Consider the following 112,537-nt stretch of genomic DNA (forward strand, 5'->3'; position numbering starts at 1 on the left):
GGGGCTGGGCGTCGCGTGGCGGGCCCCGGCCGTAGGTGGAGTTCCGGGGGTGAGTGAAGGGGCTGGGCGTCGCGTGGCGGGCCCCGGCCGTAGGTGGGGTTCCGGGGGTGAGTGAAGGGGCTGGGCGTCGCGTGGCGGGCCCCGGCCGTAGGTCGGGATCCGGGGTGAGCGAAGGGGCCGGGCGGCGCGGAGCGCAGGGGCGTTTTGACCCGTGCGGGGCCGGGCCGGTATTCTGCCAGTTCGTTATGCGTACTGGCTTGCTCGTTCTCACGTGAGAGGCCGTTACGCCGGTCCACCGGGCCGATGACCAGCGGCATGCACTCGGTTGCGTCACCGATGTGCGGCCAGGGCTGTCGTGATCGTCCGGGTGGCCTTGTCAGGTCCAAACTCACTGAAGAAGCGAAGGCTACGACCGTGCGTACGTACAGCCCCAAGCCCGGCGACGTCCAGCGTCAGTGGCACGTCATCGATGCCACCGACGTTGTTCTGGGCCGTCTGGCCACCCAGGCTGCCACCCTGCTGCGAGGCAAGCACAAGCCGGTGTACGCGCCGCATGTCGACGCTGGTGACTTCGTCATCATCATCAACGCCGACAAGGTGCACCTCTCCGGTAACAAGCGGACCCAGAAGATGGCGTACCGCCACTCCGGCTACCCCGGTGGTCTGCGCTCCATCCGTTACGACGAGCTGCTGGAGAAGAGCCCCGAGAAGGCCGTCGAGAAGGCCATCAAGGGCATGCTCCCCAAGAACACCCTGGGCCGTCAGATGCTCTCGAAGCTGAAGGTGTACTCGGGTGACCAGCACCCGCACGCCGCTCAGCAGCCGGTCCCGTTCGAGATCACCCAGGTCGCGCAGTAGTCCGGCCACCCCTTACGACGAAGAGAATCTGAGGAGCATCGTGGCCGAGACCACCGCCGAGACCCCCCTCGATGTCGAGGAGTACACCACCGAGAGCGTTGAGACGGTCGAGTCGGAGTACACCTCCGAGTCGCTCGCTTCCCGCTTCGGCGAACCGCAGCCGGCCGCCGGCACCGGGCGTCGCAAGAACGCCGTGGCGCGCGTGCGCATCGTGCCGGGCAGCGGGCAGTGGAAGATCAACGGGCGTACTCTTGAGGAGTACTTCCCCAACAAGGTTCACCAGCAGGAAGTCAACGAGCCCTTCAAGGTGCTCGAGCTGGACGACCGCTACGACGTCATCGCCCGCATCTCGGGCGGCGGCGTCTCCGGTCAGGCCGGTGCGCTGCGCCTTGGCATCGCCCGTGCGCTGAACGAGGCGGACGTGGACAACAACCGCGGCCCGCTCAAGAAGGCCGGCTTCCTGACCCGTGACGACCGCGCCACCGAGCGTAAGAAGGCCGGTCTGAAGAAGGCCCGCAAGGCGCCGCAGTACAGCAAGCGCTAATCCTCGCCCTCCGCGGACCATCGCGGATCGTGCGGCTTCGCTGCTTATCCGAACGCCCCGGCGGCACCACCGTGCCCCCGGGGCGTTCGGCTATCGCCATCCGGGGGCGTATACCTTCAAGCAAGATTCCAGCAATCTTCTGCCCCCCAGCTCGTAATCTCGGAGGACACCAGTGGGACGACTCTTCGGTACGGATGGTGTGCGCGGCGTCGCGAACGCCGGTCTGACGGCTGAGATGGCGCTCGGCCTGTCGGTCGCGGCGGCGCACGTGCTCGCCGAAGCGGGTACCTTCGAGGGCCATCGGCCGGTGGCGGTGGTCGGGCGGGATCCGCGTGCGTCCGGGGAGTTCCTGGAAGCGGCCGTGGTGGCGGGGCTGGCGAGCGCGGGCGTGGACGTCCTGCGGGTCGGCGTGCTGCCGACCCCGGCCGTCGCCCATCTGACCGGCTCGCTCGACGCGGACCTCGGCGTGATGCTCTCCGCCAGCCACAACCCCATGCCGGACAACGGCATCAAATTCTTCGCCCGCGGCGGCCACAAGCTGGCCGACGAGCTGGAGGACCGCATCGAGGCCACCTACCACGCGCACGCCTCCGGCGAGCCGTGGGACCGGCCGACGGGCGCCGGGGTGGGCCGGGTGCGGACCTACGAGGAGGGCTTCGACGACTACGTCGCCCACCTCATCGGCGTCCTCCCCAACCGGCTGGACGGGCTCAAGGTCGTCATCGACGGGGCCCACGGGGCTGCCGCCCGGGTCTCCCCGGAGGCCTTCGCGCGGGCCGGAGCCGAGGTCGTCACCATCGGCACCGAGCCGGACGGGCTCAACATCAACGACGGCTACGGCTCCACCCACCTCGCCCGGCTCCAGGCCGCCGTCGTCGAGCACCGCGCCGACCTCGGCGTCGCCCACGACGGCGACGCCGACCGCTGCCTCGCCGTGGACGCGGCAGGCCGCGAGGTCGACGGCGACCAGATCCTCGCCGTCCTCGCCCTCGCCATGCGCGAGGCGGGCACCCTGCGCAAGGACACGGTCGTCGGCACCGTGATGTCCAACCTCGGCTTCAAGCTCGCCATGCGGCGCGAGGGCGTCGAGCTGGCCCAGACGGCGGTCGGGGACCGCTATGTGCTGGAGGAGATGAAGTCCTACGGCTACGCCCTCGGCGGCGAGCAGTCCGGCCATGTCATCGTCCTCGACCACGCCACCACCGGCGACGGCACCCTCACCGGCCTCCTCCTCGCCGCCCGCGTCGCCGCGACCGGCCGCACGCTGGCCGACCTGGCGGCCGTCATGGAGCGCCTTCCCCAGGTGCTGATCAACGTCCCCGACGTCGACAAGTCCCGCGTCTCCTCCAGCGCCGAGCTCGCCACCGCCGTGGCCGAGGCGGAGCGCGAGCTCGGCGAGACGGGCCGGGTCCTGCTCCGCCCGTCGGGCACGGAGCCGCTGGTCCGCGTGATGGTCGAGGCCGCCGACATCGATCAGGCCCGCTCGGTGGCGGGCCGTCTGGCGGACGTCGTCAAGTCGTCCCTGGGCTGAACCCCGGCCGCTCTCACGTGCCGGACGGGCTGATGCCCCACCCCGGCCGCTCTCACGTGCCGGACGGGCTGATGCCCCACCCCGGCCGCTCTCACGTGCCGGACGGGCTGATGCCCCGGCCCGTCCGCTCTCACGTGCCGGACGGGCTGATGCCCCGGCCCGTCCGGCGGCGCTGCCGCGCCCACAGGGCCTTCTGCACGAGCAGTGTCAGCGTGCCCGCCAGCACGATCCCCGCCAGGTTCAGCAGCAGCTGCTCGATCGATCCCCACATCTGGTCGATCTCGCCGTAGCCGAGGGCCACCGCCGCGTTGGCCGCCGCCGGGACGGTGGTCACCGAGATCGCCACACCCACCAGCAGGCCGGACTTCGCCGAGGTCAGGGAGAGCGTTCCGGCGATTCCGGCGAGCACGGCCACCACGAACGAGAACATGTCCGGCTTCCAGATGAAGTCCGTGTTCGGGCGGTCCGCCTCCAGCATGTCCCGGCCGAAGAGCCCGAGGGCGTCCATCAGCAGGCTGAAGCCGGTCGTCAGGGCCATGGCCGCCGCGAAGCCGACGACCAGGGCGATCGCCGAGCGGGCGGCCAGCCGGGGGGCGCGCCGGACGAGCGCGGTGCACAGGCCCGCCAGGGGGCCGAACTCGGGGCCCACGGCCATCGCGCCGACGATCAGGATCGCGTTGTCCAGCACCACACCGCACGCCGCGATCATCGTGGCGATGACGAGGAAGGCGAGGAAGGTCACGGAGAGCGTGGACTCCTCGTGGGTGGCTTCGGCCAGGTGCTCCCACAGCACGGCGTCCGCGCCCTCGCCGGGCGCCTCCGCCTCGGCCTTGTCGGCGCGCCGGGAGAGCGACAGGTCGATGTCCTCGACGGCGATCGAGCCGGTCTCGTGGAGGCCCAGCTCACGCAGCTCGGCCAGCAGTGCGTCGCCCGCCTCACGGGCGACGTCGCACAGCACGACGTCCCCGGCGGGGTCGCGCGCGGCGCCGGGTAGCACCACGAGATGCGTGGCGCCGACGGTCCGCTGGATGGTGCTGACCACCTCGTCGGTGCGGTCGGCCGGGGCGATCAGCCGCAGATGCAGCACGACGGGACTCCTCAGAGCTTGCGCAGGGACAGCCGCTGGACCTTGTGGTCGGGGCCTTTGCGGAGCACGAGCGTCGCCCGCCCCCGCGTCGGCTGGACATTCTGCTTCAGATTCGGCTCGTTGATGGTCCGCCAGATCATGCGGCCGTAGTCGAGCGCCTCCTCCTCGGAGACCTGGGTGTACTTGCGGAAGTACGACGACGGGTCCTGGAAGGCCGTCTCGCGCAGCTTCCTGAAGCGGCCGAGGTACCAGCGCTCGATGTCCTCGGTCCGGGCGTCCACGTACACGCTGAAGTCGAAGAAGTCCGCGAGCCCGACCCGGGTCAGACCGTCCTTCCCCGGCAGCGCGGGCTGGAGCACATTGAGCCCCTCGACGATCAGGATGTCGGGGCGGTGCACGGTCAGCCGCTCGTGCGGGACGATGTCGTAGATCAGGTGGGAGTAGACCGGCGCCGTGACCTCGGCCTTGCCGGCCTTCACATCGGCGACGAAGCGGGTCAGCGCCCTGCGGTCGTACGACTCGGGGAACCCTTTGCGGGACATCAGCCCGCGCCTTTGCAGCTCGGCGTTGGGGTGGAGGAAGCCGTCGGTGGTGATCAGCTCGACGCGGGGGTGCTCGGGCCAGCGGGCCAGCAGGGCCTGGAGCAGCCGGGCGGTGGTGGACTTGCCGACCGCGACGCTGCCCGCCACGCCGATGACGAAGGGGGTGCCGTCCTGGGTGCCGCCGCCCTTCTTCGTACCGCCGAGGAAGGTGTTCAGCGCGCCGCGCAGCCGGCCGGTCGCGGCGACGTAGAGGTTGAGCAGCCGGGAGAGCGGGAGGTAGACGTCCCGTACCTCGTCGAGGTCCATGGCGTCGCCGAGCCCGCGCAACCGCTCCACCTCCTCGGCGGTCAGCGGCAGCGGGGTCTTGTCCCGCAGCGCGCTCCACTCGGCGCGTGACAGATCCACGTACGGGCTTGCCTCGCCGCTCCGCCGCTGTGGGGCGCGCACGGTGCGCGCCGCGCGCGCGGTTGACGTGATCACACCCTCATTGTGTGGGCTGGGGACCGGGGAGTGGGGTGCGCGGGGGCGTGGGGTCGGTCACCCCGGCGCGGGGGTGCGGGTCGTACGCTGCGTGCATGTGCGGAATCGTTGGTTATGTGGGAGGGCAGTCCGCCCTCGATGTCGTCCTTGCCGGGCTCAAGCGGCTCGAGTACCGCGGCTATGACTCGGCCGGGGTGGCCGTGCTGGCCGACGGCGGGCTGGCCGCCGCGAAGAAGGCGGGCAAGCTCGCCAACCTGGAGAAGGAGCTGGCCGACCGTCCGCTGCCCAGTGGCAGCACCGGTATCGGCCACACCCGCTGGGCCACCCACGGCGGTCCGACCGACGCCAACGCCCATCCGCATCTGGACAACGCGGGCCGGGTCTGCGTCGTGCACAACGGCATCATCGAGAACTTCGCCGTGCTCCGCGCCGAGCTGGCCGAGCGCGGCCATGAGCTGGCCTCGGAGACGGACACCGAGGTCGTGGCGCATCTGCTCGCCGAGTCCTTCTCCTCCTGCGGCGATCTGGCCGAGGCGATGCGCCAGGTGTGCCGCCGGCTGGAGGGCGCCTTCACCCTGGTCGCCGTGCACGCGGACGCGCCGGATGTGGTGGTCGGGGCGCGCCGGAACTCGCCGCTGGTCGTCGGCGTCGGCGAGGACGAGGCGTTTCTCGCCTCCGATGTGGCCGCCTTCATCGCGCACACCCGCGAGGCCATCGAGCTGGGCCAGGACCAGGTCGTGGAGGCGCGCCGGGACGGGGTGACGGTCACCGACTTCGACGGGGCGCCCGCCGAGGTCCGCCCGTACCACGTGGACTGGGACGCCTCGGCCGCCGAGAAGGGCGGCTACGACTACTTCATGCTCAAGGAGATCGCCGAGCAGCCGAGGGCCGTCGCGGACACCCTCCTGGGCCGTATCGACCTGGCCGGAAACCTCTGTCTGGACGAGGTCCGGATCCCGGCGTCGGTGCTGCGCGAGGTCAGCAAGGTCGTGATCGTCGCGTGCGGCACCGCCTTCCACGCCGGGATGATCGCCAAGTACGCCATCGAGCACTGGACCCGGATCCCCTGCGAGACGGAGCTGGCCAGCGAGTTCCGCTACCGGGATCCGATCCTCGACCAGCGCACCCTCGTCATCGCCATCTCGCAGTCGGGCGAGACGATGGACACGCTGATGGCGCTGCGGCACGCCCGCGAGCAGGGCGCGAAGGTGCTCGCCATCTGCAATACGAACGGCTCCACGATTCCGCGCGAGTCCGACGCCGTGCTGTACACCCACGCCGGGCCCGAGGTCGCCGTCGCCTCCACCAAGGCGTTCCTCACCCAGCTGGTCGCCTGCTATCTGGTGGCCCTCTATCTGGGGCAGGTGCGCGGCACCAAGTGGGGCGACGAGATCCTCTCCGTGATCCGTGAGCTCTCCGAGATCGCCACCCAGGTGGAGGAGGTCCTGGAGACGATGGAGCCGGTACGGGAGCTCGCGCGCACCCTCGCCGACAAGAACACCGTGCTCTTCCTGGGCCGGCATGTGGGCTACCCGGTGGCGCTGGAGGGTGCGCTCAAGCTCAAGGAGCTGGCGTACATGCACGCCGAGGGGTTCGCGGCGGGCGAGCTCAAGCACGGCCCGATCGCGCTGATCGAGCAGGATGTGCCGGTGGTGGTGGTCGTGCCGTCGCCGCGCGGGCGCTCGGTGCTGCACGACAAGATCGTCTCGAACATCCAGGAAATCCGGGCGCGCGGCGCCCGGACCATCGTCATCGCGGAGCGCGGGGACGAGACGGTCGCCCCCTACGCGGACCACCTGATCGAGATCCCGGTCACCCCGACCCTGCTGCAGCCCCTGGTGGCCACCGTGCCGCTGCAGGTCTTCGCCTGCGAGCTGGCGACGGCGCGCGGGAACGAGGTCGACCAGCCGCGGAACCTGGCCAAGTCGGTGACCGTCGAGTGAGCGCATGATCGTCGGCGTCGGCATCGACGTGGCCGAGATCGACCGGTTCGCGGACGCGCTGCGGCGTACGCCGGGGATGGCGGACCGGCTGTTCGTCGAGGCCGAGCTGTGGCTGCCGAGCGGGGAGCGCCGCGGCGTCGCCTCGCTGGCGGCCCGGTTCGCGGCCAAGGAGGCGCTGGCCAAGTCCCTGGGCGCCCCGGGCGGCCTGCGCTGGACGGACGCCCAGGTCCTGACCGAGCCCAGCGGCCGGCCGCGGCTGTCGGTGCGCGGCACGGTCGCGACCTGGGCCGAGCGGCTGGGGGTGCGGGGGCTGCATGTGTCCCTCAGCCATGACGCGGGCGTCGCGTCGGCTGTGGTGATCGCGGAAGGGTGACCTTGCCGCTCCTGCGGTGCGCCTGGAGTGCGTGGTGGGTGCCGGGGGCGGGGCCTGCGGGGCGGCGCCCTGGACCGCATATTTACGGTCGTGCCCGGGGACGTGGGGTGGGTCCGGGGATAGGCGCCACAAATATGCGAAAGCGTCCAGGACACCACCCCTCCGACCCCGCCCCTCCCTCCGTCGGGCGGCTCCCCGCCGGTGGCACCGGCCCTTGCCCGGTCCCGGTGCCCGCCTGGTTGCGGGTGCTGGGCGGGGTGGGTGCGACCCTGCCCCTTCCCGTCTCGTCGGCGGCTCCCCGTCCGGTGGTTCCGGCCCCGCTGCCGCGGGAGGGACATGTTCCGGCCGTAGCGCTGTATGCGATGGATGTGACGAACAGCCGTCGCAGTCTCTTGCGGGGGTACGGTCAGGGTCGAGTGATCGGTCAACGAGCCTGGGCGGCGCCCGGCGTCGTCCAGGGCGACGACGCCGCGGAAGTCGTCCTTGCTGTTGACCGAGCGGTCCCGGCCCGAGGTCCGGTCGGTGGTCAAGAGCCGAACGGCGGCCTCGCCTGCGCGGTCGCGGACCTCGAGGGCGAGGGCGCCGCGCAGGACGAGCAAGCCGTCGCGGTCGAAGGCGAAGCCGGAATACGCGACACCTGAACACGCGACCTCACCAGTCCCGAGGCCGGTCTCGAAACACCGGGGTCAGGAGGTAACGCGGAGCGTCAGTTCGCGAAGCTGGCGGCCGGTGGTAGTGATGTCGTATCGGCGCGCGTTATTGAGAGACGCCTTGGTCAGGGCCTTGCGCCGGTGGACGTCCCGGCCCAGCTCGTCTAGGGCCACGGCCAGCGAGCGTGGGTCGCCAGGCGCGTAGGGAATGCCAGTGCTCCCGAGAATTTCCCTTACACCGGGAAGATCGGCGTAGGCGACCGGGAGTCCGTGGGCTTGGGCCTCGATGAGGACGAGCCCGAAAGCCTCCAGACCTCTGGTCGTGAAGACGAAGGCGTCGAAGTTCGGCAGACGGCGCCACAGTTCGGCGCGGGGCAGGAGCGGAACAAAATGGACCCGGTCCCGCAGCCCGAGTTCGATAGCCCGCTGCTCCAGATGCTCCCGTAGGGGTCCTTTGCCGATCACGGTCAAGTGGTGCGGCTGATCGGTCAATGCGAGGGATTCGACGGCGGTGATCGTGGATTTGTTGTCGTCCAGGCGACCGGCGTGCACCAGAGTCAGGGGTCCGATTCCAGTAGGCGGTTGATCGCGTACCCGGGCATCGCTCAAGGGGATACCCCACGGGATGACGGTGAGTCGATCGGTGAATCGGCGTCCGGTGAGACGGTCGATGCGGTCGGCGAGGGCGGAGGTCGGGGCGACGATCGCGGCGCTTGCGGCAGCAACTTCATTCATGACCTCGCGTTCCGATGCGCTGCGCTCGGCCACCATCACGTCGGGGCCGTGGGCGATGGCGATGATCGGGATGTTGCCAGCGATTCGGGTGAAGGCCAGGCTGAGAGCGAGCCCGAGGTACTGGGCGTGGATGGCGTTCGGCTGGATCTTCTCGATGAGCGCACCGACCTCACGCGTCAACTCGTCAACGTACGGGTCGAAGTCGGGGCCGTGAGGGCGTTTCGTCGTGGAGAGGGTGATTAGCTGATCAAACGCGGCCTTCCAAGCCTGATCGACCGGTCCCCTTCCCAGGAAGGTCGTGTGGGTATTAGGCATCGCTCCGTAGAGATCGTTGACGAGGATCATGCTCCCGGACGAAGGCTCGGAGATGCGGTTGATGCCCGTCAGGATGTTCAGGAGTTTAGAGGTCATGCGGAGATCCCATCAATGGATGCCCGTTGCATGGGAATCGGAGATCGGGCTCCCAGGGCCACCTCGACTCGTGAGTCAGCGATGGCGATCTGCCTCTCGCGCTGACGAGGTGGCGCCCACCACGACGCCAGGTGCGGCGTGAAGACGGCCGAGACCTCCTCGGCCGGATGTAGGTAGCCCTTACTGTCCTGTTCTGCCGTCCATACTCTGACTGCCGACCTGGGGTAGACGGGATTTATCCCTATCTCTCCCTTGGGGAGGATTCCATTGAAGGGTGTGGGTATTCCCTCGATGTTCCAGTAATCCCATGCCTCAAGAGCCTTGGCTTTCTCGAAGCAATGGTAGAGCTGCTGATAGCGCGGCATGTACCGGATCTCGCGGAAGATCATCTGGCCGATCAGTCCAGGCGCGACGTTCCGGAGCGTGCTGAGATCAGCGCCCAGGAAGGTGACCGACGCCGCATCCTGGGACGGGTGCAGCGCGGTCCGGGCGAACAGGTGGGACAGTCGTCGCCGGACGTACTCGGCGACTCCCGGGCCGAGAGCTGGTTCCATGCCTTCGATGAGCTGGACGAGCCGGTGATACCGCGGATTGAAACGGGCCAGGTCGAACAACTGGTCCATGCCGTCCACGGCGGCGAAGGCGAGTCGTTTGTAGAGCCAGTTGTTCAGCTCTCCCGCCTGGGCATAGGTCTTGGTCTCCGGAGTAACGGAGTGGAGCATCAGGTATTCGGACAGAACCTCGAAGTACAGGTAGCCGAGGAACGGCACGTGGGCCACGGCGTCGGACAACTGGTCGATGAACTCGGGTGCCGGAGTGGCATGGCCGGCAGCGTTGCGCAGGGCGACGTCGAGGAACACGGCCGCGGAACGCAGCCCGGTCAGCACGGCGTGGTCAAGCTGGTCGTTCTCGGCCAGGGTCAGGAAGCTCTGGTAGCGCAGGTAGGTACGCAGGTGGATGGCACCGAGATACAGGTAGTCGACGCCCTTGGGCCGGATCGGGGCGTCCGGGATGACCTCGAAGACCATGGGCGTGGTGGAAGGCTTCGTCCGCATCAGGTAGGCGCCGAGGTTGTGGGGGCGCAGTCCCTCACGCTGACTGACGAGAGGCGAGCAGTACAAGGCTCCGACCAGGCATCCGGTGGAGACGTGCAACTGCCGGCTGGTGCGGATGGCGTCGATGTTCTTGGTGGTGTGCAGCAGGTACATCGGATTTCCGCTGACGAGCGCTTCGGTCATGGCGTTGTGTCGTATCAGCCAGCCGTTGGGGGCTGATGTCTCCAGATACTGGCGCCAGTCGCTCTCGCTTTCGGCCAGCGAGGCAGGAATTTGACGCTGCGCGGGCATGGTGTAGTCCGTGTGGGCGTGTTCCCACTCGTCGCGCAAGAGAACTCCCGGGAATGGAGGATTGGCAGCGGGTCGGGAGGATCTCGAGATGCTAAAGAGTCTCGACGTTCACTCCGGAAAGGCGGTTTCGGCAGTCGAGAACATAGGTCGCGCATTTCTCGATCATCGGGAGGTCGAATCGGGTGTGGTCCATGAGAAGCACCACGGCATCAGCGGCCGCGACCTCCTCCGGGGTCGCGTCGACCCGGGGCATGTTCAGCTTGGTGTCGTCACCCTCCGGGACGTTGGGGTCGGCGCCGCGGACCTCGGCGCCGAGGTTGATGAGAAGTTCGGCGACACGTGCCGAAGGTGAATTGCGAAGGTCGGTGGCGTTGTACTTGTAGGTCAGGCCGAGCAGCAGGATCCGAGATCCGTTGATGGTCATGCGGCGCTTGTCGAGTGCTTCCACGAGACGCCGGACGACGTAGTCGGGCATGTGGCGGTTAATGTCGTCGGCGAGTTTCACGAACCGGAAAGGGACGCTGAGCTCCTGTTGGATCTTCCACGAGAGGAACAACGGGTCGACGGGTAGGCAGTGCCCGCCGACTCCCGGCCCCGGGGTGAACCGCGTGAATCCGAAGGGTTTGGTCGCGGCGGCGTCGATAGCCTCCCAGATGTTCACGCCGAGGGAAGCGGCCAGCATCGCCATCTCGTTGACCATGGAGATGTTGACGAACCGGAAGACGTTCTCGATCAGCTTGGCCATCTCGGCGACCTTGGTCCCGGACACCGGTACCGTGGTCTGAAAGATGCCCTCGTAGAAACCCTTGATCACGTCGAGTGATTTGGCGTCGATTCCGGACACCAATTTAGGGGTCCCGTCGAACGACCACCTCTTGTTTCCCGGAGCGATACGCTCGGGACTGAATCCGGCCAGGAAGTCCACCCCGCCTTTGAGGCCCGACGCCGTCTCCAGGATCGGCAGCAGCAGTTCCTCGGTGGTGCCGGGATAGGTCGTGGACTCCAGGACAACGGTCGCGCCGGGCCGAAGGTGCTCGCCCAGGGTCCGGGCGCAGGACTCGATGTAGGTCAGGTCGGGCACGCCGTCCCGCAGCGGGGTCGGCACGGTGATCACCGCGATGTCGAAGCCGGCCAGCGCGGCAGCATCGGCGGTCGCGGAGTAGACCCCGGAGCCCAGCACTGCGCGCAGCCGTGAGGAGGCCACATCCTCCACGTAGGACTGGCCGGCGGCGAGCTGCTGGACGCGGTGCGGGTCCACGTCGTAGCCGACGACACGGTGACCCACCTCTGCGGCGCGCACGGCCAGTGGAAGCCCTACGTAGCCCTGACCAGCGACAACTATCTGCATGGCAGCTCCTACTCGATTGCGGTGCTTGAATGGACCGTCGTTCCTGGTCTGGCAAGGAGAAGCGCTGTGCCCCTGGTGTCTGTCGTGATGCCCGTGTACAACTCGGCGGCCACCCTCGGCGCAGCCGTCCGATCGGTGCTCACGCAGACCCACAGCGACCTGGAGCTGTTGGTCACCGACGACCAGTCCTCCGATGGCTCCATGGACCTGCTCCGCGAGTTCGCCGAGCAGGACGAGCGCGTCCTGCCAAAGTCGGCACCCGAACGGGGCGGTGCGGGCCGGGCCCGCAATCTGGCGATCGAGCGGGCCAACGGGGACTACATCGCCTTTCTCGACAGCGACGACATGTGGCTTCCGGAGAAGACCGAGAAGCAGCTCGCCTTCGCTGCGGCGGGTAGCGCGCCTTTGACTTTCACCTCGTACTTCAAGATGGACGCCGACTACGACGGCGAGAGCACCGACTGGGTCCCGAACGGGCGGGTGGTCCGTGCGCGGGAGCACGTGGACTACCGCGCGATGCTGGTCCAAGACCACATCGGTGCTCTCACCGCCATGTACGACCGCAATGTCCTGGGCACGAGGCTGATGCCGGAGATGCGAAAGCGCCAGGACTACGCCCTCTGGCTGTCGATCATGCGGGACGGCGCTGACGCCCATGGCCTGGCTGAGCCACTTGCGGTGTACAGGGCCCACCAGGCAGGATCGCTGTCCTCCAACAAGCTCTCGCTCGTGCAATACAACTGGGCCCTGTACCGCGAGCACGAGCATCTGTCGGTCCCGCGGGCGACGCGGGCGCTGGCCGGCGCTGTGTGGCAGTCGCTGCGCAACTCGCGCATCTAGATCCGTGCACGGGCCAAGGGAGCCCGGTGCGCAACCGTTTCCGGGGGTGCCCGACCGGGCCCCGCCCCGTGGCCGTGCCGCGTGCTCGGGGGCTGGACCTGGAGGTGGGACTCGGTGGGTCACCGGTGCCGTCGGCCGGCTACGTGGCCGAGCCGTCGCCGGCCCTCGCGCGGAGGAACAACTGGAGGAGTAGCCGCCGGTCGGAGACCGGGACGGTCTCCTGACCGCTGTGGAGCGCCTCCCGACCGTGCAGGAAGCGGTGCTGGTTCACGATGAGGTAGTCCCCGGGCTGGAGCATGAAGGAGACCTGACCCCGGACGAGCTCGTCGGCGAGCTCCCTGGCGGCGTCGGCGTGCGCCTGGCCGAGCTGGGACCGCTCCAGCATCTTGGCGGTGAAGCGGACGAACCCCTCGCCCGGGTCGGAGCCGTCCAGGATCGGGAACGGCTTGTACTCCTCGCCGACGCCGTGCAGGTCGAAGAAGGTCCCGTAGTGGTAGGCCGTCTCGGCCAGGAGGGCGCGGCTGTTCTCCGACAGCCGCGCCACCGCAGCGTGGGCGTCGGAGAGGATGCTGGGGCCGCCGCCGAGCGGGTCGGGGCGAACGCAGAGGAGCGTGGTGTAGTCGGGGGGCAAGGTTCCGTTCACCAGGTCCATGTGGAAGGCGTTGTATCCGATGCCGCTGGACTTGCCGGGGTCCTTGTCGACCTTGACCCCGATGTCCTTCCACAGGGGCCACCGCGGGAAGGGCGAGAAGGGGACGGCCACCTCGGCCGCGAAGGCCGTCGCCAGCCGCAGGAACCGGTCGTCGTCGGTCCCCAGCGCCTTGGCGAGGTTCCCCAGGCGCAGCACGGCGTATCCGCCGCCATCCCCGGTCAGCGCGTGGCGCAGGATCGCGGCAGATTCCTCGAACCGCGGGGTGGCCTTCAGCTCGGTCCGGTACCGCTCCATGGTGGACGTCGCCAGGAACGAGCCATCCAGTTCCCAGGGCGGGAGAGCACGGTCGATCAGAGCGGCTTCGAGTTCGCTCGGGATGTCGATGAACACGCGGGGCTTCCTTCTCTCTTGGGGTTCTCGGCGGGGACCAGGGGCAGGCGGACGACGATCCGCTTGCCGCCGGTGGCGGTGTCCGGGATGACCTCGGCCCGGCCATGGACCTCCCGCACCAGGGCGTTGACCAGGAACAGGCCGCGGCCCCCGAGGTCGTGGGCAGCCGGTAGGGGCTTCGGCTTGAACGGGTGGGCATCCGCGACGGCCAGCACCAGTTCGGCCCCGTCCTCGACGGCGAAGCTGACCGTGGCGGTGGGCGAGAGCACAGCCGCGTGCTGCACCACGTTCGTCACGAGCTCGCTGATGATCAGGCACGCTGTGTCCACGACCTGCTCGGACATACCCCAGCCTGCGAGGACTTTGACGGTCTCACGGCGGGCCAGCGGGACGTGCTCGGCCGTGGAGATCACCTGGAGGTCGTGGTGCATCGCAGTGCTGGACATCGCGCAGCTCACCCTCTCTCCGGGCGGCAGCTGCCCGGACCATAACAGAGGGTAAGTGCGCCAGCACGCAGGGGTGTTCACTGTCGTGAACCCACAGGCCCGAACCAGTTCAGGGTCGACGAGGCACCGCCGGAGGGAGCGTTCGCGTACGAAGCACCGTGCTCCGTCGCGTACGGGCTTATGTCTTCAGCCGGACGGAGAGGTGTCGCCGGTCAGAGTGGCAGGCCGATGCGGTGGGCCAGGCCCCGCAGCTCCCGGGCGGTGTGGGCGGGCAGTTGCCGGTCCGTGAGGAACTCGACGGTGTTCCTCACCTGCGCGTTGGCGTGGATGCGCTGGGGGGCGATCTGCTCGGCGGTCAGCAGGGCCGCGACCGCCTCGGCCTCCCGGCCGCGCAGATGGGACAGGGACCGGCCCAGATCGGCGTGGAAGGCGGCCTGCCGCCCCGGAGCGTGTTCCAGGGCCTCGGGATGCACCCCGCCCCCGACGGTGACGGCCTCGCCGTGCAGACCCAGGTCGGTGTTGAGGCTCACCTGGTGGATGCCGACGTTGGTGGGGCCGAAGTTCAGGTGCCAGGCCCGCGTCTCGCCGGTGCGGTCGGCGAGGTTCGCGGCCTCGGCGAGGTGGCCGCGGACTTCTGCGGCGCGGGCCTTCCCGGGCCGCTGCCGGTCCTGGGTCAGCGAAGTGGCGGAGATCAGGTGGAGTTCGCCGAGCAGAGCGTGCGCGTCCGGGCTCGTCAGATGCGCTTCCAGGGTGTTGGCGGCGGCGGTGGCCAGGGCCAGGGCCTGGGTGGGGCTGCCGGCCGACATCAGCACATGAGTGTGGAAGAAGCCGGAGAGTGCGGAGTAGACCGGGTCGTCGAGTTCCACGATCGCTTCGGCGGCCCGGGTGACGGCGATGAACGCCAGATCGGTGTAGCCGAGGTTCTTCAGCAGCAGAGTGCAGGCCGGGTGGTAGGCGTCCGCCAGCAGCTTCAGCATCCGGTACCGCAAGGCGCCGTCGGCGGTCCCGGTCGCGGCGTGCAGGTCGGCCAGCAGCGTGGGCAGGCCGGCGGCGAGGGTGCCGTATTCGGCAGCGTGGTAGAGCCGGTTGGCTCGTTCCACCCGCTGGGCCAGCACCGTCGCCGGAACCTCGGGCGGGCGGAGGTCCGGCGGGGCGGCCATGGTGATCCCCATCAGCGTCAGCCGCAGAGCCGGGATCGCCTCGTGGGCTGCACTCGCGTTCGGGTCCACTGGGGCGAAGGGCTGGCCGGTCAGCTCGGACGGAGCGATCTGCAACGCCTCGGCGAGGGCGGTGATGTGACTGGAGCGGTCCAGCAGCCGCTGGCCGTTCTCCACCATCGACAGCTGGCCGGCCGACACTCCGGCCAGGCCCGCGAGGTTGCGCAGGCTCATCCCGCGCTGGCGGCGGGCCGAGCGCAGACGCTCGCCGATCCTCCGGGCCTTCTCTTCGTCCATGACCCCCGCCTTCAACGCCCGTGCCTCAGCCGTAGCGTAGGGCGAGCATCCAGCGTCCAGGGGTCTTTCCCGCCAAGACGGGTGGCATCACCGCAGCCCGGCCCGCTCGGCCAGATTCCGCGCCGCCTCGGCCTGGACGGTGTCGGTGGTGCGTGCAGCGAGCGCGGCGACCAGCTCCCGGGCGAAGGGGTCCAGCCGCAGCCGCAGCGGAGCCGCCGCGTCGGCTTCGACGAGGCGGGCGGCGGCCTCATCGACGCGGCCACGGCGGGCCTCGGCCGCGGCGGCAACCGTCAGCAGGCGGGATCGCTGAGCGCCGTCGAGTTCGGTCAGCTCCGCCGCGCGGGCATGCTCGGCGGCTTCCTCGGCGTCGCCGTGCTCGGCGGCGACGGCGGCACGGCCCACGACCACCATGGCCGACTCCCGCGCGTCGGTGGCCCGCTCGGCAGCCGTGGCAAGGAGCCGTTCGGCGTGCTGGCGACGTCCGGCTATGGCCTGGGCGACAGCGGCCAGCGCCGGAAGCTCCCACCCGGCTCCGGCGTTCTCGGCACGTTCGGCGCGGGCCAGCGCGTACTCCGGAAAGCCGAGGTCGATCAGGAGCCGCACCTCCTCGACCAGCACTGGCAGCGGTTCGCGGGTGCCGGGGCGGGCGCGGTGCAGCAGCATCCACGCCAGGTCCTTGTAGCCCAGGCGCCGCAGCAGCCCGGCGCCCAGCACATGCACCTGAACCCGCAGCCGCACAGCCTCCGCCCGCCCATGCACCGAGGCAGTGACGACCGCGTGGTCCGCGCCCTCGATCAGCTCCGGCAGCGCGAGCGCGAGAGCGTGCTCATCGCCCGCCGCACCGGCCTGTGCGGCGGCCCGGGTCTGCTCCGCCAGTTCCTCCAGCAGCAGGCTGGCGGCCGAATCCGGGTGCGGGCGAGCGACGCGGCGTCGCAGGTGGAAGGCGACCGCCCGCACCGCCGCGTGCTCTTCCCCGCGCGGCGGGTAGGGCTGCCCGGTCAAGTCCGCGACATCCAAGCGCAAGGCGGCGGCCAGCGCCGCCAGCCGGCTGCGGCGGTCCACCCACTCCCCGCCCGTCTCCAGCGTGGCGACGTAGTCGAGCGGTAGGCCAGCGCCGGAGGCTAGGTCCTCGCGGGTCAGCCCCCGGCGCAGCCGCCAGGCAGCCAGGCGGGCCCCAATCGGGCCGCCGACGGCCGTCTCATCCAGCTCGCGCATCACCAGATTGCTCGCATACCCACTCGCCCGGACCATGTGCTCTGCCAGGACAAAGGCCCGCTCATCCCACTCAGGGGTATCCGCGGTGAGCTCGTATGCCCTTCGCGCGACACACTAGTCACACTGGCGAAGACGGTGCGAACCGGCAGTTGATGCGTTCGCTCATGGCGAGGGACGGCCCGGGGTCGGCAGGACAGCGACGTTCTCTCCCTCCAACGCACTCCAGGCGCTGACCAGCATCTGAGGTCATAGGGCCGCACCCACCCCCGCCGAGCGCCCGTCCCAGGGCGATCCGGCGGCCCGGGGCCGGGCCATACCCACCCCCACCCCAATGCCCGCCACCGGACGGACCTGGAACCGAGCCAGGGACTGTGCTATTGGCGTGTGGTCGCCAGCGAGGCGGGAGGGGGCGGGGTCGGAGGGGTGGTGTCCTGGACGCTTTCGCATATTTGTGGCGCCAATCTCCGGCCCGCCCCACGCTTCCGGGCACCGGCGCCGTAAATATGCGGTCCAGGGCGCCGCCCCGCAGGCCCCGCCCCCGGCACCCACCGCACCCCAGGCGCACCGCCCACGCACCCGCACGCAACTCGCAACCCGTGGCCCGCACCCGTCAGGCCAGCACGTCCCGCCACGTGTCGGGGAGGGCAGTCGCCACGTCGTCCGCCACGATCGGCGCCCCGTGCGGACCGGTCGCGCGGCGGGCGGCCAGGCCGTGGAGGTAGGCGCCGACCGAGGCCGCGTCGCGGGCGGGCAGCCCCGCGGCGAGCAGGGAGCCGGTCAGCCCGGACAGCACGTCGCCGCTGCCCGCCGTGGCCAGCCAGCCGGTGCCGGTGGGGTTGACGCGTACGGGCCCCTGCCCGTCGGCGATCAGCGTGGTCGATCCCTTCAGCAGCGCCGTCGCGCCATAGCGCTCGGCCAGGGCACGTACGGCGGCCAGCCGGCCCGTCTCGACCTCCTCGCGGCTCGTACCGAGCAGCGCCGCCGCCTCGCCCGCGTGCGGGGTGAGGACGGTGGGGGCCGCGCGTCCCCCCAGCCCGCCGGCGGGCAGCAGATGGAGCCCGTCGGCGTCGACGAGGACGGGGACGTCGGAGGCGAGGACGTCCTCCACGGAGTGCCGGGCCGCCGCGCCGTCGCCGAGCCCGGGGCCGACGACCCACGCCTGGACGCGGCCCGCCTTGCCCGGGGGACCGGTGTGTACGAGGGTCTCGGGGAAGCGGGCGATCACCGTGTCGGCGGCGGGCCCCACATAGCGCACGGCCCCGGCGCCGCCCCGCAGCGCGCCGGAGACCGCCAGCACGGCGGCGCCCGGGTAGCGGGCGGAGCCCGCGACGACGCCGACCACGCCCCGCCGGTACTTGTCGCTCTCCGGCGCGGGGCGGGGCAGCAGCTCCGCGACGTCGTCGTGCTGGAGCGCCTCCGCGTCCGGGACGTCCGGCAGATACGCGTCCAGGCCGATGTCGACCAGGCGCAGCGCGCCCGCGTGCTCATGCGCCGGGTCGATGAGCAGTCCGGGCTTGTACGTACCGAAGGTCACCGTCGCGTCCGCGCGCACGGCGGGCCCCCGTACCTCGCCCGTGTCCGCGTCCACCCCGCTGGGCAGGTCGACGGAGACGATGGTGCCGCGCACCGCGCGGACCAGCCGCTCGGCCTCGGGCCGCAGCCCGCCCTTGCCGCCGATGCCGACGATGCCGTCCATCACGAGGTCGGCGCGGGCCAGGACCGCCTCGCCGTCGGCGGCCGGCACCGCGTGCCCGCCGGCTGCCCGCAGGGCGGCGAGTCCGCCGGAGTGGGCGCGGTCCGGGGCGAGCAGCACCGCGGTGACCCTGGCGCCGCGGCGGGCCAGCCGGGCGCCCGCGTAGAGCGCGTCCCCGCCGTTGTCGCCGCTGCCGACCAGCAGGGCCACCCGGGCCCCGTACACCCGGCGCAGCAGATGGGCGCAGGTGGCGGCGAGCCCGGCCGCCGCGCGCTGCATGAGCGCTCCTTCGGGCAGCCGTGCCATCAAGTCCCGCTCAGCGGCCCGTACGGTCTCGACGCTGTAGGCAATCCTCATGGCCATAGTCTCCCGAACGAAGGGCACTCCTTGCGGGGAAGCACACACTCCAGTGTGCTGATCGGCCTGAGAGACTGGCGGAGATGGACGAGACACCGATGCGCGCTCGTGCCGTGGTCGATCTGGCCGCCGTACGGGCCAATGTCCGGGTGCTGCGCGAAGCAGCGCCCACCGCCGAGCTGATGGCCGTGGTCAAGTCGGACGGCTACGGCCACGGCGCGATCCCGTGTGCCCGCGCCGCCCGTGAGGCGGGCGCGAGCTGGCTGGGCACGGCCACACCCGAGGAGGCGTTCGCGCTGCGCGCGGCGGGCGACACCGGCCGGCTGATGTGCTGGCTGTGGACGCCCGGCGGCCCGTGGCGGGAGGCGATCGAGGCGGATATCGACGTCTCGGCCAGCGGTGTGTGGGCGGTGCGCGAGGTCGTCGCGGCGGCCCGAGCGAGCGGCCGTACCGCCCGGCTCCAGCTGAAGGCCGACACCGGGCTCGGCCGCAACGGCTGCCAGCCCGCCGACTGGCCCGCCCTGGTCGCCGAGGCGCGTGCCGCCGAGGCGGAGGGGACCGTGCGGGTGACCGGGCTGTGGTCCCACTTCGCGTGCGCGGACGAGCCGGGGCACCCCTCGATCGCCGCCCAGCTGTCGGTCTTCCGCGAGATGGTCGGCCAGGCGGAGCGGGCGGGGCTGCGGCCCGAGGTGCGTCACCTGGCCAACTCCCCGGCGACCCTGACCATCCCCGAGTCGCACTTCGACCTCGTACGGACCGGGATCGCCGTCTACGGCATCTCGCCCGCGCCCGAACTCGGCGTCCCCGCCGACCACGGGCTGCGCCCGGCCATGACCCTGTCCGCCTCGCTCGCCTCCGTGAAGCGGGTGCCGGGCGGCCATGGCGTCTCCTACGGCCACCGCTATGTCACGCCCGGCGAGACGACCCTCGCCCTGGTGCCCCTCGGCTACGCGGACGGCATCCCGCGCCACGCCTCCGGCACCGGCCCGGTGCTGGTCGCGGGCAAGTGGCGGACCATCGCGGGCACGGTGGCGATGGACCAGTTCGTGGTGGACCTGGGCGGCGACAGCGCGGCCCCGGGAGATGAGGCGGTGCTGTTCGGGCCCGGCGACCGGGGGGAGCCGACCGTCGAGGACTGGGCGCGTGCCGTGGGCTCGATCGGCTATGAGGTCGTCACGCGCATCGGGGGCCGCGTCCCCCGCGTTTATGTAGGTGAGCACGGGGGCACAGGGATCTGACCATGGGCGAGGACAGCACGGCAGAGATGGCGACGCGAGTCGCGGCGGGGGCCACAGCCGTGGGCTGGCGGCGTGGCGCCGGGTTCGCGGGTGCCGCGATCGGCGTCCTGGCCGCGGGCGCGGCGGCGGGCGTCGCGGTGGAGCGACTGACGGTCGGCCGGGGCGTACGGCGCAAGGCGCGGCTCGCGCTCGATGCCGAGGGCCCGTACGGCACTCTGCGCGGCACCCCCGCCACGGCGATCGCCGACGACGGTACCGAGCTGTACTACGAGGTGGAGGAGGTGCGGGAGAGCGCCTCCTCGCCGTCGCCCGGGCCGCGCCGCAAGCGGCGGTTCGCGCGCCGTCCGGCCGTCGCCCCCGTCACCATGATCTTCAGCCATGGCTACTGCCTCGGCCAGGACTCCTGGCACTTCCAGCGCTCGGCGCTGCGCGAGGTGGCCCGCACGGTCTACTGGGACCAGCGCTGCCACGGCCGCTCGGCGCGCGGCTGCGCCCAGGCCGACGGCGACCAGATCAGCATCGACCAGCTGGGCCGCGATCTGAAGGCCGTGATCGACGCCGCCGCGCCCGAGGGCCCGCTGCTGCTCGTCGGCCACTCCATGGGCGGCATGACGATGATGGCGCTGGCCGCGCAGTACCCGGATCTGATCCGCGAGCGCGTGATCGGCGCGGCCTTCATCGGCACGTCGGCGGGGCGGCTCGGCGAGGTCAGCTTCGGCCTTCCGGTCGTCGGCATGAACGCGGTCCGGCGGGTGCTGCCGGGGCTGCTCAAGGCGCTGGGCTGGCAGGTGGAGCTGGTGGAGCGGGGCCGGCGGGCGACCGCGGATCTCTTCGCCGGGCTCATCAAGCGGTATTCGTTCGGTTCCAAGGACGTGGACCCCGGGGTCGCGCGGTTCGCCGAGCGGCTGATCGAGGCCACCCCCATCGATGTGGTCGCGGAGTTCTATCCGGCCTTCATCGCCCATGACAAGGCGGCGGCCCTGCCGCACTTCGACGGGCTGCCGGTGCTGGTGCTCGCGGGCGACAAGGACCTCATCACCCCGATGGAGCACAGCGAGGCCATCGCGGAGCTGCTGCCGGGGGCGGAGCTGGTGATCGTCGAGGAGGGCGGTCATCTGGTGATCCTGGAACACCCCGAGGTGGTCAACGGACATCTGACCGAGCTGCTGGCGCGGGCCGTGGGAGGCGTCGGCGGACGCGCCAAAAGGGACGTCTCCGGCTGAGTACCATCGGCGGGTATGGACACAGGCACGCGCATCACCGTCACCTCTCCCGACCAGATGCGGGACGTGGGACGCAGACTCGCCAAGCTGCTGCGCCCCGGTGACCTGGTGCTGCTCACCGGCGCGCTGGGTGCGGGCAAGACGACGCTGACCCGGGGCCTGGGCGAGGGCCTGGGCGTGCGCGGCGCGGTCACCTCTCCCACGTTCGTCATCGCCCGGGTCCACCCGTCGCTGTCCGACGGCCCGCCGCTGGTCCATGTCGACGCCTACCGGCTGGGGGGCGGCCTCGACGAGATGGAGGACCTCGACCTGGATGTGTCGCTGCCGGATTCGGTGGTGGCCGTGGAGTGGGGCGAGGGCAGGGTCGAGGGGCTCTCGGAGAACCGGCTGCATGTGGTGATCGAGCGCGCGGCGGGTTCGGACACGGCGGTGGTGGGCGACGTGGACGATGTCCGCGCCGTGGTGGTGACGGGTGTCGGCCCGCGGTGGGCGGGCGAGGACCTGGCATCGCTGGCCGGTTGACGGGGTAGATTCCGACAAGCCGTCGGCATGATGTTGCACTCCGGGCATCGGCCGTGGTCACATGGTAGGGGAAGCATGGTTAGGTGTACCTAACCTGCTGTGTGCTTCCTCTCGCTCGTCCGACTGCCCCAGGACCCTCAGGAGGCATCCATGTCGGCCCAAGAACCCGCGGTCGGAGCCGACCGGAGCCAAAGCGACGACCGCTCCCCGTCGATGACGGAGCTGCTGGCGGCGTGCGCGGCGGCGAGCGCGGTCTCGACTCCGCCGACGGCGGAGCCCCTGGCGGCCGCCCCGTCCGACGACGCGCCCACGAACGACGAGGCGCGCGACGCCGCCTAGTCCCTCCAGGGGCGGAGCCCCCGCAACGGACCTGGGCTACGCCGCCTAAGCGGATGCGGTGAGGTTCGCCGCTGATTCCTCGCCGTTCGGCCTGGCCGAGGGCTTGGACGCCGAGAAGGATCAGCACTTGACTTCGCCGTAACCGCTTAGTCCCTCCCGGGGCGGAGCCCCCGCAACGGACCTAAGGCAGTACGACGACCTTGGTGCCGACCGGGGCGACCTCGAACAGCGCCGTCGCATCCGCCCGGCTCTCCCGGATCGCCCCCGTCCGCTTCCGCGCCTTCGGATCCGGCATCGAGCCGTCCACCGCCGCACTGAAACCGAACACGGCGCCCCCTTCCGAGTGGAAGACGACGATGTGCTCGACCTGCACCCCGTCCGACCCCACCCCGCTGAGGCGGCGGTCCGTGACCTGGTACGTCCCCGGGTCGGGGCTCGCCGGGCTGGGACCGACCTCGAAGGTGCGGGTCGCCTTCTCCTGCGCGGAGACCAGCCACACCCGCTTGCCGCCGAGCGAGTAGACGATGCGCTGCCCCGTCCCCGACCGCGCCGGCAGGGCCGTGGCCTTCGGCTTCGGCTTGGTGGCCTTCGGCTTGTCCTTGGCGCCGCCCGAGTGCGAGCCGGGGCGGGCCTGGGTGGGGTGGTCGGGGGCGGTCGCGGCGGCTTGGTAGCCGAGGAACCCGACGCCCGCGAGTGCGGCGGCGGTGAGTAAGGCCACGGCGGGCCCAGTGCTGCTCCTTGCCACGGCGGCAACCCTCTCCTGCGGTCAGTACGCGCTCACGGCCCGTACACACTTAACGTGACGGTAGCACCGGCGCGCGCCCCCCATGCGCGCTCCCGGCGCTCCGCCCCCGCCTTGCTCCACCTTCGGTACAAGGGCCGGCGGCGCCGTAGGCTGTCCTCGTGCTGTTGCTCGCTCTTGATACCGCCACCCCCGCCGTGACCGTCGCCCTCCACGACGGCACCGAAGTCCTCGCAGAGTCCGCCGAGGTCGACGCCCGGCGCCACGGCGAGCTGTTGCTGCCCACCGTCCACCGGACACTGAAAGCGGCGGGCGCCGAGCTCGGCGCGGTGACGGAGATCGTCGTCGGTGTGGGCCCCGGCCCGTACACCGGGCTGCGAGTGGGGCTTGTCACGGCCGCCACCTTCGGGGCGGCGCTCGGGATCCCCGTCCACGGGCTGTGCACGCTCGACGGGATCGCCTGCGCCGCCGGCCGGGCCGGCCTCACGGGCCCCTTCGTCGTGGCCACGGACGCCCGGCGCAAGGAGGTCTACTGGGCGCGGTACGACGACCCCCGCACCCGCGTCACCGAGCCCGCCGTCGGCCACCCGGCGGATCTCTCCGAGCGGGTCGCCGGGCTCCCCGCCGTCGGGGCGGGCGCGCGGCTCTACCCGGCCGCGTTCGCCGAGGTGCCGGAGGGGATGCCCGAGCACCAGTCGGCCGGCGCGCTGGCCTCGCTCGCCGCCGAGAAGCTGGCGCGCGGTGAGGAGCTGCTGCCGGACCGGCCGCTGTATCTGCGGCGCCCGGACGCGAAGGTGCCCGCCAACTACAAGGTGGTCACCCCCAAGTGACCGGTACGACCGCGACGCTGCGCGAGATGCGCTGGTGGGACATCGAGCCGGTGGTGGAGCTCGAACAGGAGCTGTTCCCGGAGGACGCCTGGTCGCGCGGGATGTTCTGGTCCGAGCTGGCCCACGCCCGCGGCGGCCGGACATCCAGGCATTACGTGGTGGCCGAGGCGGACGGGCGCCTCGTCGGCTACGCCGGTCTCGCCGTCTTGGACCGCACCGGCGACGTCCAGACCATCGCGTCCGCCCGCGATTACTGGGGCACCGGCCTCGGCGCCCGTCTCCTCACCGACCTCATCACCGCCGCCACCGCCTTCGAATGCCGCGAGGTGCTGCTCGAAGTGCGCGTCGACAACACCCGCGCCCAGCGCCTCTACGAGCGCTTCGGCTTCGAGCCCATCGGCATCCGCAGGGGCTACTACCAGCCGGGCAATGTCGACGCCCTGGTCATGCGGCTCACCGACCCGGCCGCGACGGCCACCACCACCGTGACCTCAGTACAAGGAACGAAGACCCATGGTTGACTCACGCAGCGAACCTCTCGTACTCGGTATCGAGACCTCCTGCGACGAGACCGGCGTCGGGATCGTCCGCGGCCACACCCTCCTCGCCGACGCCATCGCCTCCAGCGTCGACGAGCACGCCCGCTTCGGCGGTGTCGTCCCGGAGGTCGCCAGCCGCGCCCATCTGGAGGCGATGGTCCCGACCATCCAGCGCGCCCTGAAGGACGCCGGGGTCGCCGCCTCCGACCTCGACGGCATCGCCGTCACCGCCGGCCCCGGGCTCGCGGGCGCGCTGCTCGTCGGCGTCTCCGCCGCCAAGGCGTACGCGTACGCGCTCGGCAAGCCGCTCTACGGGGTCAACCACCTCGCCTCCCACATCTGCGTCGACCAGCTCGAACACGGTCCGCTGCCCGAGCCGACGATGGCGCTGCTGGTCAGCGGCGGCCACTCCTCGCTGCTTCTCGCGCCCGACATCACCTCCGATGTACGGCCGCTGGGCTCGACCATCGACGACGCGGCGGGCGAGGCGTTCGACAAGGTCGCCCGCGTGCTGAACCTCGGCTTCCCGGGCGGCCCCGTCATCGACCGCATGGCCCGCGAGGGCGACCCGGACGCGATCGCCTTCCCGCGCGGACTGACCGGCCCGCGCGACGCCGCGTACGACTTCTCCTTCTCCGGCCTCAAGACCGCCGTCGCCCGCTGGATCGAGGCGAAGCGGGCGGCCGGTGAGGAGGTCCCGGTCGCCGATGTCTCGGCCTCCTTCCAGGAGGCGGTGGTGGACGTCCTGACCCGCAAGGCCGTCCGCGCCTGCAAGGACGAGGGCGTCGAGCACCTGATGATCGGCGGCGGCGTCGCCGCCAACTCGCGGCTGCGCGCCATGGCCGAGCGCCGCTGCGAGGACGCGGGCATCACCCTCCGCGTCCCCAGGCCCAAGCTGTGCACGGACAACGGGGCGATGGTGGCGGCGCTCGGTGCGGAGATGGTGGCGCGGGGGCGGCCGGCGTCGGCCTGGGAGCTGTCGGCGGACTCCTCGCTCCCGGTGACGGACCCGCATGTCCCGGACCCCCGTCACTCCCACGACCATGACCACGTCCACGAGCTGAGCCGGAAGAACCTCTACGCATGACCGTCGCCCTGATGTGGGAAGCCCGGGCCGTCGAGGGAAAGGGCGAGGAGCTGCTGGCCTGGGCCGGAGGCCGGCCCCTTGACCCGCCCCCGCTGCGCCGCGAGACCTTCCGCGCCCCCGAGGACCGGGTGCTCGTCATCACCTGGTGGGACGGCACCTACGAGACCCCGGGCCTCCCGGAACTCCCCGAACCGGGCGAGGACTTGGTGCGCCGGGCGGTCCACCGTTGGCGCTTCGAGACGGTCGAAACGGTGGAAACGTTCGAAGCAGACGCGGCGGAGGTCTGACCCCGACGCGAAGGCGCGGTCACCCCCAGCGGGGTGACCGCGCCTTCGTCGTGCGCGTCTGAGGCGTCAGTGCGCGTGGCCGTGGCCGTGGCCCGCGGCCTCCGGCTCTTCCTCCGGCTTCTCGACCACCAGGGTCTCGGTGGTGAGCAGCAGCGAGGCGATCGACGCGGCGTTCTCCAGCGCGGAGCGAGTGACCTTGACCGGGTCGATGACGCCGGCCTTGACCAGGTCGCCGTACTCCTCCGTCGCCGCGTTGTAGCCGTGGCCCTTGGGGAGCTCGGCGACCTTCGCGGTGATGACGTAGCCCTCGAGGCCGGCGTTTTCGGCGATCCAGCGCAGCGGCTCGACGGCCGCGCGGCGGACCACGGCCGCACCGGTGGCCTCGTCGCCCTGGAGGTTCAGGCTGTCCTCGAGCACCTTCGCGGCGTGGACCAGAGCGGAGCCACCACCGGAGACGATGCCCTCCTCGACCGCGGCGCGGGTCGCGGAGATGGCGTCCTCCAGGCGGTGCTTCTTCTCCTTGAGCTCGACCTCGGTGGCCGCGCCCACGCGGATCACGCATACGCCGCCGGCCAGCTTCGCGAGCCGCTCCTGCAGCTTCTCGCGGTCCCAGTCGGAGTCGGTGGTCTCGATCTCGGCCTTGATCTGGGCGATGCGCCCCTGGACGTCCTCCGGCTTGCCGCCACCGTCGACGATGGTGGTGTCGTCCTTGGTGACGGTCACGCGGCGGGCGGAGCCCAGCACGTCCAGGTCGGCCTGGTCGAGCTTGAGGCCGACCTCTTCGGCGATGACGGTCGCGCCGGTGAGGGCGGCGATGTCGCCGAGCATGGCCTTGCGGCGGTCGCCGAAGCCGGGGGCCTTCACCGCGACGGCGTTGAAGGTGCCACGGATCTTGTTGACGACGAGGGTGGAGAGGGCCTCGCCCTCCACGTCCTCGGCGATGATCAGCAGCGGCTTGCTGGCGCCGGCCTGGATGATCTTCTCCAGGAGCGGCAGCAGGTCCTGGATGGAGGAGATCTTGCCCTGGTGGATCAGGATGTACGGGTCGTCGAGGACGGCCTCCATACGCTCCTGGTCGGTCACCATGTACGGCGACAGGTAGCCCTTGTCGAAGGACATGCCCTCGGTGAAGTCGAGCTCCAGACCGAAGGTGTTGGACTCCTCGACGGTGATGACACCGTCCTTGCCGACCTTGTCCATCGCCTCGGCGATGAGCTCGCCGACCTGCTTGTCCTGAGCGGACAGCGCGGCCACGGCGGCGATGTCGGTCTTGGAGTCGATCGGGCGGGCGGTGGCCAGCAGCTCGTCGGAGACGGCCTTGACCGCCGCGTCGATGCCCTTCTTCAGGGCGGCCGGGGAGGCACCGGCGGCCACGTTCTTCAGGCCCTCGCGGACCAGGGCCTGGGCCAGCACGGTGGCGGTGGTGGTGCCGTCACCAGCGATGTCGTTGGTCTTGGTCGCCACCTCCTTCACCAGCTGGGCGCCCATGTTCTCGTACGGGTCCTCGACCTCGACCTCGCGGGCGATGGTGACACCGTCGTTGGTGATGGTCGGAGCACCGAACTTCTTGTCGATGACGACATTGCGGCCCCGGGGGCCGATCGTCACCTTGACGGTGTCCGCAAGCTTGTTGACGCCGCGCTCGAGAGCGCGACGGGCGTCCTCGTCGAACTTCAGGATCTTCGCCATGGGTTGCGTATGTCCTCTCAAACGAACCGCGCCCCGACCCCGGGTATCTGTGACACGGGCACCGGGGCGCGGCTCATAGGCAAAACTTCGGTGATTACTTCTCGACGATCGCGAGGACGTCGCGAGCCGAGAGGACGAGGTACTCCTCGCCGTTGTACTTCACCTCGGTGCCGCCGTACTTGCTGTACAGCACGACGTCACCGACGGAGACGTCGAGCGGAAGACGCTTGCCGTCCTCGAAGCGGCCCGGGCCCACGGCCAGGACGACGCCCTCCTGGGGCTTCTCCTTGGCGGTGTCCGGGATGACCAGGCCTGAAGCCGTGGTCTGCTCGGCGTCGAGCGGCTGGACCACGATGCGGTCCTCGAGCGGCTTGATGGCAACCTTGGAGCTGGTGGTCGTCACGATCCGACCTCCCCCTTCGGAGATCTCACGGGGTTAACTGTCTGAGGTGGCGACCAGGTGGATCCGTCGTCGCGGGTGCCGGACCTGCCCGTCGCTGTATCTCTGGCACTCAGGACTCCTGAGTGCCAGCCCCGACATTATGACGCGGTTAGCACTCAGTCAACCAGAGTGCCAGGCGACGGGGTGGCGAGCCGCGCGAGGCGGCGTCACACGTAGTCCTCCAGCCGCCCTACGGTGAACCCCTGTTCCTGGATCGCACGCACCAGCGACGTGATCATGTCGGTCATGGACTGCCCCTCCAGCTGCTCCGGGCCCCGGAAGTGGGCGAGGATGATGTCCCCCGGCCGCAGCTGCCCGCCGGAGCGGTACGCCAGCCCGTAGGTCTCCATCTCGGCGCGCCACAGCACCACCGTCTCGATCCCGCAGGAGGCCGCCGCGTGCAGCGTCGTCTCGTCGTACTCGCCGAAGGGCGGGCGGAAGAGGCGCGGCTGCCGGCCGAAGCGGTTGCGGAGGTTCTCCTGCTGGCCGCAGATCTCCCTGGCCTGGGCGTCGTAGTCGAGGCCGGCGAGGCTGGGGTGGGTGAGCGTGTGGTTCTCCATCGGGTTGCCGAGTTGGCGGAGCTGGTCGAAGTAGCCGTACTGGTCGCCGATCACGTTGTCGGTCAGGAACCCCGTGAACGGCAGGCCGAGGTCCCGGGCCTGCTCGATGAAGCGCGGGTCCTTCTCGATGCCGTCGTCGATGGTCACGAAGACCACCCGGTCATCCGTGGGCACCCGGCGCAGCACCGGTGGCACCCCCGCTCGTTGCCGCCCTGGCGGGCCGAGCAGTGGCTTGCTCGCGGGCGGGGGCGGGGGCACCTCCAGCGGCCTGTCGAGTCCCCAGCGGTGGTACGCCTCCGGGTCGCCCATGGGTGCCGAGCGCACCTGGGGCGGATACGAGTCGGGGGGGCCGGAGGCCGGGGGCGGGCCGGGCTCGGGCACCGCGCCCGGGGGCCCCGGCGCGCCTTCGTCCGAGGGCGGCGGTGCGTCCGCGTCCCGGCCCGGTGGCACGGACGGCCCCGGGGGCCGCCGCTGCGACTCCTGCCCGTATTTCTGCCCGGATTCCGGCCACGACTGGGGCCGCCGCTTTGAGGCGGGGGCGGAGGAGGCGGCCGGCGCATCGGCCGCGCGGCCGGCCTCGGTGTACGGGTCAGGGCCACCGATGCTGCCGCAGCCGGTCGCCAGGATCGCCGTCGCGGCGGCGAGAACCAGACACCTCGAAAAACCAGTCTTGATCATCATCACATAAGTCATGTTTGACCGCGGGGCGCGGAACCGCTCGCCCCGGACGTGCGAATGCGCTCGCCGGAGCGGGGAGAATGGGCCATGTGGACGTTGACGCCTTCGACTCACTGCTCGGCGCCGAAGGGCAGGCGCTGCTCTCCGGGCTCCGCGACTACGACCCGGCGCACGAGCTCGCCACCGCGACCCGGCTGCGCCGCGACCATCCGCCGGCGCTGGTCTCGGCCGCCCTGACCCAGGCCGAGCTGCGGCAGCGGGCGGTGGCCAAATTCGGCCCCGAGGACGCGTACCGCATGTACTTCACGCCGAACGGCGTCGAGCAGTCCACCCGCACCTCCGTCGCCGACTATCGCGCCGCCCGTTTCGTGGAGTTCGGAGTCCGCCGGGTCGCCGATCTGTGCTGCGGCATCGGCGGCGACGCGATCGCCCTGGCACGCGCCGGGATCTCCGTCCTGGCCGTCGACCGTGACCCGCTCACCTGCGCCGTCGCCCGCGCCAACGCCGAGGCGCTGGACCTGGCCGACCGCATCGAGGTCCGCTGCGCGGATGTCACCGAGATCGACACCACCGCCTTCGACGCCGTCTTCGTCGACCCCGCCCGGCGCGGCGGCCGGGGCCGCGTCTTCGACCCCGAGGCGTACTCCCCGCCCCTGTCCTGGGCCATCGAGGCCGCCCGCACCACCCCACGCGCCGCCCTCAAGATCGCCCCGGGCATTCCGCACGAGGCGATTCCGGAGGACGCGGAGGCCGAGTGGATCTCGGACCACGGCAATGTGAAGGAGGCCGTCCTGTGGTTCGGCACGGCCCGGCCCGGGATGCGCCGCGCCACCCTCCTCCCGGCCGGTTACACCCTCCTCGGCACCTGCCGCCTCCCCGACCCCGACCCCGGTCCGGTGGGCCGCTGGCTCTACGAACCGGACGGCGCCGTCATCCGCGCCCATCTCGTCGCCGATGTCGCCGCCCGCATCGGCGGCCGGCTCATCGACCCCACGATCGCCTACATCACCACCGACGAGCTGCGCCCGACGCCCTACGCCACGGCGTACGAGATCACCGATGTGCTGCCCTTCAACCTGAAGAAGCTCAAGGCCCTGCTGCGGGAGCGGGAGGTCGGCGTCGCCACCATCAAGAAGCGTGGCTCGGCCGTGGAGCCGGAGCACCTTCGCAAGAAGCTTCGCCTCGAAGGGGGAAATGCCTGCACGATCCTGCTCACCCGGTCGGAAGGCGCACCGACGATGCTCCTGGGCCGCCCCGCCTCTGCCTAGCCCTTCAGGTCGTCTCCTGGGCCACCCCGCCTCTGTCTAGCCCTTCAGGCCGTCTCGGGGGCCACCCCCCGGGCCCCCTTGACCGCGAGCTCGAACCAGACGCCCTTGGCGAAGCGGCCCGCCGGGTCGCCGTCCGCCGTGCCCCACGCGTCGGAGAGGGCGGCGACGACGCCGAGGCCGCGGCCGTCCATGCGGTCGGCGGTGGGGAGGCGGGCGGCGGTGGGGAGCGCGGTGCAGGCGTCGTAGACGAGGACGCGCAGGCTGGGCGGCTCGATCAGCACACGCAGCATCAGGGAGTCGCCCTCGGCGTGCAGATAGGCGTTGGTGACCAGCTCGGAGGTGCAGACCGTCGCCGCGTCGACCAGCTCCTCCTGCCCGGTGGAGTTGAGCACGCAGGCGACGAAGTCGCGCAGGATCTTGGGCGAGGTGGCCCGGCGGTTGCTCTGGAGGGTGTAGGCGTACGGGTCTTGCGCGCCGGATCCGGAGGGCGAGGCCGCCCCGGAGCCGGGGGCCGGGGCTGAGGCTGAGGCGGGGGGACGGTCGTCGGACTCGTGGTCGGAACCCATGGTCAACTCCCTGCGAGGGGGCGACAGTGCGCGTACCGTAACGCCGATCAACGCTTCGTAGCGGATGCACGACCCACGGTAGGGCAGCGGTGCAAACAACTGCTACGGCTCCGGTAAATTTCCTCGACAATTAGCCCGTCGAGGTGAGGACAGGGAGGACCCATGCCACCCAGGAGCGCCCCCACCGCCCGTCAGCTCCGGCTGGGCACCGAACTGCGCCGGATGCGCGAGGACGCCGGCCTCTCCATCCAGGAGGCCGCCGACCGCCTCGGCATCAACCGCACCCACATCACCAACCTCGAGCTCGCCCGCTTCGGCGTCAGCGAGGAGCGAGTGCGGGCACTCGCCGCCATCTACGCATGTCCCGATGCCGCCTACGTCGAGGCGCTCGTCGCCATGACCCATGAGCGCAAGCGCGGTTGGTGGGAGGAGTACCGGGGGTTCATCGCCACCGGCGGACTCGACCTCGCCGAGCTGGAGTACTACGCCGCGAGCCTGCGCGTACTGGAAATCATGCACATCCCCGGTCTGCTGCAGACGGAGGAGTACGCCCGCGCCGTGCTGAGCGCGACCGTCCCCCCGTGGTCCCCCACCGATCTGCGGCGCCGGCTCTCCCACCGGATGAAGCGCCGCGACATCCTCGACCGGGACGACCCGCCCTCGTGCACCTTCATCATCCATGAGGCCGCGCTGCGCATGCGGTTCGGCGCCGACGCGGTTCTCCGCGCCCAGCTGGAGAGCCTGCTGGAGTCGTCCGAGCGGAAGAACGTCACCGTGCGCGTCCTGCCGTTCGCCGCCGGCGGGTTCCATGTGCCGGGGATCTCGGTCACCTACGCCTCCGGCCAGGTCGCCCAGCTCGACACCGCCCAGCTCGACACCGCGCACGGCCCGGTCTTCCTGGACGCGCGGTCCCAGCTCGCCACCCATCGGCGGGTGCTGGAGCGTACGACCGAGGTGGCGCTCTCGGCCGAGGCGTCGCGTGATGTCATTCGTTGCGCCGCTCAACAGAGATGAAAGCGTGGAGATGGTCGAGCTCACCTGGCAGAAATCCTCCTACTCCGGCGGGGGAGACGGAAACTCCTGCATAGAGCTCGCCTCCAAAGGCGACGCGATCGCCCTCCGGGAGAGCGATGACCCCGGCACCGTGCTGACCACCACCCCCGCCAAGCTCGGACCGTTCCTCCACGCCATCAAGGCGGGCGAGTTCGATCACCTTGCGGCGAACGAGTGACATTCCCGCGCACGCACGTTCCTGAACCGCCATCTCCATCTGACCGAGCGCACCCTTACCGAGACCCACCTCGACGGCACCCGCAAGCGGCGCGGACTCGCGGACAACGACGAGGTGCTGCGGGTTCCGGCCGCCGACTTCGGCATCGCGCTGCCCTCGGACACCGAGCTTCCGGGGTGATGGCCTACCGCGGGGACTGAAGCCGCGCCATGTCGTCGTCCGAGAGCCGCAGTGCTCCGGCGGCCACGTTCTCCACGAGGTGGTCCGGATTTCCGGTCCCCGGAATGGCCAGCACATGCGGTCCCTGGTGCAGCGTCCACGCCAGCCGGACCTGCGCGGGCGTCACTCCGTGGGCGCGCGTGACCGCGAGCACCGCTTCGTCCTCGGCCGCGACCGCCCCTGCCTCGCGCCCGGAACCGGCGACCGCGAAGAACGGCACGAAGGCGATGCCCTGCTCCCCACAGGACCGCAGGAACTCCTGCTCGTCGGCCGGTGCGCCGACGCCGTAGGAGTTCTGCACGCAGACCACCGGCGCGATGGCCCGCGCCTCGGCCAGATGCTCGGGCGTGGCATTGGATATGCCCAGGTGACGTATGAGCCCGGCGTCGCGGAGATCGGCCAGTGCGCCGAAGTGATCGGCGATCGAGCCGGTCCTGCGGCTCGGCGGGACCCGCAGGTTCACGACGTCCATATGGTCACGGCCCAGCTGGCGCAGGTTCTCCTCCACCTGGCCACGCAGCTGCCCCGGAGCGGCCCACTGCCATGCGCCCGACGGATCCCTGCCCGCCCAGACCTTGGTCGCGATGACAAGGTCGTCCGGGTAGGGGGCCAGGGCGCGGTTGATCAGCTCGTTGGCGGACCGCAGCGACGAGAAGTAGTAGGCAGCGGTATCGATGTGGTTGACCCCGAGCTCGATCGCGTGCCGCAGCACGCTGATCGACCGCTCGCGGTCGCTCGGCGGCGTACCGGGGTCGAAGGCGGTGCTGCCGGTGAGGCGCATCGCGCCGAATCCGACGCGGTTGACCGTCAAGTCGCCGAGGTTCCAGGTGCACGCGGCTGCCGCGTTGGTCGTCTCCGTGGTCATGATCAGTCGTGCGTCCCTTCGTCGAATCCCGGGGTAGCGCTACGGGCCGGGGCCCGCCCATGGCACGATCATCCCGCTGATCGGGCCGGAGGGTGGCAGGGGCGAATGAGGCATGAGTAAAGACAAGTTGTCCGTGACGGAGCAGGAACTGTCGGATCTCGTCACGGACCTCGAAGGCATGCTCAACTACCTTGAGAAGACGATCGAAAGCCTTGATCATCTTGCCGGGTCGGCCGAGCCCGATCACAAGGGTCCGGCTGCCGCGGCGTACAAGAAGCTTCAGCGTGACGCCTATATGGACGCCGTACGGATCCGGCAGCTGCTGATCCGTATCGAGGAGGCGACCAAGCAGCGCGGCGAGAGCCTGAGCCCACGCTATCTGGAGCTACTGCACCGCTTCCAGTCGCTGCAGAAGCCGTCGGAGGACGACGGGGGCGAGGGCTGAGGGTACGGCTGCGGCCGTACCCTCAGCCCTCGTCTTCCCGCCGTTCCGGTTCCCGCCGCATTGGGCTCAGTTCGCGGCTGACGAGTCGGTAGTAATCGATCGCCTTGGCCATGCCCAGTCCTCCGGCCACGGCAAAGGCGATGCCGGTGCCCAGCACCGTGCCGACGTTCTCCGCGTCGTCGTCCGAGACGGCGGCGCCCGCGACCAGGATCAGCCCGAGGCTGCACAGCACGACCGACGGCACCAGCCAGAGCAGGGCGCCGGCGGACACCTGCCAGTGCGGCAGGGTCTGCGGGTCGCGGGCCAGAGCCGCCCAGCCGCGCAGGCGCGCGCCGACAAAGAGGTCGCGCCGTATGCCGGACGCCACCCCCATGGCCGTCGGTACCGTCGCCCCCAGCGCCAGCGCCAGGAAGATCACGCCGAGGATGTGCTCCACGATCTCTCCGGTCACCAGAAACCGAAACCCGGACACCGCCAGGGCCCACCCCAGAGCGAAGATCAGCGTCAGCAGCCACAACAGCAGCGCGCGATGCGGCGCCATGTACTGGCGCGCCAAAGCCCTCATCGCCCGCGCCCGCTCGTCCAGCAGCCCGGCGCGATCGGTCCACGTCCGCTCGTCCGGAGCGGGGGGTGGTGGCGGGAGGGCGGTGGGCGTGGTCATGAATGCAGCCCCTACTAGTCCTTGGCCGGGGCGGCCGGGGCGCGCCCCACGTTCGACGACACCGATGCCACCGCGCCCCTCGGCACCAGCCGTGCGAGCCCCGTGAGCGCCTTGTAGCGCGGGTCCGGAACGGACAGGGTCTTCCCGCGCGAGAAGTCCTTGAGGGCCGCCGCGACGACCCGATCCGCGTCCAGCCACATCCAACTCGGCACGTTGTCGGGCTTGATACCGGCCCGTTCGTGGAACTCCGTACGGACGAAGCCGGGGCACAGCGCCATCAGCCGCACTCCCTCGCCGGCGAGATCCTTGGCCGCGCCCTGGGTGAACTGGACGACCCACGCCTTGCTCGCCCCGTACGTTCCGCGCGGGAAGAACGCCGCGATGGAGGCCACGTTGATCACGCCGCCGCGCCCCCGGCTCCGCATCGTCTCGGCGCCCGCGCTGGTCAGGCGCAACACGGTTTCGCAGTGCAGCTTGAGCATGCGGAGTTCGTCGGCGAGTGGGACCTCCAGATAGCGGGCCCGGTTGCCGAAACCGGCGTTGTTGACGAGGAGATCGATGGGGTGGGTGCGGTCCGCGAGCCGCTTTTCGACCGCGTTGATTCCGTCGTCCTCGGAGAGGTCTGCGACCAGGACGTCGGCTTCGACGCCGTGCCGGTCGTGCAGATCCGTCGCCTGCTCGCGCAGCCGCTTCTCGTCGCGGGCGACGAGCACCAGGTTGTGTCCGTCGGCCGCGAGCCGGCTCGCGAAGGCGGCGCCGATGCCCGCCGTGGTTCCGGTAATCAGTGCAGTCGTCATAGGCGCACGTTATCGGCCGGGGCTGGTCTTCGTGACCGTCGCGGCTGCCCTGGCCTCGTACTTGAGCGCCGTCTCGCGCGACTCGGGGTGCAGCGCGTCGCCCGCGGCGAGCACGCGGGGCAGCAGGGTGCGTTCGGTCGTTTCCGCGCGGAAGAGGAAGGAGATCGTCACCTCGTGGTCGGGCCGGTGCACGATCTCGATGGGGTCTCCGGCGCGGACCTCGCCCGGTTCGAGCACCCGCAGATAGGCCCCGGGGACGGCGGCGGCCGTGAACCGCTTCATCCAGCGGTTCTCGTCCAGCCAGCCCGCGAACGTACGGCAGGGGATGCGCGGGGAGGTGACCTCCAGCAGCAGTTCGCGGCCGATCCGCCAGCGCTCCCCGATGCGGGTGTTGGTGACGTCGATGCCGGTGGTGGTGAGGTTCTCGCCGAAGATGCCGTTGGGCAGCTCGCGCTCCAACTCCTTTTCCCAGATGTCCAGGTCCTCGCGGGCGTAGACATAGACGGCCTGGTCGTCGCCGCCGTGGTAGCGGGTGTCGCAGACCATGTCACCGGCGAGGCCGCTGCGGCCCTCGCCTTTGGGGCCGGGGGACGAGACCCGCACCGGGCCCTCGACCGGGCGCTTGTCGATGCCGGTGCCGTCGGGGCAGTCGGTGTGATCAGTGGCCATCGCGCCGCCGATGTTCACGGTGAGCACGGAAGGTGAGGAAGGCAGCATGTGACGCACGGTAGAGGAGCGTGGCCAAAGCTGCGACGCAATTTTGCGGACTGGATCCAAGGGTCGCTTATGCTCGACACATGATCGAGGCCCGCCATCTGAGGGTGCTGCGCGCGGTGGCCGCCACCGGCTCCTTCTCCGCCGCCGCCCGCGACCTGGGCTGCACCCAGCCCGCCGTCAGCCAGCAGATGAAGGCCCTGGAGGCCGCCACGGGCACGCCGTTGCTGATCCGTACCGGCCGGGAGATGCGGCTGACGGAGGCGGGGCTGGCCCTTACGCGGCACGCCGCCGGGATCCTGGCCGGGCTCACCGCCGCCGAGGAGGAGGTCGCGGCCATCGCCGGGCTGCGGGCGGGGCGGGTACGGCTGGTGTCCTTCCCGAGCGGCAGCTCGACGCTGGTGCCGACGGCCCTGGCCGCGATGCGCGCCGCCCACCCGGGGACGCAGGCCTCCCTGGTCGAGGCGGAGCCGCCGCGGTCGGTCGAGATGCTGCGGGCGGGGGACTGCGAGATCGCTCTGGCCTTCCGGTACCCACAGAGCGAGGCCGAGTGGGACGGCCTGGTCGTCCGTCCCCTGCTGGCCGACCGGCTGGTCGGTGTCGTCCCCGAGGGGCACCGGCTGGCGGGTGCGGGGGCGGTGGGGATCGGGGACCTTGCCGAGGATCCGTGGATCGCGGGGTGCCCGAGGTGTCGGCGGCATCTGGTCGCGATCTGCGAGAGCGAGGGGTTCACACCGCGGATCGACTTCGCGACGGACGACTATCCGGCGGTGATCGGGCTGGTGGCGGCCGGGCTGGGGGTGGCGGTGCTGCCGGAGCTGGCGCTGGAGTCGATGCGGGCGAAGGGGGCGAGGATGGTGCGGCTGGAGCCGGTGGTGCGGCGTGAAGTGGTGGCCCTGACGTTGCCGGATCTGTCGCGGGTGCCGGCGGTGGCGGCGACGCTGGACCATCTGGAGCGGGCGGCCGCGCGCTGAGGCGGGGGCCCGCGCGCCGAGGCGGAGGGCGATCCAAGCCCGTCCGGCGGTTGAGGAGCACGCCGAGGGGCGTGCTGTGAGTGCGGCGCGAGGCGTGCTGTGAGTGCGGCGCGAGGCGTGCTGTGAGTGCGCCGAGGGGCGTGCTGTGAGTGCGGCGCGAGGCGTGCTGTGAGTGCGGCGCGAGGCGTGCTGTGAGTGCGGCGCGAGGCCGAAATCGGGCTTCGACCAGAGGCGGAACGTTTCTGCTGCGGGGGTCAGGAATGCGCGGTCACATGGCGGTTCCGGGCCCGCCCCATGAGCTCCTCGCGCTCGTCTTCGGTGAGGCCGCCCCAGACGCCGTACGGCTCGCGTACGGCGAGGGCGTGAGCCGCGCATTCGGCCCGGACGGGGCACCGCATGCATACCTCTTTAGCCGACATCTCGCGCGCGCTGCGGGCGGCGCCGCGCTCTCCCTCGGGGTGGAAGAAGAGCGAGCTGTCGACCCCACGACACGCGGCCAGGAGCTGCCAGTCCCACAGGTCGGCGTTCGGACCGGGAAGACGGGAGAAATCTGCCATTGCCTTATCCCCTCGAAGCGATCGGCTACGGACGCTCTGTCCTGGGTCGTACACCTACCGTGTAAGCAGATGAAAATATGACTCATTGCGAATCTAGCCACAGAGACCAGCAAATTGGAAGCAAGGTCGCCAAATGCCCCCAAAAGGGACAGGGTGCGAGAGGGTGGCACGGGGGCGCGACCTGCGGGATGAGCAGCTCCGTATCCGAGCCCTCACGTAGAGTGTCGAAGGGGGCCGCCGAACCCCGTAACTCTTTCGGGTGACCGTCGTTGAGAGTGCGGAGGCGGTTGACGGGTAAAGCTCTCGGACGGAAATCCGGGGCTGTCAATCGCACAGGTGACGATATGTACCAGCCTGGAGGCTCAAGGTGATGCGCATCAGCTGCGGAGGGCGGCCATGACATCCGTCCTCGTCTGCGACGACTCCCCGCTTGCCCGAGAGGCGCTGCGCCGTGCGGTGGCGACCGTGCCCGGCGTCGAGCGAGTGACGACGGCGGCCAACGGCGAGGAAGTCCTCCGCCGCTGGGGCGCCGACCGCTCGGATCTGATTTTGATGGACGTACGGATGCCCGGCCTCGGCGGTGTCGAGACCGTGCGGCGGCTGCTGTCGGCCGACCCCGGCGCCCGGATCATCATGCTCACGGTCGCCGAGGACCTCGACGGGGTCGCACTGGCCGTGGCCGCGGGTGCCCGTGGGTATCTGCACAAGGACGCCTCACGGGCGGAGCTGCGGGCGACGGTGACGCAGGCGCTGGCGGATCCGACGTGGCGGCTGGCCCCGCGCCGGCTGCGGTCCGCGGAGATGGGCGCGGCGCCGACGCTCACCGCGCGGGAGATCCAGGTGCTGGAGGGCATGAGCCACGGCCGGTCGAATGCGGAGATCGGCCGTGAGCTGTTCCTGTCCGAGGACACGGTCAAGACGCACGCGCGCCGGCTCTTCAAGAAGCTCGGCGCTTCGGATCGGGCCCATGCGGTGGCCCTCGGGTTCCGCTGGGGTCTGGTCCGCTGAGGCCTGTTTGACGTGCTGCGCAGCGGGGGCGTGAAGGTCCCCGCCCGTCGGGTGGCGGGCGGGGCGAGAGCGTGCGCGGCGAGCGCCGGAGCGGTCGCTTGTATCGGTTCGCCGCGTGATGCCGCATCCTTGAAGGTGTGGAGTTCCTCGGGGACGAGTCTGTCGGGCGTGAGGGGAGAGCGCAGGACGTGACTATCGGCGCACCTGCTCATAACGCTTCAGCGCACAACTATGGACGCGGTGCCGCGGAGCCACCGAGCCCAAGGCACCATGGACGGATGCGCGACGACGAGAGCTCAGCGGCCCCCAGGGGCGGAGCCACCGGGGCGATCGGCGCCCTCGTCGGGCGCGCCGTCGAGGGAGACAAGCGGGCCACCCACGAGCTGCTGGCCCATGTTCACCCACTGGCTCTGCGGTACTGCCGCACGAGACTGTCGCGGCTTCCGGGTGATGCCCGCCACTTCGTGGACGACCTGGCGCAGGAAGTGTGTCTGGCGGTGCTGTGCGCGCTGCCGCGCTACCGCGACACCGGGAAGCCCTTCGAGGCGTTTGTCGTGGCCATCGCCGCGCACAAGGTCGCCGATCTGCAGCGGGCGGCCATGCGTCACCCAGGCTCCACGGCCTTCCCCTCGGACGAGATGCCGGAGCAGCCGGACGATTCCCTGGGCCCCGAGGAGCGTGCGCTGCTGAGCAGCGACGCGGAGTGGGCCAAGAAGCTCCTGGCCAACCTTCCGGAGAACCAGCGCGAGCTGGTGCTGCTGCGAGTCGCGGTGGGGCTGACGGCGGAGGAGACCGGGCAGATGCTCGGAATGTCCCCCGGAGCGGTGCGGGTCGCCCAGCACCGGGCCCTGAGCAGGCTGCGGGCGCTGGCCGAACAGTAGACCCCGTTTTGTCAGCCGCCTGAGAAGTTGTCCACAGGGCGGATTGGGACACCCGGGATGGCCGTTAGCATGGGAGTCCGCGCTGAGGCAAGACCATTGGAAGGGTGTCATGACTGACAACGTCGACGGAGTGCCTGAGAAGTTCGCCATGCTCGGGCTGACGTACGACGACGTGCTGCTGCTGCCGGGCGCCTCCGAGGTGCTGCCGAACGCGGTCGACACCTCGTCCAGGGTCTCCCGGAATGTGCGGGTGAATGTGCCGCTGCTGTCCGCAGCCATGGACAAGGTCACCGAGTCCCGGATGGCCATCGCCATGGCCCGGCAGGGCGGCGCGGGCGTGCTGCACCGCAATCTGTCCATCGAGGACCAGGCCAACCAGGTCGACCTGGTCAAGCGCTCCGAGTCCGGGATGGTCACCGACCCGATCACGGTCCGGCCGGACGCCACGCTGCGCGAGGCGGACGCGCTGTGCGCGAAGTTCCGCATCAGCGGTGTCCCGGTCACGGACGCGGCGGGCAAGCTGCTCGGCATCGTCACCAACCGTGACATGGCCTTCGAGACGGACCGGGGCCGTCAGGTCCGCGAGGTCATGACCCCGATGCCGCTGGTCACCGGCAAGGTCGGGATCTCCGGCGATGACGCGATGCAGCTGCTGCGCCGCCACAAGATCGAGAAGCTTCCACTGGTCGACGACGCGGGCGTGCTCAAGGGCCTGATCACGGTCAAGGACTTCGTCAAGGCCGAGAAGTATCCGCACGCGGCGAAGGACGCCGAGGGCCGGCTGGTCGTGGGCGCGGCGGTCGGCGTCGGTGACGAGGCGTACGAGCGGGCGCAGGCGCTCGTCGAGGCCGGGGCCGACTTCCTGGTGGTCGACAGCGCCCACGGCCACAGCCGGGGCATCCTCGACATGATCGCGAAGGTGAAGTCCAACGTCGCGGTCGATGTGGTGGGCGGCAATGTCGCCACCCGGGATGGCGCCCAGGCGCTGATCGACGCGGGTGTGGACGGCGTGAAGGTCGGCGTCGGTCCGGGCTCCATCTGCACCACGCGGGTGGTCGCGGGCATCGGTGTGCCGCAGGTCACGGCGATCTACGAGGCCGCGCGCGCATGCCACGCGGCGGGGGTGCCGCTGATCGGCGACGGCGGTCTGCAGTACTCGGGCGACATCGCCAAGGCGATCGCCGCCGGTGCCGACACGGTGATGCTGGGCAGCCTGCTCGCCGGGTGCGAGGAGTCGCCGGGCGAGATGGTCTTCATCAACGGCAAGCAGTTCAAGTCCTACCGGGGCATGGGCTCGCTGGGCGCCATGCAGTCGCGCGGCCAGGCCCGCTCGTACTCCAAGGACCGCTACTTCCAGGACAACGTGCTCTCCGAGGACAAGCTCGTCCCCGAGGGCATCGAGGGCCAGGTGCCCTACCGTGGCCCGCTGGCCTCGGTCGCGCACCAGCTGATCGGCGGCCTGCGGGCGTCGATGGGCTACGTCGGCTCGGCGAACGTGGCGGAGCTGAAGGAGAAGGGCCGCTTCGTGCGGATCACGGCGGCGGGCCTCAAGGAGAGCCACCCGCACGACATCCAGATGACCACCGAGGCCCCTAACTACTCCGGCCGCTGACCCACGCCGTTCACCGCCCTACAGGGCAGGGAGCCCGGCAGGGATACTGGGACGGCTGTAGTGAACAGGGAAAGGCACCCACGTGACTGAGATCGAGATCGGGCGCGGCAAGCGCGGCCGCAGGGCGTATGCGTTCGACGACATCGCCGTTGTGCCGAGTCGACGCACCCGGGACCCCAAGGAGGTCTCGATCGCCTGGCAGATCGACGCCTACCGCTTCGAGCTGCCGTTCCTGGCCGCCCCGATGGACTCGGTGGTCTCGCCGCAGACCGCGATCCGCATCGGTGAGCTCGGCGGGCTCGGCGTGCTCAACCTCGAAGGGCTCTGGACCCGCTACGAGGACCCCGAGCCGCTGCTCGCCGAGATCGCCGAGCTGGACGAGCGCACGGCGACCAAGCGGATGCAGGAGATCTACACCGAGCCGATCAAGGAAGAGCTGATCGGCCAGCGTCTGAAGGAGGTGCGCGACGCGGGCGTGGTGACCGCCGCCGCTCTGTCGCCGCAGCGCACGGCGCAGTTCTCCAAGGCCGTGGTGGACGCCGGCGTCGACATCTTCGTGATCCGCGGCACGACGGTCTCCGCCGAGCATGTATCGGGGGCGGCCGAGCCGCTGAACCTCAAGCAGTTCATCTATGAGCTGGATGTGCCGGTGATCGTGGGCGGCTGCGCCACCTATACCGCCGCGCTGCATCTGATGCGCACGGGCGCGGCCGGTGTGCTGGTCGGTTTCGGCGGCGGCGCCGCCCACACCACCCGTAATGTGCTGGGCATCCAGGTGCCGATGGCCACCGCGGTCGCCGATGTCGCCGCCGCCCGGCGGGACTACATGGACGAGTCCGGCGGCCGCTATGTGCATGTGATCGCCGACGGCGGCGTCGGCTGGAGCGGTGACCTGCCGAAGGCGATCGCCTGCGGCGCGGACGCCGTGATGATCGGCTCGCCGCTGGCGCGCGCCACGGACGCGCCGGGCCGGGGCCACCACTGGGGCATGGAGGCCGTGCACGACGAGGTGCCGCGCGGCAAGCGGATGAACCTGGGCCAGGTGGGCACCACCGAGGAGATCCTGCTGGGCCCCTCGCACACCCCCGACGGTTCGATGAACTTCTTCGGGGCGCTGCGCCGGGCGATGGCCACGACCGGCTACTCGGAGCTGAAGGAGTTCCAGCGCGTCGAGGTGACGGTCGCCCCGTCGCAGCACGACAAGCGCTGACCCCCATGGGCAGACACGGGAAGGCCCCGACCGTGCGGTCGGGGCCTTCCCGTTGGTTCGTTGGTCCGTCGTCGCTCGCGGATCGTCAGCGGTTGCTGAGGCGGTAGGCGGAGCTGACGGCGGCGATCGGGGCCAGAGCCATGAAGATGTAGGTCATGGCGTCGGAGTCTTCCTTCCAGCCGTCGAACAGGCCGCCACCCGGCATGCCCTCGACCAGAGGCGAGTTGAAGTGCTGGAAGAAGATCTCCGTGGCGGACATCGGCTCGAGGCCGACGGACTGCAGCTGGTCCGCGTGCTGGTCCAGGAGATCGCTCATGATCATGGCGTAGCCGAAGAGCTCACCGAAGAACACCGCGGCCAGGGCCAGCACCGCGCCGACCACCCACAGGCCCGTGTTGCGGCCGCCGAGCTTGGCGACGACGAAGCCGATGAGTGCGCCGACGGCCACACCGGCGTAAGCGAACTGCGTGACCTTCACCTCCGCGCCGTCCGTGTCCGCCAGGGCGCTCAGCAGGAAGGCGTACACCAACCCGCCGACGATGGCGGCTCCCAGCGCGGCACCGACCGCGAGCAGCGGGTTGCCGGGCCGGCCGACGGGCGGCGGGGGCGGCGGGAAGCCGCCGCCGTACTGCGGCTGCTGGGGCTGGGCCTGCGGGTAGCCGTAGCCGGGCTGCGGCGGGGCTGGCTGCTGCGGGTGGCCTCCTGGCTGCTGCGGGTAACCGCCTTGCTGCTGTGGCTGCTGCCAGTTCTGGCTCATGAAGATCCCCCGGGGATGAAGGTGATGATCCGCGTTCGGGGACAGCCGAAGCCGCTTTGGCCGGCAAAGGCCGGGAACGCAGAGGAAAGGTTCGCGCCATAAAACTAACAGCAGTGCATGACAACGAGACAAGTCGTGTCTGGCGTCCGTGACATGGCTGGGACCGGACGGAGACACACTGTCCCGGCATATACGGATATGGCTTCGCTATTCGGTGACCCGCTTCGCGACCAGGTAACTTTCCCCTCCCGCCACGGCGTAGAACGTGATGTCGTTGCGTCCCAGAATCCGGTCACGCCAGTAGTCGGCCACCAGGCCGAAATGGTCGAACAGGGTGTCCGCGGTGGGCCATGAGCTCTGGTCCCCCATCTGCACGGCGACGCCGATCAGTTGCGCGAGCGAGACGCTGACCAGGGCCAGCGGTATGCCGATGAGGGCGAGCAGCGGCACCCGGCCGCCCAGCTTGCCGACCACGGCGCCGATCAACAGCCCGATGCACAGCGCCCAGTAGCCGACCTCCTGACCGCGGTGGCCGATTTTGCCCTGGATGACGCCGAAGACCAGGGCCCCGAGCAGCGCCGCCACGATGCCCGCGGCGAGGCCACGGCCGGGCCGGGCCACCTGAGCTGCGAAGGATGCGGGCGCGGATGCGGGCGCGATCATGACCGCAAGGTAGCAGCGGTGGGCCCGCACGGTGGTGCGGATGACACCAGTGCCGGAACAGAATCCGGCATAAGCAATAATGTCAACTTATGGCGCAGAACAAGTCGTTCACGGGACGAGACATGGGCATCGACCTCGGCACCGCCAACACGCTGGTGTACGTCCGGGGCAAGGGAATCGTGCTCAACGAGCCGTCGGTCGTGGCAGTGAACACGCTCGACGGCAGTGTGCTGTCGGTCGGTTCGGCCGCCAAGGAGACCATGGGGCGGACGCCGACCAACATTGTCGCCGTTCGTCCGCTGCGCGATGGCGTGATCGCCGATTTTGAGATCGCGGAGCGCATGCTGCGGTACTTCATCAAGAAGGTCACCGGCAGCCGGCGGCTGGCCCGCCCGCGCGTCGTCGTCTGTGTGCCGTCCGGAATCACGGGTGTTGAACGCCGCGCGGTGATGGAGGCCGCGACCCGCGCCGGGGCGCGTCAGGTCCATCTGGTCGAAGAGCCCATCGCGGCGGCGATCGGCGCCGGACTGCCGGTGAGCGAGCCGACCGGCTGCATGGTCGTCGACGTCGGCGGCGGCACGACGGAGGTCGCCGTCGTCTCGCTGGGCGGCATCGTCACCGCGCGCTCGGTGCGGGTGGCGGGCGATGCGATGGACGTCGCGATCACCACGTACGTGAAGAAGCAGTACGCGCTCGCGATCGGTGAACGCACCGCCGAGGAAATCAAGGTCTCCATCGGCTCCGCCTCGCCCAGCGGGCCGTTGCCGGCGCAGCGCGCCGCGACGTCCGCCGTCCGGCAGCCGGAGCGGAACGTCGAGGTGTTCCTCCCCGGCGACAGCGGCGACCCCGAGGACACCCAGGCCCTCCTGCCGCCCGACCGTTGCGCCATCCGTGGCCGCGACCAGGCGACCGGCCTGCCGAAAGTCCTCGAACTGACCGCGGACGAGGTACGGCACGCGCTCGCCGAGCCGGTCGACAGCATCGTCGCGGCAGTACGGTCCACGCTGGACGAGACCCCGCCGGAGCTGGCCGGCGACATCATGGACCGCGGCATCGTCCTGACGGGCGGCGGCGCGCTGCTGCGCGGCCTGGACACCCGGCTGGCCAGCGAACTGGACATCCCGGTCCTGATCGCCGACGACCCCCTGGACTGCGTCGCCATCGGTACGGGCCGCTGCGTCGAGGACTTCGCCTCGCTACGGACGGCGATGCACGCCCGCCCCATGCGGACCGATGCGGTGCGGGTCTGACGCCGGCTCGGGTGGGGCCGCCCTCACCTGCCACCCGGCGCGCCGCTTGCCCACCGGGCGCGCCGCCTGCCCACCCCGGCGCGCCGCCCGCCCGCAGGGCGGCCCCGGCCCCGCCGGGGCCGCCCCGCGCCCCGGTGGACCGGCCCGTTGTCCTGGCGCCTCGGGGCCTGGCGTCCCGACGGCCGCGCCCCGACGGCCTGGCGCCCCGGGGCTTGGCGGCCGGGGGGCTGGCGTCCTGGGGGCTTGGTGTCCCGACGGCCTGGCGTCCTGGGGGCTTGGCGTCCCGGGGGGCTTGGCGCCCCGACGGCCTGGCGCCCCGGGGGGCTGGCGTCCCGGGCTTGGTGTCCCGGGCTTGGTGTCCCGACGGCCTGGCGTCCCGACGGGCTGGCGCCCCGTTGGCCTGGCGTCCCGGGGGGCTTGGCGTCCTGGGGGCTGGCGGCCCGGACCCGGGCCCGGGGGCCGGGGACCCTCGCGCCGGGGGCCGGCGGTCGAGGGCCGGGGGTTGGCGGACCGGGGTCTGGGGATGGGGGCGTGGGCCGGTGGGCCCCGGTGTCGTGGGGTGTGGGTGGCGGCTCGCCCTCGGGCGTGGCGTGGTGGCGCTGGTTGCTCGGGTGGGGTTCCTTGAGGTGCGGCATGAGGTGGGGCGTGGTGGGCTGGTGACGTCGTGTCGGGTGGACGGGAGGTGCGGGCGTCGACGTGGTGGTCGTGGGGCGTGGCGGGGCGTGCGGACGGGCGGGTGTCGCGGCCGTCACGGTCCTGGCCGCCGTCGTGCTGGTGCTGCCAGGCGCGGCCGCCGCGGCCGTCGGTCCGGCGTACGGCCGCACCCCGGCCACCGCGGGCACCGCGGCCACCGCGGCCACCGGCCCTGTGCGGCGCCCGTCGGCCTCGTACCCCTTCGCCGTCCAACTGAAATCCCTCAATCCCTCGGTGGTCCGGCAGGACGGCGAGCTCACGCTCGGCGGGACCATCACGAACACCTCCCGGCGGCGGGTCGGCGCGACGCGGGTCGGGGTGCGGATCGGCGGGGCGGGGGCGATCGGGACCCGCAGCGGGCTGGCCGCCGTGGCCGGGCGGGCCGAGCTGGGCCGCGGTGACGGGCCGCGGGTTCCCCGGCACACCGCCGCGCTGGCCTCGCTCAAGGGCGGCGCCGAGCGCCGCTTCCGGCTCACGGTGCCCGTGCCCGACCTCGGGCTCGACGGCGCCGGGGCGTTCGCGCTCACCGTGGACGTGGCCCGCGCGGACGGCACGGTGCTCGGGCTGACCCGTACCTTCCTGCCCGCCTATCCCGACGGCAGCGATCCCGAGCCGCTGCACACCACGGTTCTGTGGCCCCTCACCGACATTCCGCACATGGAGGCCCTGACCCAGCGCACCCGCGACCGGGTGCTGCCGGTCTTCCGCGACGACGGGCTGACCGCAGCCCTCACCCGCGGCGGGCGGCTGCGGCGGCTGGTCGAGTTGGGCGACGACCAGCCGGTGACCTGGGTGATCGATCCGGATCTGATCGTTCAGGCCCGGGCCATGGCCAAGGGCTACCGGGTGGCCCGTACCCCCGACTCCACCGATCCCCAGGAGGCCGCCGACGGCAAGGGCCGGGACGCGGCGAAGGACTGGCTGGCGGCGCTGCGCAAGGCCGTACGGGGCCGGGACGTGATCGCGCTGCCGTTCGCCGACCCCGATCTGGCCTCCCTGGCGCGCGGCGGCGGCGCCTCGCTCACCAAGCTGCTGCGCCGGGCGTCCCGGACCGGCCGGGCGGTGGTGGACCGCGCGCTCGGTACCCACGCGCGCGGCGATGTGGCCTGGCCCGCGGGCGGCATGCTGGACGGCGCGATCGCCGACTACGTCAAAGGGCTGGGCCTGGGCACAGTGCTCGCCTCCGGCGAGGGGATCAGCTCCTCCGGGGCGCTGGTCGCCTTTGGGGCCACCGACGACGGCCCCGTCTCGCTCGACGGCGGGACGACCGCGCTGCGGTACGACGCGACCATCGCGTCACTGCTGTTCGCGAGCCGTCCGGCCGTCGAGGCAGCCGGTGGTGCCGGGGACGCCGCCCGGTTGCGGCTGCGGCAGCGGCTGCTGGCCGAGACGCTGACGGCCGTACGGGAGCTGCCGTACGCGCGGCGCGGCCTGGTGGTCGTGCCCCCGCGCCGGATGCCGGCCGGGGTCGGGCGGGCGTTGCTCTCGACGCTGGCCGCCAGTCAGAAGGCGGGCTGGCTGCGGCCGGCCCGCTTCGCGGCGGCGCTGCGGGACCCGGAGACGGGGCAGCTGCGGGGCTTCGACGGCTATCCGGTCGCCCTGCGCGCCGCCGAACTGCCGCCCGCCCGGCTGGCGGCCGTCGCCCGGGACCGGCGGCGGCTGCGCGCGCTGCTCAAGGTGCTGTCCGACGCGCGGTCCACCGCCGCCTCCGTACGCGCCGCGCTGGCCCGCTCGGTGTCGACCGCATGGCGGGGCAACGCGGTGGGGGCCGCCGCCTACCAACGGGGCGTGGCCGGCTATCTGACCGCCTCGATCACCTCGGTGCGGCTGGTGCCGAAGTCCACGGTGGTGGTGGCCGGAGGGTCCGCGACGATCCCGGTGACGGTCGACAACGGCCTCCAGCAGGGGCTCACCGGCGTCGAGCTGCGGGTCCTCTCCAGCCGCCCGGAACGGCTGAAGGCGGTGGACCGCGCGGTGACCGTACGGGCGTCGAGGGCGGTGAGCCGTACCGTACGGGTCCGCGTCCGGGCGCACGCCAACGGCCCGGTCCGGCTCACGGCGCGGCTCTACACCAGCGCGGACGGGCGGCCGTGGGGCGCGCCGATGACGTTCACCGCCGAGATCCGCTCCGTGCCGTCGGGGGCGGTGGCGTTCGTGGTGGGCGGGGTGGTGCTGATCGTGCTGGCGGGCTCCCTGCGTCTGCGGCGTCCGGGCAGGGGGTGAGCGCCCCGTTCCCCGGCCGGGCTCGGCCCGAGCCTGGGGCACAGCCCGGCCGCCGGCACCAGTCTGCGCGGCACGGCGACGAGACGGGCTGCGGCCGGCGTCGGCCGTCGGCCCGCGCGCCCGCTTCCAGCCGGGCCGCCGGGCGGCACTCGGCGCCGCCGAGAGGGTGAGTGCGCCGCGTGAGCGATGGGCTCAGAGCCGGTGGGCGGCCCCCGCCGGGCTCGCCCCGCGCGTGTCCAGCAGCAGCTGGGCCTTCACGGCCAGCCCCTGCAGGTCGTACGTGCGGTGGTGCTGGAGCAGGACCGTCAGATCGGCGTCGGCCGCCGCCTCGTACACCGCGTCCGCCCGCTCCACCGGCCGCCCCAGCACCCGCCACTGGGCCACATGCGGATCGTGGTAGCTGAGCCGGGCGCCCAGCTCCATCAGCCGCGAGGCGATCTCGCGTGCGGGCGAGCCCTCCTCGTCGGCCACATCGGGCTTGTAGCCGACGCCCAGCAGCAGCACATGCGCGCCACGCGCCGACTTGCCGTACTCGTTGAGCAGGGCCGTGCAGCGCTGGGTGACATAGCGCGGCATCCGCCCGTTGACCTGCTGCGCCAGCTCGACCATCCGCAGCGGGAGGCCGAGCCCGGGCCGCTGGTGGGCGGTGTGGTCGGGGTCGACCGGTACGCCGTGGCCGCCGACGCCGGGGCCGGGCCGGAAGGACTGGAAGCCGAACGGCTTGGTCTCGGCGCAGCGGACCACGTCCCACAGGTCCACGCCGAGGTCATGGCAGTACACCGCCATCTCGTTGACCAGGGCGATGTTGACGTGCCGGTAGTTGGTCTCCAGGACCTTGACGGTCTCGGCCTCGCGCGGGCCCCGGGCCCGTACGACCTTCTCGGTGAACCGGCCGTAGAAGGCGGCGGCGGCCTCGGTGCAGGCGGCGGTGAGGCCGCCGATGACCTTGGGGGTGTTGGCGGGCCCGTAGGCGCGGTTGCCGGGATCGTGGCGGCAGGGGGAGTAGGCGAGGTGGAAGTCGCGCCCGGCCCGCAGCCCGGACCCCTCCTCCAGAACCGGACGCAGGAATTCCTCGGTGGTGCCGGGGTACACGGTCGATTCCAGCAGCACAGTGGTGTGCGGGCGCAGCCGCGCCGCCAGCGTACGGGCCGCCTCGCCGACCGCCGACAGATCCAGCCGGCGGTCGTCGCCGAGTGGGGTCGGGGCGCAGATCACGGCGGTGCGGACGCGGCCGAGCTCGGCGGGGTCGGCGGTGATCCGGAATCCGCCGGCGACCATCCGGCGCAGGTCGGCGGGGGAGAGCCAGCCCTCGCACGCTCCGGACGGCAGCCGGCCGGCCCGCAGGTCCTCGGCGGCGCGCGGATCGGGGTCGTAGCCGACCGTGCGCACCCCGGCGGCGGTGGCGGCCTGGGCGAGGGGGAGACCTAGATGGCCGAGTCCGATGACGGCGAGATCTGCGGGCATGACTGCGAGCCGTCCTTCCCGAGGCGATTCCGGATGGCGCAAAGGCAGACTAAGCGGAAATATGACTCGTATTCAGTATTGACAAGGGGTGTTGGCCCGGTGTTCCGGCAGTGGACGGATCCGCGCCATGGCACGGCGAAGGGAAAGCCGGGAAAATCATCGGACGAGCGGCGGGACGGCATCGGACGAGCGGCGGGACGGCGATCACAGCGGCTGAAAGCGCCCCGGAGGCGAACCGAGCCCAAAAGAGCGGGAGGCAGCGGTGAAGACACCGGCACTGGGACCGTCCGAGCGCGGCGAGGCGCTCGCCCTCATGGCGGACCGCGAGCTGGACGTGCTGGTCGTGGGCGCCGGGGTGGTGGGCGCGGGCACCGCGCTGGACTCCGCGACCCGGGGCCTGGAGACCGGTCTCGTCGAGGCGCGCGACTGGGCCTCGGGCACCTCCAGCCGGTCCAGCAAGCTGATCCACGGCGGGCTGCGCTATCTGGAGATGCTCGACTTCGCGCTCGTCCGGGAGGCCCTGAAGGAGCGCGGGCTGCTGCTGGAGCGGATCGCTCCGCACCTGGTCAAACCGGTGCCCTTTCTGTACCCCCTCAAGCACCGGGTCTGGGAGCGGCTCTACGCGGGGACGGGCGTCGCCCTCTACGACGCCATGTCCCTCTCCTCCGGGCACGGCCGGGGACTGCCCGTCCACCGCCATCTGACCCGGACGAAGGCGCTGCAGGTCGCGCCCTGCCTCCGGAAGGACGCCCTGGTCGGGGCGTTGCAGTACTACGACGCCGAGGAGGACGACGCCCGCTTCGTCACCATGCTCGTGCGCACGGCGGCCAAGTACGGCGCGCACGTCGCCAACCGGGCGCGGGTGGTCGGCTTCCTGCGGGAGGGAGCGCGCGTCGTCGGTGCCCGGGTGCACGATCTGGAGCAGGGCGGTGAGTTCGAGGTCCGCGCCCGCCAGGTGGTGAACGCGACCGGCGTGTGGACGGACGAGACACAGGCGCTGATCGGCGAGCGCGGCCAGTTCCATGTGAAGGCGTCCAAGGGCATCCACCTCGTCGTGCCCAAGGACCGGATCCACTCCTCGACCGGGCTGATCCTGCGCACCGAGAAGAGCGTGCTGTTCGTGATCCCGTGGGGCCGGCACTGGATCGTCGGCACCACCGACACCGAATGGGACCTGGACAAGGCCCATCCGGCCGCCTCCAGCGCCGACATCGACTATGTGCTGGAGCATGTCAACGAAGTCCTCGCGGTGCCCCTGACCCGCGATGACGTCGAGGGCGTCTACGCCGGGCTGCGCCCGCTGCTGGCCGGGGAGTCGGAGGCGACCAGCAAGCTCTCGCGCGAGCACACCGTCGCCCACCCGGTGCCGGGGCTGGTGGTGGTCGCGGGCGGCAAGTACACGACGTACCGGGTGATGGCCAAGGACGCCGTCGACGCGGCCGTCCACGGGCTCGACCGCCGGGTCGGGCCCTGCGTCACCGAGGAGATCCCGCTGGTCGGCGCCGTGGGCTACAAGGCGCTGTGGAACGCGCGGGCACGGATCGCCGCGCGCTCCGGGCTCCATGTCGCACGCGTCGAACACCTGCTCAACCGCTACGGCGCGGCGGCGCAGGAGGTCCTGGAGCTCATCGCGCGCGACCCCTCGCTCGGCGAACCGCTCAGCGGCGCCGACGACTATCTGCGGGCCGAGATCCTCTACGGCGCCTCGCATGAGGGGGCACGTCATCTGGACGACGTCCTCACCCGCCGCACCCGCATCTCGATCGAGACCTTCGACCGCGGCACGCGCAGCGCGCGGGAGGCGGCCGAGCTGATGGCGCCCGTGCTGGGCTGGGGCCAGGAGCAGATCGACAAGGAGGTCCAGCACTACGAGAAGCGGGTGGAGGCGGAGCGCGAATCACAGCGCCAGCCGGACGACCTGACGGCCGACGCGGCCCGGCTGGGCGCACCGGACATCGTGCCGTTGTAGGGGGGGCGCTGCGGGCGATCCGGGCAGCCGTACGAACGGCCGCCCGGGGCCGCCGTGGCGGCGGCGGGCGACGGCGGGCGACGGCGGGCGACGGGCGACGGCGGCGCGGCGGCGCTCGCCGTGACCGGCGCGAGGACGGCTAACACGCTGTCCACGGCGGCGAGGGCGGTGATGGCCCGGCCGCGCGGACGCCGGGAAGCCGGGGAAGGCATGACGGACATGACGGACATGGTGGTCGTGTCCTCGATGGGACGGCTTGAGGCGGGCTCGTGGACGGGCCAAGTGGGCGGCCGGTCCACCGTCGAAGAGAGGGTTGTGCCGGTTTGGATTGCGCCGCTCGGCCCTACCAAGGCGGGGTTGTCGCCGACTCGGGACAGAACTCGGCCTTGAGGAAGGACGTTTCGGCGAAGAGCGTGGGGCGGGTGGTGGCGTTGAGGCGGTAGGCGAGGGTGTGGCGGCCGTCGGGCGTGGCGACCGCCAGCGCGTAGGAGCCGTTGATCTCGCCGTTGTGCCCCCAGAGCGTCACCCCGCAGGACAGCCGCACCGGGAACAGGCCCATGCCGTATTGGCCGCCGGAGGCGGAGGTGTCCCGCATCGCGCGCAGCTGCGCGCGGGGGATCGGGCTGCCGCCCCGCAGCAGCCCGGCGATGAGGCGGGAGAGGTCGTCGAGAGTCGAGATCAGCTCGCCCGCGGCGCCTGCCGAGGAGGGGTTGAGGGCGGTGACGTCGTGCCGCGCGCCGCCCTTGCCCGAGTCCGCGTAGGCGCGGCCGTGGGGGGCGGGGAGGGCGGTGCGGGTGCCGGGGAAGGAGGTGCCGGTGAGGGTGAGCGGATCGAGGACGAGGTGCTGGGCCTCGCTCGCGTAGGGGTGGCCCGTGACCCGCTGGATGACCATGCCCAGCAGTACGTAATTGGTGTTGGAATAGCGCCACTGGGCCCCGGGTACGGCGTACGGGCGGTGGCGGAGGGCGGTCCGTACCAGGGCGGCGGGGGTGCGGGTGCGGCCGGGCCCGGTGGACAGCTGACGCACCAGCGCGGGGTCCGCCGCGTAGTCGAACAGCCCGCTGGTGTGGTTCAGAAGCTGACGGAGGGTGATGTTCAGGCCATTGTTGCCCTGTCCGCGTACCAGCCCCGGAAGGTGCTTCTCGACGCTGTCGTCCAGCCCGAGCCGCTTCTCGGCGGCCAGCCGCAGCGTCACCGCGGCGATGACGGTCTTGGTGAGGCTGCCCGCACGGAAATGGTCACTCCGGTGGATTCTCCGCCCGGTGCGGACGTCCGCGACCCCCGTGGCGACGAACCGCGTCCCGCCGTCCCCGTTCCGGATGAGCGCCGCGGCCCCCGGCGCGTCGCCCTCGTCCGCCAAACGGCGTACGGCCGCGCGCACGGCTCCGTCACGGCGCGCCTGCGCGCTCGCCACCCCGCTCGCCTCCGCACCCGTACCCCGGCCCGTCCCCGCACCTTCTCCGCAGCCGGACAGCGCGAGGGCGAAGGCGGCCGTCAGCGCCATGGTGGTCGGCATACGGCTCCGCCTATGCCATCGTATGGCGGAGATGGGCATGACACGGGCCTCCGTTCCCTGCGTTCTCACAGATGTTCGCAGGTGCCGCGGCGGCCGCCACGCCGCGCCCCGGACCCCCGGCTTTGGCGGGTCCTCGGATGAGAGACAATGGTCGCTCTCCCAGGGTGGGTTCAGGGTGGGTTGATTTGCAGAGGGGTCGCATGTCGGAGGCTGAGAAGACGCAGGGTTCCACTGGGCGCCTCCTCGCCGGGCGGTACCGGCTCGGGGAGATCCTCGGTCAGGGCGGCATGGGCACGGTCTGGCGTGCGAGCGACGAAACCCTCGGCCGTACGGTCGCGGTCAAGGAGCTGCGCTTCCCGTCCAACATCGACGAGGACGAGAAGAGACGGCTCATCACCCGTACGCTGCGCGAGGCGAAGGCGATCGCCCGGATTCGCAGCAACGGGGCCGTCACCGTCTACGACGTTGTCGACGAGGACGACCGGCCGTGGATCGTCATGGAGCTCATCGAAGGGCGTTCGCTCGCCGACTGCGTACGCGACGACGGCCCGCTCACCCCGCGCCGCGCCGCCGAGGTCGGGCTCGCCGTCCTCGATGTGCTGCGCGCCGCGCACCAGGCGGGCATCCTGCACCGTGACGTCAAGCCGTCCAACGTCCTGATCTCGGACGACGGCCGCGTCGTGCTCACCGACTTCGGTATCGCCCAGGTCGAGGGGGACCCCTCCGTCACCTCGACGGGCATGCTCGTCGGCGCACCCTCCTACATCTCCCCCGAGCGGGCCCGCGGCCACAAGCCGGGCCCGCCGGCCGACCTGTGGTCGCTCGGCGGACTGCTGTACGCGTGTGTGGAGGGCGTGCCGCCGTACGACAAGAGCACCGCCATAGCGACACTGACCGCCGTGATGACCGAGCCGGTCGAACCGCCGAAGAACGCGGGCCCGTTGGAGGACGTCATCTACGGCCTGCTCACCAAGGACCCCGAGCAGCGGCTCGACGACGCCGGCGCCCGCGCGCTGCTCGAGGACGCGCTGAGCGCGCCCGAGGGCGTCAAGGCCCCCGCGGACGCCACCCGCACCATGAGCCTGCCGCCCGCCCCCTCGAAGGAGGCCGAGGCCGCGGCCAAGGCCAAGCAGGCGGCCGTCTCGGAGCGCAGGCGCGGCGCCCTGAAGTCGGTGCGCAACGCGGCCGCGGCGGCGGAGGCGGCGAAGAAGCCGGAGAAGCCGGGAAAGGCGGCGACCGAGGCGAAGTCGAAGGCCGTCGGCTCTGGTTCCGGTGTCGGCGCCGATGCCGCCGGTGCCGCTGGTTCGGCGAAGGCCGAGCCCGCCCCGTCCTCGTCCGGGCCGCGGCCTCCCGTACCGCCCCGCGCCTCGATCACCGATGTGGTGCCCAAGCGCACGCTGATCATCATCGCGGTGGTCGTGGCCCTCGCCATCGTGGGCATCGTGCTCGCCATCGCCCTGACCGGCGGGCATGACGGCAACGACGCCAAGGGCGCCTCCGGCGGCGACAAGTCCGCTTCGGCCGGTACGTCGGACGACACGAAGAAGGACAAGGACTCCGCAGAGAAGTCCGGCCAGCCGGCCGGCCAGTCCCCGGGGGCGGAGAGCTCCGGGGACACATCGACCGACAAGGCCGGCGAGGACGGGTCCAAGGGCTCGGACGACAACTCCGGCAAGGGCAAGGGCGGGGACGACAACTCGGGCAAGGGCAAGGGGAAGGGCGGTGACGCGCTGCCGAGCGGCTACGAGACCGTCAAGGGCGGCGACTTCCCCTTCACCATGGCGATGCCCAAGGGCTGGAAGCTCCGCTCCTCGGGGGGCGCCGGCGGCGACTACCGGGGATACCGAAAGTACTACGGCGACTCCAGCATTCCGCGTATCCAGGTCGACTACACCACCGCCCCGAAGTCGGACGCAGAGGCGGACTGGCGCAACGCCGAGTCCGGTAACACCATCCCCGGGTACAAGGGGATCGGCATCTCGTCGGTCAAGTGGAACGGCTATCCGTCCGTCGCGGACTGGGAGTTCGAGCGAAACGCGGACGGCAAGCGGGTGCGGGTGCTCAACCGCGGCTTCAAGGCGGACGGCAGCCACGGCTTCTCCATCATGATCACTTGCGAGGTGGGCAAGTGGGATGACAAGGAGTGCTCGAGGCTGCGCGACACCGCCTTCAAAACCTTCGACATCACGGACTGAGCACTCCTGTCGGCGAAGCGTCGCGCGGGCACGTATCGTGAGAGACCGTGGACCGTGCGCAGCCGTATGGACCGGCAAAGTGACCACAACTGACGGTTTCGTGCTGTACGCATGAGGGTGTCGATCGCGCCGTTGGGGAGGCGTCGTGGAGGAGTACGCGGGCCGGGTGCTGGCCGACCGCTATCGCCTGCCCCTGCCGCCCGCCGACGAGTACGACTTCGTCGAAACCCGGGCCCTCGACACCTACAGCGGACAGGAAGTCCATCTGCGGCAAATACCGCTGCCGGAGGTCGTCGATGCCGAAGTCGTCGGTGAGGACGGCCGCTTGGGCGGCCGTCCGCCCGGCTCCCGCTCGCTGAACGGCGCGGTGGCCGGGGGCGGGGCCGGGGCCGGGGTGAGTGGCGATCCGGCCGTGCGACGCGCGATCCTCGCCGCGACCGCCGCCGCGCGGATCCCCGACCATCCGCGGCTCGGCCAGGTCTTCCACGTCTTCGCCGAGTCCGGATCCCTGTGGATCGTCAGCGAACTGGTCGCCGGCCGCCCGCTCGCCGCACTGCTCGCCGAGGGCACGCTGACCCCGCACCGCGCCACCGAGGTCGCCAACGACATCCTCACCGCGCTGCGCGCCCTGCACGCCACCGGCTGGATCCACCGCAACATCACCGCCCGCACGGTGCTGTTGTGCGAGGACGGTCGCGCGATGCTGACGGGCCTGGCGGCGGGCGCGGCGGAGGAGGCGCTGTGCGGATACGACCCTGTTCCGGTGACGTTGCCCGCCGGACGTGGATCGGGTCCGGCTGAGGCCGGCCCTCCGCCGGAGCACGGCGGCCACGCGGCCACCGCGGAGGCACGGTCGGCGGAGGGCGACGGCCAAAGCGGTGGCGGGCCGGTTGGTCCGCGGTACCAGGGGGGCCAGGGCGCGGCGGGTGGTTTCGCGGCGCCGGGTGCGAGTGCGAGTGCGAGTTCGGGGGCGGGGGCGGGGGCTTCCTCGTACGGTGGCGGTCGGGGGCCGGGCGGCGGTTTCCGCGTACCGGACGCTGGTTCGGGGGCGCAGGCTCCCACGTACGGTGCCCCGGGTGCGGGCGGCGGTTTCGCGGCGCCGGAGCGGGGCGGTCATGCAGCCGTTCCGGAGGCGCGGTCGGCGGAAGGCGACGGCCCGGCTGGTGCCGGGCCCACCGGGCCGCGGTACCGCGACCAGGGCCCGGCGGGCGGTTTTCCCGCGTCGGGCCCGGGGGCGCAGGCGCAAGTCCCCCCGTACGGCGACCGGGGTGCGGGGAATGGTTTCGCGGTGCCGGGACGGGGCGGAGACGCCGGCCTCCCGGAGGACGGCGCGACTGATGACGACGGGCCGGTTGGCCCGTGGTACCGGGACCAGGGCACGGCGGGCGGCTTTCCCGCGCCCGGTGCGGGTTCCGTGCCGCAGGAGGGCCCCACGTACCGCGACCAAGGTGCGGCGGGCGGCTTTCCCGGGCCGCGTGGTGCCTCCGACCTGAGCGGCGGGAGCGGGCTTCCCGGGCCGCGTCGGCCGGGGCATGGACCGGGACCGGCGCTCAACGGTGCCTCGCCAGGGGTGCCGGGGGCGCGAGAAGACACACCGGTCAGCGGCGGCGGTCCGGGCGACGCCGAGGGCGCGGCCTCGCGCGCCGCGCGCGCCAGCGCCATCGCCGCCTACGCGGCGGGGGCGCGTGCCGCCGCGGCGCGTGCGAACGTCGACCGGCCGGCCGCCCCCGGCGTCCACCCGGACCCCACCCCCACCCTCGCACCGGGCGGCGGGCGCTGGGCCGGAGCGCCGCACCACGAGGAAACACCGGTGCCGTGGCCGAAGCGCGCCGAGGGCAGCGGCTCATGGGACACCGGGGGTGCCGCCGAGCGCGGCCCCGCCACCGCGCTCGCCGCCGAACGGGCCCGGCAGGCCCGCATCGTTGTGGTCGGCGCCGTCACCGAGCGGTGGGCGCCCGAGCAGGCCGGCCCCGTACACGAGAACTGGCAGCTGGCACCCCCCGTCGGCCCGGCGGCCGACCTGTGGGCGCTCGGCGTGCTGCTGTTCCGCGCCGTACAGGGCCATGCCCCGTACCCGGAGGAGAGCGCAGCCGAGCTGGTGCAGATGGTATGCGCGGAGGCCCCGGCGTACGCGGAGGAGTGCGGTCCGCTGCGCCCCGTCGTCGAGTCGCTGATGCGCCAGGACCCCACCGAGCGCCCGGACTCCGAGGAGCTGCGCGGCTGGCTGCGGTCGCTGATCCGGTCGGCGCCGGAGCCGGATGTGGGCAGCCGTACGGTCACGGTGCCGTCGATAGGGCCGGGCGGGGCATCCGACCCGCGGCGGCTGCCGATCGTACGCCGCCGCGGCTGGCTGGTGCGCAAGGGCCGGGGCCGCCGCCTGGCGGGGCCGACCGAGCACGGCAGGCACAAGAGGGCGAAGCGACAGGAGCCGTCGCCGTCGCCGTCGCCGTCGCTGCCGCGGCCGCAGCCGCGGCAGCGGTCTGCCCAGGAGCCGGCCGAGCCCAAGCCGCGCAGGCTGGGGCGGGTGCTGCTGTTGCTGATCCTGCTGGCCCTGGCGGCGGCGGTGCTGTACGCGATGATGTTCATGCCGCGCGACAAGGACACGGGCAGCCAGGACCGTACGGGCACGGCGGGCGCGCAGAGCGCGGCCCCGACGGCCTCCGAGGGCGCCCCGGCGGACCCGAAGGACCCACAGAAGACGGCCGACGGGGACGCCCAGGAACCGCAGTCCACCACCCCCGCCGGCCTGGCGAAGGGCTTCGAGGTCCGCAAGGACCCCAAGGGCTTCAAGGTCGCCGTCCACAAGGACTGGACCCGCCGCGGCGAGAACGCCCGCGGCCAGATCCGTTACACCGGTGGCGACTTCGAACTTGTGGTGGTGGCCGGCCGGGACAAGGAGTCCGAGTTCGGCGGCGACCCGATGGCCTACCAGCAGGACCGCGAAGCCGAACTGGCCGCCTTCCGCAGCTCCTCCTGGGCCTCGTCCTCGGGCCTCCGGCGGATCGACGTGGGCCGGACGGCCATGGCAGAGGGCGAATTCAGCTGGCGCGACAGCAGCGGCCGCAGCGTCTACGCCCGCAACCTGGCGATGCTCATCGACGGCCGCTACCACGTGGTCCTGCTCATCGGCCCCTTTGACGAACGCCGCGCGGTGACCCACTACTTCGAACAGGCCACGGCCACGTACAGCACAACCGGCTAGCACACGTCCCGCCCCGGCCCAGCGACGTCACCCCGCGACCGGGGCGACAGCGCCCTGCGCACGGTCGAGATGGCGGTCGGCCACGCCAGGGAGCGTACCCAGTTCGGCCGCCCTATCGGCCGCCTTCCAGGCCGTACAGCAGCTGTGCGCGGACATGCCGGACATGCGGACATGCTGGTGCGCGCGGGATCAGCCAGACGTGTGGTGTACGCGGCGGCGGTCACAGAAGACCGGGGTGACATCGCGGCGGCCAAGCTGCCGGCCGACGAGGCCGCCGTCCGCGATGCCCGGGATTGTCGGCAAGTGCACGGTGGGATGGGGTACGCCTGGTAGGCGGATGTCCATCTCCGTCTAAACGGCTGGGTGCGGGCGGGGCAGTGGCAGACGGCGGCAGCGGCGGAGGGGGAACTGCGGCCGGTCTGTTGCCGACCGTTCACACATGTTTGCAGCGGTGCTCCGCGGATACGTCTGAATTGTTGGGATGTCGCATTCTCTGGGGAAATCCTCAGAGCTTTCGAGGTGACCGAGCGTTGATACCGGGTTGTTTCCTAGGCGTGACTCGTCACAGGGGGGAGTCGGGCCCGAGCTCGGGTACTCTCCGTTGGGTGCGAGCGCGTAGGGGCTGTGATGATCCCGGTGTTGCCCGTGGGGCGACTCCGGGCACGCCGATGTGCCCGGCTCGCCCGGGGTGTGCCGCGGCAGAGACTCGATGTTCGAGTCCTCGTCACGTGCGTCGCACAGTATGCCCCACGCATACTCCTTGGCGCTGGAATATGACCGAAGCGCTTGTTGGCGTGACTGTACGTCAACCATGCTGTCCCGCAAGGGGGTACCTCCCGGCGGTAGCTGGGGGGGAGTCGCGGTCCGTGACTTCTTGGAGGTACGAGGCGATGTGTCCGCCGGTTCGGATGGTGTGAGCGGTGCAGGTGCTTCAGATGCAGATGGAGGTCAGGCCCGATCCCGCGGAGGTGAGCCGTGCCCGTCGGTGGGCGCGTTCGCGGCTCGCCGGGTCCGGGATCGGGGCCGACGAGCCGCTCGCCGAGACGTTGATCCTGCTCATCTCCGAACTCGTCACCAACGCCGTGGTGCACACCGGCTGTCCCGCCGTGCTGCGGATGCTCTTCCCCGCGCAGGCGGCAGGCGGTGGTGGGAACGGTAGCGGCGCCGGTAGCGGCACGGGTGGCGGCGGAGTCTCCGGCTCGTTCGCGGGCCGGGCTTCGGGTCCGCGGACCGTCCGGGTGGAGGTCGCCGACACCAGCGCCCGCGCGCCCCGGCAGCGCCGCGCCGATGAGGAGGCGACCCATGGGCGCGGTCTGGAGCTGGTCGACGGTCTCGCGGACCGCTGGGGCTGGCAGCCGGAGGGCGCGGGGAAGCGCATCTGGTGCGAAATCGACCGCGGTAAGGCGGAGGAGCCGCAACTGGACGGCCGCAGCACCTCCCGCACACCTTCACAAATGGGGCGAACTCGACAAAGTCCAGACCAGGTGTTGACGTGACGTGGTCGAGTGATCACTCTAGGATCAGCGATTCGTCGTGAGGGGACGCCGAGGGCTCTGTTGGCTCTGTGGGCTGTGCCCATGGGGTCGTTCCTTGGCGAGTGCGGGTCGCGGCCCGGCGGCTGAACAGGGCTCAACGCCGGAGCCGGGTGGCGGTGCGCCGTGCCGTGCTCGGGGTGTGCATATGCGCACCGCCGCCCGATAGACCCGCCGGTCCCCTCGCGCCGGTCGGACCGACCGCGGGGCTGAGCCCCTCCGCGCCGCTCAGAGGATCGCCACCGGCGCGACCGGCGCACCCGTCCCGCCGACGAACGGCTCGGGCGTGGCCGACAGCGGAAAGGCATGGCGCCCCGCTTCGGCGCATGCCTCGGACAGCTCCTCCGGATTCCAGTTCTGGCCGGCCCTGCACCATGCCCATCTCGACAAGATCGAGGGCATGCACGGGCATCCAGAGGCCATCCATCTCCGGCGGGAAGATCTCGAAGGACGGAGCCATGCGCTGGCCCGGCCAGCTCGCCGAGCGCCTCGGGAAGCCTTCGCACATAACGCTGCCGCAGCACCTCGGCAGCAGGCGGTGACGGCTCAGCGGCAGGCATAGCGGAGCATGCACCCAGTGTATGAGTGATGAGCACGCACCCTCCGAGGTCATGGGGGAGCTCCTCGGCTGCGGCCGCCGCGCGGCTCAGCGGCAGATGGCCAGGGCGTCAAGTGCCACCGCGCCCTGGCCGCGCTCCAGCACCATCAGGGGGTTGACGTCGAGTTCGGCGATGCGGTCGCCGAGCTCCAGGGCCATGCGCTGGACGCGAAGGACGACCTCGACGAGGGCGTCCACATCGGCCGGGGGCGCGCCGCGGACGCCGTCGAGGAGGGTGTGGCCGCGCAGTTCGGCGAGCATCGCGCGCGCCTGGTCCTCGCCGAACGGGGGGACGCGTACGGAGGCGTCCTGGAGCACCTCGACGAGCACACCCCCGAGGCCCAGGGTCACGGTGGGGCCGAAGAGGCTGTCGTGTGTCATGCCGACGGCCATCTCCACACCGCGGTCGACCATCTGGCAGACGAGCACCCCGTCCAGCTCCAGCCCCTCGTAGCGGGCGATGTCGGTGAGCTCCCGATAGGTGTCGCGTACCTGGCTGGCGGAGGTCAGTCCCAGCCGGACCAGGCCCAGTTCGGTCTTGTGGGCGAGCCGCCGCGCGGACGCCTTCATGACGACGGGGTAGCCGACGAGCCCGGCGGCGCGGACGGCCGCGGCGGCGCTGGTCACCAGCTGCTCGCGCGGCACCCGGATGCCGTACGCCCGCAGCAGTTGCTTCGCCGCGTGCTCGCTCAGCTGTTGCCCTGGGCGCAGCAGGCCCTCCGCCTTGCGCGCCGAGGGGGAAGGGGTGCGCGGGGCGTCGTCGAAGGAGGAGCGGTAGCCGGCGGTGAAGCGGTGGTGTCCCAGATAGGCGCGTACGGCGGTGACGCAGTTGGCGAAGGTGCGGAAGGTGGCGACGCGGGAGGAGCCGAGCAGGGTGGTGCGGTAGGCGTCCTCGGTGCCGACCGGTGAGCCCCACACCACGCACACGAGCTTGTCCGTCTGTTCCGCAGCGTCCACCAGGTCCTGCGCCAGTCTGTCGCTCATCGGCGGGAAGGGGCCGGTGATGGGACAGATCAGCACGCCCACGGCCGGATCGGCGAGGAGCGCGTCGATGATCTTCCGGCCGCGCCAGTCGCCCACCGGGTGGCCCCCGTTGTCGACCGGGTTGGCGACGCTGAGGTCGCCGGGTATCCACTGGTGGAGTTCGGTCTGCTTCTCGGCGGAGAGGGTGGGCAGCGGCAGCCCCGCCGCCGTCGCGAGGTCGCAGAAGTGTGCGCCGGTGCCCCCGGAGATCGAATACACCACGACGCCCTCGGCGAGCGGCGGGCGGGCGCGGGCGAGCAGCGCCGCCGTGTCCTGGAGCTCGTCCGGGCCGTCCACCCGGATCACGCCGAACTGCCGCATCGCCGCGTCCACCACCGCGTCCGCGCCGGTCGGCTTGCCGGTGTGGGAGGCGGCGGCGCGGGCGCCGGTCTCGGTGCGGCCGACCTTCACGGCGACGACGGGCACCTTGGCGCGGGCGGCCCGGTCGGCGGCGAGGAGGAAGCCGCGGCCGTCCTTGAGCCCTTCCGCGTAGAGGGCGATGGCTCCGACCTCGGGCCGGGTGGCGAAGTAGGAGAGGAAGTCGGCGGTCTCCAGATCGGCCTCGTCGCCGGTCTGGGCCCAGTGGCTGATCCGGATGCCGAGTTCCTGGAGGATGAAGAGGGGGCGGCCCTGGTGGCCTGACTGGGTGATGAGGGCGATGGCGGGCCCTTGGAGATCGTCGCGGAATCTCTCGAAGGCGTTGAGGTTGGTGTTGGGGCCGAGGAGCCGCAGCCCGGCGCGGCGGGCCGCGGCGGCCAGCCGCGTCTGCGCGGCGGCGCCCTCGGGGCCGGTCTCGGCGAAGCCGGAGGCGAAGGCGACGGCGAACTTCGCCTTGGCCCCGTCGAGTTCCTCGATGACCGGGAGCGGGTCGCGGACGAGGAGGACGGCGAGGTCGACCGGTCCGGGGAGGTCGGCCACGGACGGCACGCAGGGAATGCCGAAGACAGCGGGGCGGGAGGGGTGTACGGGGTGCAGCCGGGCGCCGACGCGCTCGGCCCAGGCGATGAGCCGGCGGGTGATACCGGTGTTCGGCCGGTCCTCGGCGTCGGAGGCGCCGACGAGGGCCATCGACTCGGGACGGAAGAAGCGGTCCAGGTCGGGGACGGCGGAGTGCAGGGGGCGTCCGCTGACGTCGGTGTCCTCGGCGTTCCCGGCCGTCGAGGGCCCGCTCTGGGGATGGACGGCCGGGCCGGGCGACCCTCCGCAGGCGACGGCGGGGGCGTGACGGGAGTTGGTGGTGAGGGTGCCGTGAGTCGATCCAAGCATCGGTATCCGCCACTCCTGCTCGTTGGCCAATAACCAGCTAACTGACGGTCAGTCACGTTACTGAATGGTCAGGTTACTGAAACGGCCGCCGGTCAGGAATGGTCGGTACGAGGAGAACACGCAGGGTGACGGCGTCCGGCTGCGCCCTCGCCATGTCGGTGTCGTGCTGCCGTCACGCCGTCGTCGTGCGGGCGACCGTCTTGGCGATCTTCCGTGCGTCGATGGCGAGTTCGCGCAGCATGCCGCTGATCGGGTTTGTGTAGCCCGTGAAGTGCAGGCCCGGGGCGGTCCTCAGGGTCCGCCGACCGTGGGGGAGCGGACGGCCGCGGTCGTCCAGCACGCCGAGGTGGCCGACCAGGTCTTCCAGTCCGCGCCGGTAGCCGGTGGCCGCGACCACCACCTCGGGGTTGATGCGGGAGCCGTCGGCCAGCACCACCTTGTTCTGGTCGAAGGAGTCGACCGCCGCGACCACCTCTACCCGGCCCGTCCGTACCGCGTCGACCAGTCCGACGTCCTGCACCGGGATCGCGCCCTCCCGGGCCCGGGTGCAGAGCCCTGTGTCCGGCCAGGGCAGCCCGTGTTCGGTCAGGTCCGGCATGGTCAGCCGGCACACCGCCCGCGCCGCCCGGTCCACCGCGCGCCGCGGCATCCGGCGCACCAGGATGCCGGTGGCCTGGGCGGGCCAGCCCGCCGTCGAGCGGCGCAGGATGTGCGGCACGGTACGGATCGCCAGCCGCACCCGCGCCGCGCCGCCCTCGACGAGGTCGACCGCGATCTCCGCGCCCGTGTTGCCGACGCCGACCACCAGCACGTCCCGGCCCTCGTACGGGCGGGCGTCGCGGTAGCGGCGGGCATGCAGCAGCTCGCCGGTGAAGGTGTCACGGCCCGGCCAGTCCGGCATCCGGGGGGTGTGGTTGAAGCCGGTCGCGACGACGACCACAGGGGAGGACAGTTCGCGTCCGCCTGTGGCCCGCAGCACCCATTCCGTATCGTCCGCCGCACGGTCGATCCGCGAGACCTCGACGCCCGTGACGATCTCCAGGCGGTGGTGCTCGGCGTAGCGCTCCAGGTAGCGCACCACGTCGTCGCGCGCGACCCACCGCCCGTAGGCCCGGGGGATCGGTAACCCGGGAAGGCCGGAGAGGCGGCGGGTGGTGTGGAGGCGCAGCCGGTCGTAGTGGTTCCGCCAGGAGTCGGCGATCGCGTCGGACTTCTCCAGGACCACGGTGTGGATGCCGTGCTGGGTGAGCGCGGCGGCGGTGGCGAGCCCGCCCGGCCCGGCGCCGATCACATACACGGGTGAGGAGGAGCGCGGGGGAAAGCTGTCGGCCATGCGGGTGAGCGTAGCCGGGGATTTGACGGGGTTCGGTCAAAGTGATCCGGTCAAAGTGATTCCGAATCGGTTGCGGATATGTCACGGGCCGTTCCGCTGCGTCACGCTCCGGCCGGCGGGGCGCGGGGGGCCCCGCCGCTCGGGCCCCCTTGTGCGGGCCGCGTCCGGCACCGAAACTGACGTCCATCGAAACTGACGTGACGTCAGTATCGTGGTGACGAGGAGACGAGATGCGTTTCGATCTGCCCGGGACCGACGCCTTCACTCGCCCCTACTGGGATGCCGCCGCCGAGGGCCGGCTGCTGATCCGGCGCTGCGCCGCTTGTGGCTGGGCCCACCACTATCCGCGCGAATTCTGTCCGTACTGCTGGAGCGAGGACGTCGCATGGGAGGAGGCGAGCGGCGCCGCGACCCTCTATACGTGGTCGGTGGTGCACCGCAATGACCTTCCGCCGTTCGACGCCCGGGCCCCGTACACCGCGGCCGTCGTCGACCTCGCCGAGGGCCCGCGGATGATGACCGAGCTCATCGGGGCCGGGGAGGACGGGCCGCACGTGGGGATGGAGCTCCGCGTCGCCTTCCGCCCGTTGAACAGCGACGCCCCGGGGACCGCCGAGGGCGCCGCCACGGCTGTTCCCGTCTTCCGGCCGCCGTCGTCCGGGTGGGCACCTCAAGGCCAGAGCAGCTCGCGGTGCCAGCCGTCGCGTTCCCCGGGGGCGCGGTGGTAGCGGAGCCGTACATGCCGGCGCCGCGCCTCCTCCTGGTAGAACTCGACCTCCTCCGCCGCGAGGACGTACAGCGTCCAGGTCGGGGCGGACGCGTCCGGCTCCCGCTCCGCGCGCTCGTACGCCGCCTCGAAGTCCCGGAGCAGCTCCTCGTACGACCCGAGCACCTCGCTCTGGCGCCCGGCCCCGGCCAGCGCAGCCGCGAGCGCGGCGGGGGACCGTCCGCGCAGGTCCGCCGCGCTCTCCTCCGGCCCCGCCTCCGTCACCCGTCCCGCGATCCGCACCTGACGGCCCGTCCGCATCCAGTGGAACGCGAGCGAGGCGTAGGGGCGCTCCGCCAGCTCGCGGCCCTTGCGGCTGGTGCGATGGGTCCGGAAGTGCCAGCCGCGCTCATCGGCGTCGTGCAGCATGACGGTGCGCTGGGAGGGGCGGCAGTCGGCGCCGGCCGTCGCGAGCATCATCGTGTGCGGGCCCGGCTCCTCCGACTCGACCGCCTCCCGGAACCACTGCCGAAAGAGCGGAAGCGGGGCATCCGGGGCCATGGCCGGGTCGAAGACGGGCAGCTCGCCCGCGTGCGGTACGCGCTGGCTCCGCAGCAGCCGGCGGAAGGCCTCATTCTTGTCGTCGTTCATCGGGTCCCCATCCGATCACCCGCGATCGGGCGGGGCAAGCGGGGACGGACGGCGGGGTGTCAGCCGCGGCCCAGGACGACCGTTCCCGAGGAGCAGAACCAGCCGCCCGTCCCCGACGCCACGGCCAGCTCCGGCAGCCGCCCGCCCGCCTTGCGGACCTGCCGCTCGCCCGCCTCGCCGCGGAGCTGCCGCACCGCCTCGACCAGCAGGAACAGCCCACGCATCCCGGGGTGGCAGGCGGACAGGCCCCCGCCGTCGGTGTTCGTCGGCAGCCCGCCGCCGAGCGTCAGCCGCCCCTGCGCCGCGAACGCGCCGCCATCGCCCTTGGCGCAGAAGCCGAGGTCTTCGAGGGTCACCAGAGTCATATAGGTGCAGGCGTCGTGGAGCTCGGCCACATCGATGTCCGACGGCCGCACACCGGCCCTTGCGAAGGCCGCGCTTCCCGAGGCCGCTGCCGGCGAGACCGTGAAATCCTCCCACTCGGACATGGCGGAGTGCGAGACGGCGGTGCCCGAACCCAGCACCCACACCGGGTGCTTCGCCGTGTCCGGCACATACTCCTCGCCCGCCAGCAGCACCGCGCAGCCACCGTCCGAGCGGACACAGCAGTGCAGCTTGGTGAAGGGGTCGGCGATCACCGGACCGCTCATGACGTCATTAACCGTGATCGGCGTCCGAAACATCGCGTCGGGGTTGTGCGCGGCATTGACGCGCGCCTGTACGGCGATGTCCGCCAACTGCTCAAGGGTCGTGCCGAACTCATGCATATGGCGTCGCGCGGCCATCGCGTACTTGGCGACGAGCGTATGGCCGTACGGAACCTCGAACTGGAGCGGGCCGCGCGCCCCGAAGGAGAGGTTCGCGGTGCGGCGCCCCGCGTGGATGTCGCCCCGGGCGGTCGAGCCGTAGACGAGCAGAACGGCGCGGGCATGGCCCGCGGCGATCGCGTCCGCCGCGTGCGCCGCCATGACCTCCCAGGTGGAGCCGCCGACGCCCGTCGAGTCGGCCCAGGTGGGCCGCAGCCCCAGATGCTCCGCCACTTCGACCGGCGCGAGCGTTCCGAGTCCGGCCGAGGCGAAGCCGTCCACGACCGACCGGTCCAGCCCGGAGTCGGCGAGGGCCCGCCGGGCGGCCTGGGCGTGCAGGGCATAGGGGGTGGCCGTATCGACGCGGCCACAGTCGGAGAGGGAGACACCGACGACGGCGACCTTGCGGGCGCGCTTGGATCGGGGCGCTGCGGGCATGAAGCTGACGGTACATCAGTTTTGCTGACCGGGAAGAGGGCGTACGGGTGGCGAGGGACCGGGAGGTCGGTCTTCCGCCGGCCGGGCCTCCGCGGCGGTGGGCAGGGGGCGCGGTGGGTGGCACCGGCCCCTGGGCCGGGGCCCGGGGTGGGCCCGGAGGGCTTACGCACGGAACGGACGCGGCGGATCACTCGGGAGTGATCCGCCGCGACGTGACAGGACGTGTGCGGGCCCACCGGCTCGCCGGCCGGGCTGGGCCGGTGCTCGGGCGTGGGTTACTTCGGCGGCTTGCGGCCGGTGATGCCGAGGTGGACGAGCAGGGCCAGGCTCGGCTTGAGGTCGGCCTGCTTGACGCCCCAGCTCTGGAAGCCCCTCTGGTGCTCGGCGGCCGCGGCCAGCATCGCGACGAGCGAGCCCGCGACGGCCGCCGGGTTGACGTCCTTCTCGTACCGGCCCTTGGCCTGAAGCTCCTTGACCGCGTCCGCCAGGGTGTTGGTCAGGGGGTTGAGGATCTTCATACGGATCTTGTAGAACCGTTTATCCCCTTCCGCCGCACCAAGATCGACCACCCGCAGGATGGCGTCGTGTTTGCGCCAGAAGGAGAGGAAGCCCTCGACCAGGTCCTCCGCCGCCGCGGCGCCGGACTTGCCGGTCCACGAGCGGCCGGCGACCAGATCGGCCAGGGTCGAGCCCTCCTTCGCCATCTCCTCGGCGAGCTCGAGGACGGCGCCCTCCACATCGGGGAAGTATTGGTAGAACGTCGCAGGTGAGGTGCCTGCCTTACGTGCGACATCGATGACCTTGACATCTCGGTACGGGGATGTGCTGAGCATCTCGCTGAGACAGTCGAGCAGCTTCTGCCGCGTCGCCTGCCCGCGACGACCGGCCACCCGCCCGTCGACTGTGCGTACTTGTCCTGTCATGCCGTCAGCTTACCGAGGGCTGATCGGAGCGCGATTCGGCTGCGTGCAAAGGGGTTAGCGCGGGATGGGGTGGTTTGTGAGGCTCCCGGAGCTGGTCGGAATGGCTGATTCCGATCGCTGTGGGGCTCTGTTGAACCTTGGAATGACCGCTCACCCACACGAGTGAATCGTCTTATCAACAGACTGTGGATAACTTTCGTGGACGACCCGCCCGGCCTGCGCGGGACCGCCAAGGATTGGCCAAATATTTCGAATTGCGGGGCGGGCGCATCGGGCGATCCCCCGTTAGCGTGGCAAACGCGGTAAATGCTGCAAACAGGAGGATGTGGGAGGACTCGGGTCATGGCCGCATTCGCGGAAGGCGTGCCCTGCTGGGCGGATGTGCTGCTCCCCGACCTCGTGGCGGGTCGGCGCTTCTACGGTGAGCTGTTCGGCTGGACCTTCCAGGAGAGCGCGACCCACTACGGCACATACACCCGTGCCCTCCTCGGCGGGAAGGACGTCGCGGGGCTCGTCCCCAAGCCGGACGGCCGTATGCCCACCGTCTGGAACATCTACTTCGCCGCCAAGGACGCCGCCGCGACCGCCGTCCGGATCCGGGAAGCGGGCGGCCGGGTGATCACCCCGCCCGTGTGGATCGACGGCTACTGCGTCATGGCGACGGCCGCGGACCCCGGCGGCGCGGTCTTCGGGCTCTGGCAGGCGGGCAGCCACCCCGGCTTCGGGCGGCGCTGCACGCCCGGCTCGTACGGCTGGACCGAGCTCCACACCCGTCAGCCGCGGCCGGTGGACGCCTTCTACCGGGCGGTTTTCGGGTACGACATGGAGCCCGCCCCGGAGGCCGCCGGCCCCACCGCCCCAGAAACCGCCCCCGCCCCAGAAACCGCCACCGCCTCAGAAGCCGCCCCCGGCCCAGAAGCCGCCCCCGCTCCCGGCGCCCACGTCGACCGCGTCCTCTGGTCGCCGCGCGGCGAGCCGGGCGGCCCCCGCCACGCGATCGGCGGGCGGGTGGTGATGGGTGAGCGGTACCCGGCCGTGCTGCCCGCCCACTTTCTGACGTACTTTGTGGTGGCGGACTGCGACGACGCGCTGCGCACGGCCCACCGGCTGGGCGGGCGGGTTCGCAATGACCCCGAAGATACGCCGTACGGGCGTTTCGCGGTCCTTGCGGACAATCAGGGCGCGGTCTTCGCCGTCATCGACACCTCGGCGACGGCCCCCACGTCGGCCGAGAGCAGGGCGGGGCGGGCCTGAGGGCACTTCGGCCGCCCGCCGTTCGAACCGAGCGGGTCCCGGCTCCGTACCGCCCGATGACACGACGATTCGCCCCCGGGTTCGCAACCGCCGCCTTCGCCAGAGAGAATGCAGGATGCGTGCCGCCGGTTGGTTTGTCGGTGAGACGCTGCACGGGGCTGTATTTTTTCAAGCCCCCACGGGGAGGTGGCAGGCAAGTGGTGGAGCAGCTGACGCAGCACGATCCGAGGCGGATCGGCCCTTTCGAGGTGCTCGGTCGGCTCGGCGCGGGCGGCATGGGGCTGGTCTATCTGGCCCGCTCGGCATCGGGCCGACGGGTCGCGATCAAGACGGTCCGGACGGAGCTCGCCGAGGACCAGCTGTTCCGCGTCCGGTTCACCCGTGAAGTGGAGGCGGCTCGCGCGGTCAGCGGCTTCTATACGGCGGCCGTCGTGGACGCCGATCCGCGCGCGGCGGTGCCGTGGCTGGCCACGGCGTACGTGCCGGCGCCCTCCCTCGAGGAAATAGTCAATGAGTGCGGGCCGATGCCGGCCCAGGCGGTGCGGTGGCTGGCGGCCGGGGTCGCCGAGGCGCTGCAGTCCATCCATGGCGCGGGCCTGGTCCACCGGGATCTGAAGCCGTCCAATGTGCTGGTCGTCGAGGACGGCCCGCGCGTGATCGACTTCGGTATCGCGTCCGGCGTCTCGAACACCCGGCTGACGATGACCAACGTCGCCGTCGGCACTCCCGCCTATATGTCGCCCGAGCAGGCGCGCGACTCGCGCAGTGTGACGGGCGCGAGCGACATCTTCTCGCTCGGCTCGACGCTGACCTTCGCGGCCACCGGCCATGCCCCCTTCCACGGCGCGAACCCGGTGGAGACCGTGTTCATGCTGTTGCGCGAGGGCCCGGATCTGGAAGGGCTGCCGGACGAGCTGCGGCCGCTCATCGAGTCGTGCATGCAGATGGAGGCCGACCGGCGGCCCTCCCCCGCGGACCTCCAGTCGCAGCTGGCCCCGCATCTGTTCGCCTCCAACGCCGACGACAGCGGTACGGCCTCGGCCTGGCTGCCGGCCGGCGCCGTCGCCCTCATCGAGCGCAAGCGCAGCGGCCGTAACCAGGTGCGCGGTGCCGCGTCCCGCCCCGCGGCCGGGGGCGGCCGTCCCGGCTCCGGGAGCGGCGGCCGCTCCTCGGCCCCGCTGCCTCCCGAGCGCCCGCCCACGCCGCCGCCTTCGTACGCCCCCGCTCCCGCGCCCGCTTCACCCCCCGACGCCTCCCCGGACGGCCGCGGCGGCCGGCACGGCGCCGGCGCGCCTGCCGGCGCGGGTGGCTGGGAACCGGTGGGCGTCGGCGATCCGCGCGGGGGCTTGCGCGCCCCGGAGGCCGCGAGCCCGCCGAGTGCGCTGGGTTCCATCGGCCCGGGCCGGCACGCGGCCCCCGTAGGGCCCCCGTCCGCCGCGTCGCCCGCCGCGCGGCCCGCCCCGCTGCCCACCGGGGCCGACGGGCCGGTGCGGCTGCCCGGTTCGAAGGTGCCGATCGGGCCGGGGCTGCGTGCCGCCGACACCCGCGAGCCGCAGCCGCAGCCCGCCACCGGGCCCGCCACCGGCTGGGTGCGGCCGCCGAGCGGGGTGACGAGCGGTGGGCTGAACGGAGGCGATGCCTCCGCCACGGCCGCCGTTCCGCCGCCGACCCATTCGCCGTCGGCCGACTCCGCGGAGCAGCCGGGCGGCGGGGCCGGACCCGGCCGCTGGCGTCCCTGGCGGTTCCGTATGTCGAACGACGTATGGGGCACTCCGGTCGTCGCCGGCGATCTGCTCTATGTGACCTCGTTCGAGGTGCACGCTCTCGATGTGGCCACCGGGCGGCGCCAGTTCAAGACGCGCGACGTGGCCTGGGCGATGGACGTGGCCAACGGGCGGATCCACGCCTCGGACGGTCCCACGCTCTACGCGCTGGACACGGAGGACGGCGCCGAGCGGTGGCGGCTGTCGACCGACGGCTGGGTCTACTCCCTGAAGGTCGACCGCGGCACGGTCGTCACCGGTACGCGCGGCGGCGGCGTCCAGGCGTGGGAGGCGGCCAACGGCGAGTTGCTGTGGGAGATGCAGGGCCTCCAGACCGACTTCGAGACGCCCGAGGCCGGTCCCGTCATCCACGACGGCACGGTCTATGTGTGGTCGGACGCGCGGCTGCGCGCCCTGGAGGCGCGCACCGGCGCGGAGCGCTGGTCGTACCCGGTGGGCGACGCGGCGTCGTGCGGCGGGGTTCCGCTGCGGCTGCTGTCGGCGCCCGACGGGGTGGTCTATGTGTCGGCGGGCACCCGGGTGCTCGCGATCGACATCGCGCGCGGGGAGGTGCGGTGGCGTTTCGAGGCGCCCGCCGTCTTCCTGTGCGCCCCCGCGTACGCGCCGGGGCCCGCGGTGACCGGCGGCGGTATCTACATCGCCGACTACCTGGGCACCGTCTACGCCCTGGACGCGGCGAACGGCCGCGACCGCTGGCGCATCGCCACCGAGGCGCGGCAGTCGATCGAACCGGTGCTGGTGGCCGACGGCTCCGTCCATCTGGGCAGCGGTGGCGCGCTCTACACGCTCGACGCGGTGACCGGCACGCCCAAGTGGCGGTTCGCGGCGGGCGGCGAGGTCATCGGCTCACCGGTGGTCGCGGACGGCCGGGTGCACTTCGGCTCGGCCGACCACTGCCTCTATACGGTGGACGCGGCCGGCGGGCAGTTGCGCTGGAAGCTGGCGACCGGCGGCGAGATCACCGGCTCCCCGGTGGCGGCCGGGGGCGTGGTGTACGCGTGCAGCAAGGACCGCTGTGTCTACGCGCTGGACGCGGTCAAGGGCACCGGCCAGTCGCGCCCCTCGGCGGGGCGGGCCTGAGGGGGAGCCCGAGGGGCGCCGCACCTTGGGGAGGTATGGCTGTGTCCCTGACAATTGCTGCTACGGTTGCGGGCGCGCTGATTTCTGCGGGGGAACGGGGTATGTGATGCGGCGTGGTCTGCGGTTGGGCGCTGTGCTCACCGTCGTGCTGGTGGCACTGACCGGGTTCAAGGGGCGTGGCCACAGCCATGGCCACGGTGGTGGCGGAGGCGGCTGTTCCAGTTCTGCTTCCCATCACTCGGGCTCCGGCTACGGCTCCAGCTCCGGTTCCGGTTCCGGTTCCGGTGGCTACTCCGACTCCGACGACTACAGCTCCAGCACCGGTTCGAGCTCCGGTGGCTCCCGCTACCGCGACTACAACGACGACGATTACGGCGACAGCGCGTCCAGCAGTGGTTCCTCGGGCGGCTCCGCGTCATCGGACGAGCCCGAGGCGACCGTCGTCACCTGCGCCGACAAGGACAAGGGCGAGAACCCGGCGGCGACCGTGAAGGTGCGCAACCGCTCGGGTTCCGCCGATACGTACATGGTCGACATGGAGTTCAGGGACAAGAACGGCGCGGTCGTGACCTCGGGCAGTGCCAACGTACCGGTCCCCGCGCGAGAGACCAGGACCGTGCGGGTTCCGCTGGATGACCCCTCGCCGTCCGGAACCGTGGTGACGTGTGAGGTCGTCTCCGTGTTCTGAGGCCCGCTCTCAACCGGGCTGATTGTGTTTTTTCCACGGGGGTAATTCCATGCAACGCCGCTCCATTCGCATGCTCGCCGTCGCCATGGTCGGGCTCATCGCGCTGACCGGATGCGGAAAGAAGGGGCGGGGCCACAGCAGCGGCCTCGGCGGGTTCGCCTCGGGCGGCAGCGGCGGCGACTCGCCGGCGTCCGCCCCCAGCGGCCTGCCCACCGACCTGCCGACCGGCCTGCCCACCGACCTGCCGACCGGCCTGCCCTCGGACATGCCGTCGTACACGCCGGGGAACCCGACCCCGGCCTCCTCCTACTCGGCGCCGCCCACCTACGACCCGGACGCGACCAGCGATACCGACGGCAGCAACTGTGACTACGACGAGTCGACCGGCCGGCTCATGTACGACGTCACCGCCACCAACCCCGACACGACGCAGTCCTTCGAGTACTCCATCAGCGTCAAGTGGAACGACAGCTCCGGCGGCCTCCTCGGCGTCGATTCCCAGTACGTCACCGTCCTTCCGAGCTCGAGCCGGACGGTCACGTTGGACACCAGCTACACCTTGACCCAGTACACGTCCTTCACCTGCCAGATCACCACGACGAGCAAGTCCCCCACCGGCTGACGCTCACCGCGGCCAGAACAGTCCTTCGTCGGGCCGTGAACAGGGCTGCCTGCCGATCAGGCGGCAGGTTCCCCAGCGGGATCAACTGCGGGGCGTGAGCGAGGGCCTGGGCCAGTGCCGCCTCCTTCGCCGCCCACGGCGCCCATACGGTCCCCTGCGCCGCCTCTGTCGGAACGGCTTCAACGCGTACCCGGCCGAGACAGAGCAACTCCTCGCCCGCCACCCGGACGTGGCCGACGTAGCCGTCATCGGCATCCCCGACGCGCGGCTGGGCGAGGTGGCGTAGGCATACGCGGTCCGCCGCCCGCGCTCGACGCTGACGGCGGATGCCCTGATCGCGTGGTCGCGGCGGGAGATGGCCGACTACAAGGTGCCGAGGCAGGTGGACCTGGTGGAACTGCCACGCAAGCGAGCGGAAAAGATTCTCAAGACCAAGCTGCGTGCGAGCGGTAGTCCTTGACGACGCCGTTAGAAATTGAGCGGCGGTCCGGAGAGCTCCTTCCAAATACTTGCCGCAGCCGCAAGTTGAGCAAGGAGAAACGCGGCCTGCGCGGAAATAGTTCGCACTTGGTAGATGGACAGCAGCAGACTGAGTCGAGTAGGCCAAAGTTGCCTCTCGCGGCTGAATGTCGCCATGTCGAGCCAGATGCTCGTGAGGGTCAGGACAATGAGCATGAGGGAGGCGCTGAGGACCGCGTTGCCGAGCTCCGTGTCGGTGATGCGGTTGACCAGGGCGCCAATGCCGATGGGGATGGCATAGGCGAGGGTCAGGCTCAGCGCGCGCATGGGGCCACGGCGTCCGGGCAGCATGCGCCACAGCGCCCCGAGGGCCAGACCGACACCGGCCCATGCGATCTGCCAGGTGAGGAACGACGCCAGGATCTCGGCCGGCCCCGTCGGGCTGGCGCTTGTGAGCATAAGTTGCTTCGCACTGCTGAGGTATTTCGCCCATACGAGCGCGGCGCTTGCCGGAATCCCGAAGAAGAAGGCCAAGCGCGCGGCCTGCAATGCGTTGTCCCACCATTTGTCGCGCGGTCCCCAGCTCAGGGCCACGTCGACGACAGACACGTGATCGGGTAGGCAGTCCCGGCCACATCCGGGGGGTCGCCAATGTCGCAGTTGGCGAAGTCGATTCTCCAAGGTCTCGCGCGTGGCGTCCTTCTCTGTCCGGCCTTGATCCACGATGCGCAACTGGTGATGGAGATTACGGTACTGGTGGGCCTTCTCCAGCATGTCGTGGCGGCCTTGCTCGGTGCCCAGCCCTTCGGGAATGGAGTCTCCGCCTGTCTGAGGCAGCACGGACCACCGTCGGCCCATCGCTCGCACAGCGTAGAGTGCGACGATATTCAGCACGAGCCAAACAACCAACAGTAGGGAGGAGCCTGCGAACAGGTACACTCGCGTCGCCGCGACGATGGCGAAGATAACGGCCGTCAGTCGCATATCGATCTGAGAGGGCCCCAGGGAGATTTGCTCCGATTTTCGGTGGGCCAGGTTGTCGGCGGTCTTGGCGCGGGTATTCAAAAGCGCCACGAGCGCGATGACCGTCAGTACCCAGGTGTAGGCGTACACCTGGGCCAGGCTGGCGGGTCCGAAGGCTACCAGTGCGTTACGCAGGCTCTCGGCATGGGCCGAGTCATATCCATCGACGTCGTCAATGAGCCAGTTGGCGCGTTGCCAATCGAGGTCGACTGACCACCGGTAGGCGAACAGCATCGCCACCGCTACCACGGCCAATGCGGTCCCAACGGCCCCGATACAGCGGATGGGCGCTTTTCCCCAGGTCTCCGCCCAATATGGGCGGACCAGTCCTCCATCCCTTGCAAAACGCCACGCCCATGCCGCCATTGAAGCCAGCCACACCCACAACATCACCAGTTCCAACACCATCAGCGCGGCGACACCGGACCCGGGCGGCGTCAGAGCTCCGGGCAGCCCGACGCGTCCAGGTGCCAAAAGAGCCACGAGGCCGAATGCGGTCAGCAGCGAAGAAGCAAAGATTACGTCGCGAGTCCAGGCCTTTGCGCGATGGTCTCTTTTTTCTGACTCCGACTCCGATGCTTTTGGTGATGCGTTGGGGAACCATGGGCGGGCGGCGAGAATCAGGATGACGCCTGCCAAGATGCCGATGACGGTGTGCCAAATGGTAAAGGTTTGCGCCTTTGGGAACAGCAGGGTGAGTGCCAGGCCGAGGGCTGCGCTGAGCCCGGCCCACAGCAGCAGAGCTGCCAGTGTGGGGCGCTCCTGAGGGCCCGTGTCGACGTTGCGCGACCGCCATGGCGACCACGATGCATATGGCATCAATTCAGCGGAGGGGCGGGGCCGGGTGCGGAGCACGGCCAGAGCGAACGCCCCGGAGCCGCATACCCACCACAAGACGACACCTAGTTTGCTCAAAAACGACTGCCGGGCACTCTCCATTGCGAAGGACGCATGCCACGGCGGGACTACCCTGATGGAGACCTTCGAGTCACCGGGGTTGGCCCGCTCCCGTCCGTCCTTCTCGAGATTCCACCTCCGAGTGTCATTGTCGGCGTACGACGCTTTGGGGGACGCGTCATAAGCATCGAGTCCGCCCAACTTGACTTTGACGCTCTTCCACCGGGCCTTCGTTGCCGCTTGCCCCAGTGGTTCCCGCTGAAGGGCAACCTCCCAAGTCTTCCCTCCCTCGGTGACGTTGATATCCCACGGGCCGATCCGGGTGTGCTTTTCGTGTTTAATCAAGGCGAAGGCCTCATAGTGAACGGTAACCCATTCGCCCTTTTGGGAAACCTTCGGGCGGTGGAGGTGCCACTCATCCCTCCAGAGAGGGCGGGGGTTTACCTTATTAACCCTCCGCAGCAGGCACCGCATCGCATGTCGGTAAGGCTCGGATTTCTCGCTGAGCGTCAATTTGTCCGCGAGATCCCATCCCTTCTCCACCGTGACATTCGTGGTCGCCTGCGCCTGTACGAACGTCTGGCCGTGATGGGAGAATTCGATCAGGGCCTCCACCTTGGGTCTCGCGACGCCCCCCACCTGGCAGCCGCTAGAGGGAGCCGCGCACCCCTCCGTCGGCCACAGCCCCCACCACCCCGCCACCACGATCACCAGCGCCAGCCAGCGCCGCCACCGGATTGTCGTCATCTTGCGCTCCGCTACCCGCACGATTGGCCTGTCGTGCGCTACCTACTCACGAGGCGCCAGGTACTGGCCGGAGACGCGCGGTGGGAGGCTTATTGCAACCCCGTTGGACGACAGCCCGGGCGAGCCGCCGCCCCGGATTGCAAGACCCTGCGGGGTGACTTACTCTCCCTAAGAGTGCATAGCTAATCCGTGATCCGTGATCCATAGGAGCCGGCTATGACCGACAAAAGTGCGAGCGCTCCACGGCCCACGCTCCCCCCTTTCGAGGAAGCCGAAGGGCTGGGACCGCAGGACGCGAAATTCGTCCAGGACCTTATCGCGGTACTGGAGAAACACGGCAATCTTGACCGCTTCGGCCTGTGTCTGCTGCATGACCACTTCCCTCTCGACACCGACGAGGTGCTGGTCGAAACGAACGACCCGGCCTCGCGCACGTTGCAGACGCGGGTGGAGAAGGCCGACCGGACACGGCACGTCAAGCCCTCGCAGTGGCGGTTCCTGCCGCGTGTCCATCACTCGCGCAGTGTGGAGTTCGCGGGGGAGCCCTATCAGGTGATCCTGCAGTGCGACGTGCTCAGCCTGTGCCCCGGACGGGACGGGCCGGACGCGCCGGAGGGGTGGGAGCACTAAGAATGCAGTCGTCGGCAGCCGGCCAGCCAGGACACGGTCTTCTCGACCACCCAGCGGTGACGGCCCAGTCCTTTCGAGGACTGAATCCTTGCGGGCGATGCGGTGGCGGATGCCGTTCTCTGAGCCATCGGCGCAGGTGGTCGTAGTCGTAGCCCTTGTCGGCGTGCAGCACGGCGCGACCAGTCCAGCTCGCCACGGGCGCCGAGTTCATCGAGGATCACGCGGTGGAGCCGGGCCCAGACCCGGCCCCGGCTCCACCGGGGGGACACGCCGGTAAAGCGTCTGCCGGCGCGGACCGAACACCGGCGGCAACTGCCGCCACGTGCAGCCCGACGTAGCCACGAAGGCGATTGCCGCCAGGGTCTCGCGGCCACCCGCCCGGCGTCTGCCCCCGCCCTGAGGCCGCTTCACCCATTGGCGGCATCAACCACCATGTCCATGCCGGTGCAGCTAGCCGTGATGCCGTCGGTGTGCGGGTGGGTGCGTGAGCATCGCCACCTGACCCAGGCTCCGGGGCGGCCGGTCCGGTCGCCCCGGAAGTCCGCGCCGCTCAGCAGGCGCAGTTGTCCGCGTGCTGGCGAGCGGCGCCCTTGCCAGGCCCGTTGCCGTGGTCCCCGTGGTGCTTGGGCGACTCGTTGCGGTGGTCCCCGTGGTCCCCGTGGTCCCCGTGGTGCTTGGGCGACTTGTTGCCGTGGTCCCCGTGGTCCCCGCGGTCCTTGGACGACTCGTTGCGGTGGTCCCCGTGGTCCTTCGACGACTCGTTGCTGTAGTCCTTGGAAGACTCGTTGCCGTGGTCCTTGGACGACTCGCTGCTGTAGTCCTTGGAAGACTCGTTGCTGTAGTCCTTGGAAGACTCGCTGCTGTAGTCCTCGGAAGACTCGTTGCTGTAGTCCTTGGAAGACTCGCTGCCGTAGCCCTTGGAAGACTCGTTGCTGAAGATGAGGTTGGTGCACTTGCTGCCGACGTTGAGATCACCGGTCGGAGCGAGGCCGCCGACGAGGACGTTGGGGCCGGTGGCGGTGTCACAGTTGTTCTCTTGGAAGCCGCCGATCCCTTGGGCGGCCGCGCCGCCAGCCCCCATGATCACCATCGTGCCGGCGGCTGCGGCCAGGAGAGCTACCTTCTTCCTAATGTTCACTTGATTCTCCCTAGAGTCATGTGGCGTTAAAGTTCGACAATCTGATTACAGGACTCAAACGCGGACAAGCGGAGGCCCCACGCTGAGGCTTCACTCGTCCGGCGCACTTCATCGCCTGGCCGTGAGGATCGAGTGAGATCACAACTTATCGGCATTGGCCATGACAGGCGCCGCGAAACGGCTCCCGAAGTCACTGACATGGCCGAGGGCTGGCGGAAGGGCCGGTGTGAGGCCCCTGCGCTCTCGCCCCGTGGCAGCTCCCGCCCAAAGCGTCGGACGCCGGCGGCAGTGCCCACCTGCCCTCACGGCACCGCGCGCTCAGTCACATCCCTGCCGGCCCAGGCCGCACCCCCGCCGCCGAGCCTGAGACGTGCAGCCCGAGGTGGCCACGAAGGTGATCGCCGCCGGGCCCCTCGCGGTCACCCGCCCCACTTCTGCCCCGCCCTGAGGTCGCTTCACCTCCGTTGGCGGCACCACTCGCCGGAACACCCACCCAATAACTCGTCCGGCACCAACCGCACAGACGTCTGAGCCGACCGCGGGCGGGCAGCAACAAAAAAGGAGCAACAAAAAAAGGGGGGCCGGGCGTGGTGCGCCCGGCCCCCGGTAACCCGGAGGGGGTTACCTCGGGCTTTCCACGGGGGAGTGGCCCTCGCCCTGCGCGCCCGAAGTGGCGGTGGTGACATATGCGCCGACGACCGGGGTGTGGCTGTCGCCGGCCACGGCGAACGCGGCCGTCTGGCTGGCGGCCCCGGCCGTGGCAACTATCGCGATAAACAACGTCGCAGCGTACTTTATGGTGCGTTTCATTCCACTTCCTCCGTTACGGGGGGTGATTAACTATTTTGTACCGCAAACAGACAATGAGGGGTACACGTGTTCGGCCATCTGGCCGGAAGTGGCGGAAGCTTGGCGGAAAGGAGGGGCGCGTGGTGGCGTGCCGAGGGGCCGAGGCCGATGACGTCCCCTCCACGTCATCGACCTCGGCCCCCGGTACTACCTTTTACTGTGTGTGCGACCTGCGGAGTGCCCCTACTGCGGAGGCGCGGGCGTGTGGCCTTCCCCCGCCGCCACCGTGGGCGGCGCCGGCGCGTGCCCCTCGCCCTGCGGGGACAGCTGCGGAGGCGCGGGCGTGTGGCCCTCGCCCTGGGTGGACAGCTGCGGAGGGGCCGGGGTGTGGCCCTCGCCCTGGGTGGACAGCTGGGGCGGTGCGGGCGTGTGGCCCTCGCCCTGGGTCAGCAGCTGTGGCGGCGCTGGCGTGTGGCCCTCGCCCATGGTTGTTACGGAAGAGGGCGCCGGGTCGGCCTCCAGCGGCCGGTAGACGTCGGACTCGGGCTTCTTGTCCTCGTTGGTCATGCTGAGCTCCATCGGATGCTGGTCGGCAGGAGACCGTTAACGCCCGCCCAGCGACTCCCCCGTGGGTCGCCGGACGGGCGTTCAAAGGGCCGCCCACCTTGTGGTGTGACCTCACAACCGACCCGTCTGCCCCCCGCGGGGACGGATCGACCGGTATTAAGACTGCCGGACGGCGATAAACGATTGATGAACGGTCAGCGGGCGCCGGGCTTACCGCCGCATCAGGCCGCGGCCGCGGGGGTCAGAAGTCTGCGGACGTCCTCCGCCTCGGGCGTGCCCAGCCGCTCGTGAATGGACAGTGCCTCATGCCAGCAGGCTTCGGCCCGGCCGTTCTGGCCGAGTTCCAGCAGCGCCTTGCCGAGCAGCGTGAGGACGATGGCCCGCCGCCACTCACCGCCGATACCGCGCAGGGCCAGCGCCTGTTCCGCATGGGTGGCCGCCTCGGCCGGGCGCCGAATGGCCAACTGCGCCTCGGCCAGGCGCTGATGTGCCATTCCTTCCCACAGCGGCTGGCGGTGCTCACGGAAGAGCCCGAGCGCCTCGGTCAGTTGCTCCAGCGCCGGGGAGAGGCTGCCGGCGCCGGTCAGGGCGATGCCGAGCGCGTACTTCCCGTTGGCCAGCCGGAGCGTGCGCCCCAGGCTTTCGTAGATCTCGACGCCCTGCCGCGCCAGTTCGACCGCGCTGTCGATGCGCTTCATCTCGACGTACGCACGGGAGAGGTTGCACAGCGCGCTGGCCTCGCCGGGACGGTCGTCCACGGCCCGGTAGGCCTCTATGGCCTGCAGGAAGTGGCGCTCCGCGTCGTCCCAGCGGGTGCGGCTGAGGTGCGCGATGATGCCGCGCTCGGTGAGGGCGCGGCCCATGGCCACGTAGTCCTTGACGGTGGATCCCAGGGCCAGGGCGCGCTCGGCCTCCGCGTCGGCCTCGTGGAGCCGGCCGGTCAGATTGCGCACCTTGGCGAGGCAGGTACGCGAGCGGCCCTCGGCCTGGGTGTCCCCGGCCTCGTGCGCGGCCTCGCTGACGATATGGGCGACGGCCTCGTAGCGCGGGGCGTTGGCGCCGGACTCCGCGAGGTCCATGGCGGCGGCCAGGACGTCCGCCGCGCGGCCCAGGGTGGGCCCGGTGGCGGCCTGCTGGGCGCAGGCCAGCAGGCAGTCGGCCTCGGTGAACAGCCAGTCCAGGGCGGCGTCCTGGTGCGGGAAGGCCAGCCCGGGGTGGTCGGTGGGGGCCAGATGGTCGGCCAGCCGGTCGCCGGGCCGCTCCAGGGCGTACACCCGGGCCGCCGTGGCGAGATAGAAGTCCAGCAGCCGGGAGAGCGCCGCTTCGCGGTCCGCGGCCGGCTGGTGCCGTTCGGCGCAGTCACGCGCGTAGAGCCGCACAAGATCGTGGTAGCGGTAGCGGCCCGGCGCCGCGGACTCCAGCAGGGATGCGTCGACCAGGGATTCCAGGACGTCCTCGGCGTCGAAGGTGTCCATGTCGAGGACGACGGTCGCAGCAGCCAGCGAGATGTCCGGGCCATCGGCGAGGCCCAGCAGCCGGAAGGCCCGCGCCTGGGCCGGCTCCAGCTGGCCGTAGCCCAGCTCGAAGGTGGCGCGCACGGCCAGGTCGCCCGCCCGCAGCTCGTCCAGCCGGCGCCGCTGGTTGGCGAGCTTGCGGGCCAGCGTGGAGACGGTCCAGGTGCGGCGCGCGGCGAGCCGGGAGGCCGCGATCCGGAGGGCCAGCGGCAGGAAGCCGCAGGTCGCCACCACGTCCATGGCCGCGTCCCGCTCCGAGCTGACCCGCTCCTCGCCCACGATGCGGGTGAAGAGGATCAGCGCCTCCTCGGGACTCATCACATCCAGGTCGACCAGATGCGCGCTCTCGAGGTCGACCATGCGCGTCCGGCTGGTGATCAGTGCGGCGCAGCCCTCGGTGCCGGGCAACAGCGGCCGTACCTGTGCGGCGTCGCGTGCGTTGTCGAGGAGCGTGAGCACCCGGCGGCCGTCCAGCGTCGAGCGGTAGAGCGCGGCGCGCTCGGGGACGCCGTCGGGGATCGCGGTGTCCGGGATGCCGAGGGCGCGCAGGAAGGCGCCCAGGACGGCTTCGGGCTCCGCGGGCACCGGGCCCGCGCCCTGGAGGTCGACGTAGAGCTGCCCGTCGGGGAAGTGATGCCGGGCCGTATGGGCCACATGGACGGCGAGCGTCGTCTTTCCCACGCCCCCGATCCCCGCGACCGCTGACACGGCCATGACACGTCCCTCGGCGGTGGCGAGCTGGTCGCTCAGCTCGCCGACGAAGGAGGCCCGTCCGGTGAAGTCCGCGACCGTGGCCGGCAGCTGGGCCGGCCGTACGAAGGTGGGCCCCGCATGCGCGCGCTCGTCCACGGGCGCGGCCAGCTCCGCGTCCGCCTGCAGAATCCGCTGATGCAGCTCGGACAGCTCCGGGCAGGGATCCACCCCGAGATCCTCCGCCAGCAGCTTCCGGGTGTCGTTGTAGACGGCCAGCGCCTCCGCCTGCCGCCCGCTGCGGTACAGCGCCAGCATCAGCAGCTCGCGCAGCCGCTCCCGGAGCGGATGGGCGGCGGTCAGAGCGGTGAGCTCGGAGACCACGTCGGTGTGGTGGCCGAGCTCCAGATCCAGATCGAGCCTGGTCTCGGTGAGGACGAGCTGCCATTCCGAGAGCCGCGTGCGCTGCGTCTCCGCGTACGGCCCCGGCAGACCGGCCAGCGCCTCGCCGTCCCACAGGTCCAGCGCCCTGCCGATGAGTTCATGGGCGCGGGCCCGGTCTCCGGCATGGCGAGCCTTCTCCGCCTCCGCGGCCAGGCGCTCGGCGACCTCGGTGTCCAGTGCCCCCATCCCCAACTGGATCGCATAGCCGCCCGACTCGCTGACCAGGATGTCCGCATGCGGGGTGAATGCCTTGCGCAGCCGGGAGGCGTAGGTGCGCAGTGCCGCGATGGCCGCGTCCGGCGGGTCGTCACCCCACAGGGCGTCGACAAGTTCGGATGCGGTGGCGGTGCGGCCGCCGCGCAGCAGCAGAGCGGCGAGCAGAGCTCTTTGCTGTGGTGAGCCGGTGTTCAGCTGTTGCTCGCCCCGCCAGGCCCGTACCGGTCCGAGCACGGTGAAGCGCAAGGGCTGCTCCTGTGCCCGCTCCTTCTCGCCGGCCATGGTCTCCCCCTGCCTCTGCCTCCCGGTTGCACGGGCCAGTTTGCCTTGCCGGTACCCCCTACGTCAGTAGGGACCGGGCCTCTCCACAAGGCCCGCAAGAGTAAGGAGGGGCACTGTTCTGGCGAGCCGTCAGTTCTGACGATCGCTTTCGGTCAGGGGGCCGGGGATCCGCAGCGGGCCGCGTTGGCCGGGATACGGATCCGGATCCGCCGTGAACCCCGGCGCCGGGTCCGAGAGCAACCGGCGCACCTCCTCCGGCTCCGGCGAACCCAGCCGTTCGCGGATCGCCCGGGCCTGGCGCCGGCACTCCTGGGCGAGGCTCCGCCGCCCCAGCCCCATCAGGGCTTTCGCCAGCACGGTGAGAAAGCAGAAGCGCCACCACTCGCCGCCGAGACCGCCCAGCGCGAGCGCGTGTTCCGCATGGTCCACTGCCTGGTCGGGGCGTTTCGCGGCAAGGTGTATTTCGGCCAGCCGGAAATGAGTCATCCCTTCCCACAGCGGCTGGCGGGCATCGCGGAAGAGATCGAGCGCCTGGCTGAGCTGGACGAGCGCCTCTTCCAGACGGTGGGCGCGCGTCAGCGCTATCCCGAGCGTGTACATCCCATTGGCGAGCCGTAGTGGCGCACCGAGTCTGCGGTAGATGGCGAGCGCCTGCTCGGCCAGTTCCACCCCGGTCCGGGTGCGGCCCCGGTTCACATGGAGGCGGGCGAGGTTGGCCAGCGCGCTTGCCTCTCCGGCCTCGTTGGCCTCGGCGCGAAACGCGTCGAGCGCCTGCCCCAGATAGCTTTCGGCCTCCTCGTACCGCCCGTGCCCGGAGGAGACGATGCCGAGCTGGTTGGAGGCCCGGCTGGCGACGACCGGATCCTCGCCGTCCAGCTCCAGTGCCCGGCGCAGCTCCCGGTCGGCCAGGTCGAACCGGCCGGTGAAGCTGTACAGATGTCCCAGCGCCGACCGGGCGCGGGCCTCCGTACGGAAGTCCCCGGCGGTATGGGCCGCCTCGCTGACTGCCTGGGCCGCGGTTTCGTACTGGCGCGACCGCGCACCGGACTCCGCGAGGTCGAGCGCGCCCATCAGCAGGTCCGCCGAGCGGCGGCGGGTGTTCGCCCCGGTGCACTGGAGCACACAGGCGATCAGCCCGTCGGCCTCGGTGAACAGCCAGTCCAGCGCCGCCGCGGAGGACGCGAAACGCAGGCCGGGATGGCCGGTGGCCTCGAAGTGGCCGACCGTCCGGTCGCCGGGCCGCTCCATGGCGTACACCCGTGCCGCCGTGGCGAGGTGGAAGTCGAGCAGCCGGGAGAGCGCCTCGTCGTGCTCCGCGGCTTCCTCGGTCTCCCGCTCCGCGCATGCCCGCGCGTACAGCCGTACGAGGTCATGGAACCGGTAGCGCCCCGGCACGGGCGACTCCAGCAGGGACACGTCCTGGAGCGAGGTGAGGAGGCCGGTGGTCGCCTCCTCGTCGAGGCCGAGGACCGCGCCGGCCGCGGGCAGCGAGATATCCGGCCCGCCGACCAGGCCGAGCAGCCGGAAGGCGCGGGCCTGCGCGGGTTCGAGCTGTCCGTAGCCGAGCTCGAAGGTCGCCTTGACGGCCAGATCCCCGGCCCGCAACTCGTCCAGCCGGCGGCACTCGTCGGCGAGCTTGCGGGCGAGCACCGAGACCGTCCAGGTGCGGCGCGAGGCGAGCCGGGAGGCCGCGATGCGGATCGCGAGCGGCAGGAAGGCGCAGGCCGCCACCACCTCCATGACCTCGCCGCGCTCGAGGACCGCCCGCTCCTCGCCCACGATGAGCGCGAAGAGGGCGAATGCCTCCGCCGGGCTCATCGCGTCCAGGCCGACGACCTGGGAGGCGTCCAGACCGGCCATGGGGGCGCGGCTGGTGATCAGCGCCGCGCAGCCCGGAGCGGTATCGCCCGGGAGCAGCGGCCCGATCTGTGCTGTGTCGCGGGCGTTGTCCAGGAGGACGAGGATCCGGCGGCCCGCGAGCTCCGAGCGGTAGAGCGCGGCGCGCTCCTCGACACCGTCCGGGATGGCGGCGTCGGGGACGCTGAGGGCGCGCAGAAAGGCGCCGAGGACGGCCTCGGCGTCGGCGGGGGAGGAGCCCGCGCCCCCGAGGTCGACATAGAGCTGGCCGTCGGTGAAGTGGTGGCGGGCGGTGTGCGCGGCCTGCACGGCCAGGGCCGTCTTGCCGATGCCTCCGGTGCCGGCGATGGCGATGGCGGGCGGCCGGGCGCCCGGTTCGGCCGGGGCGGTGAGCCGGGCGTTCAGCTCCCGTACGGCATCGGCGCGGCCCGTGAAGTCCGCGACCGCCGCGGGCAGCTGGGCGGGGCGGACGACGGCCGCGCCCGCCAGGGGGCCGGGGGGGCCGGAGTCCGTGCCCACCCGGGGAAAGCCGTCCCCGCACGGCCGGAGCTCGCGCAGGGCCTCGGGGTGGCTCTCGGCCGTCCACCCGAGCCCGATCCGGGTGGTGCCGGGGGCCAGCTCCGCCTCCTTGCCGCGCCGGGGCCGGTCCGGCGCGGACCCGGTGGAACCATCCTGCTGCCCTAGCCGCTTGTCGCCGACCATGGTGCCCCCCGCGCGTGCCTTCTCGCTGTACGGCCAGTCTGCCGTGCCCATGGCTCGTACGTCAGCAAGGAGAGCTGACGTGTCCGGGGATCGGAGCGTTGGCTGACCGGATCGCCCGGCTGCGGCCCGCGTCGGAGGGTCAGCGCTTGCCCAGCCAGATCGGATTGGTCATCGCCGCCATCCGCCCCGGCAGACCCGACGCCCCGCCATCCGCCGCCGCATGCCGCACCTCGGCCCGCACATACGCCGCGTACGACGCCGTCGTACGCCACTCCACCGTCCCCGCCCCGGAACCCGGCAACGGCGTCCCGTACAGCTGCCCCTGGTCGGTGATGAACCGCACCTGGCAGTCCGGGCCCACCCCCGAGACCTTCAGCCGGACCGTCACCTCGTCCGTCCGGCCGGCCTCCAGCCGCTCGCCGATGCCCGCGTGCTCGCCGCGCCCGCCGACCGCGGTGAAGGTGAGGTCGATCGCCGAGGACTCGGCTATCCAGCTGCGGCCGCTGCGGATGCCTTCCAGGATGGCCTCGCGTGACAGGTCGTCGGCGAGCACGACCGTCTGCGGCAGGCCGACGATCTGGGGCTCTCGGTGGGCGTCGCTGTTGCCCATGGCGGGGAGCCCGCGGCCGTTGCCCCGGACGGCGGCGACCAGGGTGTTGTCCCACTCGGCGATCGAGACCTCGTCGTCCGGGGTGAAGTCCGCGTTCCACACCTCGACCGCGTCGGCGTCGTTGAAGCCGAACTTCCAGTTGCAGCCGACACAGGTGCCGTGCGGATGGGCGGGTACGACCAGCCCGCCCGCCTGACGGACCTTCCGGGAGTAGCGCCCGAAGGCGTTGTCCCGGGCCCGGTAGCGCCAGTCGATGAAGGTGCCCGGGTCGGTGCCGAGGGCGAGCACATGGCCGTTGCGCGTGGTGATCTCCTCGCCGGTGAGGATCAGCAGGTCATCGCCCCACAGCCCCTCCCACGCACCGTGCGAGGAGGTGGTGTTGTGCTCGGTGGTGGTGATGAAGTCGAGCCCCGCGGCGCGGGCCGCGGCGGCCACCTCGGCCGGGGTGCGCTTGCCGTCGGAGTGCACGGTGTGCAGATGGCAGTCGCCCCGGTACCAGGCCCGCCCGCGCCCCTTGGCCCGCTGCGGCGGGTAGGCACCCGGGCTCCGTCCGGGAGGTGCCCCCTCCTTCGGCGTCTCGCCCGGCTCTCCGAACCGCAGGGTCACCGTGACCTTGTAGTCCATGCCTTGCGGGGCGACCGTGTACGGCCCCAGCACGACATGCCAGGTGCCCGCCCGCACCGGCCCCGCCAGATACGCGGGTGTCGCCTTCTCGGCGCTGATGGCGAACTCCGTACGGGCCCCGCCGGACCAGCCGCGGAAGCCGCGCCCGCCCAGGTCCGTGCCGCGCTCGTCGAAGATGCCGATATCGCAGGCGTTGCCCTGCGTGCCGGCCGGGACGGCCGGCTTGTCGTACGTGTACGAGACCGCGATCTCGCGGACGCCGCGTGGCACCTCGACCGGCAGATAGACGAAGTCGGGCGCGCCGGTCGGCAGATGGCCGGTGACCGTCCGGGTCCGGTCACCGCCGCCCCCGCCCCCGCCCCCACCCGCGCCCCCGCCACCGGCGTCATCGGCCTGGGCGAATGTCACGGGATCGAGCGTAAGCACCCCCGCCGCGCCCGCAAGCGCGGAGAGCCTGAGTACGTCGCGTCGCTGCATGCGTGCCCCCCACAGTCCGAAGTGCCGTATGACACCCGCGTGACACCGTTGTACGCGGGGGTGACCCCCACGGAAAGCCCTGTGGATAACTCCATGGCGGTGAGGGAACATACACGCGGTCGGCCCGGGCTCGGCATCGGCGTCACCCTGATGGCTCAGCACCGCCCCGCCGGATCGCGCGTGGTACGTGTACCGCCCATGCTCCGGCGCCCCGTATTCCCGCCCACGGCGGGAACCCGTCGTGATCAGACCCACAAAACCCCAGGCCCGGCCCGTCTGGCGGTGTCATACGGCGCTCGTATGCTCGGGGGATGACCACGAGCGCGCAGGGAAACGAGCCGACCGCCCCCACGGCTCCTACCGCCAACGCGATGCGCCGCGCGCTCAAACGCGCTCGCGACGGCGTGGCCTTGGACACGGCCGAGGCGGCGGTGCTGCTCCAGGCGCGCGGCGACGACCTGAGGGACCTCGCGGCCTCCGCCGCCCGCGTCCGCGACGCCGGTCTCGAGGCCGCCGGGCGCCCCGGGGTCATCACCTACTCGCGCAGCGTCTTCATCCCCCTCACCCGCCTGTGCCGCGACAAGTGCCACTACTGCACCTTCGCGACCGTGCCCGGCAAGCTGCGCCGCGCGGGCCATGGGATGTTCCTGTCCCCCGACGAGGTGCTGGCCATCGCCCGCCGCGGCGCCGAAATGGGCTGCAAGGAAGCGCTGATCACCCTGGGCGACCGCCCCGAGGACCGCTGGCCCGAGGCGCGCCAGTGGCTGGAGGCCGAGGGGTACGACGACACCATCGCGTACGTAAGGGCCATGGCGATCCGCGTCCTGGAGGAGACCGGGCTGCTGCCCCACCTCAACCCCGGCGTCATGACCTGGACGGACTTCCAGCGGCTCAAGCCCGTCGCCCCGTCCATGGGCATGATGCTGGAGACCACCGCCGAGCGGCTGTGGAGCGAGCCCGGCGGTCCGCACTACGGTTCGCCCGACAAGGAGCCGGCCGTGCGGCTGCGTGTCCTGGAGGACGCCGGGCGCAGCTCCGTCCCCTTCACCAGCGGTCTGCTGATCGGGATCGGGGAGACGCCCGAGGAGCGTGCGGAGTCGCTCTTCGCGCTGCGCCGCGTCTCCCGCTCGTACCACGGCCTCCAGGAAGTCATCATTCAGAACTTCCGTGCCAAGCCGGACACCGCGATGGGCGGCATGCCCGACGCCGAGCTGGCGGACCTGGTCGCCACGGTCGCCGTCGCCCGGCACATCCTGGGCCCCTCCGCCTGCATCCAGGCCCCGCCGAACCTGGTCGACGCGGAGTACGAGCAGCTCATCGGCGCCGGCATCGACGACTGGGGCGGCGTCTCCCCGCTCACCCCGGACCACGTCAACCCCGAGCGCCCCTGGCCCCAGGTGGAGGAGCTGGCCGAGCGCTCCGCCGCCGCCGGCTTCCGGCTGCGGGAACGGCTCGCGGTCTACCCCGAGTTCATCCAGCGCGGCGAGCCCTGGCTGGACCCCCGGCTGCTGCCGCACGTCCGCGCGCTGGCCGACCCGCGGACGGGCCTGGCCCGCGAGGACGCGCGCCCGGCCGGGCTGCCCTGGCAGGAGCCCGAAGAGGTGTTCACCGCCACCGGCACCGGCTCCGGCCGCACCGATCTGCACCACACCATCGACACCGAGGGCCGCACCGGCGACCGCCGCGAGGACTTCGACGAGGTCTACGGCGACTGGGAGGCGCTGCGCGAGGCGGCCGCCCCCGGCATGGTCCCGTCCCGGATCGACTCCGACCTGAAGTCCGCCCTCTCCCAGGCCGCCGACGACCCCACCCGGCTGACCGACCCCGAGGCCCTGGCCCTGCTGCACACCGACGGGCCCGCGCTGGACGCCCTGTGCCGGATCGCCGACGACCTGCGGCGCGCCACGGTCGGCGACGACGTCACGTACATCGTCACCCGCAACATCAACTTCACCAACGTCTGCTACACCGGCTGCCGCTTCTGCGCCTTCGCCCAGCGCCGCACGGACCCCGACGCCTACACCCTCTCCCTCTCCCAGGTCGCCGACCGCGCCGAACAGGCGTGGGACGTGGGAGCGGTGGAGGTCTGCATGCAGGGCGGCATCCACCCCGACCTGCCCGGCACCGCCTACTTCGACATCGCGCGCGCCGTGAAGGAGCGGGTGCCCGGGATGCACGTCCACGCCTTCTCCCCGATGGAGGTCGTCAACGGCGCCACCCGCACCGGCCTGTCCATCCGCGAATGGCTGGAGGCGGCGCGCGACGCGGGCCTCGACACCATCCCCGGCACCGCGGCCGAGATCCTGGACGACGAGGTGCGCTGGATCCTCACCAAGGGCAAGCTGCCGACCGCGACCTGGGTCGAGGTCATCAAGACGGCGCATGAGCTGGGCATCCGCTCGTCCTCGACGATGATGTACGGCCATGTGGACCAGCCGCGCCACTGGCTGGCCCATCTGCGGCTGCTGGCGGAGATCCAGCAGGAGACGGGCGGCTTCACCGAGTTCGTCACGCTCCCCTTCATCCACACCAACGCCCCGGTCTACCTCGCCGGCATCGCCCGCCCCGGCCCCACCACCCGCGACAACCGCGCGGTCACGGCCATGGCCCGGATCCTCCTCCACCCCCATATCCCCAACATCCAGACCAGCTGGGTCAAGCTGGGCACCGAAGGCGCCGCCGACATGCTCCGCTCGGGCGCCAACGACCTCGGCGGCACCCTGATGGAGGAGACCATCTCCCGTATGGCCGGCTCCTCCTACGGCTCCTACCGCTCCATCCAGGACCTGATCGCCATCGCCGAGCTGGCCGGCCGCCCGGCCCGCCCCCGCACCACGGTCTACGGCCCCGTCCCGGAGGAGCGCCAGGCCGCCGCCCTGGCCTCGGACGGCCATCTCCCGGAGCTGCTGCCGGTGCTGGGGGACTGAGGCGGCAGCGGCCGCTACCCTGCCATCGGGGCCGGGGGACGGGGGGATCCATGGCAGAGGGGCGTCCGACCACGCGGGAGCTGATCCGGCGCCGGCGCCGCGACGACTTCGTGGGGCGACGCCGGGAACTGGCCGCCTTCCGCGACAACTTCGCCGGTTCGCCGGAGGACGAGGACCATCGTTTCCTGTTCCACGTACGCGGGGACGCGGGAGTGGGCAAGCCGACCCTGGTGCGGCAGATGGAGAGCACCGCGGGGGAGCGCCAGGCGCTGATCGCCTACGTCGACGAGTCGGTGAACAGCGTCCTGGAGGTGCCGGGGTGCTGGTCAACCTGACCTCCGACACCCCCAAGCGCCCGTGCGGCGGCGGCGTGGGCGGCGGGGCAGGGCGTCGACTGCCTGGATGGGGCGATCATGGTGCCGACTCCGGTCGTCGGCTCGCCGCAGGCGCTGCTTCTCTGCAGCGGTTCGCGGACGGCCTTCGCCGCTCATGAGGCGACGCTGAAGGCGTTGGGCGGCAACTCCCGTTATCCGTGCGGGGATCACGAAATCGCGGCGCGGTAACTCCCGCTATCCGTACGGGGATCACGGGATCGCGGCGCGGCAACTCCCGTTATCCGGGCGGGAATCGCGAGATCGCGGCGCGGCAACTCCCGTTATCTGGGCGGGGGATCACGGGATCGCTGCGCTGTACGACCTGGCCCTGCTCAATGTCTTCTATTCCAGTATGGCCGCTATGGTGCATTCCCTCGCCCCTGGTGGGATCCGACGGGGTAACGGCGAAGGAATTCCTGCCGTACGTACATGAATTCCTGGCGTTGCTGCCCGGAATCGCCGACCAGGTGGCTGAGGGCGTGGACGACCGCCGTTATCCGGGCGAACTCCACAATCTCGCCATGGAGGCGGCGGGCGTCGACCACATCATGGAGGCGAGCGGGGCCCGGGGCGTGGAGGCCGGCCGCTGCGGGCCGTGCGGGCGCTGATGGGGAGGGCGATCGCCGAGGGACACGGCGGCGACAGCTTGGCGAGCGTCATCGAAGTGATCAGGAAGCCCCAGAGTTGACGAACGGCGCCACGGCGCGGAAGCGGCCGGTCCCGGTGTTCACCGGGATTGGCCGCTTCGCGTTCTCGGAATATGGTGGTCCGCCGCATCATCCGTGACGACACCTTCACCATCGATGCGGCCTCAAGACGATCATTCGGTGTCCATTACAGTGCACACCCAGTCCAGGCCATTTATGCAGCGATGAAAAGGGGCAAGGTCGTGACTGCAACCGCCAGCGCGGCAACCGGCGTATGGGGCCGTGCCGAACAGCAGGATTTCCGCAGCCGGGTGCGCGGCTGTCTGCTCGGCGGTGCCATCGGGGATGCGCTGGGGGCGGCCGTCGAGTTCTCCTCGCTGGCCGACATCCGGGCGGAGCACGGGCCCGGGGGCGTGACGGACTTCCTGCCCGCCTACGGACAGCGGGGCCGGGTCACCGACGACACCCAGATGACGCTCTTCACCGTGGACGGGCTGATACGGGCGCAGGTGCGCCGCGACACCGGCGCCTGGCACCCGCCCACCGACATCCACGCTGCCCACCGCCGCTGGTACCACACCCAGCGCGACTGGGGCCCGGACGAGCGCCGCCAGGACGCCGGCTGGCTGGCCCGCGAGGAGTGGCTCTACGCCCAGCGCGCGCCCGGCCGGGCCTGCATCAGCGGGCTCGCCGACGAGACCATGGGCACCCTCGAGGCGCCCAAGAACCCCGACTCCAAGGGGTGCGGCGCCGTCATGCGCTCCGCGCCGTTCGGACTGCTGGTGGGGTGGGAGCCGCAGCTGGTCTTCCAGTTGGCCATCGAGTGCGCGGCCCAGACCCATGGCCACCCCACCGGCTATCTCGCGGCCGGCGCCTTCGCCCTGATCGTGCACGGCCTGGCGCGCGGCGAGGCGCTGGACGGCGCCGTCCAGCGCGCCCTGGCCCATCTGGCCACCCGCCCCGGTCACGAGGAGACCACCGACGCGCTCCGGCACGCGCTCGGCGCCGTACGGCAGGGCCTGCCGACCCCCGAGCGGGTCGCGTCCCTGGGCGAGGGCTGGACCGGGGACGAGGCCCTGGCCATGGCGCTGTACTGCGCCCTGGTCGCCGAGGACGTACGCCACGGACTGCTGCTCGCCGTCAACCACGGCGGCGACAGCGACTCCACGGCGGCCGTCTGCGGTAACCTGCTCGGCGCCCTGCACGGCGAGACGGCGCTGCCGCCGGCGTGGCTGGCGGAGGTGGAGGGGCGCGGCACGATCCTGGAACTGGCCGACGACTTCGCGATGGAGATGACCCAGGGTCCGGCACTCCACGGCCCCGCCGGCTCGTCCCCCGCCTGGCTCACCCGCTACCCGCGCGCCTGAGCGGATGCGGTGAGGTTCGCCGCTGATCCCTCGCCGTTCGGCTTGGCCGAGGGCTTGGACGCCGAGAAGGATCAGCACTTGACTTCGCCGTAACCGCTTAGGTCCCGGCCGCGGGCGTCAGATCCTCAGGTGTCATGGCCGAGCGCGGCAGCGTAGTGGTCGAGGGCGCGCTCGTCGAACCTGCGCAGGAGCTCCGGAAAGGTCGCCGGCCGCCTCTCGACCCGCTCGGCCGCGGCGTGGGCGACGACCGCGTCGAAGGCGGGCGGCCCGATCAGCAGCAGCGCCTCGGATATCCCCCGCTTCGCCCCGGGCCGTGCCCCGTCCGCGGCGGCCACCAGCGCCGGGACGGCCTCGGCGCCCGGCCCGGCCAGCCGCTCGACCGCCTCGCGGCTGGCGCCCGGCCCGGCCGGCCGCTCGACCGCCTCGCGGCGGGATTCCTCGGTGGCGTCCTTGCGATCCAGCTCCGCCGCCAGTTCGTTGATCGTCTGCTGCATGGGCACACCCTAGAAGGGCCCGCCGACACCCTCCATGGAGTACGTCCGGTGCGACGCCGCCCGGTAACTGGCCTCCGTCGGGGGCGCCGGGCGCCCGATGTCCCGGGAGGGGGGGGTCCGCAGGGCGCGCAGGGCCAGGAGGGCCGCGACCGCCAGGAACACGATGCCGATCAGCGGATAGACCGCGGTCAGCAGCATCTGGGGCGGGGTCTGGTGGAGTTCGACCCGGGTCGGCTGGTTGTGCGGCGCGTACCAGACCATGAAGGAGCAGAACAGCAGCCCCGTCACCACCGTCCCCGCGATCCATGTCGCCGTCCGCCGCCGCGCCGCCTCCACGGCGAGCAGCAGGACCATCGGCACCGCCCAGACCCAGTGGTGGGACCAGGAGACCGGGCTGATCATCAGGGCCGTTACGGCGCAGGTGACGGCGGCCCAGGCGCGGGCGTCAGGTAGGCGGGTGTCGTCGGCGACCTGGGCGATGACCGCCGCGGCCAGGCCGACACAGCCCACCAGGACGGCCGCGGCGAGCCACCACCCGCCGGGGTCGGGAGTGTGCAGCACCCGGGCCAGGGCACCGCGCAGGTTCTGGTTGCCCGCACCCTCGACATCGCCGGGGCGGTCGGTCGCGAACAGTATCTCGGTCCAGAAGCGCCGCGAGTCATGCGGCAGGGCCAGCGCCGAGAAGCCGACGGTCCACGCGAAGGCGGCGGTGGCGACGACCGCGCGCCGCAGCTGGTCGTTCCACAGGCTGCCGCGCAACGGGGCGCCCGCCCGCAGCCGCCGCACCCCGAGCGCCAGCCCGGCGAGCCCGAGGAAGACCACGAAGAGCCCCGGGGTGAGCTTGATCCCGGCCGCGATCCCGGTCCCGACGCCCGCCCACCGATGGCCCGCCCGGCGGGTGAGATCCCACAGCACCGCCACCGTGACCAGCAGATTGATCTGCCCGTAGCGCAGCGTCGTCCACACCGGCTCGCACCACACCGCGACGGCGGCCAGGGCCAGTACGGCGGCCGGGCGGGGGAGCCGGCGCGGCAGGCCGGTCAGCAGCAGGGAGAGATGGGCGAGGGCGACCATCAGGGCGAGGTTGACGGCGGTTCCGAAGGCCCGCAGGAAGCCCGTTCCCATGACGGTCAGTGGGGTGAAGAACAGGGCCGCGAAGGGCGGATAGGTATTGGGCAGATGATGCCGGGTTGCCCGCATGTCGTACAGATCCGCCGCGTTCCGCACGGTCCATCCCTCGGCGCGGTAGACCAGCAGGTCGACCATGGACACCTGGGCCGCCCGCTGCGCGATCCAGAAACCCGTGAAGGACAGCAGGCAGAAGACCGCGGCGCACAGAGTGGGGCGGCGCGAGGCGAAGGCGCGGGCCGGGTGGATCCGGGCGTCATCGATCGTCTGTGTCGCGGTCACGGGGCGGGCTCCTCGGCGGCAGTCGGCACAGGCGGACGACGATTCTACGTTCCGGATGATGGCCTCAGCCGGAGGGGAGGCTGCCCGCACGAGCCGAGAACCTGGCCGCCCGCCACCGGCCCCCCATTCCGCTTCCGTCATTACCCGGCAGGTAATCGACGGCCCTCACCGTTCCGGCCAGGATCGTCACCGGAACGCAGAAGAGGGGAGCGCCCACCATGACCGCCACCACCGACCGCACCCGCGCCGCCGTCCGTAAGTTTCTGGCCACCCTGGCCGAGGGAGACCCCGACCGCGTCGCCGCGCTCTTCGCCGAGCGGGTCGACTGGGTGATCGCCGAGAACCCGGCCGCCCGCTGGATCCGCCCGCGGTCGACCCGCGGGGACGTCGCGGCCCACTTCCGCGAGCTCGCCGAGGGCGTACGCCCGTACGCCGGAGGAAACACGGTCGACGCGATCGTCGTGGAGGGCACGGAGGCCATGCTGACGGGGCAGCTCGCCGGGACCATACGGGCCACCGGCAGGCCCTACCGCTCCCCCTTCGCGATGCGGCTGACCGTCGAGGACGGGCTGATCACCCGCTACCACCTCTATGAGGACAGCCTCGCCATCGCCACCGCATGCGCGCCCGGCAGCCCCCAGTGACGTTCCGCGCGCACCATAAGGTGGGGCCGTGAATGCCTCTGCCGTGATACGTGACGCCACGCCCGCAGACCTCGACGCCATCACGGCGATCTACGCCCACTACGTCACCGAGACCGTCGCCACCTTCGAGGAGACCGCGCCCACCGCCGCGGACTGGGCGCGGCGGCTGGCCGAGCTGGCCGGCCGCGGGCTGCCGTTCCTGGTCGCGGACGTCACCGGGACGGTCGCCGGATACGCGTACGCCGGGCCCTGGCGGCCGAAGCCCGCCTACCGTCACACCGTCGAGGACTCCATCTATCTCGCCCCTGGCCGGACCGGCGAGGGCCTCGGCCACGCCCTGCTCGACGCCCTGCTCGCGCGCTGTGCGCAAGCGGGCGTACGGCAGGTCGTCGCGGTCATCGCCGACACCGGGCACGACGCCTCGCCCGCCCTGCACCGCCGCTTCGGCTTCGCCCCGGCGGGCCGGCTCGCCGCCGTGGGACGCAAGCACGGCCGCTGGATCGACACCGTTCTCATGCAGCGCGACCTCACGACGGCGCCTTGACCGCGTCGTGCCGAGGAACCAGGAGCGGGATCGCCGGCATGAGGACACCGGCGAGCGCGATCGCGAGGCGGAGCCCGGTGATGCCCGCCAGCAGCACCCCATAGCGCCGGAACTTGACCCACGGCCCGAGCGGCACGGCCACCGCCGCTCCCACCGCCGGCCCACCCGCACCCGCACCCGCACGCACCCGCACCCGGCAATCAACGGACCGCGCACCCGCCCGCTACCGCAGCGCCTTCCCCAACCGCCGCAGCCCCTCCTCGATCTCCTCCGGCGTATGCGTCACAAAAGACAGCCGCATCGCCGCCGAGGCCACCGCGTCCGGCTCGCCCGGGAAGAACGGCGCCCCCGGCACATACGCCACATCGTGCCGCACCGCCTCCCGCAACAACTCCGTGGCGTCGTAGCCCTCCGGAAGCGCGGCCCAGACGAACATGCCGCCCTCCGGGCGGTTCCAGCGCGAGCCCTCCGGAAGGGCCGACGCGAGCCCCGCGAGCAGGGCGTCGCGGCGCTCGCGGTAGGCGTGGCGGACGCGGGCCAGATGGGCGTCGAGGTCGGAGTCGACCAGATAACGGGCGGCCGCCATCTGGTTGAGCGTCGGGCTGTGCAGATCGGCTGCCTGCTTGGCGATCACGCAGGCGCGGCGCAGCGCGGCCGGGGCGCGGAGCCATCCGAGCCGCAGCCCCGGGGCCATGATCTTGGAGTAGCTGCCGAGGAGCACCGTACGGTCGGCGGCCCGCGGCCCGGCCGCGATCCACGGCTGGGGTTCGCCCTCGAACCGCAGCTCCCCGTACGGGTCGTCCTCCAGGATCCACAGCCCGTGCCGCTCGGCGACCTCGGCGACCGCCTCCCGGCGCGCGGCGGGGAGGGTGCGGCCGGTGGGGTTCTGGAAGGTGGGGATGGTGTAGAGCAGCTTGGGCCGCTCACGCTCCACGACGGCGGCGAGCGCCTCCGGGTCGAGCCCCTGGTCATCGCTCGGCACGGGCACGATCCGCGCGCCCGCGAAGGCGAAGCACTGGAGCGCGGCGAGGTAGGTCGGGTTCTCGACGACCACGGTGTCGCCCGGCTCCAGCAGTGCCGTGGCGATCAGGGTGAGGGCCTGCTGCGACCCGCTCGTCACGAGCAGGTCGTCGGGGTCGGTGGGCAGTCCGCGCCCGGTCAGCCGGGCGGCGGTGGCGGCGCGCAGGGCGGGGTCGCCCTCGGTGGTGGAGTACTGCAGCGCCTCACGTGGCGTCTCCGCCAGCACCCGTCCGAAGGCGTCGGCTATGGCCTCGCTGTCGAACAGGGCGGCCGCGGGCAGCCCGCCGGCGAAGGAGATCACCTCGGGGCGTGCGGTGAGCGCGAGGATGTCGCGTACCGGCGAACCGCCGATCGAGGCGGCGCGGGCGGCAAGGGCGGGGACATCAGCGCGCATGGGTTTCCTCGGTGGCGGTGGGGGTGGGGGGGGTCAGCAGCTTACGGTGAACCGTGCAGCGTGCAACCAATTTGTCCACGATCCGGTCGCCCCAGTCCCATCCGCGACTCCCGCCCATGGGCCCTTCTCCGGCTGACCTCACATCAGGTAATTGGGGTCACCGGCCCCCCGAAGTGCGGGGATTGCTATTTCGGCGGCCTCGAGACCGATGTGATACGCGATAAGTGCGGCCGGCCACGCCCTGTCGAATGCATTTCGGCAATTCCCGGAGCGGAAATGCCGCGAGCCCTCTCGGCAGGGACGGCGGCCGGTCGAGAGGGCTCGGTGGCATTGCGGCGGATCTAGGCCGCCGACCGCGCTACCGCGGTCCGGTGCTATGGATCAGTCGAGGTCGTAGGCGCCACAGCTGACGTCGGACACAAAGGCCGACCACGATGTGGGGGCGAAGTTGAGGGTCGGTCCGTGCGGGTCCTTGGAGTCGCGCACGGCGATCTCGCTGGCGACCGGGGAGGAGATTTCCACGCACGCGCCGTTGCCGGCCGAGTACGAGGATTTCACCCACATACTCGTCTTTCCCTGTTGAATGGACACGGCTGCTCCGATGCGATTTGTTGACGAGGTGCACTCCTGTTTGGAGGCGAGACCGACGTTACTCGGCAACATCGTCCGGAAAGTGGGCCATTCACTCGACCGGATGGCATATTCCCCTGGCCCCTCCCGCGGGGCGGTGCGGAGGTGTAGCCTCCGCCCCTTCGGTCCCCACGGCGCGAAAGAAGAGGCGGCCGGGCGGGCTCGCCGCTCCGCCGCGCGCGATCGCGGCCGCGCCCGCCCGCACCGTCAGCCCTCCTCGTGCCGGCGCGCGTGGTCCTGGGCCACCTCGGAGATGAACTGGCGGCTCTGCTCCACGTTCAGCGCCTGGGCGCGCAGATGTTCGTACATCATGCTGTAGCTCTGCACGTCGGAGAGCTTCTCCAGATAGAGGTCGCTGGTCACGCCCTCCAGATAGACGACGCTCGTGTCCGACTCGTCCGAGAACTCGAGGATGGCGAACTGCCCGCTCATGCCCGGATGCGAGCCCATCCCGAACGGCAGCGCCTGCACGGTCACATGCGGCTCATGGCTCATGCGGACCAGATACTCCAGCTGATCGGTCATGATCTTCGGGCTGCCCACCTCGCGCCGCATCGCCGCCTCGTCCACCACGGCCCACAGCCGCAGCGGGCCCAGCGGATCGGTGATGCGCTCCTGCCGCCTGAGCCGGACCTGCACCCGCTGGGCGATCTGCTCCTGCGGGGCCTCCGGCAGGGCGCCGCTGATGACCGCCTCGGCGTATTCCGGTGTCTGCAAAAGGCCGGGGAGCACCTGGGGTTCATAGACCCGCAGGGACGCCGCGTCCGTCTCGAAGCCGATGTACACGCTGTACGGGACGTCCCCGAAGGCGTTCCACCAACCCTGCTGACGCGACTCCTTGGCCATTTGCATCAGGGAATCGACCAGCGCCTTGTCCTCGACCTTGTAGGTGCGACAGAGGTCGCGCACATCGCGCTGGCTGATGCTGCGGCGCCCGTTCTCCAGTCGGCTGATCTTCGACTGGGAGACCATCAGCTCCTCCGCCACCTCCTCCGCCGTCATGCCCTTCTCCTGGCGGAGTCTGCGCAGTTCCTGGCCCAGCCGGCGTCGCCGGACAGTGGGGCCGACGTTCGATGTCACAGGACGTGCACCTCCGGCTTCGTACTGCTGATTTCTGCTGTTCAGCAGCCTGCCACTACCGGACGGGGCCGCGCTGGGAAATAGCCCCACAGAGGCGGACGAACGCGCGCGCGGGGCGGTGGGGCGGCCGTACGTCCGGGTCGGCCGTCCCACCGCCCCGCGCTTCAGCGGCTCCCGAACCGGGTCGGTGGGGACTGCGGTGCGGTCGGGTGGAGCGGTGTGGTGCACGGTGGTGGTGCGGATACTGCTCGACTACGGCGCCCGCCGCCCTGCCGGCGGGCTGGTGGAGCGTCGGCCCCCGAGAGGTCCCGGGATGGCCCCGAGAGGCCCCGGGAAGGCCCCGAGAGGTCCCGGGATGGCCCCGAGAGGTCCCGGGATGGCCCCGAGAGGTCCCGGGATGGCCCCGAGAGGCCCCGGGAAGGCCCCGAGAGGTCCCGGGATGGCCCCGAGAGCCCGGAGCCCCGAAGGACCCCGAGTGGCGTCAGCGCGCTCCGACGCGGGCCATGCTCCCGCGGCGGGACGGCTGGGCCGGAACTCCGGCCGCGGGCTCCACCGCGGCCCGTGCCACCGGCTGTCGGCCCGCGGCCGGTGCGCGCCGTGGCTGCGCCGCGGCACCGTTCTGCACGTCCATCACGGCGTGCGCCACAAGACCGCCCATCGGGTCGTGCCGGATCAGATCCCGGAGCCTGGAGCGCGAGGAGCGCCCCTCGTTCCCGGGATACAGATGCTTGCCGAGCCCGACCGCATGGGCCAGAGCGGCGAGCGCGGCGGTCCGCGGGTCCGGCGGGACGCCGGTACGGATCGCGTTGTCCAGCCGAGCCCTGATCTCCCGGCTGATCGCCGTGTCCGTCGCCTGGTAGCGAGTCGTCGGCAGTACCCCGCACATCTGGCCCGCCACGGCATGCACCATGCCGCACCGCTCCAGGTGCGTGAGATACGTCTGGCGCAGCCCCAGTCGGGGCCCGCCGATCCAGTGGACCGCGCGAACCGGACTGCCGCGACGGCGCAGCAGTTCCAGCGCGGAGTCCAAAGTCGGATCTCCGGTCGGCCGTGGCAGCACCACGGCGATACGATCCCCGTCAGGGGCTATCCGTCCGGCCAGAGCCAGCTCTACTAGCTGTGCCCCGGCAAGGCCGAGGTCGAGCGACTGCGGCTGCGCCGTGGTACCCGTGGTCGGGTCCAAAGCGAGCAGCAGAAGCTCCTCCGGAATTGTTCTGCGGCTCCTGCCCATCCATGCCTCCCCGCGTGGATGAATGACAGGGTGACCCCTCTCACATTGGTCTGTCGAGAGTGCCTGGGGGATTTGGGTGGGAACCAGTAGGTATGTCGTTCTCGTCTAGCAGGTGGGCGAGCACCTGAAAGCGCTCTCCGGCGGTGCCGTTGCGCGGTTGCGTGCCGGACAGACAGGACACTGGTAGAGGTTGGGCTGCGGGACGTGACGACACAAGGCGTGGGGCGTCCCGCGACACATATCGAGGAGGCATCGGTGGCGGGCGAGTCCCCCGGCAGGTCGGATCAGCAGAAGTCGTCGGGGGAGACGGCTCGGGGAGAACGCGATCCGCGGCTCGCGGTCTCCCGCGATGATGAGGAGGCCGGGGGCGCTTCGGCGGTCGCCGTCGCGTCCAAGGCCCCCGAGGCCGAGCCGGAGCCGGCTCCCGGGGGGCCGGGCGAGGAGCCGAGCGCGGGGCCGGAAGCGGAGACCGAAGCGGAGCCGGAGGAGTCGGCCACCGCGGGGGGTGACGAGCCGTCCGATGTTCGCGATGGCGAACGTGGTGACGAACCCTCTGCGCCGGAGGCGGCGGAGACGGCGGACGCGAAGGCGGACGCGGCCGAACCGGAGGCCGGGTCGGAAGCCTCGGAGACCGCGTCGGGCCTGCCGGTCCGTCCCAAGGCGGACGGCGGCGAGGGCGAGAGCGCGGCCTCGGAGAGCAAGGCCGACTCGCCGGAGAAGCCGGAGACGGCTGACAGCCCCAAGGCATCGGATGGCGCAGCGGATGAAGGGGATGCGCCCGAGGGCCGCGATGCCCGGCTGCGTGAGGCGGTGGCGGCATGGGTCGCCACGGCGGACGCGGACGACGAAGCGGGTAAGGGCGCGGACGCTCACAGCGGTGCCGGCGCCGCCGATGAGGCGGACGCGGACAGCGGTGCCGGCGCCATCGATGAGGCGGACGCGGACAATGACAAGGACGACGCCGCGTCCAAGCCGTCGATCGATCAGCGGACAGCGGTGTTCCGTACGCTGAAGCCGAAGTCCGCCGCCGAGGACGAGGCCACGAAGGACGAGCCGAAGAAGGACGAGGCGGCGTCCGACGCGGACGGCAGCGCGGACGACGACGCCCCCTCGCGCCCGGTCGACCGGCCCACGGCCGCCTTCCGTGTGCTGAAGGACAAGGACAAGGAAGGGGACTCGGCCGCGAAGGGCTCCGACACGCCCACCCCGGACAAGAAGAGTGGGTCCGAGAAGGCGGCGACGTCCGAGAAGCCCGCGACGCCCGAGAAGAAGGACGAAAAGGGCGTCGATCAGCCGACCACCGCCATCAAGGCGATCGGCACCCCGGACAAGACGGCGTCCGACGAGAAGCCGTCCGGCAAGAAGCCCATCGGTGAGTCGGACAACGAGCGCACCAGCAAGTTCGTACCGCTGCGGTCCCCCGACGACCCGGCCCCGCTGAAGCCGTCGGCCCCCGCGAAGCCGTCGGCCGTGCCGGCCAAGCCGTCGACCGTGCCCGCCAAGCCATCGGCGCTGCCCGAGACCGAGCGCACCAAGCAGCAGCCGCTGCCGCCCCCGACGTCCGACGGGAAGCAGCCCGCGCCGCTCGATCTGCTCGCGCAGCTGACGAACACCCCGCCCAAGCCCGAGACCCCGATCCGTACGGCGGTGCGGCGGGTCAAGATCTGGACGCCGCTGGTCCTGCTGCTCGTCTTCATCCTGGGCGTCATCCAGGCGCTGCGGCCGCTGCCGGAACCCACGCTGAAGCTGACCGCCGACGCCACGTACTCCTTCAAGGGCGGCAAGCTCGCTATGCCCTGGCCCGGCCAGGGCCAGTCCGCGGTCGAGGTCGAGGGCGTGGGGAGCCTGGGTACGTCCGGGGAGCAGAAGCCGGTGCCGATCGCCAGCGTCACCAAGGTGATGACGGCCTATGTGGTGCTCAAGGACCATCCGCTGAAGGGCGACGCCGAGGGGCCACGGATCGCGATCGACGCGCAGGCGGCCAAGGAGGCGGAGTCCGCGGACGAGTCGCGGGCGGCGGTCAAGGAGGGGCAGCGCTTCACCCAGCACCAGCTGCTCCAGCTGCTGCTGATCAACTCCAGCAACAACATCGCCCGGCTGTTGGCCCGCTGGGACGCGCGGTCGCTGGACGCGTTCGTCAAGAAGATGAACGATGCCGCCAAGAGCCTGGGGATGAAGGACACCACCTACACCGACCCCAGCGGTCTGAAGGAGACCACCGAGTCGACCGCGGCCGACCAGCTGAAGCTGGCGAAGGCGGCGATGCAGTCCGAGGCGTTCCGGAACGTCGTGGCGACGCCGAACACGGATATCCCGGGCCTCAAGGACCGGATCTACAACAACAACAACCTGCTGGTGAAGCCTGGCGTGATCGGTATCAAGACCGGTTCGTCCACCCCGGCCGGCGGTGCGCTGATGTGGGGCGCCGTGCGGACGATCGACGGCAAGCAGCAGCGGATCCTCGGTGTCGTCCTCGAACAGCGCGCGACCACCACGCTGGACGCCAGCCTGCAGCTGGCTCAGGCGAACAGCTACAAGCTGATCACCGCCGCGCAGAACGGCCTCACCTCGGCCACGGTCATCGAGAAGGGTGATGTCGTCGGCCAGGTGGACGACGGTCTCGGCGGTACGACACCGGTCGTCGCCACCAAGAACCTCACGGCGGTCGGCTGGGCCGGTCTGACGGTCGACATAAAGATCGGCGACGGCGGCAAGACGGTTCCGCACGAGGCCAAGGCGGGCACGGTGGTCGGCGAGCTGACCGTCGGCACCGGTCCGGGGCAGCTCAAGGCGCCGGTGGCGCTGCAGGGCGACGTGTCCGAGCCGTCGATCGGCTCAAAGCTGACCCGTATCGGCTGACCCGACGGGGTACCGGGCGGGGTACCCGACGGGGTACCGGGCGGGGTACCAGGGGTGCGGTTCGTGCGAGGCGGCCCCGGCGCGCTACTCGCGCCGGGGCCCGGGGGAGTTGGCGGGGGCCGTGCGTGCTAGCGTCGCGTCCGTCCCCGGCCTGGACCCGCCATGCCGAACCGGGTCAACCCGCCGTGGCGAACCGGGGTGAACCGGTAAACCGGTACAGGGTTGCGGGAAGATGGCAGCAGACCTCGGGGGAAGACGGGGAGAGCCGCAGTGACCACCGTGGATCCGACACGGGCCGACAAGGGCGGAAGCTCGGAGGAGAGCACCGCCGCCCGAATACACGTACCCGCGCAGCGCTGGCCCGCCGAGCCGACCGGCCCCGCGGAGGCGGAGCGCGGTGATGAGCAGGGCGTACGGGGTGGTCTGCTCCGGCGCGCCTGGGGGACTCTGCGTCACCCTGTTCCCGCCGCCCTGGCCGCCGCCGCGCTGCTGCATCTGCTGTGGGTGGCGCTGCTCGCCAACAGCGGGGGTGACCTGGCCGCGCAGGACGCGTGGGCGGAGTTCGCGCTCCAGCACCCGGACTCGGCGTACAACCTGGCCTGGTACGGCGGGATGCACCCGGTGTCCTACAGCGTCATCTCGCCGTATCTGATGGCGGTCCTCGGCGTCCGCTCGACGATGGTGATCGCGGGGACGCTGACCGCGGGGCTGCTCGCGCTGTTGCTGGTCCGCAGCCGCGCCGTCGCCCGGCCGCTGTGGCCCGCCCTGTACGGCGCGTTCGCGCTCACCTGCAACGCGATCTCGGGGCGGGTGACCTTCGGGCTCGGCGCGATGTTCGGGATCGGGGCGGTGGCCGTGATCTTCGCCTGGCCCGCGAAGTGGCGGTCCCGGCACTGGCATCACAAGACCGGAAGGTTCCTGCTGGCCGCCCTGCTGGCCGCGCTGTCGACCATGTCGAGCCCGGTGGCGGGCCTGTTCGTGGGGGTAGTGGCCGCCGCCCTGTGGCTGACCAAGCGGCGCTTCGCCGCGTACGCGCTCGGGGTCACGCCCGTGCTGGTGGTCGGCCTGTCCGCGTGGCTGTTCCCGTTCTCCGGTGAGCAGCCGATGTCCATCGGGTCGGTGGTGCTGCCGTTCATCACCGGCGCCGCGGTCTGTCTGGTCGTCCCGGTCGAGTGGGTGACGGTGCGGGTCGGCGCGGGGCTCTACTGCTTCGGTGTGGTGCTCACCTGGCTGATCCCCTCTCAGGTCGGCACCAATATCTCCCGCCTCGGCATGATCTTCGGCGGGGTGGTGCTGATCGCCGTGCTGCCTCGCGTCGGCAGACCGCCGCGTGCCGAGCTGCGCACGACGAGCGCGGGCCGCCGCTGGACCGCGCTGGTGCTGGCCCTGGCGACCGTCACGGTCTGGCAGGGCGTCAAGACCGCCGACGATGTCATCCACACCACTCCCTCCGCGTCCTGGGCCCGTGAGCTGGCCCCGCTGGTCGACACCCTGAAGCGGCAGAAGGCGGACCGGGGCCGGGTCGAGGTGGTCCCGGTGCGCAGCCACCGCGAGTCCTCCGCGCTCGCCCCGTACGTCAATCTGGCGCGCGGCTGGAACCGGCAGCGGGACCTGGACCGCAACCCGATCTTCTACGGCGAGGACACCCTGACCCCGGCCAGCTACCACGAATGGCTCAAGCGCTGGGCCGTGCACTATGTGGTGCTGCCCGCCGACGACCCGGACACCGCGGCGGAGCAGGAAGCCGAGCTGCTCTCCACCGATCTGCCCTATCTGCGGCAGGTGTGGTCCGACGCCAACTGGAAGCTGTACGAGGTCAAGGACCCGACGCAGATCGCCGACCCGCCGGCCATCGTGGAGCGCGCGGGCGCCGAGCAGCTGGTGCTGACGGTGCGCTCCAAGGGCCCGGTGCTCATCCGCATCCCGTACTCGCCGTGGCTCGGCCTGGTGGCCGCCGACGGGCACAGCGTCAAGGCGCCGAAGATGACCGCGGGCGAGCCGCTGCCGGTCAACCGCGAGGGCTGTCTCACCAAGGAGATCGTGGGCGGTGAGGAGGGCCAGCCGGAGGACGAGTGGACCGTGTTGCACGCCCCGCGCGCCGGCACCTACCGGATAACGGGCAAGTACCGGCTGCCGCGCGGCACGCCCTGCCCGGACGAGATGGCGCCGTAGGCGAACCGAGCCTCCAGAAAAGGGGGCGAGCCGCCGGTCAGCGGCAGACCCTGGACAGTCATGGCTGGCCGCGGTCCGCGGGGGCGAGCCGCCGGTCAGCCGCAGACCCTGGACAGTCATGGCTGGCCGCGGTCCGCGGGGGCGAGCCGCCGGTCAGCGGCAGACCCTGGACAGTCATGGCTGGCCGCGGTCCGCGGGGGCGAGCCACCGGTCAGCGGCAGACCCTGGACAGCCATGGCTGGCCGCGGTCCGCGGGGGCGAGCCACCGGTCAGCCGCAGACCCTGGACAGCCATGGCTGGCCGCGGTCCGCGCGGAGGCTCTTGCGGACCTTCTCCAGTATCCGCAGCAGCCCGATCGGGTCCTTCCGGGTGTCGCTGAGATACGCCAGCACCGCTCGCTGGAAGGCGAGCCGCATCCGGGTGGGCATGGCGTCGGACGCGTCCAGGCACAGCGCGCCGGAGTCCTTGAGGGCCCGCGCGATCCGCCGGGCCACGCCGTCGTCGCCCTGGGCGCCGAGCGGGACCGTGCTGTTGGCGGAGAACGGGCGGGTGTGGGCCTCGGCGGTGTTCTCCGCCCAGCCCTGCTGCGCGTCGGCGGAGGCCAGATAGCGGATCAGCTGACGCGCCTGCGGGGTGTCACGGAACATGGTGGCGAAGTCCCCCGACACCTCCCGGACCGTGGACCGGGCGTCGGTCTCGGGGATCAGTCCGGCCGAGAAGGCGAAGTCGGCGTCGGCGGGGCGGGCGTAGCCGCCGCGGATGAACGAGCCCTGGTGCTCCAGCGCACACGGCGGGTTCGGGCCGAAGAGCTTGCCGCCCGCCTCGCGGAAGTCGGTGATCAGCGCGGTCCGCGCGGTGTCCGTCCCGAACAGCGACCCCCAGGCCCGCCATGCCCGGGTGACCCTCCGGTCCGTCCACGGCAGGCCGCCGGTCGCCCACGCCTGATAGACGTTCTTGCCCTGCTGCTGGAGCAGGATGTCCTCGATCCAGTCGGTGCCCGGCCACCCGGCGGTCGCGTCGCCGCCCATGCCGACGCACCATTGGCGGCCGTCGGCGGCGAGGGCGGACAGGGCGCTCGGCCGGCGGTTCCGGGCGTGCCAGACGATGCTCTTCAGATCGGCCTTGATCGCGACGCCGTAGACCGCCCCGCCCCCGCGCAACGTGGGCTTCCACAGGGGGCCGTACTGCTGGAGCGTCCGCTCGGGGATGGTCCGGTCGAGCCGGACCATATCACCCGCGTCGGCGTAGCCGGCCACTTCACCGGGGCTGGGGAGCACGGCGATATCGGGCGGGGTCTCGGCCTCCACCTCCGACCGCAGCACCTCGCGCAGCGCGGTGGTGCCCTGGTAGTCGACACGGATTCCGGTGCGCTGGGTGAACGTGTTCAGCATGCGGCGGAACGCGTCGCCCTCGGCCCCGGTCCAGGAGGCGAGCACGCTGACCCTGCCGCGCGGCTGGCGCCCGCCCATGTCGCCCGCGCTGAGGAAGGACAGCGCCACCAGCCACAGCCCGAGGACGGCCGCGGTCACATCACGGGAGCGGGCCGCGGCGCTCATCGGGGCTGGAACCTGTACTCGTCGATGCGCGGCTGGAGACCGACGAGGACCAGCGCGGCGAGCAGCGTGCCGCCCAGGGGTATCCAGCCGACGGCACCCGCCCGCCAGTGTGTGTCCCGCATCGTCTTCGCGACCTTCCTGGCGGTGGGGCCGCCGGTGCGGCCGATGTCCGGTTGCGTCAGGCTGTGGCGCGCCGAGGCCAGCCGGTCCTGTGTCTGATAGGTGAAGAGGGCCAGTGGCAGTACGGCGAGGAGCAGTGCGGTGGCCGCGGCCAGCCAGGGGTTGACCAGGCGGCGGAAGCGGTGGCGGAGGAAGCGCTGGGTGTGGATGAGGAGTACGGCGAGCGTGGTGAACAGCGCGGGCACCAGAATCCACCAGGCGAACGACAGCAGCCACCCGATGGACGTCTGCTGCAGCAGGGCACTCTGCTGCTGCTCCTGCACTCCCTCGAGGCGGTGGAGGATGCTGCTGTCGCCGCGCCGCAGCATGGTGTCGGCGTAGCCCAGGTAGGCATCGTGCAGCGTCCGGTTGTCGCGGTTCACATAGGCCTTCTCGATGGTGTCGCCGTAGGCGGAGACCAGGGCGGCGATGGTGCGCAGCGACTGGCCGGCCGACTCGCCTCCGGTGGTGCTCTTGGCGACTTGGGCCAGGTTCTGCTTGGCCGCCGCCAGGTTGTCGCGGTAGTCCTCGCTGAGACCTTCGACCTCCAGCGTCGGGCTGGCGAGGCTGCGCTTCGCCTCGCGGTAGGAGTCGTCGAGAGCCTGCCTCGCGGCGGCGACCTGCAGTATCGCGGGGGTCGACCGGTCGCTCACCGTGCGGCAGTTGCGGCTGACGCCGTAGTACGCGGCCAGCAGCACGGTCGAGGCCGCCGCCGTGACCACGAGCAGGGCGATCAGCCGGCGGACGAGAAAGGCGCGGGTGCCGCTCATCCCGCACCGCCCGGGTCGGCGCGCAGGGGCGTTTGGCACTGCTGACAGAACGCGGCCCCGGCGGGCGAATGGCGCTCGCAGACCGGGCAGACGAGGTCCGGGCCGGGTGGCGCGGCGGGCTCCATGGGCAGGACACCGGTGAAGCGGACGCTCTCCTCCGAGAGGATCATCGCCGAGTTGAGGTCGAGCGGGCGGATCGGCTCCCGGATCCGTACCTCCCCCGTGGCGGCGTCGACGATATGGACCAGCCCGCGCAGCCGGTCCAGGGTCCTCTCGTGGCCCAGCTCATGCGCGAGCCGCACCGCCCGCCCCCACTGGGCGCGGGCCTCCTCCCGGTCGCCCGCCTCGTAGGCGTCGCAGCCGGCGGTGATGGCGTGGCCCAGCGCGGAGTTGGCGTCGTAGTGCGCGAGCCGGGGGTCGATACGGGACGACAGCAGCGGATCGTCCGTCCACTGGACGAGCACGGACTGCGGCTCGGGCGGCGGCAGGGTCGCGTCGCCGTCCACCGTCAGGTCCACGGCGGCCAGTTCGACGTCCTCGCCCGACGGGTCGCCGGCCGGATCGGCGAGCACGCCCACCTGGTACTCGCGGGTCTCGTCGCCCCACGCCGCGGTCCGGCACTCCCAGGTGCGCTCGTCGGGCCGGGTGCCCTCGTCGGTGAGGTCCACCCGGGTGGGATGGACCTGCTTGACGAAGCCGACCCGGCTGCCGGCCCGGGTCCGGATCCGGATCCGCACCCCGGCCAGTGCCTTGGCCATCGAGGCGCTCACCATCTCCTCGAACTCGGCGGTCAGCGCGGAGTCGTCCAGGACCGCGTCGGCCTTGCCGTGCAGCCGCCGTACGATCCGCTTCAGCTCGGCGGCGTCCCAGCCGTCGCCGATGCCCCGCGCGTCACAGGTGAAGCAGGGGGCGCAGGAGTCCAGCACCTGATCCAGATAGCCGGGGTCGTCGTGCTCGTTCCGGCCGTCGGTGAGCAGCAGGGTGTGCCGGATCGCGGCGGGCTGGCGGAGATGGAGCCGACGGGCCAGATCGAGCCAGGAGCCGATCGCCGTGCCGCCGACGGCCGGCAGCCGGGCCGCGACGCGGGCGGCGGCGGCCTTGGTGTCGGGCCCCGCGACCGCCATGCCGCCGGTGAATGGATAGACCACCTGCGCCTGTTCGGTGCCCTCGACGATCGCGAAGCGCGTGCCGTCGCGCAGTATGCCGACGGCGGTGGCGGTGGCCCGGCGAGCCGCCGCGATCTTCGTCGGCGGCCAGCTCATCGAGCCGGAGCAGTCGATGACGATGACCTCGGACGCCGCGGTACGGGCCGCGGCCGGGCCGAGCCCCCGGGCCTCCACGCTGAGGACGGCGTGCATCTCGGTGCGGCCCGCGGCGGTGGGCAGATACTTGTTCTGGTGCACCCGCAGGGTGAGGGCCGCGCCCTCGTCCGCGCCCTCCTCGTCCGCGCCCTTCTCCGCCCCGGCGGCGGCACTGTCTCTCCTACGGTCCGCTCTCATCTGATCCCCCTGTCAGACGCGGGTCATGGGCCTGATGGCATTCGCGCGGTCGACCAGCACACCCAGCGCCTCGGCACTGTCCGCCTGCCGGGCCAGCCGGCGCAGAGTCCGCTCCAGCCTGGTGCGCACCGAGAGCTCGTCATCCTCCTCGCCGAACAGCAGCCCGGGCTCGGGCCTGCCGCCGGACCGCCGCGGCGTCAGGTCGAGCGCGACCTCCAGCACCTCGGCGGTGAGCCGGTCCCGGGCCGGACCGGACGCCCGCCCCTCGTCCAGATACAGCCGGGGCAGCCGGGTCAGCACCTCCACCAGGTCCTCGGCGCTGGGCAACCCCTCCGGCAGCCGGCCCGCGAGCACCCGTACGGTGGCGATCCGCGCGGCGTCGTAGTGGCGCGAGACCTTCGGTACCCCGCCGAGTATGTCCGCCGCGCCGCCGCGGTCGCCCGCCACCAGCCGCAGCCGCGCCAGCCCGAAGGCGGCGCTGCCCTGGGAGCGGTTGCGCTGCCACACCGCGTCGTAGAACATCCGGGCGGCCTCGTGGTCGCCCAGGTGCTCGGCGCAGTAGCCGAGGGCCAGCTTGGGCGCGTATTCGCCGGGGAGCGCGCTGTAGACCGCGTCGAACTCGGCCCGCGCCCGGTCCACCGCGCCGTCCGCCAGCCGCAGCAGGGCGCGGTGCCAGGACAGCCGCCAGTCGTACCGGGCGGTCGGCCCCATGACCTCCTCCGCCCTCCTCAACTCGCCGGCCGCGCCGTGCCGTTCGCCCAGTTCCAGATAGGCGCGGCAGGTGCGCAGCCGGATCTCGGCGGAGGGGCGGGGAAAGGCGTTCAGCTGCTCGATCAGCCGCCGCGGGCCGCTGTCGGTCGGTATGCCCAGCAGGGCGGCGCCCGGGTCCGCCGCGTCCGGGAACGGCACCGGAAGCCCCAGCGGCACCTCCTGCGGCCGGGGCAGACCGGGCGCGAGGACCGGACGCGGATCCCCGGTCAGCCAGTGCTCCAGGCCCGGGATCCGGCCCAGCGAGGAGTCCAGCAGCGCCGCCGTCGGGGCGAAGAGCGTGGACGGCTCCGGCTGCTCCCGGCTCAGCCGCAGCGCGTGGATCTCCCTGAGCACGCCCCACAGCTGCTCGGACATCTCGTCCGCCGACCCGAACCGCCGGGCCGGTTCGCCGGCGGTGGCGCGGGCCAGCACCCGGCGGTACGACTCGGCGCCCAGGCCCGGCGGCCGCTGCGCGTCCTTCGCGGCCTGGTCGGAGAGCGCTTCGAGCGTCCTGCCGACGCCGAACAGATCATGCCGCTCGGTGAGGGCGGTGGCGCCCCGCGCCAGCACCTCGGGAGAGGCGAACGCCTCGGTGACGACGGGCTGTCCGCCGTCCGACTGCCCCAGCCGCCGCACCGCGCCCAGGTCGATCACCTTGACCCGGTCCTCGTAATGCATCACATTGCTGGGCTTCAGATCGCAGTAGAGCAGCTTCTCGCCGTGCAGATGGCGCACCGCGCGCAGCACCAGACAGCCATAGGCCAGGATGTGCTCGTACAGCCGCGGCCCGTCGTACGGGGGCACCGCGTCCGCGATGTGGTCCCTGATCTGGGCGAGCGTCATCCCGGCGACGAACTCCATCACGATGTAGCCGGTCAGCCGGCCGCTGCCCGGGAGGTCCGGCTCGGTGACGTAGTTGATGATGCGGACGATGCCGGGGTGGTCGAGCATCGTCAGATAGCGGCGCTCCTCGACCGCCGCGCGCAGCGCCGCCTCGTCCTCGTTGTTGATCAGGCCCTTGATGGCCACGGGCTGGTCGTCCAGCTGGGTGTCCTCGGCGAGATAGACCCAGCCCAGCCCGCCGTACGCGACACAGCCGGCCACCCGGTACTGGTCGCCGAGCAGATCGCCGGGGCGCAGCCGCGGGGTGAAGTCGAACGGATGGCGGCAGCGGGGGCAGTAGCCCGCCGAGAGCCCGGGCTGCCCGGCATAGGGCGCGCCCACCGTCTCCTCGCACCCCTGCCAGCCGCAGGTCTGCCCGCGCGAGGGCGGATGCGGGTCGCCGATGACGAGATCGCGCAGGGACGGCAGCTCGACCCGCGGCAGATCCAGTGGGCCCTCGCCCGCCGGCCGCACCGTGAACTTCCGCGCCACAGCGCGCCGGCGGGCGCGGGCGGTGGTGGCCGTCGACTCGGAGACCAGGGATCCGAGCGGGCCCGGGGCCGGCGGCGGGGGAGCCGACCGCGGGGGAGCGGGGTCCGGCCCGCCGGGCGGGGGCCTGCGGCCGCACTCCGAACAGAAGCCCCGGGCGTTGACCGTGCCGCGGCCCTCGCCGGGGCACTCCGGGCGCGGGCAGTACCCGGGATCCCCGCGCTCGCGGCCGGGGCGCGGACGGGCCGTCATGGTGCCCCCCTCTCCGGCGGCGTGTGCACGGCCCGGACGAACCGGTCCACGGCGCGCCGCGCCTCCGCCACATCGCACGGCACGGCGGCCAGCTGCCGGAGCGCGGCCCGCTGCAGGGGATACAGCTCGGCGCGCTCGGAGGCGGCCATGGCCCCGAGCATCGCGGAGTACGACTCCAGCAGTCCCTTCAGCTCCTCGACGACGGTCCGCTGGGCGTCCGCCGCCCGCAGCGCGGCCTCGGTGCGCGCGCCCACCGTCCGTACCGCGTGCTCGAAGGCGGCCAGCTTGGCGACGATGCGGTGGGAGCGCAGTTGCGGGTCGCCGCGCAGCCGGGTCAGATTGATCCGCAGCGCGGTGGTGTCCCCGGCGCCGGCCTCCGGTAAGGACGCGAACCGCGCCCCGCGCTCGACCGCCTCCCGCTCCCGCTCGGCGGCGACCGCCACGCGCCCGGCGAGCTCGTCCAGCCAGGCGTCGACGCGGGCGGGGTCGGGCCGGAACAGCCGCTCGGCCAGGCGCAGCCCGGGCGCGTGACGGTCGCGGAAGACCAGCATCAGCCGGGCGCCGCGGTCGGCGAGCAGCTTCATGAAGCGCACCAGCGCGTCCTGGTCCCGGGCGCGGTCGAGCCCCACGGCCACAATGGTCAGCGGCACGGCGTTGGCCCGGATCCGGCTGAGCGGGGAGAAGTCGCCGGGGGCGCGCAGATCCATCCGGTCGGCGACCCGCCGGGCCATATCGGTGTCCGTCCAGCCCGTGACGTCGACGGCCAGGTCCAGGCTGCCGATGGGCGGCACGGTGCCGCGCGGCGCGGCGGACACCGCCCCGCCGGTGCCACCCCCGGACAGCTCGCGGTCCGCGAGCGTCACGGCGCGGCTGAGCGCCTCGTAGCGGTCGCTGTCGTCGTCCGTGATGACCACGGTCTCGACATCCGCGATCCCCTCGCGCCCGGTCAGCGTCTCGCGCCGCAGCCACAGGGCGAGCCGCTGGGCGAACCCGATGTCCTGCACACCGTCGGTGAGCCGGGAGACCAGCCGCGGGTCCACCCCGCGGTCGCCGCCCACCCAGCGGCGGACCCGCGGCAGATGCCGGACGATCGTCTCGACCGGGATCATGTACGACACGCTGCGGCGCTCGGAGGTGGGCACCTTGAAGGAGTCGTCGTAACGGCTGACGATCATCCCTATGAGGCGCCGGCTCTCCTCGTCCTGGACCCCGGTGCCGCTGAAGCCGCGCCGGACCACGTCCCCGGGCGAGTCGGGGTTCAGCTGCACCCATTCCGAGCGCGGGCCGGCCGGGCCGGCGATCTCCGCCAGGAACCACAGCCCGTTGGGGTTGTCCTCCGGGAACCCGTACATCCACACCGGCCGCCGGGGCTTGGGCGGCATCCGGAACAGCGGCGCCGCGTGCTCGGCGGGCTGCGGGCGGCTCAGCTTCAGCAGCGCCACATCACCGCAGTTGTCGGGGAGTTGGGGAACCCAGCAGCCGTCGGCGACGTGCGCGGTCACCGGCTCGGCGTCATGCACCCCCACCAGATCGACGAGGACCCGGGTGGCGGGCACCGGCAGCCCGTCGTCGGGGATCACATGGGCGCACGTCAGCACCGTATCGCTGCCCAGAAGGATTCCCGCACCCAGAATGTCGCCGGCCGAACTACGGATCCGTACCCGCCAAGTCCCCCCACAGGAGGTCTCATCGGCGGTAATGCCCATTTCCGCCCCCATGTGGCAAGAGCATACGCCCGGGCGGTACGGAAGTGACCCCATCCGGCGGATGGGCCACGGGAAAAGGTGAGGGGCCTGCCGAGCGTCGCACGCACGTCGCACGGGAGTCGCACGGACGTGCTCCGGGCGGGCGCGGTGGACCCAGGGCGTGCGGGTGCGATGACGCCCGTTCACCGAGCGCCCGGCCATCCGGGTGGCGCAGCGTCACCCGCCTTGTGGCGCGGTACGTCGGATGGATTACTGAACGTGTGCGGCAGAAACCCCGCCGGTGTCTCCGGCGCAGGGGTC

At 71.6% G+C, this 112,537-nt stretch carries 97 protein-coding genes and 4 pseudogenes; 48 read left to right on the forward strand and 53 right to left on the reverse strand.

Annotation, left to right across the window (positions count from 1 at the left end; all coding sequences use genetic code 11):
* Positions 1–414: 414 nt before the first annotated feature.
* The 3 genes from rplM to glmM all read left to right on the forward strand — a co-directional run bounded on the left by rplM (position 415) and on the right by glmM (position 2,933).
* On the forward strand, positions 415–858 hold the full coding sequence (rplM, locus tag ABZU99_RS14570; RefSeq protein WP_044571628.1) for a 50S ribosomal protein L13: 444 nt from the start codon (positions 415–417) through the stop codon (positions 856–858).
* A 40-nt stretch (positions 859–898) separates the two neighbouring features.
* Complete coding sequence (rpsI, locus tag ABZU99_RS14575; RefSeq protein ID WP_355940369.1) at positions 899–1,402, forward strand: 30S ribosomal protein S9; 504 nt, start codon at positions 899–901, stop codon at positions 1,400–1,402.
* A 172-nt stretch (positions 1,403–1,574) separates the two neighbouring features.
* Complete coding sequence (glmM, locus tag ABZU99_RS14580; RefSeq protein WP_356043033.1) at positions 1,575–2,933, forward strand: phosphoglucosamine mutase; 1,359 nt, start codon at positions 1,575–1,577, stop codon at positions 2,931–2,933.
* A 130-nt stretch (positions 2,934–3,063) separates the two neighbouring features.
* Here glmM and ABZU99_RS14585 read toward each other — a convergent pair whose 3' ends face one another.
* Both ABZU99_RS14585 and coaA read right to left on the reverse strand, forming a co-directional pair.
* A complete protein-coding gene (locus ABZU99_RS14585; protein WP_356043036.1) occupies positions 3,064–4,020 on the reverse strand; it encodes a DUF389 domain-containing protein in 957 nt (318 codons plus the stop codon).
* A gap of 11 nt (positions 4,021–4,031) precedes the next feature.
* The gene (gene coaA / locus ABZU99_RS14590; RefSeq protein ID WP_355940376.1) at positions 4,032–5,042 is read right to left on the reverse strand and encodes a type I pantothenate kinase; all 1,011 of its coding nucleotides are present in this window, start codon (positions 5,040–5,042) and stop codon (positions 4,032–4,034) included.
* A gap of 95 nt (positions 5,043–5,137) precedes the next feature.
* On the opposite strand from coaA, the gene glmS reads away from it, so the two are divergent.
* The 3 genes from glmS to ABZU99_RS14605 all read left to right on the forward strand — a co-directional run bounded on the left by glmS (position 5,138) and on the right by ABZU99_RS14605 (position 7,999).
* Positions 5,138–6,985, forward strand: coding sequence for a glutamine--fructose-6-phosphate transaminase (isomerizing) (gene glmS, locus ABZU99_RS14595; protein ID WP_356043039.1), 1,848 nt, complete (start codon positions 5,138–5,140; stop codon positions 6,983–6,985).
* A gap of 4 nt (positions 6,986–6,989) precedes the next feature.
* Complete coding sequence (locus tag ABZU99_RS14600) at positions 6,990–7,358, forward strand: holo-ACP synthase (RefSeq protein WP_355940381.1); 369 nt, start codon at positions 6,990–6,992, stop codon at positions 7,356–7,358.
* A gap of 416 nt (positions 7,359–7,774) precedes the next feature.
* Positions 7,775–7,999, forward strand: coding sequence for a hypothetical protein (locus tag ABZU99_RS14605; protein WP_355940384.1), 225 nt, complete (start codon positions 7,775–7,777; stop codon positions 7,997–7,999).
* Positions 8,000–8,044: 45 nt separating this feature from the next.
* On the opposite strand, the gene ABZU99_RS14610 is transcribed toward ABZU99_RS14605, so the two are convergent.
* Genes ABZU99_RS14610 through ABZU99_RS14620 form a run of 3 tightly spaced genes read right to left on the reverse strand, consistent with a single transcriptional unit; the run spans position 8,045 to position 11,848 of the window.
* Entirely contained in the window at positions 8,045–9,154 is a 1,110-nt protein-coding gene (locus ABZU99_RS14610) for a glycosyltransferase family 4 protein (RefSeq protein WP_356043043.1), read from the reverse strand.
* Positions 9,151–10,539 carry a hypothetical protein gene (locus ABZU99_RS14615; RefSeq protein ID WP_355940389.1) on the reverse strand — a complete coding sequence of 463 codons (1,389 nt, stop codon included), beginning with the start codon at positions 10,537–10,539 and terminating at the stop codon, positions 9,151–9,153. The genes ABZU99_RS14610 and ABZU99_RS14615 overlap by 4 nt, the downstream gene beginning before the upstream one ends.
* 52 nt (positions 10,540–10,591) lie before the next feature.
* Positions 10,592–11,848, reverse strand: a complete 1,257-nt coding sequence (locus ABZU99_RS14620) for a nucleotide sugar dehydrogenase (RefSeq protein WP_355940392.1) — start codon at positions 11,846–11,848, stop codon at positions 10,592–10,594.
* Between the two features lie 66 nt (positions 11,849–11,914).
* On the opposite strand from ABZU99_RS14620, the gene ABZU99_RS14625 reads away from it, so the two are divergent.
* Positions 11,915–12,688 (forward strand): glycosyltransferase, encoded by a 774-nt coding sequence (locus ABZU99_RS14625; RefSeq protein ID WP_355940395.1) that lies wholly within the window; start codon positions 11,915–11,917, stop codon positions 12,686–12,688.
* 139 nt (positions 12,689–12,827) lie between these two features.
* Here ABZU99_RS14625 and ABZU99_RS14630 read toward each other — a convergent pair whose 3' ends face one another.
* From ABZU99_RS14630 to ABZU99_RS14650, 5 genes are all read right to left on the reverse strand, one after another.
* Entirely contained in the window at positions 12,828–13,730 is a 903-nt protein-coding gene (locus ABZU99_RS14630) for a TauD/TfdA family dioxygenase (protein ID WP_355940398.1), read from the reverse strand.
* Positions 13,691–14,176, reverse strand: a complete 486-nt coding sequence (locus ABZU99_RS14635) for an ATP-binding protein (RefSeq protein WP_355940400.1) — start codon at positions 14,174–14,176, stop codon at positions 13,691–13,693. The genes ABZU99_RS14630 and ABZU99_RS14635 overlap by 40 nt, the downstream gene beginning before the upstream one ends.
* Positions 14,177–14,388: 212 nt before the next feature.
* On the reverse strand, positions 14,389–15,630 hold the full coding sequence (locus tag ABZU99_RS14640) for a helix-turn-helix domain-containing protein (protein WP_356043049.1): 1,242 nt from the start codon (positions 15,628–15,630) through the stop codon (positions 14,389–14,391).
* A gap of 87 nt (positions 15,631–15,717) precedes the next feature.
* Entirely contained in the window at positions 15,718–16,845 is a 1,128-nt protein-coding gene (locus ABZU99_RS14645) for a helix-turn-helix domain-containing protein (protein ID WP_355940406.1), read from the reverse strand.
* A 610-nt stretch (positions 16,846–17,455) separates the two neighbouring features.
* On the reverse strand, positions 17,456–18,895 hold the full coding sequence (locus ABZU99_RS14650) for an NAD(P)H-hydrate dehydratase (protein WP_356043052.1): 1,440 nt from the start codon (positions 18,893–18,895) through the stop codon (positions 17,456–17,458).
* A gap of 83 nt (positions 18,896–18,978) precedes the next feature.
* Here ABZU99_RS14650 and alr point away from each other — a divergent pair, with 83 nt between their 5' ends.
* The 4 genes from alr (at position 18,979) to ABZU99_RS14670 (ending at position 22,217) form a co-directional block, all read left to right on the forward strand.
* Positions 18,979–20,133, forward strand: a complete 1,155-nt coding sequence (gene alr, locus ABZU99_RS14655) for an alanine racemase (RefSeq protein ID WP_355940412.1) — start codon at positions 18,979–18,981, stop codon at positions 20,131–20,133.
* A gap of 2 nt (positions 20,134–20,135) precedes the next feature.
* Positions 20,136–21,356, forward strand: a complete 1,221-nt coding sequence (locus ABZU99_RS14660) for an alpha/beta hydrolase (RefSeq protein WP_355940415.1) — start codon at positions 20,136–20,138, stop codon at positions 21,354–21,356.
* A gap of 15 nt (positions 21,357–21,371) precedes the next feature.
* Positions 21,372–21,878, forward strand: coding sequence for a tRNA (adenosine(37)-N6)-threonylcarbamoyltransferase complex ATPase subunit type 1 TsaE (gene tsaE / locus ABZU99_RS14665; protein WP_355940418.1), 507 nt, complete (start codon positions 21,372–21,374; stop codon positions 21,876–21,878).
* A gap of 150 nt (positions 21,879–22,028) precedes the next feature.
* Complete coding sequence (locus ABZU99_RS14670) at positions 22,029–22,217, forward strand: hypothetical protein (RefSeq protein ID WP_355940421.1); 189 nt, start codon at positions 22,029–22,031, stop codon at positions 22,215–22,217.
* Between the two features lie 181 nt (positions 22,218–22,398).
* Here the strand turns inward: ABZU99_RS14670 and ABZU99_RS14675 are convergent, their stop codons facing one another.
* Entirely contained in the window at positions 22,399–22,962 is a 564-nt protein-coding gene (locus ABZU99_RS14675; RefSeq protein ID WP_355940424.1) for a L,D-transpeptidase, read from the reverse strand.
* Positions 22,963–23,120: 158 nt separating this feature from the next.
* Between ABZU99_RS14675 and tsaB the strand changes: the two genes are divergently transcribed.
* From tsaB to ABZU99_RS14695, 4 genes are read left to right on the forward strand one after another with little or no spacing between them, the layout of a single operon-like run.
* On the forward strand, positions 23,121–23,789 hold the full coding sequence (gene tsaB, locus ABZU99_RS14680; RefSeq protein ID WP_356043059.1) for a tRNA (adenosine(37)-N6)-threonylcarbamoyltransferase complex dimerization subunit type 1 TsaB: 669 nt from the start codon (positions 23,121–23,123) through the stop codon (positions 23,787–23,789).
* A 26-nt stretch (positions 23,790–23,815) separates the two neighbouring features.
* Positions 23,816–24,310 carry a ribosomal protein S18-alanine N-acetyltransferase gene (gene rimI / locus ABZU99_RS14685; protein ID WP_355940669.1) on the forward strand — a complete coding sequence of 165 codons (495 nt, stop codon included), beginning with the start codon at positions 23,816–23,818 and terminating at the stop codon, positions 24,308–24,310.
* A complete protein-coding gene (tsaD, locus tag ABZU99_RS14690; protein ID WP_356043061.1) occupies positions 24,303–25,415 on the forward strand; it encodes a tRNA (adenosine(37)-N6)-threonylcarbamoyltransferase complex transferase subunit TsaD in 1,113 nt (370 codons plus the stop codon). Before rimI ends, tsaD begins: the two co-directional genes overlap by 8 nt.
* On the forward strand, positions 25,412–25,702 hold the full coding sequence (locus tag ABZU99_RS14695; protein ID WP_356043063.1) for a hypothetical protein: 291 nt from the start codon (positions 25,412–25,414) through the stop codon (positions 25,700–25,702). Before tsaD ends, ABZU99_RS14695 begins: the two co-directional genes overlap by 4 nt.
* A gap of 66 nt (positions 25,703–25,768) precedes the next feature.
* Here ABZU99_RS14695 and groL read toward each other — a convergent pair whose 3' ends face one another.
* The 3 genes from groL to ABZU99_RS14710 form a co-directional block, all read right to left on the reverse strand.
* Entirely contained in the window at positions 25,769–27,391 is a 1,623-nt protein-coding gene (groL, locus tag ABZU99_RS14700; RefSeq protein ID WP_355940434.1) for a chaperonin GroEL, read from the reverse strand.
* A 94-nt stretch (positions 27,392–27,485) separates the two neighbouring features.
* Positions 27,486–27,794, reverse strand: coding sequence for a co-chaperone GroES (gene groES, locus ABZU99_RS14705; RefSeq protein WP_355940437.1), 309 nt, complete (start codon positions 27,792–27,794; stop codon positions 27,486–27,488).
* A gap of 206 nt (positions 27,795–28,000) precedes the next feature.
* A complete protein-coding gene (locus ABZU99_RS14710) occupies positions 28,001–29,074 on the reverse strand; it encodes a polysaccharide deacetylase family protein (protein WP_356043067.1) in 1,074 nt (357 codons plus the stop codon).
* A 77-nt stretch (positions 29,075–29,151) separates the two neighbouring features.
* Here ABZU99_RS14710 and ABZU99_RS14715 point away from each other — a divergent pair, with 77 nt between their 5' ends.
* Entirely contained in the window at positions 29,152–30,339 is a 1,188-nt protein-coding gene (locus tag ABZU99_RS14715; protein WP_356043069.1) for a methyltransferase domain-containing protein, read from the forward strand.
* A gap of 44 nt (positions 30,340–30,383) precedes the next feature.
* Here the strand turns inward: ABZU99_RS14715 and ABZU99_RS14720 are convergent, their stop codons facing one another.
* Positions 30,384–30,905 carry an ATP-binding protein gene (locus ABZU99_RS14720; RefSeq protein WP_355940446.1) on the reverse strand — a complete coding sequence of 174 codons (522 nt, stop codon included), beginning with the start codon at positions 30,903–30,905 and terminating at the stop codon, positions 30,384–30,386.
* A 162-nt stretch (positions 30,906–31,067) separates the two neighbouring features.
* Here ABZU99_RS14720 and ABZU99_RS14725 point away from each other — a divergent pair, with 162 nt between their 5' ends.
* Complete coding sequence (locus ABZU99_RS14725; RefSeq protein WP_355940449.1) at positions 31,068–31,919, forward strand: Scr1 family TA system antitoxin-like transcriptional regulator; 852 nt, start codon at positions 31,068–31,070, stop codon at positions 31,917–31,919.
* 10 nt (positions 31,920–31,929) lie between these two features.
* Complete coding sequence (locus tag ABZU99_RS14730; RefSeq protein WP_355940674.1) at positions 31,930–32,136, forward strand: DUF397 domain-containing protein; 207 nt, start codon at positions 31,930–31,932, stop codon at positions 32,134–32,136.
* Positions 32,137–32,320: 184 nt separating this feature from the next.
* Here the strand turns inward: ABZU99_RS14730 and ABZU99_RS14735 are convergent, their stop codons facing one another.
* Complete coding sequence (locus ABZU99_RS14735; RefSeq protein ID WP_356043074.1) at positions 32,321–33,220, reverse strand: aldo/keto reductase; 900 nt, start codon at positions 33,218–33,220, stop codon at positions 32,321–32,323.
* A gap of 112 nt (positions 33,221–33,332) precedes the next feature.
* On the opposite strand from ABZU99_RS14735, the gene ABZU99_RS14740 reads away from it, so the two are divergent.
* Positions 33,333–33,665, forward strand: coding sequence for a hypothetical protein (locus ABZU99_RS14740; RefSeq protein WP_355940455.1), 333 nt, complete (start codon positions 33,333–33,335; stop codon positions 33,663–33,665).
* Positions 33,666–33,687: 22 nt separating this feature from the next.
* Here ABZU99_RS14740 and ABZU99_RS14745 read toward each other — a convergent pair whose 3' ends face one another.
* The 3 genes from ABZU99_RS14745 to ABZU99_RS14755 are packed head-to-tail and all read right to left on the reverse strand — an operon-like array spanning position 33,688 to position 35,840.
* The gene (locus ABZU99_RS14745) at positions 33,688–34,326 is read right to left on the reverse strand and encodes a hypothetical protein (RefSeq protein WP_356043077.1); all 639 of its coding nucleotides are present in this window, start codon (positions 34,324–34,326) and stop codon (positions 33,688–33,690) included.
* Positions 34,327–34,340: 14 nt separating this feature from the next.
* Positions 34,341–35,123: an SDR family oxidoreductase gene (locus ABZU99_RS14750; protein WP_355940460.1), complete on the reverse strand. Its 783-nt coding sequence runs from the start codon at positions 35,121–35,123 to the stop codon at positions 34,341–34,343.
* A gap of 9 nt (positions 35,124–35,132) precedes the next feature.
* On the reverse strand, positions 35,133–35,840 hold the full coding sequence (locus ABZU99_RS14755) for an MOSC domain-containing protein (RefSeq protein WP_356043081.1): 708 nt from the start codon (positions 35,838–35,840) through the stop codon (positions 35,133–35,135).
* Positions 35,841–35,920: 80 nt separating this feature from the next.
* Between ABZU99_RS14755 and ABZU99_RS14760 the strand changes: the two genes are divergently transcribed.
* Positions 35,921–36,811: a LysR family transcriptional regulator gene (locus ABZU99_RS14760; protein WP_355940465.1), complete on the forward strand. Its 891-nt coding sequence runs from the start codon at positions 35,921–35,923 to the stop codon at positions 36,809–36,811.
* A 254-nt stretch (positions 36,812–37,065) separates the two neighbouring features.
* Here ABZU99_RS14760 and ABZU99_RS14765 read toward each other — a convergent pair whose 3' ends face one another.
* The gene (locus ABZU99_RS14765) at positions 37,066–37,368 is read right to left on the reverse strand and encodes a WhiB family transcriptional regulator (protein WP_355940468.1); all 303 of its coding nucleotides are present in this window, start codon (positions 37,366–37,368) and stop codon (positions 37,066–37,068) included.
* A gap of 396 nt (positions 37,369–37,764) precedes the next feature.
* Between ABZU99_RS14765 and ABZU99_RS14770 the strand changes: the two genes are divergently transcribed.
* From ABZU99_RS14770 to ABZU99_RS14785, 4 genes are all read left to right on the forward strand, one after another.
* Positions 37,765–38,376 (forward strand): response regulator transcription factor, encoded by a 612-nt coding sequence (locus ABZU99_RS14770; RefSeq protein ID WP_003948568.1) that lies wholly within the window; start codon positions 37,765–37,767, stop codon positions 38,374–38,376.
* A 278-nt stretch (positions 38,377–38,654) separates the two neighbouring features.
* Positions 38,655–39,257: a sigma-70 family RNA polymerase sigma factor gene (locus ABZU99_RS14775; protein ID WP_355940471.1), complete on the forward strand. Its 603-nt coding sequence runs from the start codon at positions 38,655–38,657 to the stop codon at positions 39,255–39,257.
* 109 nt (positions 39,258–39,366) lie between these two features.
* On the forward strand, positions 39,367–40,869 hold the full coding sequence (guaB, locus tag ABZU99_RS14780) for an IMP dehydrogenase (RefSeq protein WP_355940474.1): 1,503 nt from the start codon (positions 39,367–39,369) through the stop codon (positions 40,867–40,869).
* Between the two features lie 82 nt (positions 40,870–40,951).
* On the forward strand, positions 40,952–42,079 hold the full coding sequence (locus ABZU99_RS14785; RefSeq protein WP_356043085.1) for a GuaB3 family IMP dehydrogenase-related protein: 1,128 nt from the start codon (positions 40,952–40,954) through the stop codon (positions 42,077–42,079).
* 85 nt (positions 42,080–42,164) lie between these two features.
* On the opposite strand, the gene ABZU99_RS14790 is transcribed toward ABZU99_RS14785, so the two are convergent.
* Together ABZU99_RS14790 and ABZU99_RS14795 are read right to left on the reverse strand one after the other, a co-directional pair.
* Positions 42,165–42,836, reverse strand: coding sequence for a hypothetical protein (locus ABZU99_RS14790; RefSeq protein WP_355940480.1), 672 nt, complete (start codon positions 42,834–42,836; stop codon positions 42,165–42,167).
* 207 nt (positions 42,837–43,043) lie between these two features.
* Entirely contained in the window at positions 43,044–43,499 is a 456-nt protein-coding gene (locus ABZU99_RS14795; protein ID WP_355940483.1) for a hypothetical protein, read from the reverse strand.
* A gap of 89 nt (positions 43,500–43,588) precedes the next feature.
* Between ABZU99_RS14795 and ABZU99_RS14800 the strand changes: the two genes are divergently transcribed.
* Both ABZU99_RS14800 and ABZU99_RS14805 read left to right on the forward strand, forming a co-directional pair.
* The gene (locus ABZU99_RS14800; RefSeq protein ID WP_355940486.1) at positions 43,589–44,749 is read left to right on the forward strand and encodes a rod shape-determining protein; all 1,161 of its coding nucleotides are present in this window, start codon (positions 43,589–43,591) and stop codon (positions 44,747–44,749) included.
* 696 nt (positions 44,750–45,445) lie between these two features.
* On the forward strand, positions 45,446–47,665 hold the full coding sequence (locus ABZU99_RS14805; protein WP_356043090.1) for a DUF6049 family protein: 2,220 nt from the start codon (positions 45,446–45,448) through the stop codon (positions 47,663–47,665).
* A 192-nt stretch (positions 47,666–47,857) separates the two neighbouring features.
* Here ABZU99_RS14805 and ABZU99_RS14810 read toward each other — a convergent pair whose 3' ends face one another.
* On the reverse strand, positions 47,858–49,129 hold the full coding sequence (locus ABZU99_RS14810) for a nucleotide sugar dehydrogenase (RefSeq protein ID WP_356043093.1): 1,272 nt from the start codon (positions 49,127–49,129) through the stop codon (positions 47,858–47,860).
* 262 nt (positions 49,130–49,391) lie between these two features.
* Between ABZU99_RS14810 and ABZU99_RS14815 the strand changes: the two genes are divergently transcribed.
* On the forward strand, positions 49,392–51,098 hold the full coding sequence (locus ABZU99_RS14815) for a glycerol-3-phosphate dehydrogenase/oxidase (protein ID WP_355940495.1): 1,707 nt from the start codon (positions 49,392–49,394) through the stop codon (positions 51,096–51,098).
* Positions 51,099–51,441: 343 nt separating this feature from the next.
* Here ABZU99_RS14815 and ABZU99_RS14820 read toward each other — a convergent pair whose 3' ends face one another.
* Positions 51,442–52,614, reverse strand: a complete 1,173-nt coding sequence (locus ABZU99_RS14820) for a serine hydrolase domain-containing protein (protein ID WP_355940498.1) — start codon at positions 52,612–52,614, stop codon at positions 51,442–51,444.
* Between the two features lie 200 nt (positions 52,615–52,814).
* On the opposite strand from ABZU99_RS14820, the gene ABZU99_RS14825 reads away from it, so the two are divergent.
* A complete protein-coding gene (locus tag ABZU99_RS14825; protein WP_355940501.1) occupies positions 52,815–54,809 on the forward strand; it encodes a serine/threonine-protein kinase in 1,995 nt (664 codons plus the stop codon).
* A gap of 145 nt (positions 54,810–54,954) precedes the next feature.
* Positions 54,955–58,011: a protein kinase gene (locus tag ABZU99_RS14830; protein ID WP_356043098.1), complete on the forward strand. Its 3,057-nt coding sequence runs from the start codon at positions 54,955–54,957 to the stop codon at positions 58,009–58,011.
* A 27-nt stretch (positions 58,012–58,038) separates the two neighbouring features.
* Here the strand turns inward: ABZU99_RS14830 and ABZU99_RS14835 are convergent, their stop codons facing one another.
* A complete protein-coding gene (locus ABZU99_RS14835) occupies positions 58,039–58,176 on the reverse strand; it encodes a hypothetical protein (protein WP_355940696.1) in 138 nt (45 codons plus the stop codon).
* On the opposite strand from ABZU99_RS14835, the gene ABZU99_RS14840 reads away from it, so the two are divergent.
* On the forward strand, positions 58,126–58,344 hold the full coding sequence (locus ABZU99_RS14840) for an acyl-CoA dehydrogenase family protein (protein WP_355940677.1): 219 nt from the start codon (positions 58,126–58,128) through the stop codon (positions 58,342–58,344). The two genes, ABZU99_RS14835 and ABZU99_RS14840, sit on opposite strands and share 51 nt — an antisense overlap.
* 587 nt (positions 58,345–58,931) lie before the next feature.
* Complete coding sequence (locus ABZU99_RS14845) at positions 58,932–59,507, forward strand: ATP-binding protein (RefSeq protein WP_356043101.1); 576 nt, start codon at positions 58,932–58,934, stop codon at positions 59,505–59,507.
* A gap of 264 nt (positions 59,508–59,771) precedes the next feature.
* Here the strand turns inward: ABZU99_RS14845 and ABZU99_RS14850 are convergent.
* From ABZU99_RS14850 to ABZU99_RS14860, 3 genes and pseudogenes are all read right to left on the reverse strand, one after another.
* Positions 59,772–59,994, reverse strand: a pseudogene (locus ABZU99_RS14850) (cyclase family protein); the annotation flags it as partial.
* Positions 59,995–60,189: 195 nt separating this feature from the next.
* On the reverse strand, positions 60,190–62,430 hold the full coding sequence (locus ABZU99_RS14855; RefSeq protein WP_356043103.1) for an acetate--CoA ligase family protein: 2,241 nt from the start codon (positions 62,428–62,430) through the stop codon (positions 60,190–60,192).
* Between the two features lie 172 nt (positions 62,431–62,602).
* Positions 62,603–63,763 carry an NAD(P)/FAD-dependent oxidoreductase gene (locus ABZU99_RS14860; protein ID WP_356043106.1) on the reverse strand — a complete coding sequence of 387 codons (1,161 nt, stop codon included), beginning with the start codon at positions 63,761–63,763 and terminating at the stop codon, positions 62,603–62,605.
* Between the two features lie 230 nt (positions 63,764–63,993).
* Between ABZU99_RS14860 and ABZU99_RS14865 the strand changes: the two genes are divergently transcribed.
* Positions 63,994–64,491 (forward strand): Zn-ribbon domain-containing OB-fold protein, encoded by a 498-nt coding sequence (locus tag ABZU99_RS14865; RefSeq protein ID WP_356043109.1) that lies wholly within the window; start codon positions 63,994–63,996, stop codon positions 64,489–64,491.
* Here ABZU99_RS14865 and ABZU99_RS14870 read toward each other — a convergent pair.
* The 3 genes from ABZU99_RS14870 to ABZU99_RS14880 all read right to left on the reverse strand — a co-directional run bounded on the left by ABZU99_RS14870 (position 64,434) and on the right by ABZU99_RS14880 (position 67,287).
* Complete coding sequence (locus ABZU99_RS14870) at positions 64,434–65,120, reverse strand: pyridoxal 5'-phosphate synthase (RefSeq protein ID WP_356043112.1); 687 nt, start codon at positions 65,118–65,120, stop codon at positions 64,434–64,436. The two genes, ABZU99_RS14865 and ABZU99_RS14870, sit on opposite strands and share 58 nt — an antisense overlap.
* A gap of 59 nt (positions 65,121–65,179) precedes the next feature.
* Positions 65,180–66,364: an acetyl-CoA acetyltransferase gene (locus ABZU99_RS14875; protein WP_356043115.1), complete on the reverse strand. Its 1,185-nt coding sequence runs from the start codon at positions 66,362–66,364 to the stop codon at positions 65,180–65,182.
* Positions 66,365–66,639: 275 nt separating this feature from the next.
* Entirely contained in the window at positions 66,640–67,287 is a 648-nt protein-coding gene (locus ABZU99_RS14880; RefSeq protein WP_355940528.1) for a TetR family transcriptional regulator, read from the reverse strand.
* Positions 67,288–67,629: 342 nt separating this feature from the next.
* Between ABZU99_RS14880 and ABZU99_RS14885 the strand changes: the two genes are divergently transcribed.
* From ABZU99_RS14885 to ABZU99_RS14900, 4 genes are all read left to right on the forward strand, one after another.
* Positions 67,630–68,541 (forward strand): VOC family protein, encoded by a 912-nt coding sequence (locus tag ABZU99_RS14885; protein ID WP_356043118.1) that lies wholly within the window; start codon positions 67,630–67,632, stop codon positions 68,539–68,541.
* Positions 68,542–68,738: 197 nt separating this feature from the next.
* A complete protein-coding gene (locus ABZU99_RS14890; protein WP_356043121.1) occupies positions 68,739–71,405 on the forward strand; it encodes a PQQ-binding-like beta-propeller repeat protein in 2,667 nt (888 codons plus the stop codon).
* Between the two features lie 106 nt (positions 71,406–71,511).
* A complete protein-coding gene (locus tag ABZU99_RS14895; protein ID WP_356043124.1) occupies positions 71,512–72,093 on the forward strand; it encodes a hypothetical protein in 582 nt (193 codons plus the stop codon).
* 49 nt (positions 72,094–72,142) lie between these two features.
* Entirely contained in the window at positions 72,143–72,715 is a 573-nt protein-coding gene (locus ABZU99_RS14900; protein WP_356043127.1) for a hypothetical protein, read from the forward strand.
* Here ABZU99_RS14900 and ABZU99_RS14905 read toward each other — a convergent pair.
* Positions 72,684–72,887, reverse strand: a pseudogene (locus ABZU99_RS14905) (hypothetical protein); the annotation flags it as partial. The gene ABZU99_RS14900 and the pseudogene ABZU99_RS14905 overlap by 32 nt on opposite strands.
* Positions 72,888–72,890: 3 nt before the next feature.
* Here ABZU99_RS14905 and ABZU99_RS14910 point away from each other — a divergent pair.
* A pseudogene (locus ABZU99_RS14910) lies at positions 72,891–73,175 on the forward strand (fatty acid--CoA ligase family protein); the annotation flags it as partial.
* An 8-nt stretch (positions 73,176–73,183) separates the two neighbouring features.
* Here the strand turns inward: ABZU99_RS14910 and ABZU99_RS14915 are convergent.
* Positions 73,184–75,841: a DUF6185 family protein gene (locus tag ABZU99_RS14915; protein ID WP_356043130.1), complete on the reverse strand. Its 2,658-nt coding sequence runs from the start codon at positions 75,839–75,841 to the stop codon at positions 73,184–73,186.
* Positions 75,842–76,057: 216 nt separating this feature from the next.
* On the opposite strand from ABZU99_RS14915, the gene ABZU99_RS14920 reads away from it, so the two are divergent.
* Positions 76,058–76,471, forward strand: coding sequence for a hypothetical protein (locus ABZU99_RS14920; protein WP_355940546.1), 414 nt, complete (start codon positions 76,058–76,060; stop codon positions 76,469–76,471).
* Positions 76,472–76,476: 5 nt separating this feature from the next.
* Here the strand turns inward: ABZU99_RS14920 and ABZU99_RS14925 are convergent.
* The 8 genes and pseudogenes from ABZU99_RS14925 to ABZU99_RS14960 form a co-directional block, all read right to left on the reverse strand.
* Positions 76,477–76,640, reverse strand: a pseudogene (locus ABZU99_RS14925) (IS5/IS1182 family transposase); the annotation flags it as partial.
* Between the two features lie 38 nt (positions 76,641–76,678).
* Entirely contained in the window at positions 76,679–76,882 is a 204-nt protein-coding gene (locus tag ABZU99_RS14930) for a transposase (RefSeq protein WP_355940549.1), read from the reverse strand.
* 139 nt (positions 76,883–77,021) lie between these two features.
* Positions 77,022–77,609: a hypothetical protein gene (locus tag ABZU99_RS14935; RefSeq protein ID WP_356043134.1), complete on the reverse strand. Its 588-nt coding sequence runs from the start codon at positions 77,607–77,609 to the stop codon at positions 77,022–77,024.
* A gap of 621 nt (positions 77,610–78,230) precedes the next feature.
* On the reverse strand, positions 78,231–78,419 hold the full coding sequence (locus ABZU99_RS14940) for a hypothetical protein (RefSeq protein WP_355940553.1): 189 nt from the start codon (positions 78,417–78,419) through the stop codon (positions 78,231–78,233).
* A gap of 222 nt (positions 78,420–78,641) precedes the next feature.
* A complete protein-coding gene (locus ABZU99_RS14945) occupies positions 78,642–78,965 on the reverse strand; it encodes a hypothetical protein (protein ID WP_355940555.1) in 324 nt (107 codons plus the stop codon).
* Positions 78,966–79,186: 221 nt separating this feature from the next.
* On the reverse strand, positions 79,187–82,111 hold the full coding sequence (locus ABZU99_RS14950; RefSeq protein WP_355940557.1) for a BTAD domain-containing putative transcriptional regulator: 2,925 nt from the start codon (positions 82,109–82,111) through the stop codon (positions 79,187–79,189).
* Between the two features lie 129 nt (positions 82,112–82,240).
* Positions 82,241–84,721, reverse strand: a complete 2,481-nt coding sequence (locus ABZU99_RS14955) for a tetratricopeptide repeat protein (RefSeq protein WP_356043138.1) — start codon at positions 84,719–84,721, stop codon at positions 82,241–82,243.
* A gap of 88 nt (positions 84,722–84,809) precedes the next feature.
* Positions 84,810–86,381, reverse strand: a complete 1,572-nt coding sequence (locus tag ABZU99_RS14960; RefSeq protein WP_356043140.1) for a CehA/McbA family metallohydrolase — start codon at positions 86,379–86,381, stop codon at positions 84,810–84,812.
* Between the two features lie 311 nt (positions 86,382–86,692).
* Here ABZU99_RS14960 and ABZU99_RS14965 point away from each other — a divergent pair, with 311 nt between their 5' ends.
* The 6 genes from ABZU99_RS14965 to ABZU99_RS14990 all read left to right on the forward strand — a co-directional run bounded on the left by ABZU99_RS14965 (position 86,693) and on the right by ABZU99_RS14990 (position 91,696).
* Positions 86,693–89,308, forward strand: a complete 2,616-nt coding sequence (locus ABZU99_RS14965) for a bifunctional FO biosynthesis protein CofGH (RefSeq protein WP_355940563.1) — start codon at positions 86,693–86,695, stop codon at positions 89,306–89,308.
* Positions 89,309–89,358: 50 nt separating this feature from the next.
* A complete protein-coding gene (locus ABZU99_RS14970) occupies positions 89,359–89,643 on the forward strand; it encodes a hypothetical protein (protein ID WP_356043145.1) in 285 nt (94 codons plus the stop codon).
* Positions 89,644–89,986: 343 nt separating this feature from the next.
* Positions 89,987–90,115 (forward strand): hypothetical protein, encoded by a 129-nt coding sequence (locus ABZU99_RS14975; RefSeq protein ID WP_356043366.1) that lies wholly within the window; start codon positions 89,987–89,989, stop codon positions 90,113–90,115.
* Positions 90,066–90,290, forward strand: coding sequence for a hypothetical protein (locus tag ABZU99_RS14980; protein ID WP_356043147.1), 225 nt, complete (start codon positions 90,066–90,068; stop codon positions 90,288–90,290). Before ABZU99_RS14975 ends, ABZU99_RS14980 begins: the two co-directional genes overlap by 50 nt.
* The gene (locus tag ABZU99_RS14985; RefSeq protein ID WP_355940686.1) at positions 90,290–90,370 is read left to right on the forward strand and encodes a hypothetical protein; all 81 of its coding nucleotides are present in this window, start codon (positions 90,290–90,292) and stop codon (positions 90,368–90,370) included. Before ABZU99_RS14980 ends, ABZU99_RS14985 begins: the two co-directional genes overlap by 1 nt.
* 183 nt (positions 90,371–90,553) lie before the next feature.
* The gene (locus ABZU99_RS14990; protein ID WP_355940570.1) at positions 90,554–91,696 is read left to right on the forward strand and encodes an ADP-ribosylglycohydrolase family protein; all 1,143 of its coding nucleotides are present in this window, start codon (positions 90,554–90,556) and stop codon (positions 91,694–91,696) included.
* A gap of 125 nt (positions 91,697–91,821) precedes the next feature.
* On the opposite strand, the gene ABZU99_RS14995 is transcribed toward ABZU99_RS14990, so the two are convergent.
* Positions 91,822–92,190 carry a hypothetical protein gene (locus ABZU99_RS14995; RefSeq protein WP_356043149.1) on the reverse strand — a complete coding sequence of 123 codons (369 nt, stop codon included), beginning with the start codon at positions 92,188–92,190 and terminating at the stop codon, positions 91,822–91,824.
* Positions 92,191–92,199: 9 nt separating this feature from the next.
* Complete coding sequence (locus ABZU99_RS15000) at positions 92,200–93,600, reverse strand: glycosyltransferase 87 family protein (protein WP_356043151.1); 1,401 nt, start codon at positions 93,598–93,600, stop codon at positions 92,200–92,202.
* Between the two features lie 218 nt (positions 93,601–93,818).
* Here ABZU99_RS15000 and ABZU99_RS15005 point away from each other — a divergent pair, with 218 nt between their 5' ends.
* Entirely contained in the window at positions 93,819–94,244 is a 426-nt protein-coding gene (locus tag ABZU99_RS15005; protein WP_356043153.1) for a nuclear transport factor 2 family protein, read from the forward strand.
* Positions 94,245–94,272: 28 nt separating this feature from the next.
* Positions 94,273–94,788 carry an N-acetyltransferase family protein gene (locus tag ABZU99_RS15010; RefSeq protein ID WP_356043155.1) on the forward strand — a complete coding sequence of 172 codons (516 nt, stop codon included), beginning with the start codon at positions 94,273–94,275 and terminating at the stop codon, positions 94,786–94,788.
* Here ABZU99_RS15010 and ABZU99_RS15015 read toward each other — a convergent pair.
* From ABZU99_RS15015 to ABZU99_RS15035, 5 genes are all read right to left on the reverse strand, one after another.
* Positions 94,772–94,930: a hypothetical protein gene (locus ABZU99_RS15015; RefSeq protein WP_356043158.1), complete on the reverse strand. Its 159-nt coding sequence runs from the start codon at positions 94,928–94,930 to the stop codon at positions 94,772–94,774. The genes ABZU99_RS15010 and ABZU99_RS15015 overlap by 17 nt on opposite strands.
* An 81-nt stretch (positions 94,931–95,011) precedes the next feature.
* Positions 95,012–96,202 carry a PLP-dependent aminotransferase family protein gene (locus ABZU99_RS15020; protein WP_355940586.1) on the reverse strand — a complete coding sequence of 397 codons (1,191 nt, stop codon included), beginning with the start codon at positions 96,200–96,202 and terminating at the stop codon, positions 95,012–95,014.
* 381 nt (positions 96,203–96,583) lie between these two features.
* A complete protein-coding gene (locus tag ABZU99_RS15025; RefSeq protein ID WP_356043161.1) occupies positions 96,584–96,793 on the reverse strand; it encodes a DUF397 domain-containing protein in 210 nt (69 codons plus the stop codon).
* A 246-nt stretch (positions 96,794–97,039) separates the two neighbouring features.
* Positions 97,040–97,912, reverse strand: coding sequence for a helix-turn-helix transcriptional regulator (locus ABZU99_RS15030; RefSeq protein ID WP_356043164.1), 873 nt, complete (start codon positions 97,910–97,912; stop codon positions 97,040–97,042).
* A gap of 481 nt (positions 97,913–98,393) precedes the next feature.
* Positions 98,394–99,143, reverse strand: coding sequence for a GPP34 family phosphoprotein (locus ABZU99_RS15035; RefSeq protein ID WP_355940595.1), 750 nt, complete (start codon positions 99,141–99,143; stop codon positions 98,394–98,396).
* 204 nt (positions 99,144–99,347) lie between these two features.
* Here ABZU99_RS15035 and ABZU99_RS15040 point away from each other — a divergent pair, with 204 nt between their 5' ends.
* Both ABZU99_RS15040 and ABZU99_RS15045 read left to right on the forward strand, forming a co-directional pair.
* The gene (locus ABZU99_RS15040; protein ID WP_356043167.1) at positions 99,348–102,002 is read left to right on the forward strand and encodes a D-alanyl-D-alanine carboxypeptidase; all 2,655 of its coding nucleotides are present in this window, start codon (positions 99,348–99,350) and stop codon (positions 102,000–102,002) included.
* 270 nt (positions 102,003–102,272) lie between these two features.
* Positions 102,273–104,174 carry an MFS transporter gene (locus tag ABZU99_RS15045; protein WP_356043170.1) on the forward strand — a complete coding sequence of 634 codons (1,902 nt, stop codon included), beginning with the start codon at positions 102,273–102,275 and terminating at the stop codon, positions 104,172–104,174.
* A 269-nt stretch (positions 104,175–104,443) separates the two neighbouring features.
* Here the strand turns inward: ABZU99_RS15045 and ABZU99_RS15050 are convergent, their stop codons facing one another.
* From ABZU99_RS15050 to ABZU99_RS15070, 5 genes are read right to left on the reverse strand one after another with little or no spacing between them, the layout of a single operon-like run.
* Positions 104,444–105,730: an extracellular solute-binding protein gene (locus ABZU99_RS15050; protein WP_356043173.1), complete on the reverse strand. Its 1,287-nt coding sequence runs from the start codon at positions 105,728–105,730 to the stop codon at positions 104,444–104,446.
* A complete protein-coding gene (locus ABZU99_RS15055) occupies positions 105,727–106,659 on the reverse strand; it encodes a hypothetical protein (RefSeq protein WP_356043176.1) in 933 nt (310 codons plus the stop codon). Before ABZU99_RS15055 ends, ABZU99_RS15050 begins: the two co-directional genes overlap by 4 nt.
* On the reverse strand, positions 106,656–108,158 hold the full coding sequence (locus ABZU99_RS15060; protein ID WP_356043179.1) for a VWA domain-containing protein: 1,503 nt from the start codon (positions 108,156–108,158) through the stop codon (positions 106,656–106,658). The genes ABZU99_RS15055 and ABZU99_RS15060 overlap by 4 nt, the downstream gene beginning before the upstream one ends.
* Positions 108,159–108,170: 12 nt before the next feature.
* Complete coding sequence (locus ABZU99_RS15065) at positions 108,171–110,531, reverse strand: tetratricopeptide repeat protein (RefSeq protein ID WP_356043182.1); 2,361 nt, start codon at positions 110,529–110,531, stop codon at positions 108,171–108,173.
* A complete protein-coding gene (locus ABZU99_RS15070) occupies positions 110,528–112,249 on the reverse strand; it encodes a serine protease (protein WP_355940614.1) in 1,722 nt (573 codons plus the stop codon). The genes ABZU99_RS15065 and ABZU99_RS15070 overlap by 4 nt, the downstream gene beginning before the upstream one ends.
* Positions 112,250–112,537: the final 288 nt, after the last annotated feature.

It is taken from the genome of Streptomyces sp. NPDC005266 (assembly GCF_040607655.1).
Lineage (GTDB): Bacteria > Actinomycetota > Actinomycetes > Streptomycetales > Streptomycetaceae > Streptomyces.

What these genes read in the sequence shown, in the direction of transcription:
- ABZU99_RS14795 (WP_355940483.1), bottom strand. Translation starts at nt 43,499, where the DNA reads ATGATCGCGCCCGCATCCGCGCCCGCATCCTTCGCAGCTCAGGTGGCC.
- ABZU99_RS14885 (WP_356043118.1), top strand. Translation starts at nt 67,630, where the DNA reads ATGGCCGCATTCGCGGAAGGCGTGCCCTGCTGGGCGGATGTGCTGCTC.
- ABZU99_RS14750 (WP_355940460.1), bottom strand. Translation starts at nt 35,123, where the DNA reads ATGACGACTGCACTGATTACCGGAACCACGGCGGGCATCGGCGCCGCC.
- ABZU99_RS14855 (WP_356043103.1), bottom strand. Translation starts at nt 62,430, where the DNA reads ATGCTTGGATCGACTCACGGCACCCTCACCACCAACTCCCGTCACGCC.
- ABZU99_RS14725 (WP_355940449.1), top strand. Translation starts at nt 31,068, where the DNA reads ATGCCACCCAGGAGCGCCCCCACCGCCCGTCAGCTCCGGCTGGGCACC.
- ABZU99_RS14735 (WP_356043074.1), bottom strand. Translation starts at nt 33,220, where the DNA reads ATGACCACGGAGACGACCAACGCGGCAGCCGCGTGCACCTGGAACCTC.
- ABZU99_RS14895 (WP_356043124.1), top strand. Translation starts at nt 71,512, where the DNA reads ATGCGGCGTGGTCTGCGGTTGGGCGCTGTGCTCACCGTCGTGCTGGTG.
- ABZU99_RS15060 (WP_356043179.1), bottom strand. Translation starts at nt 108,158, where the DNA reads ATGAGAGCGGACCGTAGGAGAGACAGTGCCGCCGCCGGGGCGGAGAAG.
- ABZU99_RS15005 (WP_356043153.1), top strand. Translation starts at nt 93,819, where the DNA reads ATGACCGCCACCACCGACCGCACCCGCGCCGCCGTCCGTAAGTTTCTG.
- tsaE (WP_355940418.1), top strand. Translation starts at nt 21,372, where the DNA reads ATGGACACAGGCACGCGCATCACCGTCACCTCTCCCGACCAGATGCGG.
- ABZU99_RS14660 (WP_355940415.1), top strand. Translation starts at nt 20,136, where the DNA reads ATGGGCGAGGACAGCACGGCAGAGATGGCGACGCGAGTCGCGGCGGGG.
- ABZU99_RS15050 (WP_356043173.1), bottom strand. Translation starts at nt 105,730, where the DNA reads ATGAGCGCCGCGGCCCGCTCCCGTGATGTGACCGCGGCCGTCCTCGGG.
- ABZU99_RS14970 (WP_356043145.1), top strand. Translation starts at nt 89,359, where the DNA reads ATGGCAGAGGGGCGTCCGACCACGCGGGAGCTGATCCGGCGCCGGCGC.
- ABZU99_RS14880 (WP_355940528.1), bottom strand. Translation starts at nt 67,287, where the DNA reads ATGACAGGACAAGTACGCACAGTCGACGGGCGGGTGGCCGGTCGTCGC.
- ABZU99_RS14620 (WP_355940392.1), bottom strand. Translation starts at nt 11,848, where the DNA reads ATGCAGATAGTTGTCGCTGGTCAGGGCTACGTAGGGCTTCCACTGGCC.
- ABZU99_RS14860 (WP_356043106.1), bottom strand. Translation starts at nt 63,763, where the DNA reads ATGGCCGACAGCTTTCCCCCGCGCTCCTCCTCACCCGTGTATGTGATC.
- ABZU99_RS14825 (WP_355940501.1), top strand. Translation starts at nt 52,815, where the DNA reads ATGTCGGAGGCTGAGAAGACGCAGGGTTCCACTGGGCGCCTCCTCGCC.
- ABZU99_RS14650 (WP_356043052.1), bottom strand. Translation starts at nt 18,895, where the DNA reads ATGAGGATTGCCTACAGCGTCGAGACCGTACGGGCCGCTGAGCGGGAC.
- tsaD (WP_356043061.1), top strand. Translation starts at nt 24,303, where the DNA reads ATGGTTGACTCACGCAGCGAACCTCTCGTACTCGGTATCGAGACCTCC.
- ABZU99_RS14730 (WP_355940674.1), top strand. Translation starts at nt 31,930, where the DNA reads ATGGTCGAGCTCACCTGGCAGAAATCCTCCTACTCCGGCGGGGGAGAC.
- ABZU99_RS15020 (WP_355940586.1), bottom strand. Translation starts at nt 96,202, where the DNA reads ATGCGCGCTGATGTCCCCGCCCTTGCCGCCCGCGCCGCCTCGATCGGC.
- ABZU99_RS14940 (WP_355940553.1), bottom strand. Translation starts at nt 78,419, where the DNA reads ATGAAACGCACCATAAAGTACGCTGCGACGTTGTTTATCGCGATAGTT.
- ABZU99_RS14995 (WP_356043149.1), bottom strand. Translation starts at nt 92,190, where the DNA reads ATGCAGCAGACGATCAACGAACTGGCGGCGGAGCTGGATCGCAAGGAC.
- ABZU99_RS14800 (WP_355940486.1), top strand. Translation starts at nt 43,589, where the DNA reads ATGGCGCAGAACAAGTCGTTCACGGGACGAGACATGGGCATCGACCTC.
- ABZU99_RS14765 (WP_355940468.1), bottom strand. Translation starts at nt 37,368, where the DNA reads ATGGCAGATTTCTCCCGTCTTCCCGGTCCGAACGCCGACCTGTGGGAC.
- ABZU99_RS14740 (WP_355940455.1), top strand. Translation starts at nt 33,333, where the DNA reads ATGAGTAAAGACAAGTTGTCCGTGACGGAGCAGGAACTGTCGGATCTC.
- ABZU99_RS14695 (WP_356043063.1), top strand. Translation starts at nt 25,412, where the DNA reads ATGACCGTCGCCCTGATGTGGGAAGCCCGGGCCGTCGAGGGAAAGGGC.
- ABZU99_RS14990 (WP_355940570.1), top strand. Translation starts at nt 90,554, where the DNA reads ATGAAAAGGGGCAAGGTCGTGACTGCAACCGCCAGCGCGGCAACCGGC.
- rimI (WP_355940669.1), top strand. Translation starts at nt 23,816, where the DNA reads ATGCGCTGGTGGGACATCGAGCCGGTGGTGGAGCTCGAACAGGAGCTG.
- ABZU99_RS14810 (WP_356043093.1), bottom strand. Translation starts at nt 49,129, where the DNA reads ATGCCCGCAGATCTCGCCGTCATCGGACTCGGCCATCTAGGTCTCCCC.
- ABZU99_RS14640 (WP_356043049.1), bottom strand. Translation starts at nt 15,630, where the DNA reads ATGGACGAAGAGAAGGCCCGGAGGATCGGCGAGCGTCTGCGCTCGGCC.
- ABZU99_RS14775 (WP_355940471.1), top strand. Translation starts at nt 38,655, where the DNA reads ATGCGCGACGACGAGAGCTCAGCGGCCCCCAGGGGCGGAGCCACCGGG.
- ABZU99_RS14955 (WP_356043138.1), bottom strand. Translation starts at nt 84,721, where the DNA reads ATGGGCACGGCAGACTGGCCGTACAGCGAGAAGGCACGCGCGGGGGGC.
- ABZU99_RS14710 (WP_356043067.1), bottom strand. Translation starts at nt 29,074, where the DNA reads ATGATGATCAAGACTGGTTTTTCGAGGTGTCTGGTTCTCGCCGCCGCG.
- ABZU99_RS14755 (WP_356043081.1), bottom strand. Translation starts at nt 35,840, where the DNA reads ATGCTGCCTTCCTCACCTTCCGTGCTCACCGTGAACATCGGCGGCGCG.
- alr (WP_355940412.1), top strand. Translation starts at nt 18,979, where the DNA reads ATGGACGAGACACCGATGCGCGCTCGTGCCGTGGTCGATCTGGCCGCC.
- ABZU99_RS14715 (WP_356043069.1), top strand. Translation starts at nt 29,152, where the DNA reads ATGGGCCATGTGGACGTTGACGCCTTCGACTCACTGCTCGGCGCCGAA.
- ABZU99_RS14985 (WP_355940686.1), top strand. Translation starts at nt 90,290, where the DNA reads ATGGGGAGGGCGATCGCCGAGGGACACGGCGGCGACAGCTTGGCGAGC.
- ABZU99_RS14820 (WP_355940498.1), bottom strand. Translation starts at nt 52,614, where the DNA reads ATGCCGACCACCATGGCGCTGACGGCCGCCTTCGCCCTCGCGCTGTCC.
- ABZU99_RS14920 (WP_355940546.1), top strand. Translation starts at nt 76,058, where the DNA reads ATGACCGACAAAAGTGCGAGCGCTCCACGGCCCACGCTCCCCCCTTTC.
- ABZU99_RS14865 (WP_356043109.1), top strand. Translation starts at nt 63,994, where the DNA reads ATGCGTTTCGATCTGCCCGGGACCGACGCCTTCACTCGCCCCTACTGG.
- ABZU99_RS14875 (WP_356043115.1), bottom strand. Translation starts at nt 66,364, where the DNA reads ATGCCCGCAGCGCCCCGATCCAAGCGCGCCCGCAAGGTCGCCGTCGTC.
- ABZU99_RS15070 (WP_355940614.1), bottom strand. Translation starts at nt 112,249, where the DNA reads ATGGGGGCGGAAATGGGCATTACCGCCGATGAGACCTCCTGTGGGGGG.
- ABZU99_RS14945 (WP_355940555.1), bottom strand. Translation starts at nt 78,965, where the DNA reads ATGACCAACGAGGACAAGAAGCCCGAGTCCGACGTCTACCGGCCGCTG.
- ABZU99_RS14670 (WP_355940421.1), top strand. Translation starts at nt 22,029, where the DNA reads ATGTCGGCCCAAGAACCCGCGGTCGGAGCCGACCGGAGCCAAAGCGAC.
- ABZU99_RS14600 (WP_355940381.1), top strand. Translation starts at nt 6,990, where the DNA reads ATGATCGTCGGCGTCGGCATCGACGTGGCCGAGATCGACCGGTTCGCG.
- ABZU99_RS14760 (WP_355940465.1), top strand. Translation starts at nt 35,921, where the DNA reads ATGATCGAGGCCCGCCATCTGAGGGTGCTGCGCGCGGTGGCCGCCACC.
- ABZU99_RS14645 (WP_355940406.1), bottom strand. Translation starts at nt 16,845, where the DNA reads ATGCGCGAGCTGGATGAGACGGCCGTCGGCGGCCCGATTGGGGCCCGC.
- ABZU99_RS15065 (WP_356043182.1), bottom strand. Translation starts at nt 110,531, where the DNA reads ATGACGGCCCGTCCGCGCCCCGGCCGCGAGCGCGGGGATCCCGGGTAC.
- ABZU99_RS14635 (WP_355940400.1), bottom strand. Translation starts at nt 14,176, where the DNA reads ATGTCCAGCACTGCGATGCACCACGACCTCCAGGTGATCTCCACGGCC.
- ABZU99_RS15055 (WP_356043176.1), bottom strand. Translation starts at nt 106,659, where the DNA reads ATGAGCGGCACCCGCGCCTTTCTCGTCCGCCGGCTGATCGCCCTGCTC.
- ABZU99_RS14950 (WP_355940557.1), bottom strand. Translation starts at nt 82,111, where the DNA reads ATGGCCGGCGAGAAGGAGCGGGCACAGGAGCAGCCCTTGCGCTTCACC.
- ABZU99_RS14610 (WP_356043043.1), bottom strand. Translation starts at nt 9,154, where the DNA reads ATGACCTCTAAACTCCTGAACATCCTGACGGGCATCAACCGCATCTCC.
- ABZU99_RS14745 (WP_356043077.1), bottom strand. Translation starts at nt 34,326, where the DNA reads ATGACCACGCCCACCGCCCTCCCGCCACCACCCCCCGCTCCGGACGAG.
- ABZU99_RS14900 (WP_356043127.1), top strand. Translation starts at nt 72,143, where the DNA reads ATGCAACGCCGCTCCATTCGCATGCTCGCCGTCGCCATGGTCGGGCTC.
- ABZU99_RS14790 (WP_355940480.1), bottom strand. Translation starts at nt 42,836, where the DNA reads ATGAGCCAGAACTGGCAGCAGCCACAGCAGCAAGGCGGTTACCCGCAG.
- ABZU99_RS14915 (WP_356043130.1), bottom strand. Translation starts at nt 75,841, where the DNA reads ATGACGACAATCCGGTGGCGGCGCTGGCTGGCGCTGGTGATCGTGGTG.
- ABZU99_RS14835 (WP_355940696.1), bottom strand. Translation starts at nt 58,176, where the DNA reads ATGTCCGGCATGTCCGCGCACAGCTGCTGTACGGCCTGGAAGGCGGCC.
- ABZU99_RS14720 (WP_355940446.1), bottom strand. Translation starts at nt 30,905, where the DNA reads ATGGGTTCCGACCACGAGTCCGACGACCGTCCCCCCGCCTCAGCCTCA.
- ABZU99_RS15035 (WP_355940595.1), bottom strand. Translation starts at nt 99,143, where the DNA reads ATGGGCAGGAGCCGCAGAACAATTCCGGAGGAGCTTCTGCTGCTCGCT.
- ABZU99_RS14770 (WP_003948568.1), top strand. Translation starts at nt 37,765, where the DNA reads ATGACATCCGTCCTCGTCTGCGACGACTCCCCGCTTGCCCGAGAGGCG.
- glmS (WP_356043039.1), top strand. Translation starts at nt 5,138, where the DNA reads ATGTGCGGAATCGTTGGTTATGTGGGAGGGCAGTCCGCCCTCGATGTC.
- ABZU99_RS14965 (WP_355940563.1), top strand. Translation starts at nt 86,693, where the DNA reads ATGACCACGAGCGCGCAGGGAAACGAGCCGACCGCCCCCACGGCTCCT.
- ABZU99_RS14960 (WP_356043140.1), bottom strand. Translation starts at nt 86,381, where the DNA reads ATGCAGCGACGCGACGTACTCAGGCTCTCCGCGCTTGCGGGCGCGGCG.
- groL (WP_355940434.1), bottom strand. Translation starts at nt 27,391, where the DNA reads ATGGCGAAGATCCTGAAGTTCGACGAGGACGCCCGTCGCGCTCTCGAG.
- ABZU99_RS14870 (WP_356043112.1), bottom strand. Translation starts at nt 65,120, where the DNA reads ATGAACGACGACAAGAATGAGGCCTTCCGCCGGCTGCTGCGGAGCCAG.
- guaB (WP_355940474.1), top strand. Translation starts at nt 39,367, where the DNA reads ATGACTGACAACGTCGACGGAGTGCCTGAGAAGTTCGCCATGCTCGGG.